At 73.3% G+C, this 115,343-nt stretch carries 99 protein-coding genes and 2 pseudogenes (1 of these 101 only partly in view); 72 read left to right on the forward strand and 29 right to left on the reverse strand.

Translation table 11 applies throughout. The annotated features are described in order from the left end of the window. Positions 1-422: pseudogene (locus ABZ920_RS06470) on the reverse strand (hypothetical protein); the annotation flags it as partial. After that, positions 419-1,402 (reverse strand): aldo/keto reductase, encoded by a 984-nt coding sequence (locus ABZ920_RS06475; RefSeq protein ID WP_361499437.1) that lies wholly within the window; start codon positions 1,400-1,402, stop codon positions 419-421. The gene ABZ920_RS06475 and the pseudogene ABZ920_RS06470, both read right to left, overlap by 4 nt. A 197-nt stretch (positions 1,403-1,599) precedes the next feature. On the opposite strand from ABZ920_RS06475, the gene ABZ920_RS06480 reads away from it, so the two are divergent. Continuing rightward, positions 1,600-2,655 (forward strand): LLM class F420-dependent oxidoreductase, encoded by a 1,056-nt coding sequence (locus ABZ920_RS06480; protein ID WP_361499439.1) that lies wholly within the window; start codon positions 1,600-1,602, stop codon positions 2,653-2,655. 255 nt (positions 2,656-2,910) lie between these two features. Then, entirely contained in the window at positions 2,911-3,699 is a 789-nt protein-coding gene (locus ABZ920_RS06485; RefSeq protein ID WP_361499441.1) for a ferritin-like domain-containing protein, read from the forward strand. A 437-nt stretch (positions 3,700-4,136) separates the two neighbouring features. Here the strand turns inward: ABZ920_RS06485 and corA are convergent, their stop codons facing one another. Then, positions 4,137-5,138: a magnesium/cobalt transporter CorA gene (gene corA, locus ABZ920_RS06490; RefSeq protein WP_361499443.1), complete on the reverse strand. Its 1,002-nt coding sequence runs from the start codon at positions 5,136-5,138 to the stop codon at positions 4,137-4,139. A gap of 61 nt (positions 5,139-5,199) precedes the next feature. On the opposite strand from corA, the gene ABZ920_RS06495 reads away from it, so the two are divergent. From ABZ920_RS06495 to mshC, 4 genes are all read left to right on the forward strand, one after another. After that, positions 5,200-5,886, forward strand: coding sequence for a histidine phosphatase family protein (locus ABZ920_RS06495; protein ID WP_361499445.1), 687 nt, complete (start codon positions 5,200-5,202; stop codon positions 5,884-5,886). Positions 5,887-6,025: 139 nt separating this feature from the next. Further along, positions 6,026-6,616: a DUF3090 domain-containing protein gene (locus ABZ920_RS06500; RefSeq protein ID WP_361499447.1), complete on the forward strand. Its 591-nt coding sequence runs from the start codon at positions 6,026-6,028 to the stop codon at positions 6,614-6,616. After that, positions 6,580-7,497 (forward strand): SCO1664 family protein, encoded by a 918-nt coding sequence (locus tag ABZ920_RS06505; RefSeq protein WP_361499448.1) that lies wholly within the window; start codon positions 6,580-6,582, stop codon positions 7,495-7,497. The genes ABZ920_RS06500 and ABZ920_RS06505 overlap by 37 nt, the downstream gene beginning before the upstream one ends. A gap of 94 nt (positions 7,498-7,591) precedes the next feature. After that, positions 7,592-8,821, forward strand: coding sequence for a cysteine--1-D-myo-inosityl 2-amino-2-deoxy-alpha-D-glucopyranoside ligase (gene mshC / locus ABZ920_RS06510; protein WP_361499450.1), 1,230 nt, complete (start codon positions 7,592-7,594; stop codon positions 8,819-8,821). Between the two features lie 431 nt (positions 8,822-9,252). On the opposite strand, the gene ABZ920_RS06515 is transcribed toward mshC, so the two are convergent. The 6 genes from ABZ920_RS06515 to ABZ920_RS06540 all read right to left on the reverse strand — a co-directional run bounded on the left by ABZ920_RS06515 (position 9,253) and on the right by ABZ920_RS06540 (position 17,090). Then, complete coding sequence (locus ABZ920_RS06515; RefSeq protein WP_361499452.1) at positions 9,253-10,227, reverse strand: PAC2 family protein; 975 nt, start codon at positions 10,225-10,227, stop codon at positions 9,253-9,255. Between the two features lie 583 nt (positions 10,228-10,810). Then, positions 10,811-11,476 (reverse strand): FCD domain-containing protein, encoded by a 666-nt coding sequence (locus tag ABZ920_RS06520; protein WP_361499454.1) that lies wholly within the window; start codon positions 11,474-11,476, stop codon positions 10,811-10,813. 188 nt (positions 11,477-11,664) lie between these two features. Continuing rightward, on the reverse strand, positions 11,665-13,281 hold the full coding sequence (locus ABZ920_RS06525) for a glycerol-3-phosphate dehydrogenase/oxidase (protein ID WP_361499456.1): 1,617 nt from the start codon (positions 13,279-13,281) through the stop codon (positions 11,665-11,667). Between the two features lie 9 nt (positions 13,282-13,290). After that, positions 13,291-14,859, reverse strand: coding sequence for a glycerol kinase GlpK (gene glpK / locus ABZ920_RS06530; RefSeq protein ID WP_361499458.1), 1,569 nt, complete (start codon positions 14,857-14,859; stop codon positions 13,291-13,293). An 87-nt stretch (positions 14,860-14,946) separates the two neighbouring features. Then, positions 14,947-15,741 carry an MIP/aquaporin family protein gene (locus tag ABZ920_RS06535; RefSeq protein ID WP_361499460.1) on the reverse strand — a complete coding sequence of 265 codons (795 nt, stop codon included), beginning with the start codon at positions 15,739-15,741 and terminating at the stop codon, positions 14,947-14,949. Positions 15,742-16,325: 584 nt separating this feature from the next. After that, positions 16,326-17,090, reverse strand: a complete 765-nt coding sequence (locus tag ABZ920_RS06540; RefSeq protein WP_361499462.1) for an IclR family transcriptional regulator — start codon at positions 17,088-17,090, stop codon at positions 16,326-16,328. Positions 17,091-17,384: 294 nt separating this feature from the next. Here ABZ920_RS06540 and metH point away from each other — a divergent pair, with 294 nt between their 5' ends. From metH to ABZ920_RS06560, 4 genes are all read left to right on the forward strand, one after another. Next, positions 17,385-20,897 carry a methionine synthase gene (metH, locus tag ABZ920_RS06545; RefSeq protein ID WP_361499464.1) on the forward strand — a complete coding sequence of 1,171 codons (3,513 nt, stop codon included), beginning with the start codon at positions 17,385-17,387 and terminating at the stop codon, positions 20,895-20,897. A gap of 159 nt (positions 20,898-21,056) precedes the next feature. Beyond that, positions 21,057-21,761 (forward strand): HAD family phosphatase, encoded by a 705-nt coding sequence (locus tag ABZ920_RS06550; RefSeq protein ID WP_361499466.1) that lies wholly within the window; start codon positions 21,057-21,059, stop codon positions 21,759-21,761. Positions 21,762-22,183: 422 nt separating this feature from the next. Next, positions 22,184-23,788, forward strand: coding sequence for an ABC transporter substrate-binding protein (locus ABZ920_RS06555; RefSeq protein ID WP_361499468.1), 1,605 nt, complete (start codon positions 22,184-22,186; stop codon positions 23,786-23,788). Between the two features lie 90 nt (positions 23,789-23,878). After that, positions 23,879-25,459 (forward strand): ABC transporter substrate-binding protein, encoded by a 1,581-nt coding sequence (locus tag ABZ920_RS06560; protein WP_361499898.1) that lies wholly within the window; start codon positions 23,879-23,881, stop codon positions 25,457-25,459. A 129-nt stretch (positions 25,460-25,588) separates the two neighbouring features. On the opposite strand, the gene ABZ920_RS06565 is transcribed toward ABZ920_RS06560, so the two are convergent. After that, entirely contained in the window at positions 25,589-26,260 is a 672-nt protein-coding gene (locus ABZ920_RS06565; RefSeq protein ID WP_208031337.1) for a response regulator transcription factor, read from the reverse strand. A gap of 247 nt (positions 26,261-26,507) precedes the next feature. Then, positions 26,508-27,524 carry a RecB family exonuclease gene (locus ABZ920_RS06570; RefSeq protein ID WP_361499471.1) on the reverse strand — a complete coding sequence of 339 codons (1,017 nt, stop codon included), beginning with the start codon at positions 27,522-27,524 and terminating at the stop codon, positions 26,508-26,510. 173 nt (positions 27,525-27,697) lie between these two features. On the opposite strand from ABZ920_RS06570, the gene ABZ920_RS06575 reads away from it, so the two are divergent. The 3 genes from ABZ920_RS06575 (at position 27,698) to ABZ920_RS06585 (ending at position 31,305) form a co-directional block, all read left to right on the forward strand. After that, positions 27,698-29,539 (forward strand): site-2 protease family protein, encoded by a 1,842-nt coding sequence (locus ABZ920_RS06575; protein WP_361499473.1) that lies wholly within the window; start codon positions 27,698-27,700, stop codon positions 29,537-29,539. Positions 29,540-29,592: 53 nt separating this feature from the next. Next, entirely contained in the window at positions 29,593-30,495 is a 903-nt protein-coding gene (locus ABZ920_RS06580; protein ID WP_361499474.1) for a tRNA (adenine-N1)-methyltransferase, read from the forward strand. A gap of 231 nt (positions 30,496-30,726) precedes the next feature. Next, positions 30,727-31,305: a hypothetical protein gene (locus ABZ920_RS06585; protein ID WP_361499476.1), complete on the forward strand. Its 579-nt coding sequence runs from the start codon at positions 30,727-30,729 to the stop codon at positions 31,303-31,305. A gap of 102 nt (positions 31,306-31,407) precedes the next feature. On the opposite strand, the gene ABZ920_RS06590 is transcribed toward ABZ920_RS06585, so the two are convergent. Next, positions 31,408-31,713 (reverse strand): ferredoxin, encoded by a 306-nt coding sequence (locus tag ABZ920_RS06590; RefSeq protein ID WP_361499478.1) that lies wholly within the window; start codon positions 31,711-31,713, stop codon positions 31,408-31,410. Between the two features lie 242 nt (positions 31,714-31,955). Between ABZ920_RS06590 and arc the strand changes: the two genes are divergently transcribed. The 5 genes from arc to prcA all read left to right on the forward strand — a co-directional run bounded on the left by arc (position 31,956) and on the right by prcA (position 37,848). Then, on the forward strand, positions 31,956-33,722 hold the full coding sequence (gene arc / locus ABZ920_RS06595) for a proteasome ATPase (protein ID WP_361499480.1): 1,767 nt from the start codon (positions 31,956-31,958) through the stop codon (positions 33,720-33,722). 233 nt (positions 33,723-33,955) lie between these two features. Further along, the gene (gene dop, locus ABZ920_RS06600; protein WP_361499482.1) at positions 33,956-35,467 is read left to right on the forward strand and encodes a depupylase/deamidase Dop; all 1,512 of its coding nucleotides are present in this window, start codon (positions 33,956-33,958) and stop codon (positions 35,465-35,467) included. 185 nt (positions 35,468-35,652) lie between these two features. Continuing rightward, positions 35,653-35,871 carry a ubiquitin-like protein Pup gene (locus ABZ920_RS06605; RefSeq protein WP_199893821.1) on the forward strand — a complete coding sequence of 73 codons (219 nt, stop codon included), beginning with the start codon at positions 35,653-35,655 and terminating at the stop codon, positions 35,869-35,871. 315 nt (positions 35,872-36,186) lie between these two features. Further along, positions 36,187-37,032 carry a proteasome subunit beta gene (prcB, locus tag ABZ920_RS06610; protein ID WP_361499484.1) on the forward strand — a complete coding sequence of 282 codons (846 nt, stop codon included), beginning with the start codon at positions 36,187-36,189 and terminating at the stop codon, positions 37,030-37,032. A 60-nt stretch (positions 37,033-37,092) separates the two neighbouring features. Then, positions 37,093-37,848 carry a proteasome subunit alpha gene (prcA, locus tag ABZ920_RS06615; protein WP_361499486.1) on the forward strand — a complete coding sequence of 252 codons (756 nt, stop codon included), beginning with the start codon at positions 37,093-37,095 and terminating at the stop codon, positions 37,846-37,848. 181 nt (positions 37,849-38,029) lie between these two features. On the opposite strand, the gene ABZ920_RS06620 is transcribed toward prcA, so the two are convergent. After that, complete coding sequence (locus ABZ920_RS06620; RefSeq protein WP_361499488.1) at positions 38,030-39,046, reverse strand: LacI family DNA-binding transcriptional regulator; 1,017 nt, start codon at positions 39,044-39,046, stop codon at positions 38,030-38,032. A gap of 122 nt (positions 39,047-39,168) precedes the next feature. Here ABZ920_RS06620 and ABZ920_RS06625 point away from each other — a divergent pair, with 122 nt between their 5' ends. The 16 genes from ABZ920_RS06625 to ABZ920_RS06700 all read left to right on the forward strand — a co-directional run bounded on the left by ABZ920_RS06625 (position 39,169) and on the right by ABZ920_RS06700 (position 55,705). After that, the gene (locus ABZ920_RS06625) at positions 39,169-40,428 is read left to right on the forward strand and encodes an MFS transporter (RefSeq protein WP_361499490.1); all 1,260 of its coding nucleotides are present in this window, start codon (positions 39,169-39,171) and stop codon (positions 40,426-40,428) included. Positions 40,429-40,437: 9 nt separating this feature from the next. Then, on the forward strand, positions 40,438-41,799 hold the full coding sequence (gene pafA / locus ABZ920_RS06630; RefSeq protein WP_361499492.1) for a Pup--protein ligase: 1,362 nt from the start codon (positions 40,438-40,440) through the stop codon (positions 41,797-41,799). A 154-nt stretch (positions 41,800-41,953) separates the two neighbouring features. Further along, positions 41,954-42,961: an FKBP-type peptidyl-prolyl cis-trans isomerase gene (locus tag ABZ920_RS06635; protein WP_361499494.1), complete on the forward strand. Its 1,008-nt coding sequence runs from the start codon at positions 41,954-41,956 to the stop codon at positions 42,959-42,961. A 97-nt stretch (positions 42,962-43,058) separates the two neighbouring features. After that, positions 43,059-43,430: an FKBP-type peptidyl-prolyl cis-trans isomerase gene (locus ABZ920_RS06640; protein WP_361499496.1), complete on the forward strand. Its 372-nt coding sequence runs from the start codon at positions 43,059-43,061 to the stop codon at positions 43,428-43,430. 184 nt (positions 43,431-43,614) lie between these two features. Further along, complete coding sequence (locus ABZ920_RS06645) at positions 43,615-44,568, forward strand: WYL domain-containing protein (protein ID WP_361499498.1); 954 nt, start codon at positions 43,615-43,617, stop codon at positions 44,566-44,568. Positions 44,569-44,586: 18 nt separating this feature from the next. Beyond that, positions 44,587-45,666, forward strand: a complete 1,080-nt coding sequence (locus ABZ920_RS06650) for a WYL domain-containing protein (RefSeq protein WP_361499500.1) — start codon at positions 44,587-44,589, stop codon at positions 45,664-45,666. Beyond that, the gene (locus ABZ920_RS06655; protein WP_361499502.1) at positions 45,663-45,956 is read left to right on the forward strand and encodes a hypothetical protein; all 294 of its coding nucleotides are present in this window, start codon (positions 45,663-45,665) and stop codon (positions 45,954-45,956) included. The genes ABZ920_RS06650 and ABZ920_RS06655 overlap by 4 nt, the downstream gene beginning before the upstream one ends. An 11-nt stretch (positions 45,957-45,967) precedes the next feature. After that, on the forward strand, positions 45,968-46,162 hold the full coding sequence (locus tag ABZ920_RS06660) for a hypothetical protein (RefSeq protein WP_361499504.1): 195 nt from the start codon (positions 45,968-45,970) through the stop codon (positions 46,160-46,162). Between the two features lie 274 nt (positions 46,163-46,436). Continuing rightward, entirely contained in the window at positions 46,437-46,721 is a 285-nt protein-coding gene (gene tatA / locus ABZ920_RS06665) for a Sec-independent protein translocase subunit TatA (RefSeq protein ID WP_361499506.1), read from the forward strand. A 47-nt stretch (positions 46,722-46,768) separates the two neighbouring features. Then, positions 46,769-47,719 (forward strand): twin-arginine translocase subunit TatC, encoded by a 951-nt coding sequence (gene tatC / locus ABZ920_RS06670; protein WP_361499508.1) that lies wholly within the window; start codon positions 46,769-46,771, stop codon positions 47,717-47,719. A 131-nt stretch (positions 47,720-47,850) separates the two neighbouring features. Continuing rightward, positions 47,851-50,703, forward strand: coding sequence for a DEAD/DEAH box helicase (locus ABZ920_RS06675; protein ID WP_361499510.1), 2,853 nt, complete (start codon positions 47,851-47,853; stop codon positions 50,701-50,703). A gap of 401 nt (positions 50,704-51,104) precedes the next feature. Then, a complete protein-coding gene (locus ABZ920_RS06680) occupies positions 51,105-52,718 on the forward strand; it encodes an ATP-binding protein (protein WP_361499512.1) in 1,614 nt (537 codons plus the stop codon). Next, the gene (locus tag ABZ920_RS06685; protein WP_361499514.1) at positions 52,715-53,122 is read left to right on the forward strand and encodes a roadblock/LC7 domain-containing protein; all 408 of its coding nucleotides are present in this window, start codon (positions 52,715-52,717) and stop codon (positions 53,120-53,122) included. The genes ABZ920_RS06680 and ABZ920_RS06685 overlap by 4 nt, the downstream gene beginning before the upstream one ends. Beyond that, entirely contained in the window at positions 53,119-53,523 is a 405-nt protein-coding gene (locus tag ABZ920_RS06690) for a DUF742 domain-containing protein (RefSeq protein WP_361499516.1), read from the forward strand. Before ABZ920_RS06685 ends, ABZ920_RS06690 begins: the two co-directional genes overlap by 4 nt. Then, entirely contained in the window at positions 53,504-54,124 is a 621-nt protein-coding gene (locus tag ABZ920_RS06695; protein WP_361499518.1) for an ATP/GTP-binding protein, read from the forward strand. Before ABZ920_RS06690 ends, ABZ920_RS06695 begins: the two co-directional genes overlap by 20 nt. 54 nt (positions 54,125-54,178) lie before the next feature. Further along, positions 54,179-55,705 (forward strand): cytochrome P450, encoded by a 1,527-nt coding sequence (locus ABZ920_RS06700; RefSeq protein WP_361499520.1) that lies wholly within the window; start codon positions 54,179-54,181, stop codon positions 55,703-55,705. Here the strand turns inward: ABZ920_RS06700 and ABZ920_RS06705 are convergent. The 3 genes from ABZ920_RS06705 to ABZ920_RS06715 all read right to left on the reverse strand — a co-directional run bounded on the left by ABZ920_RS06705 (position 55,699) and on the right by ABZ920_RS06715 (position 58,557). Beyond that, on the reverse strand, positions 55,699-56,649 hold the full coding sequence (locus ABZ920_RS06705) for an RluA family pseudouridine synthase (protein ID WP_361499522.1): 951 nt from the start codon (positions 56,647-56,649) through the stop codon (positions 55,699-55,701). The two genes, ABZ920_RS06700 and ABZ920_RS06705, sit on opposite strands and share 7 nt — an antisense overlap. A gap of 30 nt (positions 56,650-56,679) precedes the next feature. After that, positions 56,680-57,525 carry a siderophore-interacting protein gene (locus tag ABZ920_RS06710; protein ID WP_361499524.1) on the reverse strand — a complete coding sequence of 282 codons (846 nt, stop codon included), beginning with the start codon at positions 57,523-57,525 and terminating at the stop codon, positions 56,680-56,682. Positions 57,526-57,627: 102 nt separating this feature from the next. Continuing rightward, positions 57,628-58,557 (reverse strand): 5'-3' exonuclease, encoded by a 930-nt coding sequence (locus tag ABZ920_RS06715; protein ID WP_361499900.1) that lies wholly within the window; start codon positions 58,555-58,557, stop codon positions 57,628-57,630. 240 nt (positions 58,558-58,797) lie between these two features. On the opposite strand from ABZ920_RS06715, the gene ABZ920_RS06720 reads away from it, so the two are divergent. The 5 genes from ABZ920_RS06720 to ABZ920_RS06740 all read left to right on the forward strand — a co-directional run bounded on the left by ABZ920_RS06720 (position 58,798) and on the right by ABZ920_RS06740 (position 64,854). Then, positions 58,798-59,886, forward strand: a complete 1,089-nt coding sequence (locus ABZ920_RS06720) for a glycine betaine/L-proline ABC transporter ATP-binding protein (protein WP_361499526.1) — start codon at positions 58,798-58,800, stop codon at positions 59,884-59,886. Continuing rightward, on the forward strand, positions 59,879-61,693 hold the full coding sequence (locus ABZ920_RS06725; RefSeq protein WP_361499528.1) for an ABC transporter permease/substrate binding protein: 1,815 nt from the start codon (positions 59,879-59,881) through the stop codon (positions 61,691-61,693). Before ABZ920_RS06720 ends, ABZ920_RS06725 begins: the two co-directional genes overlap by 8 nt. A 561-nt stretch (positions 61,694-62,254) precedes the next feature. Further along, a complete protein-coding gene (locus tag ABZ920_RS06730; protein WP_361499530.1) occupies positions 62,255-62,827 on the forward strand; it encodes an XRE family transcriptional regulator in 573 nt (190 codons plus the stop codon). Then, a complete protein-coding gene (locus ABZ920_RS06735) occupies positions 62,827-63,546 on the forward strand; it encodes a helical backbone metal receptor (RefSeq protein ID WP_361499532.1) in 720 nt (239 codons plus the stop codon). Before ABZ920_RS06730 ends, ABZ920_RS06735 begins: the two co-directional genes overlap by 1 nt. 342 nt (positions 63,547-63,888) lie before the next feature. After that, on the forward strand, positions 63,889-64,854 hold the full coding sequence (locus ABZ920_RS06740; RefSeq protein ID WP_361499534.1) for a LysR family transcriptional regulator: 966 nt from the start codon (positions 63,889-63,891) through the stop codon (positions 64,852-64,854). Positions 64,855-65,794: 940 nt separating this feature from the next. On the opposite strand, the gene ABZ920_RS06745 is transcribed toward ABZ920_RS06740, so the two are convergent. Together ABZ920_RS06745 and ABZ920_RS06750 are read right to left on the reverse strand one after the other, a co-directional pair. After that, on the reverse strand, positions 65,795-66,514 hold the full coding sequence (locus ABZ920_RS06745; protein ID WP_361499902.1) for a gamma-glutamyl-gamma-aminobutyrate hydrolase family protein: 720 nt from the start codon (positions 66,512-66,514) through the stop codon (positions 65,795-65,797). A gap of 43 nt (positions 66,515-66,557) precedes the next feature. Then, a complete protein-coding gene (locus ABZ920_RS06750) occupies positions 66,558-67,295 on the reverse strand; it encodes an FCD domain-containing protein (RefSeq protein ID WP_361499536.1) in 738 nt (245 codons plus the stop codon). An 85-nt stretch (positions 67,296-67,380) separates the two neighbouring features. Here ABZ920_RS06750 and ABZ920_RS06755 point away from each other — a divergent pair, with 85 nt between their 5' ends. Genes ABZ920_RS06755 through ABZ920_RS06765 form a run of 3 tightly spaced genes read left to right on the forward strand, consistent with a single transcriptional unit; the run spans position 67,381 to position 70,951 of the window. After that, complete coding sequence (locus ABZ920_RS06755) at positions 67,381-68,745, forward strand: glutamine synthetase family protein (RefSeq protein WP_361499538.1); 1,365 nt, start codon at positions 67,381-67,383, stop codon at positions 68,743-68,745. Positions 68,746-68,756: 11 nt separating this feature from the next. Continuing rightward, the gene (locus tag ABZ920_RS06760) at positions 68,757-70,172 is read left to right on the forward strand and encodes an aldehyde dehydrogenase family protein (RefSeq protein ID WP_361499540.1); all 1,416 of its coding nucleotides are present in this window, start codon (positions 68,757-68,759) and stop codon (positions 70,170-70,172) included. Beyond that, positions 70,169-70,951 carry a 3-oxoacyl-ACP reductase gene (locus ABZ920_RS06765; protein WP_361499542.1) on the forward strand — a complete coding sequence of 261 codons (783 nt, stop codon included), beginning with the start codon at positions 70,169-70,171 and terminating at the stop codon, positions 70,949-70,951. Before ABZ920_RS06760 ends, ABZ920_RS06765 begins: the two co-directional genes overlap by 4 nt. 162 nt (positions 70,952-71,113) lie before the next feature. Here the strand turns inward: ABZ920_RS06765 and ABZ920_RS06770 are convergent, their stop codons facing one another. After that, a complete protein-coding gene (locus ABZ920_RS06770; protein ID WP_361499544.1) occupies positions 71,114-72,316 on the reverse strand; it encodes an amino acid deaminase/aldolase in 1,203 nt (400 codons plus the stop codon). Between the two features lie 1,936 nt (positions 72,317-74,252). Between ABZ920_RS06770 and ABZ920_RS06775 the strand changes: the two genes are divergently transcribed. Both ABZ920_RS06775 and mycP read left to right on the forward strand, forming a co-directional pair. Next, positions 74,253-75,146, forward strand: a complete 894-nt coding sequence (locus ABZ920_RS06775) for a hypothetical protein (protein WP_361499546.1) — start codon at positions 74,253-74,255, stop codon at positions 75,144-75,146. Further along, positions 75,143-76,318: a type VII secretion-associated serine protease mycosin gene (gene mycP / locus ABZ920_RS06780; protein WP_361499548.1), complete on the forward strand. Its 1,176-nt coding sequence runs from the start codon at positions 75,143-75,145 to the stop codon at positions 76,316-76,318. The genes ABZ920_RS06775 and mycP overlap by 4 nt, the downstream gene beginning before the upstream one ends. A gap of 262 nt (positions 76,319-76,580) precedes the next feature. Here the strand turns inward: mycP and ABZ920_RS06785 are convergent, their stop codons facing one another. Next, complete coding sequence (locus tag ABZ920_RS06785) at positions 76,581-77,306, reverse strand: serine hydrolase (RefSeq protein ID WP_361499904.1); 726 nt, start codon at positions 77,304-77,306, stop codon at positions 76,581-76,583. Between the two features lie 258 nt (positions 77,307-77,564). Between ABZ920_RS06785 and ABZ920_RS06790 the strand changes: the two genes are divergently transcribed. Then, complete coding sequence (locus ABZ920_RS06790) at positions 77,565-78,296, forward strand: SseB family protein (protein WP_361499550.1); 732 nt, start codon at positions 77,565-77,567, stop codon at positions 78,294-78,296. Between the two features lie 223 nt (positions 78,297-78,519). Here ABZ920_RS06790 and ABZ920_RS06795 read toward each other — a convergent pair whose 3' ends face one another. Further along, positions 78,520-78,918 (reverse strand): DUF1844 domain-containing protein, encoded by a 399-nt coding sequence (locus ABZ920_RS06795; protein WP_361499552.1) that lies wholly within the window; start codon positions 78,916-78,918, stop codon positions 78,520-78,522. Positions 78,919-79,304: 386 nt separating this feature from the next. Here ABZ920_RS06795 and infC point away from each other — a divergent pair, with 386 nt between their 5' ends. From infC to ABZ920_RS06845, 10 genes are all read left to right on the forward strand, one after another. Continuing rightward, a complete protein-coding gene (gene infC / locus ABZ920_RS06800; RefSeq protein ID WP_361499906.1) occupies positions 79,305-79,955 on the forward strand; it encodes a translation initiation factor IF-3 in 651 nt (216 codons plus the stop codon). A 201-nt stretch (positions 79,956-80,156) separates the two neighbouring features. Then, complete coding sequence (gene rpmI / locus ABZ920_RS06805) at positions 80,157-80,351, forward strand: 50S ribosomal protein L35 (RefSeq protein ID WP_007829094.1); 195 nt, start codon at positions 80,157-80,159, stop codon at positions 80,349-80,351. Positions 80,352-80,447: 96 nt separating this feature from the next. Then, positions 80,448-80,831, forward strand: coding sequence for a 50S ribosomal protein L20 (rplT, locus tag ABZ920_RS06810; protein ID WP_055492778.1), 384 nt, complete (start codon positions 80,448-80,450; stop codon positions 80,829-80,831). 213 nt (positions 80,832-81,044) lie between these two features. Continuing rightward, complete coding sequence (locus ABZ920_RS06815) at positions 81,045-81,905, forward strand: RNA methyltransferase (RefSeq protein WP_361499555.1); 861 nt, start codon at positions 81,045-81,047, stop codon at positions 81,903-81,905. 90 nt (positions 81,906-81,995) lie between these two features. Further along, a complete protein-coding gene (locus ABZ920_RS06820; RefSeq protein ID WP_361499557.1) occupies positions 81,996-83,141 on the forward strand; it encodes an ATP-binding protein in 1,146 nt (381 codons plus the stop codon). Positions 83,142-83,326: 185 nt separating this feature from the next. Then, entirely contained in the window at positions 83,327-84,448 is a 1,122-nt protein-coding gene (pheS, locus tag ABZ920_RS06825; protein ID WP_361499559.1) for a phenylalanine--tRNA ligase subunit alpha, read from the forward strand. Next, on the forward strand, positions 84,448-87,000 hold the full coding sequence (gene pheT, locus ABZ920_RS06830) for a phenylalanine--tRNA ligase subunit beta (RefSeq protein WP_361499561.1): 2,553 nt from the start codon (positions 84,448-84,450) through the stop codon (positions 86,998-87,000). Before pheS ends, pheT begins: the two co-directional genes overlap by 1 nt. Positions 87,001-87,495: 495 nt before the next feature. Beyond that, on the forward strand, positions 87,496-88,689 hold the full coding sequence (locus ABZ920_RS06835; protein ID WP_361499563.1) for a PP2C family protein-serine/threonine phosphatase: 1,194 nt from the start codon (positions 87,496-87,498) through the stop codon (positions 88,687-88,689). Positions 88,690-89,107: 418 nt separating this feature from the next. Then, positions 89,108-90,448 (forward strand): transcriptional regulator, encoded by a 1,341-nt coding sequence (locus ABZ920_RS06840; RefSeq protein ID WP_361499565.1) that lies wholly within the window; start codon positions 89,108-89,110, stop codon positions 90,446-90,448. 341 nt (positions 90,449-90,789) lie between these two features. Then, the gene (locus ABZ920_RS06845; protein WP_361499567.1) at positions 90,790-91,335 is read left to right on the forward strand and encodes an NUDIX hydrolase; all 546 of its coding nucleotides are present in this window, start codon (positions 90,790-90,792) and stop codon (positions 91,333-91,335) included. Positions 91,336-91,357: 22 nt separating this feature from the next. Here ABZ920_RS06845 and ABZ920_RS06850 read toward each other — a convergent pair whose 3' ends face one another. Then, positions 91,358-91,615 (reverse strand): hypothetical protein, encoded by a 258-nt coding sequence (locus tag ABZ920_RS06850; protein ID WP_361499908.1) that lies wholly within the window; start codon positions 91,613-91,615, stop codon positions 91,358-91,360. A 397-nt stretch (positions 91,616-92,012) separates the two neighbouring features. Here ABZ920_RS06850 and ABZ920_RS06855 point away from each other — a divergent pair, with 397 nt between their 5' ends. From ABZ920_RS06855 to ABZ920_RS06865, 3 genes are read left to right on the forward strand one after another with little or no spacing between them, the layout of a single operon-like run. After that, entirely contained in the window at positions 92,013-92,522 is a 510-nt protein-coding gene (locus tag ABZ920_RS06855; RefSeq protein WP_361499569.1) for a hypothetical protein, read from the forward strand. A gap of 22 nt (positions 92,523-92,544) precedes the next feature. Then, on the forward strand, positions 92,545-94,857 hold the full coding sequence (locus ABZ920_RS06860) for a DUF6571 family protein (RefSeq protein ID WP_361499571.1): 2,313 nt from the start codon (positions 92,545-92,547) through the stop codon (positions 94,855-94,857). Between the two features lie 51 nt (positions 94,858-94,908). Continuing rightward, the gene (locus tag ABZ920_RS06865; protein ID WP_361499573.1) at positions 94,909-95,469 is read left to right on the forward strand and encodes a hypothetical protein; all 561 of its coding nucleotides are present in this window, start codon (positions 94,909-94,911) and stop codon (positions 95,467-95,469) included. A 135-nt stretch (positions 95,470-95,604) separates the two neighbouring features. On the opposite strand, the gene ABZ920_RS06870 is transcribed toward ABZ920_RS06865, so the two are convergent. Further along, a complete protein-coding gene (locus ABZ920_RS06870) occupies positions 95,605-96,465 on the reverse strand; it encodes a 3-hydroxybutyryl-CoA dehydrogenase (protein ID WP_361499575.1) in 861 nt (286 codons plus the stop codon). Between the two features lie 171 nt (positions 96,466-96,636). Here ABZ920_RS06870 and ABZ920_RS06875 point away from each other — a divergent pair. After that, positions 96,637-97,939 (forward strand): annotated as a pseudogene (locus ABZ920_RS06875) (family 10 glycosylhydrolase). On the opposite strand, the gene ABZ920_RS06880 reads toward ABZ920_RS06875, so the two are convergent. Next, positions 97,909-98,124 carry a DUF1918 domain-containing protein gene (locus ABZ920_RS06880; protein ID WP_361499577.1) on the reverse strand — a complete coding sequence of 72 codons (216 nt, stop codon included), beginning with the start codon at positions 98,122-98,124 and terminating at the stop codon, positions 97,909-97,911. The pseudogene ABZ920_RS06875 and the gene ABZ920_RS06880 sit on opposite strands and share 31 nt — an antisense overlap. 106 nt (positions 98,125-98,230) lie before the next feature. Beyond that, a complete protein-coding gene (locus ABZ920_RS06885) occupies positions 98,231-99,346 on the reverse strand; it encodes a DMT family transporter (protein ID WP_361499579.1) in 1,116 nt (371 codons plus the stop codon). Between ABZ920_RS06885 and ABZ920_RS06890 the strand changes: the two genes are divergently transcribed. From ABZ920_RS06890 to ABZ920_RS06900, 3 genes are all read left to right on the forward strand, one after another. Next, a complete protein-coding gene (locus tag ABZ920_RS06890; RefSeq protein ID WP_361499581.1) occupies positions 99,345-100,808 on the forward strand; it encodes a PLP-dependent aminotransferase family protein in 1,464 nt (487 codons plus the stop codon). The genes ABZ920_RS06885 and ABZ920_RS06890 overlap by 2 nt on opposite strands. Before the next feature lie 48 nt (positions 100,809-100,856). Continuing rightward, positions 100,857-101,294, forward strand: a complete 438-nt coding sequence (locus ABZ920_RS06895; protein WP_361499583.1) for a GNAT family N-acetyltransferase — start codon at positions 100,857-100,859, stop codon at positions 101,292-101,294. A gap of 103 nt (positions 101,295-101,397) precedes the next feature. Beyond that, on the forward strand, positions 101,398-101,991 hold the full coding sequence (locus tag ABZ920_RS06900; RefSeq protein WP_361499585.1) for a histidine phosphatase family protein: 594 nt from the start codon (positions 101,398-101,400) through the stop codon (positions 101,989-101,991). On the opposite strand, the gene ABZ920_RS06905 is transcribed toward ABZ920_RS06900, so the two are convergent. Further along, positions 101,973-102,536 carry a DUF6314 family protein gene (locus ABZ920_RS06905; protein WP_361499587.1) on the reverse strand — a complete coding sequence of 188 codons (564 nt, stop codon included), beginning with the start codon at positions 102,534-102,536 and terminating at the stop codon, positions 101,973-101,975. The genes ABZ920_RS06900 and ABZ920_RS06905 overlap by 19 nt on opposite strands. A gap of 528 nt (positions 102,537-103,064) precedes the next feature. On the opposite strand from ABZ920_RS06905, the gene ABZ920_RS06910 reads away from it, so the two are divergent. The 3 genes from ABZ920_RS06910 to ABZ920_RS06920 all read left to right on the forward strand — a co-directional run bounded on the left by ABZ920_RS06910 (position 103,065) and on the right by ABZ920_RS06920 (position 105,568). Next, the gene (locus ABZ920_RS06910; RefSeq protein WP_361499910.1) at positions 103,065-103,415 is read left to right on the forward strand and encodes a GtrA family protein; all 351 of its coding nucleotides are present in this window, start codon (positions 103,065-103,067) and stop codon (positions 103,413-103,415) included. Between the two features lie 198 nt (positions 103,416-103,613). Then, positions 103,614-103,898, forward strand: coding sequence for a hypothetical protein (locus ABZ920_RS06915; RefSeq protein WP_361499589.1), 285 nt, complete (start codon positions 103,614-103,616; stop codon positions 103,896-103,898). A gap of 242 nt (positions 103,899-104,140) precedes the next feature. Further along, complete coding sequence (locus tag ABZ920_RS06920; RefSeq protein WP_361499591.1) at positions 104,141-105,568, forward strand: MFS transporter; 1,428 nt, start codon at positions 104,141-104,143, stop codon at positions 105,566-105,568. A 224-nt stretch (positions 105,569-105,792) separates the two neighbouring features. Here the strand turns inward: ABZ920_RS06920 and gap are convergent, their stop codons facing one another. Both gap and ABZ920_RS06930 read right to left on the reverse strand, forming a co-directional pair. Continuing rightward, entirely contained in the window at positions 105,793-106,791 is a 999-nt protein-coding gene (gap, locus tag ABZ920_RS06925; protein WP_361499593.1) for a type I glyceraldehyde-3-phosphate dehydrogenase, read from the reverse strand. A gap of 109 nt (positions 106,792-106,900) precedes the next feature. Next, positions 106,901-107,857, reverse strand: a complete 957-nt coding sequence (locus ABZ920_RS06930) for a helix-turn-helix domain-containing protein (protein ID WP_361499595.1) — start codon at positions 107,855-107,857, stop codon at positions 106,901-106,903. A 226-nt stretch (positions 107,858-108,083) separates the two neighbouring features. Here ABZ920_RS06930 and argC point away from each other — a divergent pair, with 226 nt between their 5' ends. The 7 genes from argC to ABZ920_RS06965 all read left to right on the forward strand — a co-directional run bounded on the left by argC (position 108,084) and on the right by ABZ920_RS06965 (position 114,541). Further along, the gene (gene argC, locus ABZ920_RS06935; RefSeq protein WP_361499597.1) at positions 108,084-109,112 is read left to right on the forward strand and encodes an N-acetyl-gamma-glutamyl-phosphate reductase; all 1,029 of its coding nucleotides are present in this window, start codon (positions 108,084-108,086) and stop codon (positions 109,110-109,112) included. A gap of 148 nt (positions 109,113-109,260) precedes the next feature. After that, positions 109,261-110,412 carry a bifunctional glutamate N-acetyltransferase/amino-acid acetyltransferase ArgJ gene (gene argJ / locus ABZ920_RS06940; RefSeq protein WP_361499599.1) on the forward strand — a complete coding sequence of 384 codons (1,152 nt, stop codon included), beginning with the start codon at positions 109,261-109,263 and terminating at the stop codon, positions 110,410-110,412. Continuing rightward, positions 110,409-111,353, forward strand: a complete 945-nt coding sequence (argB, locus tag ABZ920_RS06945) for an acetylglutamate kinase (protein ID WP_361499601.1) — start codon at positions 110,409-110,411, stop codon at positions 111,351-111,353. The genes argJ and argB overlap by 4 nt, the downstream gene beginning before the upstream one ends. Further along, on the forward strand, positions 111,350-112,561 hold the full coding sequence (locus ABZ920_RS06950; protein ID WP_361499603.1) for an acetylornithine transaminase: 1,212 nt from the start codon (positions 111,350-111,352) through the stop codon (positions 112,559-112,561). The genes argB and ABZ920_RS06950 overlap by 4 nt, the downstream gene beginning before the upstream one ends. 7 nt (positions 112,562-112,568) lie before the next feature. Continuing rightward, positions 112,569-113,111, forward strand: coding sequence for an arginine repressor (locus ABZ920_RS06955; protein WP_361499605.1), 543 nt, complete (start codon positions 112,569-112,571; stop codon positions 113,109-113,111). A gap of 97 nt (positions 113,112-113,208) precedes the next feature. Further along, positions 113,209-113,796 (forward strand): RNA polymerase sigma factor, encoded by a 588-nt coding sequence (locus ABZ920_RS06960; protein ID WP_361499607.1) that lies wholly within the window; start codon positions 113,209-113,211, stop codon positions 113,794-113,796. After that, the gene (locus tag ABZ920_RS06965; protein ID WP_361499609.1) at positions 113,786-114,541 is read left to right on the forward strand and encodes a hypothetical protein; all 756 of its coding nucleotides are present in this window, start codon (positions 113,786-113,788) and stop codon (positions 114,539-114,541) included. Before ABZ920_RS06960 ends, ABZ920_RS06965 begins: the two co-directional genes overlap by 11 nt. Positions 114,542-114,682: 141 nt before the next feature. Here ABZ920_RS06965 and ABZ920_RS06970 read toward each other — a convergent pair whose 3' ends face one another. Next, positions 114,683-115,343, reverse strand: partial view of a serine/threonine-protein kinase gene (locus ABZ920_RS06970; protein ID WP_361499611.1) — the 3' portion only. It continues 476 nt past the right edge of the window; only the last 661 of its 1,137 coding nucleotides appear in the window; the start codon falls outside the window, past its right edge — the gene reads right to left on this strand; it ends in the stop codon at positions 114,683-114,685.

The raw sequence follows: 115,343 nt of genomic DNA on the forward strand, positions 1-115,343 counted from the left end.
GCGACGTCACCCGTATCGGCGCCGTCCCCCGAGTCCGCGACGTCACCCGTATCGGCGCCGTCCCCCGAGTCCGCGACGTCACCCGTATCGGCGCCGTCCCCCGAGTCCGCGACGTCACCCGTATCGGCGCCGCCGCCCGAGTCCGCGACGTCCCCCGCAGCTCCGCCGTCCTCCGCCGGGCCGCGGCCCGCCGAGGCGCTGCCGCCCTCGTCCGCACCGCTCCCGGCGCCGGCGTCCTCGTCCGTGCCCGCTCCGGCGTCCGGCGCCTCGCTGTCGTCGGGACGTGCGCCGGTGTCCCGGGCGCCGCTGTCCGGCCCGGCCGGTCCGGTGTCCGCGCGCCCGGTCTCCCCGGCGCCGCCCTCGGCCCCGGCGCCCGGCGTCCCCGGCCCGGCTTCCTCCGTGGTCTCCGGCTCCGTGCTCACAGCGTGCTCCAGTCGTGATCGGGATAGCGGTGCACAGGCGCCGACACGTCGTCGAGCGCCCGGCAGATCTCGTCAGGAAGACTAAGCGCCTCCACTGACAACGCCGCCGTGAGCTGCTGCGCCGTGCGCGCGCCGACGATCGGCGCGGCCACGCCCGGCCGGTCGCGGACCCACGCGAGGGCCACCTCGAGCGGTGTCACCGCCAGTCCGTCGGCGGCCGTCGCCACCGCGTCCACGATGCGGCTCGCGGTGTCGTCGAGATACGGCGCGACGAACGCCGACAGATGCTCCGAGGCGCCCCGCGAGTCCGGCGGCGTCGAGGTGCGGTACTTGCCCGTCAGCACGCCCCGGCCCAGGGGCGAGGAGGGCAGCAGGCCGATGCCCAGGTCGAGGGCGGCCGGCAGGACCTCGCGCTCCACGCCCCGCTGCAGCAGCGAGTACTCCAGCTGCGTGCTCGCCAGCCGGGTGCGCGCGCCCGGCGCCGCGAGCTGCCAGGTCGCCGCCTTGGCGAGCTGCCAGCCGCAGTAGTTCGACACGCCCGCGTAGCGCACGCGGCCGCTGCTGACGGCCAGGTCGACGGCCTGGAGGGTCTCCTCCAGCGGGGTGACCGGGTCGAAGGCGTGGACGTGCCACAGATCGACGTAGTCGGTGCCGAGGCGGGCCAGGGAGGCGTCCAGCGCGGCCAGCAGGTGCCCGCGGGAGCCGTCGAAGCGGCGCTCCGGATCGGGCACGCTGCCGGCCTTCGTGGAGACGACGAGGTCCCGGCGGGGCACCAGGCCGTCCATGAGCCGCCCGAGCAGGTACTCCGCCTCGCCGTCGCCGTAGACGTCGGCGGTGTCGACGAGGGTGCCGCCGGCTTCCCAGAACGTCTTCAGCAGGTCCGCGGCGTCGTGCTCGTCGGTGTCCCGGCCCCAGGTCAGGGTGCCGAGGCCGATGCGGGACACGCGCAGGCCGGTACGGCCGAGATGCCTGTGCTCCATGGACGCCGAGATTACTGGCCGCCGGTGGCGCCGTGGGTTGCCTGTGGACAACCGCCGCCCGCACGGGAGACGGGGCCGCGAGCGCGGGGCCCGGTGGACGTGAGACGGATGTCGCCGCGGTGCCACCTGCCGCATCGCGCGAGCCCGCGCTAGGGTCTGGCGCACAGGAACGTTACTGATCGGTAAGGGGAAGCGGCATGAGGCTCGGGATCAACCTCGGCTACTGGGGAGCCGGCATGGACGCGGACAATCTGGCCGTCGCCCGGGAGGCGGACCGGCTCGGGTACGCCGTGTGCTGGGCGGCCGAGGCCTACGGGTCGGACGCGGCCACCGTGCTCGCCTGGGTCGCCGCGCAGACCGAGCGCATCGACGTCGGCTCGGCCATCTTCCAGATCCCGGCCCGGCAGCCCGCGATGACCGCGATGACGGCCGCGACGCTGGACTCGCTGTCCGGTGGCCGTTTCCGCCTCGGCCTGGGCGTCTCCGGGCCGCAGGTCTCCGAGGGCTGGTACGGAGTCAGGTTCGACAAGCCGCTCGCCCGCACCCGGGAGTACGTCGAGATCGTGCGGAAGGCCATGACGCGGGAGCGGCTGACCCACGACGGCGAGCACTGGACGCTGCCCCTGCCCGGCGGGCCGGGCAAGCCGATCAAGCTGACCGTCCACCCGCAGCGCGAGCACATCCCGCTCTACATCGCCGCCATCGGGCCGAAGAACCTGGAGCAGACCGGCGAGATCGCCGACGGAGCCCTGCTGATCTTCCCCTCGGCCGAGCACCTCGGGGAGACCGCGGTCAAGCACCTGAGCGCCGGGCGCGCGAAGGCCGGTAAGACGATGGAGGGCTTCGACGTCTGCCCGACCCTGCCGCTCGCCCTCGGCGACGACAAGGACGTGGCACGGCTCGCCGACACCTTCCGCCCCTACACCGCGCTGTACGTCGGCGGCATGGGCAGCCGCAAGCAGAACTTCTACAACCGGCTCGCCGGCCGCATGGGCTACGAGCGGGAGGCCGCCGAGATCCAGGACAAGTACCTCTCCGGCGACAAGCAGGGCGCCGCGGCGGCCGTGCCGCACGACCTGATCGACCGGACGACGCTGCTGGGTTCCGTCGACCGCATCGCGGACCGGATGAAGGCCTACGCGGCAGCCGGGGTCACCACCCTGACGCTGACTCCCGCGGGCTTCACGCTCGACGAGCGGATCGCCGCGCTCCGCGCCGGCACCGAGGCCCTGGAGCGCGCCGGCCTGGCCTGAGGCGGGGGCCGGCGGGGCCGGGCGCACGCAGGGCGCGAGGCGCCGTCCGGGACGTCCTGCGGCCGTGGTGGGGGCTCGGGGGTCTTCCCCGCCACGGCCGTCACGCAGCACAACGCGCCCGGGCCCGTGTGGTTACGCACGACGCGGGCGCCGGGCCGTCGGCCGTTCGGAGCAGCCGGCCCGCGCACCTGTTGCGGGGCCCCGGGGGTGCGATTTGACTCGTTGCCTGCGCGGTCCTGCAGAGAGGTGCCCACGATGTTCTCGGCCAAGAGCCTGTTCCAGGAGATCGTCGACCACGACGAGTCGTTCCGCCTGTTCTGCTCCATCGCGGCCAGCGGGGAGGCGCAGGGCGGATGGGAGAACGGCCGCATCGCCGCTCTCGTGCCCGCGGGCGAGCGCGGCCTCGCACCCAAGATCGCCCGGCATGGAGCGGACGAGGACAAGCACGGCCGCATCTTCCGCGCCCTGCTGAGGAAGCGCGGGCTGGAACCGGTCCCGGTGCCCGCCGACACCGACTACACCATGCTCCTGGAGCGGCAGGGCGTCGGCCTGGCCCACGCCAGGCTGAACGCGGACGAGCCGCTCACCGTCGAGGACATCGTGACGTACCTCGCCCACAGCCGGGTCACCGAGCAGCGGGCCGCCGAGCAGATGCTGCTGCTCCGCCGGCACTTCGGCGGCCATCCGGAGATCGGCAGGGCGGTCCGGATCATCTGCGACGACGAGGAGAACCACCTCGCCTACGCCCACGAGGAACTGCTGCGTCTCGCGTCCGCCGGGCACGGACCGCTCATCCGGCGGACGCTGCGGGCGTGCGCCCTGGCCGAGATCCGCGTCCACCGGGACGTGAGCCTCGCGGTCATGGCCCGCATGGGCCGCATCCTGGGCTGGCCGAGACGGAAGTCGGCGGTCCTCGCGGCCGGCATCCACGCGGTCCACCTCTACGAGCGGTGCGTGGGCTGGCGCCGGATGGTGCGGCTGCGCACGCCCCTGCGGCGCGACGCCCTCGGCGGACCCGCCGGCACGGCACCCGAGTACGCCTGAGCCGGACGGGCACGGGCACCCCGGGCCGTCCCCCGGCCGCCGCCCCGCGGCCGCGGCCGACGGCCCGGCGGGCCGGCGCGGAAGGGTCCGAGCGGATCGCGGCACCGGGGAGTCCGGCGCTGCGGCCGCCCGGCACCGGACGGCCCGAGGGGGCCGCGGTACACCCGGGAGCCCGGCGCCACGGCCGGCCGGCACCCGGAGTCCGGCGCTGTGGCCGAACCGCGCCGGACAGTTCGAGCGGACATCGGCCCACCGGGAGCCGGCGCAACGGAAGGCCGGCACGCGACCACCAGGAGCCGGCACAACGGAGGGCCGGCACGCGACCACCGGGAGCCCGTGCAACGGAGGGCCGGCACGCGACCACCGGGGGCCCGCGCCACGGAGGGCCGGCAAGCGACCGGCGGGCGCCGGCGCGGAACACCCCCGGGCGGCCGCGGCTACAGCCAGCCCCGCTGCTTGAACAGCCGGTACAGCACCCACTCCAGCACGGCCATCACGGCGATCACCGCCGGATACGCCCACACCCAGTGCAGCTCCGGCATGTGCTCGAAGTTCATGCCGTAGATACCGGCGATCATCGTGGGGACGGCCGCCATGGCCGCCCACGCGGAAATCTTCCGCATGTCGTCGTTCTGCTGGACGCTGATCTGCGCGAGATGCGCCGAGAGTATGTCCGAGACGAGCCGGTCCAGCCCCTCCACGGACTCGTTCACCCGGGTCAGGTGGTCGCTGACGTCGCGGAAGAAGGGGCGGGCCTCGTCCGCCACGAAGGGCACGGCCGTGCCGAGGGTGCCCAGGCCGTTGCCGGCCAGGCGGGACATGGCCGGGGCGAGCGGGCCCGTCGCCCGCCGGAACTCCGTGATCTGCCGCTTGAAGTTGTAGATCCGCGACGCGGTGTTCCGCGAACCGCCCCCCTCCGGCGTGAAGACCTCCGTCTCCAGCTCCTCCAGGTCCGTCTGGAGCTCGGTCGCCACGTCCAGGTAGTGGTCGACGGTCGTGTCCGCGATCGCGTACAGCACGGACGTGGGGCCCTTGCCCAGCATCTCGGGCTCCCGCTCCAGCCGGCTGCGCACCGCGGTCAGCCCGTCGCCCTCGCCGTGGCGCACCGTCACCACGAAGGAGTCCCCAAGGAAGATCATGATCTCGCCGGTGGACACCGTGTCGGTCTCCGGCTCGTACATCACCGGCTTCAGCACCACGAACAGCGAGTCGTCGTACACCTCCAGCTTGGGCCGCTGGTGGGCCTTGAGCGCGTCCTCCACCGCCAGCGGGTGCAGCCCGAACTCCTGGCTGACCAGGTCGAACTCCTTCTGGCTCGGCTCGTGCAGTCCCACCCACACGAAACCGCCGGCCTCCCGGGCCCCCGCCAGGGCGTCGGAGAAGTCGTCGGGACCCTCGGTGCGGTGCCCGTCGCGGTAGACGGCGCAATCGACGATCACGGAGCGTGTTCTCCTCTCGCCCGGCCTCCGCCGGATCTCCTGGTACGCCTACGCTGTCCGCATGCCCACGTTGATCCTCGTCAGGCACGGACGTTCCACCGCCAACACCGAAGGGCTGCTCGCCGGCTGGACGCCCGGCGTCGCACTGGACCAGCGCGGGGCCGCGCAGGCCGCCGCGCTGCCCGGCCGGCTCGCCGCGCTGCCGGTCGCCGAGGTCGTCACCAGCCCGCTGCAGCGCTGCCAGGAGACGCTGCGCCCGTTCCTCGACGCCCGGCCCGCACTGACCGCGCACATCGACGAGCGGATCGGGGAGTGCCACTACGGGGACTGGTCCGGACGCAAGCTCGCCGACCTCAAGGACGAGCCGCTGATGGAGGTGGTGCAGGCGTACCCGTCGGCCGCGGCCTTCCCCGGGGGCGAGTCGATGCGGGCCATGCAGACCCGCGCCGCCGAGGCGGTGCGCGAGTGGAACGCCCGCGTGGAGCGCGACCACGGAGCCGACGCCGTGTACCTCATGTGCTCGCACGGCGACATCATCAAGTCGCTCGTCGCGGACGCACTCGGTCTGCATCTCGACCTCTTCCAGCGGATCTCCGTCGAGCCGTGCTCCGTCACCGCGATCCGCTACACACGGCTGCGGCCCTTCCTGGTACGGCTCGGGGACACCGGCGACCTCGCGTCCCTGGCGCCCCGCGAGGAGCCCGCGGGCGACGACGCACCGGTCGGGGGCGGCGCGGGCGCACCGTGATCGTCGGCCGCAGTAGGGTGAAGCGGTCGCACCGTGCCGCACGCGGCCGGCGCCGGCAGCGGCACGGCACGGTGCGGCCGGCCGACTGCGCATCCCATGTCGTTGTCACGACCCCACACGATTCTCATGGAGACAGGACGTGTCCCGTCAGGTGTTCCTCTACGACCCCCCGGACCGTTTCGTGGCCGGCACGGTCGGACTGCCCGGACGCCGTACGTTCTTCCTCCAGGCCGTCGCCGGCCCCCGGGTGACCAGCGTGGCCCTGGAGAAGACCCAGGTCGCCGCGCTCGCCGAGCGCATGGACGAGCTCCTCGACGAGGTCGTACGCCGGAGCGGCGGCAACGCGGCGGTGCCCGCCGTGGCCCCCGCCGAGGTCGCCGACACCGCTCCGCTGGCCACTCCCATCGAGGAGGAGTTCCGCGTCGGCACCATGGCGCTGGCCTGGGACGGCGAGGAGCAGCGCATGATCGTCGAGGCGCAGGCCCTCGTGGAACTCGACGCCGACTCCGAGGAGGACCTCGCCGAGGCCGAGGAGCGGCTCCTGCAGGACGAGGAGAACGGCCCCCCGATGCTGCGCGTCCGGCTCACCGGCGCGCAGGCCCGCGCCTTCGCCAAGCGCGCCCTCGACGTCGTCAACGCCGGACGGCCGCCGTGCCCGCTGTGCAGCCTCCCGCTCGACCCGGAAGGACACGTATGTCCGCGCCAGAACGGATACCGCCGCGGGGCGTGACGGCGGGGCCGGTTCCCGCCGGCCCCGCCGCCGGGTCCGTGCCCGGGCCCGGCCCCTCCGCGGCGGCCGGCCCGGCCCGCTCCGCGGCCCCGTCGGCCGGCCCCGCCGAGCTGCTCGCCAAGGGCGAGCTGACCGTGCGCGGGCGCATCCGTGACGCGTCGAACGCGGCGCTGTTCTGCACGGTGACGTACGACGGCCGCGAGGCGTCCTGCGTCTACAAGCCCGTCGCCGGGGAGCGCCCGCTGTGGGACTTCCCCGACGGCACGCTCGCCGGGCGCGAGGTGGCCGCCTGGGAGGTCTCCGAAGCCACCGGCTGGGGACTCGTGCCGCCCACCGTGCTGCGCGACGGACCGTACGGCGAGGGGATGTGCCAGCTGTGGATCGACGTCGTTCCCGACGGCGAGCTGCTCGCGCTGGTGGACGGCGAGGAGGCCGGACCCGGCTGGAAGGCCATCGGCCTCGCCGAGGTCGGTGAGGACCGCACCGCGCTCCTGGTGCACGCCGACGACGAGCGGCTGCGCCGGCTGGCCGTGCTCGACGTGGTGATCAACAACGCCGACCGCAAGGGCGGCCACCTGCTGCCCGCCGCCGGGGGCAGGCTGTACGGCATCGACCACGGCGTCACCTTCAACGTCGAGGACAAGCTGCGGACCCTGCTGTGGGGCTGGGCGGGGGAGCCGCTGACCGCCGAGGCCGTCGGCGTGCTCGGCGCGCTGCGGGACGCACTGGAGCCCGGCGGGAGCCTCGCCACCCGGCTGGCCGAACTGATCACCTCCGCCGAGGTCGAGGCCACCCGCGCCCGGGTCGGGGCGCTGCTCGCGTCCGGCAGGCACCCGGAGCCCGGTGGCGAGTGGCCGGCGATTCCCTGGCCGCCGGTCTGACAGCACAGGGGCCGGTATCGCGCAAGAGCGCCGTATCGGCCGTCTCGGCCTATCCGGTTCGTAGATGGGACCGCGGTCCGGTTAGGCTCATGACATGCATGCCTGGCCCGCTTCCGAGGTCCCCGCCCTGCCTGGTCAGGGCCGCGACCTCAGGATCCACGACACCGCGACCGGCGGTCCGGTCACCCTCGACCCCGGTCCCGTCGCCCGTATCTACGTGTGCGGCATCACGCCGTACGACGCGACCCACATCGGTCACGCGGCGACCTACAACGCGTTCGACCTCGTGCAGCGCGTGTGGCTCGACACCAAGCGGCAGGTCCACTACGTCCAGAACGTGACCGATGTCGACGACCCCCTGCTGGAGCGGGCACAGCGCGACGGCGTCGACTGGGTCCGGCTGGCGGAGCAGGAGACGGCCCTGTTCCGCGAGGACATGACCGCCCTGCGCATGCTGCCCCCGCGGCACTACATAGGGGCCGTGGAGGCCATACCGGGCATCGTCCCGCTGGTCGAGCGGCTGCGGGACCTCGGCGCGGCCTACGAACTCGAGGGCGACGTCTACTTCTCCGTCGAGTCCGACCCGCGCTTCGGCTCGGTGTCCCGCCTGGACGCCGCCGCCATGCGGCTGCTGTCCGCGGAGCGCGGCGGCGATCCGGACCGGCCCGGCAAGAAGAACCCGCTCGACCCGATCCTGTGGCTGGCCGCCCGTGAGGGCGAGCCCAGCTGGGACGGCGGCTCGCTGGGTCGCGGCCGGCCCGGCTGGCACATCGAGTGCGTGGCCATCGCGCTCGACCACCTCGGGATGGGCTTCGACGTGCAGGGCGGCGGCTCCGACCTCGCCTTCCCGCACCACGAGATGGGCGCCTCGCACGCCCAGGCGCTGACCGGCGAGTTCCCGATGGCCAAGGCCTACGTGCACGCCGGCATGGTCGCCCTCGACGGCGAGAAGATGTCCAAGTCCAAGGGGAACCTGGTCTTCGTCTCGCAGCTGCGGCGCGACGGCGTGGACCCGGCCGCCATCCGGCTGGCGCTGCTCGCCCACCACTACCGGTCGGACTGGGAGTGGACCGACCAGGTGCTGCGGGACGCCGTCGCGCGGCTCGACCGCTGGCGCGCCGCCGTCTCCCGGCCGGACGGGCCCTGCGCCGACGCGCTCGTGGAGCAGATCCGCGACGCCCTCGCCGACGACCTGGACGCGCCGGCGGTCCTCGCCGCGGTCGACCGCTGGGTGGCGCTCCAGCAGGAGCGGGGCGGCGACGACACCGGCGCGCCCGGCCTCGTCTCGCGCGCCGTGGACGCCCTGCTGGGCGTGGCGCTCTGACCGACGGCACGGCGGCGCCGGGCGCGGGATGATCACCGCGCGCCCGGCGCCGCCGTGGCGCGTGCGCCGTGCCGCGTGCGGCGTGCGCCGTGCCGCGTGTGGCGGGTGCCCGGCCGGCCGTCGGGAAACGGGAGGGGGGCCGGGTGGGCGGGCCGGCGGCAGCGTGCGCCGTGGGCAGTGGGCCGGCTGTGCGCGGTGCGCGCCGGCCCGCAGGCGAGGACACGTGCTTCGGCGGACGGGACGGTGCCTGCGCCCGCTTGCCGCCTGGCTGGCCGGGGCGGCCGGTCCGGCCGAGCCGTCGCAGGCGGGACGACTTCGCCGGACCGGTGCCGAGCCGTGCCGGGGTGCGCCGGGACGCGCGGGACGCGGGGCGCGCCGGACGTGAGAGGGGGCGGTGCGATCGGCGCACCGCCCCTCTCACGTCCGGCGGGTCAGTCCTCCGACGCGTCGCCGTCGTCCGCCTCGGGCTTCGGCGGCTTGGGTGGCCGCGTACGGCCACCGGGGTTGTCCCGCAGGTACGTGCCGCCCTCACCGCCCTCCGTGGCGTGGCCGCCCGGTGCGCCGCCGCCGTCGCGGCGGCGCAGATAGCGCTCGAACTCGCGGGCGATCGCCTCGCCGGACGCCTCCGGGAGCTCGGCGGTGTCCCGGGCCTCCTCCAGCGTCTGGACGTACTCGGCGACCTCGCTGTCCTCGGCGGCCAGCTGGTCCACGCCCACCTGCCAGGCGCGGGCGTCCTCGGGCAGTTCGCCCAGCGGGATGCGCAGGTCGAGCAGGTCCTCCAGACGGTTCAGGAGGGCCAGGGTGGCCTTCGGGTTGGGCGGTTGGGAGACGTAGTGGGGGACGGCCGCCCACAGCGACACCGCCGGGACGCCGGCGTGCGTGCAGGCCTCCTGCAGGACGCCCACGATGCCCGTGGGGCCCTCGTACTTGGTCTCCTCCAGGTCCATGCGGCGGGCCAGATCCGGGTCGGACGTGGTCCCGCTGATCGGGACCGGACGCGTGTGCGGGGTGTCGCCGAGCAGGGCGCCCAGGATGACCACCAGCTCCACGCCCAGCTCGTGCGCGAAGCCGAGCAGCTCGTTGCAGAACGAGCGCCAGCGCATGGACGGCTCGATGCCGCGGACCAGCACCAGGTCGCGCGGCTTGTCGCCGCCGACCCGGACCACCGACAACCTTGTCGTCGGCCAGGTGATCTTGCGGACGCCGGCCTCCATGAACACCGTGGGGCGGTTCACCTGGAAGTCGTAGTAGTCCTCGGCGTCCAGCGCCGCGAACACCTCGCCCTTCCACTCCCGTTCCAGGTGCGCGACCGCGGTGGAGGCGGCGTCGCCGGCATCGTTCCAGCCCTCGAACGCGGCCACCATGACCGGGTCGATCAGCTCGGGAACCCCCTCGAGCTCGATCACCCAGTGCCTCCTTCCGACGTGCCCTCGCGTACGTCACAACCTTACGGCGTGCCGCACATACGCCCGCAGCCCCTTGCACAGGGGAGTGAACGGATCACTGCCCCGCCGACCGGCCCGGAACACTTCGGATTCATCCGATCTGTAGGCGCCGCTATGGGCGTCGACCGGGAGCAGGCCCCCGGTAGGGCCCCATTCGTCCGACGACCGCCGACCTGTGCTGTCCGGTGAGGACGCGCCCGTCGGCGGCCCGGGACAGTGGGGCGGGGGCGCGCCGGGGGGTGCCCGTCCTCGGACCGGCGCGAGCTCGGTTTCTCCATGAGCGCACCCGGCGTCGACGCGCCGGCCGCTGCGGGCGGGCACCCCCCGACACGCCCCCTCCCGTCCGTGGGCGGCCGCGGCACCGTCCGGCGAAGAGGGCATGAGCATCCGTCAAGGGCGGGTCCGGGACTCCTGCCGGGCACCGCATCATCCCTCCCGTCCGTGGGTGGCTGCCAGGCCGCTCGGTGTACGGGACGCAGCATCCGTCGTGGGCGGACTGCTGGACCTCCCGGGCATCGCATGTGCGGGGGAGGGGGGAGGGGTCTCAGGGGGTGCCGCGCAGCCACTGTTCCGTGCTCGCGATGTGCACCGTGGCCCACGAGCGTGCCGCCTCCGCGTCCCGGTCGCGCAGCGCACTCAGGATCGCGCGGTGTTCGAGGAGCATCCGGCCGGCCGCGTCGTCCTGGCCCCGCCGGAGCCGGGCCCGCGCGGTGGGAGCGGAGATGCCGTCGAGCAGCGAGCACAGCACGGAGTTGCCCGAGCAGCGCACGACGTCCCGGTGGAACTGCAGGTCCGCGGCGGCCAGTTCGTCCATGGACGGCTCCGCGCCGAGCGCGTCCAACCGGGCCGCCAGTGCGTCCAGTTGCTCCGCGCTGATGCGGGCCGCCGCCAAAGCCGTCGCGGCCGGTTCCAGGATGCGGCGCACGGCGAGGAACTCCAGCACGGTGTCGTCGCGGTGGAGGTCGACGACGAAGCTCAGCGCCTCCAGCAGAAGGGGCGGGGCCAGGCTGGTCACGTACGTGCCGTCGCCCTGGCGCACGTCCAGCACGCGGATCAGCGCCAGGGCCCGCACCGCCTCCCGCAGGGAGTTGCGCGACAGGCCCAGTTGGGCGGCCAGTTCGCTCTCCCGGGGCAGCCGGTCACCGGGCCGCAGCGCGCCCGAGACGATCATCGCCTTGATCCTTTCGATCGCCTCGTCGGTCACTGCCATGGCCGGGCCCCTCACCGAGACATCGGACGTGCTGACCGAAGTATGGACGCGTGACCCCCCTGAACGGGAGGGGGACGCCCGGCCGCGGGGGGCACGCCGACGGGGCGGCCCCGTGCGCCAGGAGCCGCCCCGTCCGCGCCGCCCGCCCCCCCGTGCGGGGGGAGCGGGCGCTCAGCGCTGCCCGGTGATCACTTCTTGTCGAGCAGGTCCTGGACCTTCGACCGGACCTCGTCCGTGGCCAGGCCGCGGATCGTCAGCGTCGTACGGCGGCGCAGCACGTCGTCCGCCGTCTCGGCCCACTCGTTGTCCCGGGCCCAGACGACCTGCGCCCAGATCTCCGGGGCGTCCGGGTGGACGCGCTCGGCCAGCTCCGGGCTCTCGTTGGCCAGCCGGGCGATGTCGAACGCCAGCGAGCCGTAGTGGGTCGCCAGGTGCCGGGCGGTGTCCGCGGCCATGCGCGGGCCCGGCGCCGGGCGGTCGACCAGCAGGCGGTGGGCGACCGCGCGCGGGTTGGCGATGCCCGGCAGCGGCAGCTTCTTCGGCAGCGAGGAGATCGGCTCGAAGTCGTCGCCGAGCGGGTGGCCCGGCAGCGTCTCCAGCTTCTTCATGACCGTGCGGCCGATGTGGCGGAAGGTCGTCCACTTGCCGCCCGCGACGGACAGCATGCCGCCCCGGCCCTCGGTCACGACCGTCTCGCGCTTGGCCTTGGCCGTGTCGGAGGGGCCGCCCGGCAGCACCCGCAGGCCGGCGAAGGCGTAGGTGATCAGGTCACGGCTGAGCTGCTGGTCGCGGACGGAGAAGGCGGCCTCGTCAAGTATCTGCGCGATGTCCTTCTCGTTGACCGCGACGTCCGCCGGGTCGCCCTCGTACTCCTCGTCGGTCGTGCCGAGCAGGAGCATGTCCTCCCAGGGGAGGGCGAAGGTGATGCGGTACTTGTCGATCGGGGTGGCGAGCGCGGCCTTCCACGGGGAGGTGCGCTTCAGCACCAGGTGGGCGCCCTTCGACAGGCGGATGGACGGCGCCGCGTTCGGGTCCTCCATCCGGCGCAGGTGGTCGACCCACGGGCCGGTCGCGTTCAGCACCAGACGGGCGTCGACCCCGAACTCGTCGCCCGACAGGCGGTCCTTGAGCTCGGCGCCGGTGACCCGGCCCCGGGTGAAGCGCAGGCCGGTGACCTCCGCGTGGTTGAGCACGACCGCGCCCGACTCGACGGCCGCGCGGACCGTCATCAGCGCCATGCGCGCGTCGTTCATCTGGTCGTCGCCGTAGACGGCCACGGCCTTGAGGTTCTCGGTACGCAGCTCGGGCACGTCCTGAGCGGCCTTCGCCGGGCTCAGCAGGTGGCCCACGCCGTCACCGAAGGCGGAGAGCGCGGAGTAGGCGAAGACGCCCGCCCCGAGCTTCGCCGCGCCGTGCGGCCCGCCCTTGTACACGGGGAGGTAGAAGGTGAGCGGGTTCGCCAGGTGGGGGGCCACCTGGCGGGAGACCGCACGGCGCTCGAAGTGGTTCTCCGCCACGAGCTTCACCGCGCCGGTCTGCAGGTAGCGCAGACCGCCGTGGAGCAGCTTGGAGGAGGCGGAGGAGGTGGCGCCGGCGAAGTCGCCGGCGTCGACCAGGGCCACCCTGAGGCCGGACTGCGCGGCGTGCCAGGCGGTGGAGATGCCCAGGATGCCGCCGCCGATCACGAGGAGGTCGTACGTCGCCTTCGCAAGCTGCTCCCGGGTCTCGGCACGGCTCGGGTTGGAGCCGGAGGCCGGGTGCGTCCCCAGGGCAGGCACGGACTGCAGGGTGGACTGACTGGTCATTGCGGTTTCTTACTCCTCGTCGGTTTCGTCGGCGATCCAGCCCATGGTCCGCTCGACGGCCTTGTGCCAGTTCTTGTACTCACGGTCGCGGGTGGCCGCTTCCATGCGGGGGGTCCACTCGGCGGCCCGGCGCCAGTTGGCACGCAGGTCGTCGGTGCTGTTCCAGAAGCCGACGGCGAGGCCGGCGGCGTAGGCGGCGCCGAGGCAGGTGGTCTCGGCGACCATCGGGCGCACCACGGGGGCGTCCAGGAAGTCCGAGAGCGTCTGCATCAGCAGGTTGTTGGAGGTCATGCCGCCGTCGACCTTGAGGGCGGTGAGCTCCACGCCGGAGTCCTTGGTCATGGCGTCGGCGATCTCCCGCGTCTGCCAGGCGGTGGCCTCCAGGACGGCGCGCGCGAGGTGCGCCTTGGTGACGTACCGGGTCAGGCCGGCGATCACACCGCGGGCGTCGGAGCGCCAGTACGGGGCGAACAGGCCCGAGAAGGCCGGCACGAAGTAGGCGCCGCCGTTGTCCTCGACCGAGAGCGCGAGCGTCTCGATCTCGGCGGCGGTGGAGATCAGGCCCATCTGGTCGCGCATCCACTGCACCAGGGAGCCGGTGACGGCGATCGAGCCCTCCAGGGCGTAGACCGGCTTGTCGTCACCGATCTGGTAGCCGACCGTGGTCAGCAGGCCCGAGTAGGAGTTGATGATCTTGTCACCGGTGTTCATCACCATGAAGGTGCCGGTGCCGTAGGTCGACTTGGTCTCGCCCTCGGAGAAGCAGGTCTGGCCGAACAGGGCCGCCTGCTGGTCGCCGAGCGCGGAGGCGACCGGGATGCCGCCGAGCAGGTCGCCCAGCTTGCCGCCCTTGATCTCGCCGTAGACCTCGGCGGAGGAGCGGATCTCGGGCAGGATCTGCGCCGGCACGCCGATCGACTCGCAGATTCTGTGGTCCCACTCCAGGGAGTGGAGGTTCATCAGCAGCGTGCGGGAGGCGTTGGTGACGTCGGTGACGTGCCTGCCGCCGTCGACACCGCCGGTCAGGTTCCAGATGACCCAGGTGTCCATGGTGCCGAAGAGGATGTCGCCCGCCTCGGCGCGCTCGCGCAGCCCGTCGACGTGGTCGAGCAGCCAGCGGGCCTTGGGGCCGGCGAAGTAGGAGGCCAGGGGCAGACCGGTCTCGCGGCGGAAGCGGTCCTGGCCGACGTTGCGGCCGAGCTCCCTGCACAGGGCGTCGGTGCGGGTGTCCTGCCAGACGATGGCGTTGTGGACGGGCTCACCGGTGTTCCTGTCCCACAGCACGGTCGTCTCGCGCTGGTTGGTGATGCCGATGGCCTTGATGTCGTCGCGGGTGATGCCGGCCTTCTCGATGGCTCCGGCGACGACCTCCTGGACGTTGGTCCAGATCTCGGTGGCGTCGTGCTCGACCCATCCCGGCTTGGGGAAGATCTGCTCGTGCTCCTTCTGGTCGACGGAGACGATGCGGCCGTCGCGGTCGAAGACGATGCAGCGCGAGGACGTGGTGCCCTGGTCGATGGCGGCGATGAACGGGCCGTGGCCGTGGGATGCGATGCCGGCGGTGTGGGCGTCGGTCACTGTGTGCTCCAGAGGGTTCCGGGGTCCGGGGGCTTGTCTGTACGGGGCGGTGGTGTGCGCTCAGGCGTTCCTGTGCGGCCGCGGTTCCTAGGCGAACACGACGTTGTAGAGGCCTGCGGCGATCGCGCCGCCGACGAGCGGACCGACCACCGGGATCCAGGCGTAGCCCCAGTCGGAGCCGCCCTTGTTGGGCAGGGGCAGCAGGGCGTGCACGATGCGCGGACCGAGGTCGCGGGCCGGGTTGATCGCGTAGCCCGTCGGGCCGCCGAGCGACAGACCGATGGAGACGACCACGAAGGCGGTGATCAGGCCGCCGAGGACGCCCAGGCCGTTGCCCTCGGCGTTGAGGCCCTGGGTGAGCACGGCGAGCAGCAGCACCACGGTGCCGATGATCTCCGTGACGAGGTTCTGCACGGTGTTCCGGATCTCCGGGCCGGTGGAGAAGATGCCGAGGACGGGGCCGGCGCCCTTCTCCTGCGCCTCCACGGCCTTCGTCGTGGTGGCCTGCGCGCCCGGACCGCCGACGATCTCCCGGTCGGTCAGGTGGGCCTGGAACTGGCCGTAGTAGGTGGCCCAGACCAGGGCCGAGCCGATCATCGCGCCCAGCAGCTGGCCGGCGAAGTAGACCGGGACGTCGCTCCACGCGCCGTCCTTGATGGCCAGTGCCAGCGTCACCGCGGGGTTGAGGTGGGCACCGGACAGCGGGCCCGAGATGTAGACCGCCGTCATGACGGCGAAGCCCCACCCGAAGGCGATGGCGAGCCAGCCGGCGTTGCGTGCCTTGGAGGCCTTCAGCGTCACGGCGGCGCAGACTCCGCCGCCGAGCAGGATGAGTATGGCGGTACCGATGGTCTCGCCGATGAAGATGTCGGAGCTGGACACCCGCGACTCCTTTGTCCTTCGTCCAGGGTCAGCCGAACCCCGGGTCCCTCCGGGGGTCTGGCGCCCTCGGGGGTGAGAGCGAATTCGGCCTCTGGCAGTGCCACACTCTAACGCTTATTGCCGGTAGGTGTTCGACAATGCCGACCGATGGACGGGAGTCTTGCCCCGGGGTAAGGCGGCCGTCAAGAGGTCTGTTATCGAATGCAGGATCGTTATTGATCGTCGCGACCTATCGATCTCCCTGTCCCGGTGAGGGGGCTCTACGCACGGGTGTCCGACCGCTGAGTCCTGCCCCGCCGCGCTTCCGGGCATGCCGGGAACCGGGACGCCCCTGGGCGTCCCGGTCACGTTTTCCGGTTCTGCGGCAGACGGCCCGCGCCGCGGCGGGACATGTCCGACACGCCGGGGCCTGTCCGATGCGGGCCCGCGGGCCCCGGCCCGGTGTGCCGCGCCGGACGCCGTGGCCGGCGGCGCCGGCTCGGGCTCGGCCACGCGCACGGCGCCGAAGGCCCTACTCGTGCTTACGGCACCGGCCGCCGCGCGCTCGCGCGGCGCGGCCCGCCCCCCGGACGTGCCGGGCCGGTTCAGAAGCGCCCGGCGCCCAGGTCCCGCGACACCGCGCGGGCGCAGTCCCGCACCGCCGCGATCAGGTCCGGGCGCAGCTCGCCCTCCTGGCACACCCGCTCCACGGCGCCGGTGATGCCGACCGCCCCCACCGGCATCCGCCGCCGGTCGTGGATGGGCGCCGCGATCGACGCCACACCCACCCAGGTCTCCTCCACGTCGGCCGCCCAGCCCCGGGCGCGCGTGAGGTCGAGGATGTGTTCAAAGCCCTCAAGCTCGCACACGGTCCGGTCGGTGAACGGCTTGCGGTCGGACTCGAGCGCCTCGCTGTGGGCGACCGGGTCGTACGCCGACAGGACCTTGCCGAGCGCCGTGGAGTGCAGTGGCTGCATGGCCCCTATCTCCAGGACCTGCCGGCTGTCGTCCGGGCGGAAGACGTGGTGCACGATCAGCACGCCCTGCTGGTGCAGCACGCCCAGGTAGACGCTCTCGCCGCTGGAGCGGGCCAGGTCGTCGGCCCACACCAGGGCACGCGCCCGCAGCTCGTGCACGTCGAGGTAGGTGGTGCCGAGCCGTAGCAGCTCGGCGCCCAGCTGGTAGCGCCCGGAGGTGTCGTCCTGCTCGACGAAGCCCTCCTGCTGGAGGGTGCGCAGTATCCCGTGGGCGGTGCCCTTGGCGAGGCCCAGCGACGACGCGATGTCCGACAGACCGAGCCGTCGTTCGCCGCCCGCGAGCAACCGCAGCATCGCGGCCGCCCGTTCGAGCGACTGGATGTTCCGTGCCATCGCCGTCCTGCCTCCGTCCCCTTCAACCGCCGGCGGCAACTCCGCTGCCGCCGTTCGGCAATGCCGAACACTACCGGTCGATGTCGACTCTCCGCTAATGGTCGGTCGACACCTGTTACGTCACCGGTCGCGCCGAGGTGACGTGGGCGACATCCTCGTCCGCACCGTGGACGCCCCGACCATCGCCCCCCGGTCCCGGCTACGCTGGCGGCGTGCGCCTTGGCGGGAGCTCCGGGAGGAGTGTGCCGACACGGCGCAAAGCCGACAGCCGTCGCACTCCCAGGGAGCCCCTACATGGCCTCGTTGCCGCCGACCCCTTCCGCCGACAGCCGGACCCGTGTGTCCGCCCTCCGTGAGGCACTCGCCACCCGTGTGGTGGTCGCCGACGGAGCGATGGGCACGATGCTGCAGGCCCACGACCCCACCCTCGAGGACTTCGAGAACCTCGAAGGCTGCAACGAGATCCTGAACCTCACCCGGCCCGACATCGTCCGTTCGGTCCACGACGCCTACTTCGCCGTGGACGTCGACTGCGTGGAGACCAACACCTTCGGCGCCAACCACACCGCGGCGGCGGAGTACGAGATCTCCGACCGGGTGTACGAGCTGTCCGAGGCGGGCGCCCGCATCGCCCGCGAGGTCGCCGACGAGTACGCCGCCCGGGACGGCCGCACCCGCTGGGTGCTGGGCTCGATCGGCCCCGGCACCAAGCTCCCCACCCTCGGCCACGTGGGCTACACCACCGTCCGGGACGGCTACCAGGCCAACGCCGAGGGACTGCTCGCCGGCGGCGCCGACGCGCTGGTCGTCGAGACGACGCAGGACCTGCTGCAGACGAAGGCCTCGATCCTCGGCGCCCGGCGCGCCATGGAGGCCACCGGCACCGAGGTGCCCCTGCTGTGCTCGATGGCGTTCGAGACGACCGGCACCATGCTGCTCGGCTCCGAGATCGGCGCCGCGCTGACCGCGCTGGAGCCGCTCGGCATCGACATGATCGGCCTGAACTGCTCCACCGGCCCGGCCGAGATGAGCGAGCACCTGCGCTACCTCACCCGGCACTCGCGCATCCCGCTGCTGTGCATGCCGAACGCGGGCCTGCCGGTGCTGACCAAGGACGGCGCCCACTTCCCGCTCGGCCCCGAGGGCCTGGCGGACGCGCAGGAGAACTTCGTCCGCGACTACGGCCTGTCCCTGGTGGGCGGCTGCTGCGGCACCACCCCCGAGCACCTGCGCCAGGTGGTGGAGCGGGTCCGCGGCCTCACCCCGCCCGGACGCGACCCGCGCCCCGAGCCGGGCGCCGCCTCCCTCTACCAGACCGTGCCCTTCCGCCAGGACACCTCGTACCTGGCGATCGGCGAGCGCACCAACGCCAACGGCTCGAAGAAGTTCCGCGAGGCCATGCTGGAGGGCCGCTGGGACGACTGCGTGGAGCTGGCGCGCGAGCAGATCCGCGAGGGCGCGCACATGCTCGACCTGTGCGTCGACTACGTCGGCCGCGACGGCGTCGCCGACATGGCGGAACTCGCCGGCCGCTTCGCCACCGCCTCCACCCTGCCGGTCGTGCTCGACTCCACCGAGGTCGACGTCCTGCGCGCCGGCCTGGAGAAGCTCGGCGGCCGCGCGGTGCTCAACTCGGTGAACTACGAGGACGGCGACGGCCCGGAGTCCCGCTTCGCCAAGGTCACCGCGCTCGCCAAGGAGCACGGCGCCGCCCTGATCGCCCTCACGATCGACGAGGAGGGCCAGGCCCGCACCGCCGGGAAGAAGGTGGAGATCGCCGAGCGGCTGATCGACGACCTGACCGGCAACTGGGGCATCCACGAGGAGGACATCCTCGTCGACTGCCTGACCTTCACCATCTGTACCGGCCAGGAGGAGTCCCGCAAGGACGGCGTCGCCACCATCGAGGCGATCCGCGAGCTGAAGCGCCGCCACCCGGCCGTGCAGACCACGCTCGGCCTGTCCAACATCTCCTTCGGCCTCAACCCGGCCGCCCGCATCCTGCTGAACTCCGTCTTCCTCGACGAGTGCGTCAAGGCCGGCCTGGACTCGGCCATCGTGCACGCGTCCAAGATCCTCCCGATCGCCCGCTTCGACGAGGAGCAGGTCACCACCGCCCTGGACCTCATTTACGACCGGCGCCGCGAGGGCTACGACCCGCTGCAGAAACTGATGGCACTGTTCGAGGGCGCCACCGCGAAGTCCCTCAAGGCGGGCAAGGCCGAGGAACTGGCCGCGCTGCCGCTCGAGGAGCGCCTGAAGCGGCGGATCATCGACGGCGAGCGCAACGGCCTCGAGGCCGACCTGGACGAGGCGCTGCGGACCCGCAGGGCCCTCGACATCGTCAACGAGACCCTGCTGGACGGCATGAAGGTCGTCGGCGAGCTGTTCGGCTCCGGCCAGATGCAGCTGCCGTTCGTGCTCCAGTCCGCCGAGGTCATGAAGGCCGCCGTCGCCCACCTCGAACCGCACATGGAGCGGACCGACGAGGCCGGCAAGGGCACCATCGTGCTCGCCACCGTCCGCGGCGACGTGCACGACATCGGCAAGAACCTCGTCGACATCATCCTGTCCAACAACGGCTACAACGTCGTCAACCTGGGCATCAAGCAGCCGGTCTCCGCGATCCTGGAGGCGGCCGAGGAGCACCGGGCCGACGTCATCGGCATGTCCGGGCTCCTGGTCAAGTCAACGGTGATCATGAAGGAGAACCTGGAGGAGCTGAACCAGCGGGGGCTGGCGGCCACCTACCCGGTCATCCTGGGCGGCGCAGCCCTGACCCGGGCGTACGTCGAGCAGGACCTGCACGAGCTCTACGAGGGCGAGGTCCGCTACGCCCGCGACGCCTTCGAGGGCCTGCGTCTGATGGACGCGCTCATCGGCGTCAAGCGCGGCGTGCCCGGGGCGAAGCTGCCGGAGCTGCGCCCGCGCCGCGTCCGGGCGGCCACCGTCGAGATCGAGGAGCGTCCGGAGGAGGGCCACGTCCGTTCCGACGTGGCCACCGACAACCCGGTCCCGGAGCCGCCCTTCTGGGGCACCCGCGTGATCAAGGGCATCCAGCTCAAGGAGTACGCGAGCTGGCTGGACGAGGGCGCGCTGTTCAAGGGCCAGTGGGGGCTGAAGCAGGCCCGCACCGGCGCCGGGCCGACGTACGAGGAGCTCGTCGAGACCGAGGGACGGCCGCGGCTGCGCGGGCTGCTGGACCGGCTGCAGACCGAGAACCTGCTTGAGGCGGCCGTCGTCTACGGCTACTTCCCGTGCGTGTCCAAGGACGACGACCTCATAGTCCTGGACGAGCGGGGCAACGAGCGCACCCGCTTCACCTTCCCCCGCCAGCGCCGCGGCCGCCGGCTCTGCCTGGCCGACTTCTTCCGCCCGGAGGAGTCGGGGGAGCGGGACGTCGTCGGCTTCCAGGTCGTCACCGTCGGCTCCCGGATCGGGGAGGAGACGGCGCGGCTGTTCGCCTCCGACTCCTACCGCGACTACCTCGAACTGCACGGTCTGTCCGTGCAGCTGGCCGAGGCCCTGGCCGAGTACTGGCACGCGCGCGTGCGCGCCGAGCTGGGCTTCGCCGGCGAGGACCCGAACGACATCGAGGACATGTTCGCCCTGAAGTACCGGGGCGCCCGCTTCTCCCTCGGCTACGGGGCCTGCCCCGACCTGGAGGACCGAGCCAAGATCGCGGACCTGCTGCGCCCCGAGCGGATCGGCGTCCGCCTGTCGGAGGAGTTCCAGCTCCACCCCGAGCAGTCCACGGACGCGATCGTGATCCACCACCCGGAGGCGAAGTACTTCAACGCGCGCTGAGGGCGTGGTCCCACCCGTTCGGGCGATGGCCCGGGTGTCCTCGGGGCACGGTGTTCAAACCAGGCGTTCGCGAGGCACAAGTCGTACACTGGCAGGTCCACCGCAGGCCGGTTCCCGTGACGGGAACCGGCCTGATCGTCCCTGAAGGAGGTACACCGGATGACCAGTACGGTCCCCGCCCTCTCCACCCGTGCGGCCGAAGGCTCCGCCCTGCAGGCCGTTCTCCTGGACATGGACGGCACGCTGGTGGACACCGAGGGCTTCTGGTGGGACGTGGAGGTCGAGGTCTTCGCCGCCCTCGGGCACACGCTCGACGACTCCTGGAGACACGTCGTGGTCGGCGGGCCCATGAGCCGATCCGCCGGTTTCCTGATCGAGGCCACCGGCGCCGACATCACCCTCGCCGAGCTCAGCGTCCTGCTGAACCGGGGCTTCGAGGACCGCATCGTCGGCGCGGGCCTGCCGCTGATGCCGGGTGCCGCACGGCTGCTCGCCGAACTGTCCGAGCACGGCGTCCCCACGGCGCTGGTCTCCGCCTCCCACCGGCGCATCATCGACCGGGTGCTGACCGGGCTCGGCGCCCACCACTTCGCGCTGACGGTCGCCGGCGACGAGGTCGCGCGCACCAAGCCGCACCCCGACCCGTACCTGCTCGCGGCGGCCGGGCTGGGCGCGGACCCGGCCCGGTGCGCGGTGGTCGAGGACACCGCGACCGGCGTCGCCGCGGCGGAGGCGGCGGGCTGCCACGTCGTGGCCGTGCCCTCGGTGTCACCCATCGAGCCGGCGCACCGGCGGACCGTCGTCACCTCGCTCGAACAGGTCGATCTGACATTCCTGCGCGGACTGATGACAGAAATGCGCTAGATCGTTCACCGAGCGTGCAATGTGAATAGATCTATTAATGCACTCAGTCCGATTGAATAGATCAATACGCGCGGTCGTGGCGGAATTCCGCTGCGACGTACGTGAGTTGACGAGGTGACGTTCGTCACGCCTGCGGGGGTCGACAAAGCGGGCGGCATCTGGTCCCCCGCCCCTCCCGGACACGCTCCGTGCGCCCTTGTGTCCCGTTTGGTGAGACGCTGCACCAATCCTTCCGCAACACGTTTCTCCGGTCCGTTCATACCCGGTGCCACAGCGTGATGGGCATTCGCCTCCGCTGGCTGCGACCCCTCGCGCGGGGGCCGATTAATCTCGTCGCGAGAACATCGCCCCTACCCCCGTGATCCACCGCAACACCATTGCGTGCCGGGTACACGGACATGACTGCCTGGAGAAACTCGAGCATGAACCGCAAGACTCTGGTGCTGCCGGCCGTGGCCGGCCTGCTCGCCCCGGTGCTCGCCGCCTGCGGCGGGACCGACAGCGGCGGCAACGGCGGCGACGCCATCGTCGTCGGCACCACGGACCGGTTCTCCGCCTCCAAGGAAGCCCCCGCGCCCCTCGACCCGGCGTTCGCCTACGACGTCGGCACCTGGAACATCCTGCGCCAGACCGTGCAGACCCTGATGATCCAGCCCAAGGGTGAGGGCGAGCCGGTGCCCGAGGCCGCGGAGCGGTGCGGCTTCACCGACAGCGGCAACGAGCGCTACGCCTGCACGCTGCGGGAGGGCCTGAAGTTCGCCGACGGCGACCCCGTCACCGCGGCCGACGTGAAGTACTCCATCGACCGTGCCCTGGCCATCAAGGCCGACAGCGGCGTGTTCGGCCTGCTGTCCACCGTCGACACCGTCGAGACCCAGGGCGACCGCGAGGTCATCTTCCACCTCAACACGGCAGACGCCACCTTCCCGTTCAAGCTGTCGACGCCCGTCGCGGGCATCATCAACCCCGAGGCCTACGAGAAGACCAAGCTGCGCACGGGCTTCGCCATCGACGGATCCGGCCCGTACACCATGAAGGCGAAGGTCGACAACGACGAGCTCGTCGACGCGGTCTTCACCAAGAACCCCAACTACAAGGGGACGTTGCAGCTCAACAACGACAAGGTCGAGATGCGGTCCTTCGAGGACGCCGGCGCCATGGGCGACGCCCTGGACAAGGGCGACATCGACGTGATGACCCGCACCATGTCGCCGGAGCAGATCCGCACCCTCACCAACGCCTCCGACGGCAAGATCGACATGGTCGAGATGCCCGGCCTGGAGATCCGCTACCTCGCCTTCAACACCGACGCCCCGTCCGTCAAGGACAAGGCCGTGCGCCAGGCGGTGGCCCAGGTCGTCAACCGCAGCGAGCTGGTCTCCGAGGTCTACGGCTCCCAGGCCGAGCCGCTCTACTCGCTCGTGCCGGCCACCGTCACGGGTCACTCCAACGCCTTCTTCAACAAGTACGGCGACCCCGACGTGGCGAAGGCCAAGTCGCTGCTCGCCAAGGCCGACATCACCACCCCGGTGAAGCTGACGCTGCACTACACGACCGACCACTACGGTCCGGCCACCAAGAAGGAGTTCCAAATCCTTCAGAAGCAGCTCAACGCCAGCGGCCTGTTCGACGTGACCATCGAGGGCGCCACCTGGAAGAAGTTCCGCCCGGCCGAGCTGAAGGGCTCCTACGACGTCTACGGCATGGGCTGGTTCCCCGACTTCCCGGACGCGGACAACTACCTCGCGCCGTTCCTGGACAAGGACAACACCCTCAACACGCCCTACGTCAACAGCCGGATCCGCAACACCCTGATCCCGGAGTCCCGCCGGGAGGCCGACCGGCTCAGCGCCGGCTCCAGCCTGACGGCCATTCAGGACATCGTCGCCGACGACGTGCCGATCCTCCCGCTGTGGCAGGGCAAGCAGTACGTCGCCTCGGCGGAGGACGTCACCGGCACCGCGTACGCCGTCAACTCCACTGCGACCCTTCAGCTGTGGGAGCTCGGACGCGGTGTGAAAAACTGAGCGGCCTGAGGGCCCTGTGTCGGCACAGGGCCCACCCGGCGGCTGGGACCGCGCCCCCGGGTCTTCGAGGACGTGAACGAGGCACACGCTGTGAACATGCGCAACCAGTGGCCGGTCCTGCCCATCGTGGCGGGACTGGCGTCCGGTCTGCTGACCGGATGCGGATCCGACAGCGGCGGATCCGGGAGCGACGGCTCCCAGGTGGTCGTGGGAATGTCCGACGACGTCCTGGCCACGGACCCGGCGTCCGGCTACGACCCCGGCTCCTGGCTGTTGTTCAGCAACGTCTTCCAGTCGCTCCTCAGCTTCCCCAAGGGCGGCACCGAGCCGCAGCCGGAGGCCGCCGAGCAGTGCTCCTTCACGGACGCGCAGACCAAGGTGTACCGGTGCACGCTCAAGGACGGGCTGAAGTTCAGCAACGGTGACCCGCTCACGTCCAAGGACGTCAAGTTCTCGTTCGACCGCATGCTGAAGATCAACGACGACGCGGGCCCGGCGATCATGTTCCCCATGCTCGACTCGGTCGCGACGCCCGACGACAGGACCGTCGTCTTCCGGCTGAAGGTCCCCGACGCCACCTTCCCGAGCAAGATCGCCTCTGGTGCCGGCTCCATCGTCGACCACCGCCAGTACGACGCGGACGGGCTGCGCAAGGACGGCCGGGCCGTCGGCTCGGGCCCGTACAAGCTGGACTCCTTCGACGAGGACGAGGCCGTCTTCTCGGCCAACAAGAACTACACGGGCGCCGCCGAGCGGAAGAACTCCGGCGTGACGCTGCGCTTCTTCCACGGCGACCAGGCAGCCCTCAAGCGGGCCCTGCTCGACGACAGGGTCGACGTCGCCTACCGCGGTCTGACCGCGAGCGACATATCCGACATCGAGAAGCAGGACGGCGACAAGGGCGTCGAGGTCGTCGAGGGCAGCAGCGCCGAGGTCCAGCACCTGGTCTTCAACATGGACGACCCGGTCGCCGGGAAGCTCGGCGTCCGCAAGGCCATCGCGCACCTGATCGACCGGGACGCGCTCATCAGCCAGATCTACGAGGACACGGCGACCCCGCTGTACTCGATCATCCCGGCCGGGATCGCCGGCCACAACACGGCCTTCTTCGACACCTACGGCGCCCGCCCCTCCAAGGCCGCGGCGGCCGCCGCCCTGGCCGCCGACGGCATCACCGGGAAGGTGCGGCTGACCCTCTGGTCGACCCCGTCCCGCTACGGCCCGGCCACCGACCAGGAGCTGGGCGCGATCGCCGCCCAGCTCAACGCCAGCGGCCTGTTCCAGGCGGACGTCGTGTCCGTGCCCTTCGACCAGTACGAGAAGGACATCGCCAAGGGCAAGTACGGCGTCTACGTCAAGGGCTGGGTGCCCGACTACCCGGACGCCGACAACTTCACCGCGCCCTTCTTCGGCCAGGGCAACGTGCTCGGCAACAACTACACCAACAAGACCATCACCGGCACGCTCATCCCGCGCACCGCCGCCCAGAGCGACCGCGCCGCCACCGACAAGGAGTACGGCGAACTGCAGGACATCGTGGCCCGCCAGCTGCCGGTCCTGCCGGTGTGGCAGGCCAAGCAGTACGCGGTGGTCAGGGACGGCGTCTACGGACTGGAGTACTGCCTGGACGCCTCCACCGTGTTCCGCTTCTGGGAACTCAGCAAGAGCTGAGGCCCGGCGGCCCGCACGGGCTCCCGCGCGAAGGGCGCCACTCCCCGTTCATCCGGGAGCGGCGCCCTTCGCCGTCGCGGCCCCCGGAGCGCCGCGTGTGCCGCGATGCCCTTCGGCGCCCGCGGCCCTCTACTGCGCGCCGGGCCGCACCAGACCGCTCTCGTACGCGTACACCGCGGCCTGCACCCGGTCGCGCAGGCCCAGCTTGGTCAGCACGTGCCCGACGTGCGTCTTGACGGTGGTCTCACTGACGAACAGGTCGGCGGCGATCTCCGCGTTCGACAGCCCGCGTGCGACGAGCTTCAGCACCTCCACCTCGCGGTCGGTGAGCGTGTGCAGGGTGTCCGGCACCGGCTCCTCGCCGGAGGGCAGATGCGTGGCGTACTTGTCCAGCAGCCGGCGCGTGATGCTCGGCGCCAGCATCGCCTCGCCGGCCGCGACGACCCGGATCGCCTGCACCAGCTCGTCGGCGGGAGCGTCCTTCAGCAGGAACCCGCTCGCTCCGGCGCGCAGCGCCTCCACCACGTACTCGTCGAGGTCGAAGGTGGTCAGCACCAGCACCTTCGCCGGGCCGTCCCGCCCGGGTCCGGTGATCTGCCGGGTCGCCTCCACCCCGTCCATCCGCGGCATGCGGATGTCCATCAGCACCACGTCCGGCTGCAGGGCACGCACCTGGTCCAAAGCCTGGAGGCCGTCTCCGGCCTCGCCGACGACCGCGATGTCCTGCTCGGCCTCCAGGATCATCCGGAACCCGGTACGCAGCAGCGGCTGGTCGTCGACCAGTAGGACGCGGATGGCCACGAGAGTCTCCTTCGCTAGTCCGGCCCCATTCTGCCCTGCGCCCCGATTCCCGGGACCGGCGGCCTCGCGGCACGGGTGGCCGCGCATCGGCGGCAACCCCCGTGCGGGTGGGCCGACTTCGCGCAGGCGGCCCCTACGGCGGCGGACACCGGTGGTGGAAGCACGGCCGAGGTCCCGATGGCACGGCCGGGGAGGACGGACCCCGGCCCCGCCCACGCGCCGAGGCGGCGGACCGAGGCCGTCGCCCCTACGCGGTCGCGTCCCCCGGCGTCCCGGCCGCCTCGGCGTCCGCACCCGCGTCCCTCACCCGCACCGGCAGCGGGTAGGGCGGCGGAGTCCCCCCGAACTCCGGACAGTGCGCCTGGTGATCGCACCAGCCGCACAGCTTCGTCGGCCGCGGCCGCCAGTCACCCGTCTCCGTCGCCAGCCGGATCGCGTCCCAGAGGGCCAGCAGCTTCCGCTCGACCCGCTCCAGGTCGGCCACCACGGGGTCGTACGTCAGCACGTCCCCACTGCCCAGGTACACCAGCTGGAGCCGGCGCGGCACGATCCCCTTCAGCCGCCAGACCACCAGCGCGTAGAACTTCATCTGGAACAGCGCACCCTCGGCGTACTCGGGCCGGGGCGCCTTGCCCGTCTTGTAGTCGACGATCCGCACCTCGCCGGTGGGCGCCACGTCGACCCGGTCGATGATCCCGCGCAGGGTCAGCCCCGACTCCAGCTCCGCCTCGACGAACAGCTCGCGCTCGGCCGGCTCCAGCCGCGTCGGGTCCTCCAGCGTGAACCAGCGCTCGACCAGCTGTTCGGCCTGCGTCAGCCAGCGGGCCAGCCGTTCGCCGTCCGGGTCGTCGGCGAACAGCTCCACCAGCTCCGGCCTGGCCTCGCGCAGCCGGTCCCACTGGCCGGGGATCAGCGACTTGGCGCGCGGCGGGGTCCGATCGGCGGCCGGGGCGTCGAAGAGCCGCTCCAGCACGGCGTGCACCAGGGTCCCCCGCGTCGCGGCCTCACTCGGCTTCTCCGGCAGCCGGTCGATCACCCGGAACCGGTAGAGCAGCGGGCACTGCATGAAGTCACCGGCACGGGAGGGCGACAGGGACGCGGGCACGGAGGCGGCGCGGGAGGGGGAGGACGGAGCGGGGGACGGGGACGGTATGAAAACGGCCGTCCGCGGCTCCGCGTGCGCGGCCGCCGTCCGCGGCTCCCCGGCCGCCGGCCCGGTCCCCTCGCTGTCGCTCCTGGCTTCGCCCTCGGTGCTGGTCTCCATGTCACAGACCATACGGCCCGGCACCGACAGCGAACCCGTCCCGCGGTCGTGAAGAGCGCTACAGCGGGGAAGCACAAGGGGTGCCGGGCTGATCCGTGCGTCCCGGCCGCATACCATCGACCCGAGAGCTTCCGCCCGTCAGGCGCGGGAGACGCTTCGAACGAGGGGACACCGTGGACGTGAGCGGCGGAGGCGGGAAGCCGCGGTCCGGCAAGGACGAGCCGGCCGAGCACCACACGGGCTCGGAGGTCCGTGCCACCGGCCCCGCAGGCCCCGACCCGGTCCGCCCCGGGAACCCCGTGAACCGCGAGAACCCCGACACTCCAGCGAGTCACGAGAACCCTGGGAATCCCGCGAACCGCGAGAACCCCGCGGACACGGCCCACCCGGAGCGCGCGGCCCGCCCGGAGCCTGCGGCCTCCACGGCCCCCGAGGCCGGTCCCGCCCCCGATGACCTCTCGGAGAGTGCCTCCGTCACCGACCACCCGACGGCCCCCGAGGCCGGTGCCGTGCCGGCCGGCCCGCCCGCGAAGCCGGCGGGGAACGACCGGACCGGTCCGTCCGGCCTCGAACCCCCCGCGGCCGTCGCCGGGATCGACCGGACCGGGGACGACCGGACCGGAACCGACCGCACCGGAACCGACCGCACCGGCCACACCGACGGCTCCGCCGCGGCGGACGACGCCGGCGAGCGGCACGGCACCGCCGCCCGGCCGCACCCGCCCGCCGCCGCCCGGCCCGATTCCGACCCCGGCCCGGCCGGGCGACGCCCGGACCCCGCGCACGACGGGCACGACGCGCATCCCGACCGCGCCCACGCGCGCTCCGGACTCCGGGCGCCGCAGCGGCCCGCGGAGTCCCGGGGCGGGCTGCTCATGGGACGTCCCTTCGGGGTGCCGGTGTACGTGGCGCCCAGCTGGTTCCTGGTGGCCGCCCTGATCACCTGGGTGTTCGGCGGGCAGCTCGACCGCGTGCTGCCCGGCCTCGGCGCCGCCCGCTACCTCGTCGCCCTGTTCTTCGCGGTCGCCTTCTACGCCTCCGTGCTCGTGCACGAGCTCGCCCACACGATCGCCGCGCTCCGGTTCGGGCTCCCGGTGCGCCGCATCCGGCTGCAGTTCTTCGGCGGTGTCTCCGAGATCGAGAAGGAGGCCGAGACGCCGGGCCGCGACTTCGTGCTGGCCTTCGTCGGCCCACTGCTCTCGCTGGTCCTCGCCGGCGTCTTCTACCTGGCGCTGCAGTCCGTCGAGCCCGGCACGGTCCCCGGCATCCTGCTGGGCGGCCTGATGGTCTCCAACCTCATCGTCGCCGCCTTCAACCTGCTGCCCGGGCTGCCGCTGGACGGCGGCCGCATGCTCCGGGCCGTCGTCTGGAAGATCACCGGCCGGCCGATGAGCGGCACCGTCGCCGCCGCCTGGGTGGGCCGCGCCCTCGCCGTCTGCGTCCTGATCGGCCTCCCCCTGTTCACCCAGTCCGGAGCTCTCGGCTCCGGCGCCGAGGACAGCGTCGGCATGGACACCGTCACCGACGCCCTGCTCGCCGCCATCCTCGCCGCGATCATCTGGACCGGCGCCGGGAACAGCCTGCGCACGGCCCGCCTGCGCGAGCACCTGCCGGAACTGCGCGCCCGCAACCTCACCCGCCGCGCCGTCCCCGTCGAGACCGACACCTCGCTCTCCGAGGCCCTGCGCCGCGCCAACGCCGCCGGCGCCCGCGCCCTGGTCGTCGTCGACGGCCACGGGGAGCCCCTCTCGCTCGTCCGCGAGTCCGCCATCGTCGGCGTCCCCGAACACCGCCGCCCCTGGGTCCACGCCAGCGAGCTGGCCCAGGACCTCACCGAGGGGATGCGCGTCTCCGCCGAACTCGCCGGCGAGGATCTGCTGGACGCCCTGCGCGCGGCCCCGGCCACCGAGTACCTGGTGGTGGAGGAGACCGGCGAGATCTACGGCGTGCTGTCCGCCGCCGACGTCGAGCGCGCCTTCGTCAAGGCCATGGCCCGGCCCTCGGCGTCCGCCTGAGCGCACCTTCCCACGTGGTCGGCGGCCCTCCCGGGGACCGGTAGGCTGGTCACATGTCCGAACCGACCGGTGCCGCCCGCCGTCGCGGGCCCTTCAAGGTCGGGGACCAGGTACAGCTGACCGACCCCAAGGGCCGCCACTACACGTTCACGCTCGAGGCAGGGAAGAACTTCCACACCCACAAGGGTTCCTTCCCGCACGACGAGCTGATCGGCGCACCCGAGGGCAGCGTCGTCCGCACCACCGGGAACGTCGCCTACCTCGCGCTGCGCCCCCTGCTCCCCGACTACGTCCTGTCCATGCCTCGCGGGGCGGCCGTCGTCTACCCCAAGGACGCGGGGCAGATCCTCGCCTTCGCCGACATCTTCCCCGGCGCCCGTGTCGTGGAGGCCGGCGTCGGGTCCGGTTCACTCAGCAGCTTCCTGCTGCGGGCCATCGGCGACCAGGGCATGCTGCACAGCTACGAGCGCCGCGCCGACTTCGCCGAGATCGCCCAGCAGAACGTCGAACGCTACTTCGGCGGCCCGCACCCCGCCTGGCAGCTCACCGTCGGCGACCTCCAGGACAACCTGTCCGACACCGACGTCGACCGCGTCATCCTGGACATGCTCGCCCCGTGGGAGTGCCTGGAGGCCGTCTCCAAGGCGCTCGTCCCCGGCGGCATCCTGTGCTGCTACGTCGCGACCACCACCCAGCTCGCCCGGACTGTCGAGTCCATCCGGGAGATCGGCTGCTTCAACGAGCCGACCGCCTGGGAGACGATGATCCGCAACTGGCACATCGAGGGTCTCGCCGTCCGCCCGGACCACCGGATGATCGGCCACACCGGCTTCCTGCTCACCGCCCGCCGCCTCGCGGACGGCGTCGAGCCGCCCACGCGCCGCCGCCGGCCCGCCAAGGGCGCCTACGGCGAGGACTACGAAGGCCCCAACGCCGGCGGAGGCACCGGCCGCTGAGCGGTCCTCCTCGGCTCAACGCACAGGCGCCGCCGCGCAGTTCCCCCGACCAGGGCGGGAACCGCGCCGCGGCGCCTTCGTCCTGACACGGCACCAGCACGCCCGGGCCGGCGTCCGCGCGGCCCCCGGCCGAAACCCGCGCGAGTACCCACCCTGCCGTTCCCCAGCCCTGTGACGTGTGGCACGATGCTGGCCACCCCACCGGCACAGCCCTCACAGGAGACACTCCTCGTGCAGCACTCCGCCGTTCCGGAACTGGCACACACGCACACCCGGCCCATCCACTGGGTCGCCACCGCCACGGCTGTCGCCGGTGTGGTCGCCCTCTCCTCGGTGCTCCAGCCCGGCTCGGCCACGGCGGCGCAGCCGGCCGGCACCCGGGCGCAGTCCGCCCCCGCGGCCGCCGCACCCCCCGGCACCGCCGGTGTGGGCTTCCCCCTGGTCTGCGGTCCCGTGAAGCCCGTGGTGGCCCAGCAGGCGTCCGGCGACCTCGACGGCGACGGCCGCCCCGAGACCGTCGCCGTGGTCCACTGCGACGCCGCCATGGGCACCCCGCCCGACGGCGTCTACGTCCTCACCCGGGGCGCGGACAGCGGCGAACCCCGTGTCGTCGCCACCCTGGTCGACCCCGAGGACCGGCGCACCGTCACGCACTTCGCGGTGCGCGGCGGCGTCGTGACCGCGACCCTGCTCGGCTACTCCTCACCCGACGTGCCCAGTTGCTGCCCCGACCTGAAGGACGTCACGACATGGCAGTGGCGGGACGGCACGTTCCTGCGCTCCACGCCCTCCCCGGGGCGCAGCGTCTGACCCGTCACCCCGCGCGGAGCGCGGGAAACCGGACGTGAGGGGCGTGAGGGGATCGGCGGGGGCGGGGGGAGCGGGGGATGGTCACGCCCGGCTCCCGTGCCGTCACTCGGCGTCCGGGCCGTACACCTCGACCTTGTCCGAAATTCGACGTACATGGATGCAGTCGCCCGGGCATTCCTTCGCCGAGTCCACCACGTCCGTCAGGAGCGGGACCGGTACGGGCGTTGTCGCGCCCCTGTCCTGCAGCAGCTCGTCGCCCGGTCCCTTGACGTAGGCCAGACCGTCGATGTCCAGCTCGAACACCTCGGGCGCGTACTGGGCGCAGATGCCGTCCCCGGTACAGAGGTCCTGGTCGATCCAGACCTCCAGAGCCTCGCTTGCGTCCGGGGCCTGCTGCTGCACGGTCATGTCTCCTGCCGTTTCGCTTCGAGCCGCACGGGAATCCGGCCAGCTCTGGCGGGTGTTGAACACTTCGACCCTACAGCCGCCCGCTTTCCCTTCGCGTTCCGTGGGTATTCCCCTGGCGTGAGGGAGAGCGCAAGGGTGAAGATCGGACACACCTCGACCGTCTTTTGATCTAGGGGTTTCAATCGACACCCACCCAGGTAGGGTCTGGAAGCGTCCAGCTCCCCTTGGAGGAGGTGAGGACCGTGGCAGCCCACGACGACGACATTAACCGCGGCATCCGCCCGGGACGCGGGTCCGACGACCCGGTCGGGCAGATCGCCTACCTTGAGCAGGAGATCGCCGTCCTGCGACGCAAGCTCGCCGACTCTCCGCGGCACACGAGGATTCTCGAAGAGCGGATCGTCGAGCTGCAGACCAATCTGGCCGGCGTGTCCGCACAGAACGAACGGCTGGCGAACACGCTCCGTGAGGCCCGCGACCAGATCGTGGCCCTGAAGGAGGAGGTCGACCGGCTCGCGCAGCCGCCGGCCGGCTTCGGCGTCTTCCTGCAGGCCAACGAGGACGGCACGGCCGACATCTTCACCGGCGGCCGCAAGCTCCGGGTGAACGTCAGCCCCAGCGTCGAGCTCGACGAGCTGCGCCGCGGCCAGGAAGTGATGCTCAACGAAGCGCTCAACGTGGTCGACGCCATGCAGTTCGAGCGCGTCGGCGACATCGTCACCCTCAAGGAGATCCTCGAGGACGGCGAGCGCGCCCTGGTGCTGGGCCACACCGACGAGGAACGGGTGGTGCGGCTCGCCGAGCCGCTGCTGGACGTGACCATCCGTCCCGGTGACGCCCTGCTGCTCGAGCCGAGGTCAGGCTACGTCTACGAGGTCGTGCCCAAGAGCGAGGTCGAGGAGCTCGTCCTCGAAGAGGTGCCCGACATCGGCTACGAGCAGATCGGCGGCCTCGGCAACCAGATCGAGGCCATCCGGGACGCCGTCGAGCTTCCCTACCTCTACCCGGACCTGTTCAAGGAGCACGAGCTGCGGCCGCCGAAGGGGGTCCTGCTGTACGGGCCCCCCGGATGCGGCAAGACGCTCATCGCCAAGGCCGTGGCCAACTCGCTCGCCAAGAAGGTGGCCGAGGTCACCGGTCAGGCCGCCGGCAAGAGCTTCTTCCTCAACATCAAGGGCCCCGAGCTGCTGAACAAGTACGTCGGTGAGACCGAGCGGCAGATCCGCCTCGTCTTCCAGCGCGCACGGGAGAAGGCCAGCGAGGGCACGCCCGTCATCGTCTTCTTCGACGAGATGGAGTCCCTCTTCCGCACCCGCGGCTCCGGCGTCAGCTCGGACGTGGAGAACACCATCGTCCCGCAGCTGCTCGCCGAGATCGACGGCGTGGAGGGCCTGCAGAACGTGGTCGTGATCGGCGCCTCCAACCGCGAGGACATGATCGACCCCGCCATCCTGCGGCCCGGCCGGCTCGACGTGAAGATCAAGATCGAGCGTCCGGACGCCGAGGCGGCCAAGGACATCTTCGGGAAGTACCTCACCGAGCGTCTGCCGCTGCACGCGGAAGACCTCACGGAGCACGCCGGCGACAAGTCCGCCACGGTCCAGGGCATGATCCAGACCGCGGTGGAACAGATGTACGCCGAATCCGAGGAGAACCGCTTCCTGGAGGTCACCTACGCCAACGGCGACAAGGAAGTCCTGTACTTCAAGGACTTCAATTCCGGCGCCATGATCGAGAACATCGTGGGCCGGGCCAAGAAGATGGCCATCAAGGACTTCCTCGAGAAGAACCAGAAGGGCCTGCGCGTCTCCCACCTCCTCCAGGCCTGCGTGGACGAGTTCAAGGAGAACGAGGACCTGCCCAACACCACCAACCCGGACGACTGGGCCCGGATCTCCGGAAAGAAGGGCGAGCGGATCGTCTACATCCGCACCCTCATCACCGGAAAGCAGGGCGCGGACACCGGACGCTCCATCGACACGGTGGCGAACACCGGTCAGTACCTGTAAAGGCAGGGCGGCTGCGGGTGCCCTCGGCGGGGTGCCCGCAGCCGGCTGTTTTTCCGGCCACGGCTGGAGCAGGCAATGATGCAAATGATCTCCCCACCAGCGCAAAGGCGTTCTAGGCTCTGTCGTACCGCCGGGTCGCGCAGTGCGGGGACGGGCACCGCACAGGCACCTGGGCACCAGCGGTATCTGAGCGACGCCCACGACCGAGGGCGCCGCCGGGCAAGGAGGGCCGCATGACCGTACGGCGAGTAATGGGCATCGAGACGGAGTACGGGATCTCCGTCCCCGGCCACCCCAATGCCAATGCCATGCTCACCTCGTCCCAGATCGTCAACGCCTACGCGGCGGCGATGCACCGGGCCCGCCGGGCCCGCTGGGACTTCGAGGAGGAGAACCCGCTGCGGGACGCCCGGGGCTTCGACCTCGCCCGCGAGGCCGCCGACGCCAGCCAGCTCACCGACGAGGACATCGGCCTCGCCAACGTGATCCTCACCAACGGCGCGCGGCTCTACGTCGACCACGCCCACCCCGAGTACAGCGCGCCCGAGGTGACCAACCCCCGGGACGCCGTCCTGTGGGACAAGGCCGGCGAGCGGATCATGGCCGAGGCCGCGGAGCGGGCCGCCCAGCTGCCCGGTGCCCAGCCCATCCACCTCTACAAGAACAACACCGACAACAAGGGCGCCTCGTACGGCACGCACGAGAACTACCTGATGAAGCGGGAGACCCCGTTCTCCGACATCGTGCGCCACCTCACGCCCTTCTTCGTCTCCCGGCAGGTCTTCGCCGGGGCCGGCCGGCTCGGTATCGGCCAGGACGGCCACGAGCACGGCTTCCAGCTCAGCCAGCGCGCGGACTACTTCGAGGTCGAGGTCGGTCTGGAGACGACGCTGAAGCGCCCGATCATCAACACCCGGGACGAGCCGCACGCCGACGCGGAGAAGTACCGCCGCCTGCACGTGATCATCGGCGACGCGAACCTCTCGGAGATCTCCACCTACCTCAAGCTGGGCACGACCTCCCTCGTGCTGTCGATGATCGAGGACGGCTTCATCGCCGTCGACCTGGCCGTCGACCAGCCCGTCCGCACCCTCCACCAGGTCTCGCACGACCCCTCGCTGCGGCGTCTGGTCACCCTCCGAAGCGGCCGTACGCTGACCGCGGTCCAGCTCCAGATGGAGTACTACGAGCTGGCGCGCAAGTACGTGGAGGAGCGCTTCGGGGCGGACGCCGACGACCAGACCAAGGACGTCCTCAGCCGGTGGGAGGACACCCTGAACCGCCTGGAGAACGACCCGATGAGCCTTGCCGGCGAGCTCGACTGGGTCGCCAAGCGCGAGCTCATGGAGGGCTACCGACGCCGTGACGACCTCGATTGGGACGCCGCCCGGCTGCACCTGGTCGACCTGCAGTACGCCGACGTGCGCCCCGAGAAGGGCCTGTACAACCGCCTGGTGGCCCGGGGACGCATGAAGCGGCTCCTGGACGAGTCCGAGGTCGAGCGGGCCCGTACGAAGCCGCCGGAGGACACGCGCGCGTACTTCCGCGGACGCTGCCTGGAGCAGTACGCGGACGACGTCGCGGCCGCCTCCTGGGACTCGGTGATCTTCGACCTGCCGGGGCGGGACTCTCTGCAGCGCGTTCCGACCCTCGAACCGCTACGCGGAACGCGTAATCACGTCAAGGAGCTCCTGGACCGCTGCCGTACGGCCGACGACCTGGTCAGGGTCCTGTCCGGCGGCTGAGCGGGCACCCGGGCCGGCCGGGCCGCCCGGCGTGGATGGAAACCCCGGGGTCCGGGAATCATCGAGGTGGCCCTCGTACGTTGGAGGAACTGCAGGGCCGATGTCGGACCCGCCTTGTAGGGTCTGATCATCACCGATCGGCCGAAAAGCCGACCATGTCGGGCGAACTGAGCGGGGTGAGGGTTATGGCAACGAAGGACACCGGCGGCGGGCAGCAGAAGGCCACGCGCTCCACGGAGGAGGTCGAGGAGCAGGCGCAGGAGGCGCAGGCCTCGGAGGACCTCAAGGAGCGCCACGAGAAGCTGAGCGACGACGTGGACTCCGTCCTCGACGAGATCGACGACGTGCTCGAGGAGAACGCCGAGGACTTCGTGCGGTCCTTCGTGCAGAAGGGCGGCCAGTGACGGCCCGGTGAGTCGTCCGGCCTCCGGGCCGGACACCGGGCGGGGGCAGTCGGCGGGGCGGGGCCGAGCACATGTGAAGGCTGCGTGCGGTGCGGCGAGACCCCCGCGCGCGGCCTTCACTGGCACCTGCCCACCGCCTCCGCCGGGGGGCCGCGCGCGCTGTGCCGGAAGGCTTCCGCAGCCGATGTGGATCACTGCCGCGAGGCGGGTAGGGTCCGTGACGTACTGTGCTTCAACTTGCAAGTCCGGCCTCGGCCTGTTGAGGGACGATCCCGCAGCTGCGTACCGAGCTGCCGACTATCCGGAAGGAAACGCGTGGAAGCCAACACTCGTAGCACCGGGCGTCTACCAGCTGCCTTCCTGACGCCTGGGTCGTCGTCCTTCATGGACTTCCTCGCCGGGCACCAGCCCGAGCTGCTGCCCGGCAAGCGGCAGCTGCCTCCCACCCAGGGTGTGATCGAGGCGCCGCACGGCACGACCATCGTCGCCGTGACGTTCCCGGGGGGCGTCGTGCTGGCCGGTGACCGCCGGGCCACCATGGGCAATGTCATCGCGCAGCGGGACATCGAGAAGGTCTTCCCGGCGGACGAGTACTCGGCGGTGGGCATCGCCGGTACGGCCGGCCTGGCCGTCGAGATGGTCAAGCTGTTCCAGCTGGAGCTGGAGCACTTCGAGAAGGTCGAGGGGGCCCAGCTCTCCCTGGAGGGCAAGGCGAACCGCCTCTCCACCATGATCCGTTCCAACCTCGGCATGGCCATGCAGGGCCTGGCCGTGGTCCCGCTCTTCGCCGGTTACGACGTGGACCGGGAGAAGGGCCGCATCTTCTCCTACGACGTCACGGGCGGCCGCTCCGAGGAACACGGCTACGCGGCTACGGGCTCCGGCTCGATGTTCGCGCGCGGTGCCATGAAGAAGCTCTTCCGTGACGACCTGTCCGAGGCCGAGGCCACGACGCTGGTGGTCCAGGCCCTGTACGACGCGGCAGACGACGACTCGGCGACCGGTGGTCCCGATGTCGCCCGCCGGATCTATCCGATCGTCACCGTGATCACCGAGGACGGTTACCGCCGGCTCACCGAGGACGAGGCGTCCGAGATCGCCCGCGCGGTGCTGGAGCGCCGCATGGCGCAGCCCGACGGCCCCAGGGCCCCGGTGCTCTGAGGCGGACCCGGTTTTTTCCAAGGTGATCGTGTGACTTCGACAGAAAGGGACGGATAACCGGTGTCGACGCCGTTCTATGTTTCCCCTCAGCAGGCGATGGCCGACCGGGCGGAGTACGCCCGCAAGGGTATCGCCCGCGGCCGCAGCCTGGTCGTGCTGCAGTACGCCGACGGCATCGTGTTCGTCGGGGAGAATCCGTCCCGCGCGCTGCACAAGTTCAGCGAGATCTACGACCGGATCGGTTTCGCGGCCGCCGGCAAGTACAACGAGTACGAGAACCTGCGGATCGGCGGCGTGCGCTACGCCGACCTGCGCGGTTACACCTACGACCGCGGCGACGTGACCGCCCGCGGGCTCGCCAACGTCTACGCCCAGACGCTGGGCACGATCTTCTCCAGCGCGGCCGAGAAGCCGTACGAGGTGGAGCTGGTCGTGGCGGAGGTGGGGGTGACGCCCGAGGGCGACCAGATCTACCGGCTGCCGCACGACGGTTCGATCGTGGACGAGCACGGCTCCGTCGCGGTCGGCGGCAACGCCGAGCAGATCAGCGGCTTCCTCGACCAGCGCCACCGGGACGGCATGTCGCTGGCGGAGGCGCTGAAGCTGGCCGTGCAGGCCCTGTCCCGCGACACCAACGGCAGCGAGCGGGAGATCCCCGCGGAGCGCCTGGAGGTGGCGGTGCTGGACCGCACGCGGCCGCAGAAGCGCAAGTTCAAGCGCATCGTCGGCCGTCAGCTCGCGCGGCTGCTGGAGGCCGGTGGCGCCGCCACGGAGGCGGAGAGCGCCGCCGAGGAGGAGAGCTCCGGGGACGAGTGATCCCGTCCCGTCCCCCCGCCGCATCCCGGGTGCCCCGGCCGACGTCTCGGCCGGGGCACCCGGCGCGTTGCGGGCGTTCCCGGCCGGCACCCGATCCCGTGTCCCCGGCCGGCGTGCGTGGATCAGCGGCGGTGAGGAGGGGGCACGCCGGCACGGTCCCCGCGTGCCCCCACAGGGCGCCTCAGACGGCGGCGGGAGGCGCCGTGGAGCCCCGCACCACCAGCCGCACCGGGATGTCCCCGCCCTCGGGGGAACGGCCGTCCAGGACGGCCAGGAGGGCTTCCATGCCCCGTTCCCCGAACAGCTCGGCGTCCAGCCGTACGGTCGTCAGCTCGGGATCGATCGCCGTGGCGAGGGCGAGGTCGTCCAGCCCGGTGACGGAGACGTCGTCGGGCACCCTCAGGCCGAGGCGGCGCAGGGCCTTGTAGGCGCCGGCGGCGAGTTTGTCGTCGTCGCAGACCAGGGCGGTGGGGCGGGGGCCCGCGGCGCCGAACGCGGCCTCGGCCGCGGCCCGGGCGTCCTCGAAGGAAAGGGGTGCGCGGGCGGTGCGCAGGGAGGTCCCCGGTACCGCGCCGAGCCGGGCCGCCAGCTCGCGTGCGCGCACCTCGAAGGTCCAGGAGGCCACGTCGGCCGCGAGGTGGAGGAAGCGGCGGTGGCCGAGGCCGAGCAGGTGGTCGGCGACCTGACGCACCCCGTCGGCGATGTCGAGGTTGACGGTGGCGGCGCCGAGGCTGCCCGCCGGATCGCTGTCGAGCATGACCAGGGGCAGTTGGTCGCCGCGGATGGCGGTGAGGGCGTCGGCGGCCATGGAGGAGGCGAGGACGCCGTCGAGGGCGGCCTGGGCGGAGCCGAAGGGGCTCCGGGCGGGGCCGATGCCCTCGGGGGAGGGGTAGAGCACGACGCCGAAGCCGTGCTCGGCGGCGACGCGGGCGGCGCCGGTGTAGACGCCGGCGAAGAACTCGGTGGTGAGGGCGGGGACGACGAGGAGGACCGTCCGGGTGCGGCCGAGGCGCAGGTTGCGGGCGGCCAGGTTGGGCCGGTACCCGAGGTCCAGCGCGGCCTGCCTCACCCGTTCGGCCGTGGCCTCGGCCACCCGTCCGCGCCACTTGCCGCCGAGGACGAGGGAGACGGCGGCCTGGGAGACGCCGGCGGCCTGGGCGACGTCACGGCTGGTGGGGCGCGTGCTACCTGATGGCACCGCGGGCCTGCTCCTTCGTCTGGACGTGTGAACAGCGCACATGGTACGTATGAGGGCGGAAGTTATACGTAAAACCCCCAGGGTGGCGGGACTCCTCGGGGGAGCCGACGGAAGGGCTGGCGATGGCCGCGGGCTATCTGGAGATCCTCAGGGCGAGGCACGCCGCCCGGCTGCTGGCCGGCACCCTCGTGGGGCGGCTGCCCAACGCGACCGCCGCGATCGCCATCGTGCTGTTCGTGCGCGCGGAGGGTGGCACCTACAGCCTGGCCGGGGCGCTGGCGGCCGTGTACGGGGTCGCCAACGCGGTCGGGCAGCCCGTGCTCGGCCGCCTCGTCGACCTGTACGGACAGTCCCGCGTCCAGTTGCCCGCCGCCGTCCTGGCCGCCCTGGCGACGACCGTCCTCGCCGCGACCGGGATCGAGCCGGCCGCCGTGGCCTGGACCGCCGTGGCGGCCTCCGGGCTCTTCACCCCGCCCCTGGAGGGCGGTCTGCGGGCCCTGTGGCCGTCCGTGCTGCGCCGGGAGGACCAGGTGCACACGGCGTACGCCATGGACGCCGTGGCGCAGGAGGTCATGTTCACGGTCGGCCCGCTGCTGGTGACCCTGTGCGTGTCCCTGTGGTCGGCCCGGGTGGCGCTGGTCGTGCTGAGCGTCGCCGGGGTGCTCGGGGCGCTCTCCGTCGTGCTCTCCCCGCCCTCCCGGGCCTGGCGCTCGGCGCCGCGCGAGGCCCACTGGCTCGGCGCGCTGCGCTCGCCCGGCCTGCTGGCCCTGCTCGGCGCCTTCCTCTTCGTCGGCATCGCGCTCGGCTCCATCACGGTCGCCGCCGTGCCGTACGCGGACGGCCACGGCGGGGACGCGGTGTACGGTTGGCTGATGGCCGCCCTCGGCCTGGGCGCGCTGGTGGGCGGCGCGGTCTACGGCGCGCGGCAGTGGAGGGGCGTGCCCGAGCGGCGACTGCGTGTGCTGGTGGCGCTTCTGGCGGTGTGTTACCTGCCGCTGGCGCTGATGCCGGGCACGGTCGCCATGGCGCTGCTCACCGCGCTCGCCGGAGTCTTCCTCGCACCCGCCATCGCCTGCGCGTTCGTCATCGTCGACCGGCACGCGCCGCGGGGCACGGTCACCGAGGCGTTCTCCTGGCTGGTGACCACGTTCACGGTGGGTTCCTCCGTCGGTACGGGCGTGGCGGGGCCGGTCGTCCAGTCGGGTGGCGCGCTGTGGGGTTTCGTGCTGCCGAGCGCCGCGGGGGCGGTGTCGTTGCTGGTCCTCACGGTCACCGGCGGAGTGCTCACGGCTCCCGCCGTCCGGGCGGTGGTTGCGGCTTCATCGGAAAATGATCCAAATCGTGCCGCCGAACCTCGTTTCAGCTCGGGGGATCGGGCGTAATGTTCACTCATGGACCGCCGCATTTTCGGGCTGGAGAACGAGTACGGCGTCACGTGCACGTTCAGGGGACAGCGCCGTCTGTCGCCTGACGAGGTGGCGCGGTACCTCTTCCGCCGTGTCGTGTCATGGGGCCGCAGCAGCAATGTCTTTCTGCGAAACGGCGCCCGGCTCTATCTCGACGTGGGGTCACATCCGGAATACGCGACACCCGAATGTGACGACGTGATCGAACTGGTCACCCACGACAAGGCCGGCGAGCGCATTCTCGAAGGACTCCTGGTGGACGCGGAACGACGCCTGCACGAGGAGGGAATCGCGGGCGACGTCTACCTCTTCAAGAACAACACCGACTCGGCGGGCAACTCCTACGGCTGCCACGAGAACTATCTGGTGGCACGGCACGGGGAGTTCTCGCGGCTCGCGGACATCCTCATCCCGTTCCTCGTCACCCGCCAGTTGCTGTGCGGGGCGGGCAAGGTGCTGCAGACGCCGCGCGGGGCCGTGTACTGCGTCAGCCAGCGGGCCGAGCACATCTGGGAGGGCGTCTCCTCGGCGACGACCCGCTCGCGGCCCATCATCAACACGCGCGACGAACCGCACGCCGACGCCGAGCGCTACCGGCGGCTGCACGTCATCGTCGGTGACTCGAACATGTCCGAGACGACGACGCTGCTCAAGGTCGGCGCCACCGACCTGGTGCTGCGCATGATCGAGGCCGGCACGGTGATGCGCGACCTCACCCTGGAGAACCCGATCCGGGCGATCCGCGAGGTCAGCCACGACATCACCGGCCGCCGCAAGGTGCGCCTGGCCAGCGGGCGGGAGGCCTCCGCGCTGGAGGTGCAGCGCGAGTACTACGAGAAGGCCGTGGACTTCTGCGACCGCCGGGGCATCCGCACCGGGACCGTCGCCCAGGTGCTGGAGCTGTGGGGCCGCACGCTCGAGGCGATCGAGACCGAGGACCTGGACCGGATCGGCACCGAGATCGACTGGGTCATGAAGTACAAGCTCATCGAGCGCTACCGGGCCAAGCACAACATGACGATGTCGCATCCGCGGGTCGCCCAGATAGACCTCGCCTACCACGACATCCACCGCCGTCGCGGCCTGTACTACCTGCTGGAGAAGAAGGGCCAAGCCACCCGGGTCTGCAACGACTTGAAGATCTTCGAGGGCAAGTCGGTGCCGCCGCAGACCACCAGGGCGCGGCTGCGCGGCGACTTCATCCGGCGGGCCCAGGAGCAGCGGCGGGACTTCACCGTCGACTGGGTCCACCTCAAGCTCAACGACCAGGCCCAGCGCACGGTGTTGTGCAAGGACCCCTTCCGTTCCGTGGACGACAGGGTGGAGAAACTGATCGCCGGGATGTGAGAGACGTTCCCCCCTGCCGTCGGCGCGTTCCGCCGCGCGGCGGTGACCGCGGAACGCCACACGGGCGCCGTACGTTTCGCGTACGGCGCCCTTCTCACGCCGTAGAGTTGCGCGCACGCCATCAACAAGATCGACCGATTACGAGGCCCCCACCGTGCGTCGACGCTCACTTCTCCTCACCGTGCCCGCGGGACTGGTCACGCTGGCCGCGTGCGGCGGCAACGACAAGCCCGACTCGGACAGCACCGGCGAGAGCGCGTCGCCCTCGGCCCCGTCGACCCCGTCGGCCGCGCCGTCGCCCAGGATCGTCTCCGGCCCGCTGCCGGCGATCACCGCGGGCACGAAGTTCGGGGAGAAGCCGACCGTCGCCAAGGGCAGCGGCGACCCGTCCAAGGACCTCGCCGTCAAGACGGTCATCGCCGGCGGCGGCCGCACCGTGGCGGAGAACGACTACCTCCAGGCGCACTACCTGGGGCAGATCTGGGACACCGGGAAGGTCTTCGACAACTCCTACGACCGCAGGACGCCCCTGCTCATCCAGCTCTCCCAGGGCCAGATCATCGACGGCTGGCGCTACGCCCTCACCGGCCGGAAGGCCGGCAGCCGCGTCGAGTTCTCCGTGCCGCCCGCCTGGGGATACGGCACGCAGGGCAACGCGCAGGTGGGCATCAAGGGCACCGACACGCTGGTCTTCGTGGTGGACGTGCTGGACACCTTCAACTCCAAGAGCTCCGCCAAGGGCAAGAAGGTCCCGCAGAACGACGCCGCCCTGCCCAAGGTCGGCACGAACACCGACGGCAAGGCCCCGTCCGTCGAGGTGCCGAAGAAGGCCGCCCCCACGAAGCTCGTCGCGACCTACGTCATCGAGGGCGACGGCGAGGAGGTCGCGGCGGACAACACGGTGCTCGTCCAGTACAAGGGCCTGGTGTGGGACACCGGCAAGGAGTTCGACTCCACCTACGCGCGGGGCATGCTGACGTCGTTCTCCCTGCAACAGGTCGTCAAGGGCTGGTCGCAGGGCCTGACCGGCAAGAAGGTCGGCAGCCGCGTTCTGATCGTCATCCCGCCGGCCCTCGGCTACGGCGACAACCCGCCGCCGAACAGCGGCATCCCGAAGGGCGCCACCCTCGTCTTCACCGTGGACCTTCTGGCGAAGATGTGACACCCCGCGCCGGGCGGCCGCCCGACGCGGGCACGAACCCGGCCGGGATGCGAGACTGTCGGCGTTGCCTTGTCGTAGAGAAGCAGGAGCGTAAGACGTGAGCATCGACAAGCCCGAGATCGACTTCCCGGGCGGCGAGCCCCCGGCGGACCTCGAGATCAAGGACATCTGGGAGGGCGACGGCCCGGAGGCCAAGGCCGGCGACACCGTCTCCGTCCACTACGTCGGCGTCGCCTTCTCCACCGGCGAGGAGTTCGACGCGTCCTGGAACCGCGGCACGCCGCTGCGCTTCCAGCTGGGCGTCGGCCAGGTCATCCCCGGCTGGGACCGCGGCGTGCAGGGCATGAAGGTGGGCGGCCGCCGCCAGCTGATCATCCCCGCGCACCTCGCCTACGGCGACCGCGGCGCCGGGGACCGGATCAAGCCGGGCGAGACGCTGATCTTCGTCTGCGACCTGATCGCGGTCTGATCGTCGCACGGCTGATCGAAGGATCCGGTCGCGGCCCGGCCGTCGTACGGCCCGGGCAAGGACCCGACCGGATGCGATCACCTCGGGCCCATGCCTGCCGGCATGGGCCCTCGGCTTTTGCCACCGCCCCCCGGAGCGGTACGGTCATCGGTCGGAAGCACATGAGGGAAGGCGAAGGGCGTCGATGGCCATTGCCAAGGCCGAGCGGCTGATGAACCTGGCGCTGTGTCTGCTGGGGACGCGGCGGCCGCTCAGCAAGCGCGAGCTGCGCGAGTCCCTCGAGGCGTACATCGAAGCCGGCTCCGACGACTCCTTCAACCGCATGTTCGAGCGCGACAAGGACGACCTGCGCGAGCTCGGACTCGTGATCGAGACCGTCGAGAACCTCGACGGCGAGGTGGGCTACCTGGCCCGCCGCGACAGCAACCGCCTGCCGCCGATCACCCTCGACGCCGAGGAGGCCGCCGCCCTCGGGCTCGCCGCCAAGGTCTGGCAGCAGGCCCGCCTGGCCGGCGCGGCCAGCGGCGCCCTGCAGAAGCTGCGCGCGGCCGGGCTGCCCGAGGACGTCGACCCGTACGGGGCCCACAGCGCGCTGGAGCCCCGTATCCCGGTGCACGAGGCCGCCTTCGAGCCGCTGATGCTCGCCTGCCGCGACCGCCGTCCCGTCGTCTTCGACTACCGCAAGGCCAACGCCGCCCAGCCCGGCACCCGGCACGTCGAACCGTGGGCGCTGGAGTGCTGGCGCGGCCACTGGTACCTGGCCGGCTTCGACCGCGACCGGGGCGCCGAGCGCGTCTTCCGGCTGTCGCGGATCACGGGGAAGGTCCGCAGCCGCGGCGGCGCCTTCACCGCCCCGGTGCCCGACGTCGTCACCGTCCGCGAGACCGTGGCGAGCTGGGCCGGCGAGACGGCCGACCGCTCCGCGCGGATCCGGCTGCGCCCGGGCGCGGGATACCCCCTCCGGGCGAGGGCCACCTCCGTACGGGAACTCGGTGACGGGTGGGACGAGTTGGAGATTCCGTACGGGCACGGGCTGGACGCCTGGCTGGTGGAGTTCGGTCCGGACGTGGTCGTCCTGGAGCCCGCCGAGCTGCGGACCGACGTGGTGGACCGGCTGCGTGCCGTGGCCAAGGGCTGAGGGGGAGCGAGCGACACCGTGGCAGGAAAACCGGTCAGGCCCGCGAACGCCATCGACCAGACCCGGCGGATGCTGTCCCTGGTGACCTACCTCAGGGAGCGCCCCGGCGCCCGCGTCGAGGACGTCGCGCGCGCCTTCGGTATCACCGAGGACGAGCTGGTCTCGGACCTCGACGTGCTGCCCATGTGCGGCACCAGCTTCCGCGGCGGCGACCTGCTGGACATCGACACCGACGGCGAGCGCATCTGGTGGCACAACCCCGCCGCCCTGGGGGCGGAGGCGGCCGAGCCGCTGCGGCTGGCCGCCGACGAGGCGACCGCCCTGCTGGTGGCCGCCCGCGCCGTCGCCACCCTGCCCGGGCTGCGGGAGAGCGACCGCCAGGCCCTGCTGCGGGCCACGGCCAAGGTGGAGGCCGCGGCCGGCGAGGCGGCCGGGGCGAGCTCCCGGCTGTCGGTGACCTTCGAGTCCGAGGGCGGCGTCTTCGCGGACGTCGACCGGGCCATCTCCGAGCGCCGCCGGCTGTGGATCCGCTACTACTCGCCCGCGCGGGACGAGGTCACCGAGCGCGAGATCGACCCCATCCGCCTGGTCAGCGTCGGCCACACGTACGTGGAGGCGTGGTGCCGCCGCTCCGAGGCGCGCCGCACCTTCCGCCTGGACCGGGTGGCCGAGATCCGGATCCTCGACGCGCCGTCCGCGCCGCCGGAGATCGAGCTGCGGGACCTCTCCGAGGCACTGGTGCAGCCCGCCGCGGAGGACCCGGAGGTGGTCGTCGAGGTCGGTCCCGGCGGCCGCTGGGTCGCCGAGTACTACCCGCACGACAGCGCCGATGAGCTTCCCGGCGGCGGCCTGCGTATCACTCTGCGCACCCCCGACCCGGCCTCGCTCAGACGTCTGGCGCTCCGGCTCGGGCGCGACGGCCGGATCGTCTCCCCGCCGGAGCTGGCCGACAGCGCCCGGCAGGCGGCACGCGAGGCGCTGGCGGCGTACGACGGCCCGCAGGGCGAGGAGCCCGGCCCGGGCGGCCCGGAGCGGGGTGCCGGGGGAGCGCGGGCGGACCACGACGGGTTGTACGACAGGCAGGAGCAGAGGCTTTGAGCGAGTCGGCGACGTCCGAGGCGCGCGGCATGTCGGTGGCATCCGCCTTCTCGGGGATGCGCGGCGTGGCGCCCGTGATGTTCCGGGCGGGCTGTCCCGACTGCCGGGGCCGCTTCGAGCTCGCGGCGAGCGCGCTGCGCCTGGCCATCGGCGCCTCCAGCCGCACCACGTTCTACTCGTTCACCTGCCCCGGCTGCGGGTCCTCGGTCCGCAAGCCCGCCGGCGAGCGGATCGTCGAGCTGCTCACCGGCGGCGGGGTCCGGACGCTCCGCCTGCACTCCACCGTCTAGGGTCTTGAGTCATGTTCTGGCCGATGTTCGCGGTAGCCGCGGGTTTCCTGGGTCTCGCCGTCCTCGGCGTGCTCGCCGTCCGGGTCTTCGTCGAGGCGCGGCGGCTGGGGGAGCAGGTCTCGGAGTCCGCGCGCCGCATCAACCGGGCCGCAGAGGACCTGGAGCGGGCGGCGGTGGCCACGGCCCGGGCGGCGGAGACGCTGTGAGAACCGCCCGCCCGAGCGTGTGGCCGGCAGCGCCGCGTAGGTCCGCCCGGTCCGCTCCGTGCTCCGCTTCGCCCTGTCATCCGGCCGCTGCGGGCAGGTACGCTGCTGATCGCGGCCCGCAGAACGAGGCCCGGGCCGTGGACGGGCGTACGCACGGGGATTGCCTCGCGTTCACCCCTGAGCGTTACGATCGCTGTCGAGAACGATCGATCGGGCAGGCGTCCGGCCGGTCGGACAGCACCCACCAGCCGCCTCGGTGAGAAGGTAAAGACTTATGTTCGGAAGGCTCGGAGCCCCCGAGATCATTCTCATCCTCGTCGTCATCATCCTGCTGTTCGGCGCGAAGAAGCTTCCGGACATGGCTCGCTCGCTGGGCAAGTCGGCGCGCATCCTCAAGAGCGAGGCCAAGGCGATGAAGGACGAGGGCAAGTCCTCCGCGCCGGCCGACCCGCCGCACACCGGCGAGGAGCCCCCCGCGCAGCGCACCATCCAGGCCGCCCCCGGCGACGTGACGAGCTCGCGACCGGTCGGCGAGCCGACGGACACCAGCAAGCGCTGACGCACGGCCGGACCCCTCCGGCCTGCCGCACGAGATGAGGACGTGGGTTGCTCAAGCCTGCCCGCAAGAAGGAGAAGGATCCCGAGGGGCGGATGCCTCTCGCGGAGCACCTTCGTGAGCTGCGCAACCGGCTCGGGAAGTCCGTCCTGGCCATTGTGATCGGCGCGGCCGTCGCCGCCGTCCACTACCGGGACATCATCGACTTCCTCACGGAGCCGGTCCAGCAGTCGGTGGGATGCTCCAAGTCGTTCACGGAGCTGGCGCAGCAGAGCGAGGGGGCCTGCGGCAACATCACCGTGGAGGGCCTGCTCGGCCCGTTCACGCTGATGATCAAGGTCGCGCTGACGGCCGGCGTCGTCATCGCGAGCCCGGTCTGGCTGTACCAGCTGTGGGCCTTCGTCGCGCCCGGCCTGCACAAGCACGAGAAGCGGTACTCGCTGGCGTTCGTCGGGGCCGGCTTCCCGCTGTTCGTCGCGGGTGCGTACTTCTCTTACCACGTGCTCCCCGCGGCGGCCAGCGTCCTGATCGAGTTCACGCCCCAGGGCGCGGTCAACCTGCTCCCGCTGGACGACCTGCTCGACCTCGTGACCCGCATGGTGATCGTCTTCGGGCTCTCCTTCGAGCTGCCGCTGCTGCTGGTGATGCTGAATCTCACCGGGCTGGTCGCCGGGCGGCGGATGCTCGGCTGGTGGCGCGGCATGATCATGGGCGTCACGCTCTTCGCGGCCTTCGCCACCCCCACGGTCGACCCGATCTCGATGCTGTCGCTGGCGGCGCCGATCGTCCTGCTGTACTTCCTGGCCACCGGCTTCGCGGTGGCGAACGACCGGCGCAGGCGCCGGCGGGAGGCCGAGGGCCCCGGAGACGACGAGGCGTCCGACCTGGACCTCACGCCCGAGGACATCGGCCAGGTCGAGGCGGTGGCGGTGCCGTCCCCCCTGCCGGAGCAGGCCCGCTCGGCCCGTGACCGGGTGAACGGCTACGACGACGTGACCTAGCCGCGTCGTCCGGATCACCCCGCGAGGCCGGGGTGATCCGGACGACGCGGCGCAGCAGGCGCGGCCGGGACGAAGCGCGGCGAGTGGGTACGGCGTGCCGCCCCGTCGAGGGTGCGAGCACGATCCGAACAATGATCGTCCGGTTGTCGGTGCGGGCCGGTACGCTCGAAAGCACGATGACAGAGGACCTCTCACCGGCCGAGCGGTACGCGGCAGCACGCAGGCGCGCTGCCGAGCAGGCCACCGCGCTCGCGGACTTCCGCGAGATGTACGACTTCGGCCTCGACCCCTTCCAGATCGAGGCGTGCAGGGCACTCGAGGCGGGGAAGGGCGTGCTGGTCGCGGCGCCCACCGGTTCGGGCAAGACGATCGTCGGCGAGTTCGCCGTCCACCTGGCCCTCCAGCAGGGCAAGAAGTGCTTCTACACGACACCCATCAAGGCCCTGTCGAACCAGAAGTACGCCGACCTGTGCCGCCGCTACGGCACCGGCAAGGTCGGCCTCCTCACCGGCGACAACAGCGTCAACTCCGACGCCCCCGTGGTCGTGATGACCACCGAGGTGCTGCGGAACATGCTCTACGCCGGGTCGCCGACCCTGCTGGGCCTCGGGTACGTGGTCATGGACGAGGTGCACTACCTCTCCGACCGCTTCCGCGGCGCCGTCTGGGAGGAAGTGATCATCCACCTGCCCGAGTCGGTGACGCTGGTCTCCCTCTCGGCGACCGTGTCGAACGCCGAGGAGTTCGGCGACTGGCTCGACACCGTCCGCGGCGACACGCAGGTCATCGTCTCCGAGCACCGGCCCGTGCCGCTGTTCCAGCACGTGCTGGCCGGCCGGCGCATGTACGACCTGTTCGAGGAGGGCGAAGGCCACAAGAAGGCCGTCAACCCCGACCTGACGCGCCTGGCGCGCATGGAGGCCAGCCGCCCCTCGTATCCGGACCGCCGGCGCGGCCGGGCCATGCGCGAGGCCGACCGCGAGCGGGAGCGCCGCCAGCGCGCGCGGGTGTGGACGCCCAGCCGCCCCGAGGTCATCGAGCGCCTCGACGCCGAGGGCCTGCTGCCCGCGATCACCTTCATCTTCAGCCGCGCCGCCTGCGAGGCCGCCGTCCAGCAGTGCCTGTACGCGGGCCTGCGGCTCAACGACGACGGGGCACGGGAGCAGGTGCGCGCCCTCGTAGAGGAGCGCACGGCGTCCATCCCGCGGGAGGACCTGCACGTCCTCGGCTACTACGAGTGGCTGGAGGGCCTGGAGCGCGGCATCGCCGCCCACCACGCCGGCATGCTGCCGACCTTCAAGGAGGTCGTGGAGGAGCTGTTCGTGCGCGGCTTGGTGAAGGCGGTCTTCGCGACCGAGACCCTCGCGCTCGGCATCAACATGCCCGCCCGCTCGGTGGTGCTGGAGAAGCTCGTCAAGTGGAACGGCGAGCAGCACGCCGACATCACCCCCGGCGAGTACACGCAGCTCACGGGCCGCGCGGGCCGCCGCGGCATCGATGTCGAGGGCCACGCGGTGGTGCTGTGGCAGCGCGGCATGAGCCCGGAGCACCTGGCGGGCCTCGCCGGCACGCGCACCTATCCGCTGCGCTCCAGCTTCAAGCCGTCGTACAACATGGCGGTCAACCTGGTCGAGCAGTTCGGCCGGCACCGCTCGCGGGAGCTGCTGGAGACGTCCTTCGCGCAGTTCCAGGCCGACAAGTCGGTCGTCGGGATCTCCCGGCAGGTGCAGCGCAACGAGGAGGGACTGGAGGGCTACAAGGCCTCCATGACCTGCCACCTCGGCGACTTCGAGGAGTACGCGCGGCTGCGCCGGGAGCTGAAGGACCGCGAGACCGAGCTGGCCCGGCAGGGCGCCGCCCAGCGGCGGGCCGAGGCCGCCGTGGCGCTGGAGAAGCTCAAGCCCGGCGACGTCATCCAGGTCCCCACCGGGAAGTACGCCGGCCTGGCGCTGGTGCTGGACCCGGGCCTGCCCGCCGGCCGGAGCAACGGCCACCGGGGCTTCGACCACCTCGACGGCCCGCGTCCGCTGGTGCTGACCGCCGAGCGGCAGGTCAAGCGGCTGGCGGCGGTGGACTTCCCGGTGCCGGTCGAGCCGCTGGAGCGGATGCGGATCCCCAAGTCCTTCAACCCGCGCTCCCCGCAGTCCCGCCGGGACCTCGCGTCCGCGCTGCGCACCAAGGCGGGGCACATCCCGCCCGAGCGGCACCGCAAGCGCCGGTCCGAGGCGGCCGACGACCGGGAGATCGCCCGGCTGCGGGCCGCGCTGCGCGCCCACCCCTGCCACGGCTGCAACGACCGTGAGGACCACGCCCGCTGGGCCGAGCGCTACCACCGGCTGATGCGCGACACCCGGCAGCTGGAGCACCGCATCGAGGGCCGGACGAACACCATCGCCCGCACCTTCGACCGCATCGTGGCGCTGCTGACCGAGCTGGACTACCTGCGCGGCAACGACGTCACCGAACACGGCAAGCGGCTGGCGCGGCTGTACGGCGAACTGGACCTGCTCGCCAGCGAATGCCTGCGCGAGCGGGTCTGGGAGGGGCTCGCCCCGGCCGAACTCGCCGCGTGCGTCTCGGCGCTGGTGTACGAGGCGCGGGCCGCCGACGAAGGTGTGGCACCCAAGCTGCCCTCGGGCCGGGCGAAGGCCGCGCTCGGTGAGATGGTGCGGATCTGGGGCCGTCTGGACGCCCTGGAGGAGGAGTTCCGCATCAGCCAGACCGAGGGGGTCGGCCAGCGCGAGCCCGACCTCGGCTTCGCCTGGGCCGCGTACATGTGGGCCTCCGGCAAGGGCCTGGACGAGGTGCTGCGCGAGGCGGAGATGCCGGCCGGCGACTTCGTGCGCTGGTGCAAGCAGGTCATCGACGTCCTCGGCCAGATCGCGGCGGCCGCTCCGGCGGAGAACTCGACGGTCGCGAAGAACGCGCGCAAGGCCGTCGACAGTCTGCTGCGCGGAGTGGTGGCCTACTCGTCGGTGGGCTGACCCGGCCGGTCCGGTACGGCCGCCGAAGCCCCACGCCCCGTCTCGGGCGTGGGGCTTCGTGCTGCCGTGCCCCCGGTGACACCTCGCGGATACGTACGGATGGAACCCCTCACCCGACCGGTGAGCGGCTTTCGCACGTCCGTACGCTGTCACCCTGTGTGTTCGCACGGGTTCCGTACGTGGAAATGGGGCCGAGGCTACTCCTCTCCCAGTGCCCGCTGCAGGTGCTTGCCGGATATGACACGGCGATGACCCGGTCGGACTAAGCTCGCCCGCGGCGCAGCGAGTTGAGGCGTATTCGTGCGCTTGTTCCCAAAAGTCGCCCGCATCCCAGATGGTCCCATGACCCACCCCCCTGCAACCGTCCCCCACACCCGACCGAGTCGTCTCAGAGGGCTTACATGGTGAGTGTTCAATCGGCCCCCGATGGCCGTGAACTTCCTTACGCGCGCGTACTGTTGCTGCCCGCCATAGTGATGGCCGCGGCGACCGGGGCCGCCGTCGCCCTGGTGCCCGACGCGGCCCGGCTCGCCGTCGGCTGCTGCGGCGCCGTGGCCGCGCTGCTCGTGCTCGGCACGGCGGCCGAGGCGGTGCGCCGCGGCCGTGCCCTCCGGGGCCGGCGGGCGGAGCACGCCCGTCACACCGCGTATCTGGAGCGGCGCATCGCCGCTCACGAGGAAGAGATGACCCGGCTCGGGTCGCAGATCATCCCCGCCGCGCTGCAACGGCTGCGCGCCGGCCGGACGCCCCGGGAGGTGATGATCGAGGTCATCGACGACGACCCCGAATGGCGGCACATCCCCGAGTCCCAGCGCTCGGTGGTGCGGACGATGCTGGAGATCGTCGACCAGGAGGAGTCCCTGCGCGACTCCACCCAGCGCTCCTTCGTCAGCATCGCCCGGCGCGTCCAGGCGATCGTGCACCAGCAGGCCAAGGAACTGCGGGAGATGGAGGAGGACCACGGCCGCAGCCCCGAGGTCTTCGACGACCTGCTGCGCATCGACCACGGCACCGCGCTGATCGGGCGCCTGGCCGACTCCATCTCCGTCCTCGGCGGCGGCCGGCCCGGCCGTCAGTGGCCGAACCCCGTCACCCTCTACAGCGTGCTGCGCGGCGCCATGTCCCGGATCCTGGAGTACCGCCGCATCGAGCTGCACTCCATCGCCAAGGTCAACATCAAGGGCACCCACGTCGAGCCCGTCATCCACGCCGCGGCCGAACTCCTCGACAACGCCACCCGCTACTCGCCGCCGCAGACGAAGGTGCACGTCACCGCCGTCGAGGTGCAGACCGGGGTGGCCATCGAGATCGAGGACGGCGGCGTCAGCCTCAGTGAGGAGGCCCGCGCCCGGGTCGAGAGGATGCTGGAGCGCGCCCAGGCCGGACTCGACCTGCAGGACCTCGGCGAGAGCCCCCGCCTGGGACTGGCCGTCGTCGGCCGGCTGTGCTCGACGTACCACATGCAGGTCTCCCTGCGGGCCTCGGCCTACGGCGGGGTCCGCGCCGTCCTCGTCGTCCCGAGCGACATGATGACGACGGAGCCCGCGCCCGGACTCGCGCACGGCATCGGCGCCACCGCCGTGCCCCAGCTCGACCTCGGCGGCGTGGAGGGCCCCAAGCGTGCGCCCAAGCGGCGCCGGCCCACCACTCCCCGTATCCCCGCCTCCGTGTCCATGGAGGACGAGGTCCCCGAGGTCACCGAGTGGACGCCGGGCGGCCTGCCGCAGCGACGGAGCCGGGTGAAGATCCCGCTCAGCCGGCGCATCGCCGAGCAGGCCGCCGCCGAGCGGGCCGAACGGGAGAGCGGGCACCTGTGGTCCGCGCCCGGGCCGGACCCCGCCCCGCAGGAGAAGGAATCCGAGCCCGGCCTGTGGGTCGAGGCCTTCTGGAACGGACTCAAGGACGGCAACACCGACGCGGACCCGACCGCGTTCACGCAGGACCCGGCCGCTTTCACCCACCTGATCGACGAACCGGCCCGCCACCACGCCGACGACGAGGGGGACCTCAAGTGATCCAGCAGCGAGCGAACTTCGACTGGATGCTCAAGGAGCTCCACGACGGCGTACCGGGCATCGAGATGATCGTGGTCCTGTCGGCCGACGGACTGCGCATCGCCCGCTACGGCGGCGACGCGGACGCCGCCGACCGGGTGGCCGCGGCCTGCGCCGGGCTGCAGAGCCTGGCGAGCGCCGTCGCCCACGAGATCCCGGACAGCGACGGCCGGATGAAGATGGTCGTCATCGAGATCCAGGGGGGCTACTTCTACCTGATGTCCGCCGGCGCCAACGCCTACCTCGCGGTCCTGTCCGACGTCGTCGCCGAGCCCGGCCTGATGAGCAACCGCATGCGCGACCTGGTGGTCCGCATCGGTGCCCACCTGACCAGTCCGCCCCGGCGGAACGGGCAGACCGTATGACTTCTCCGCAACGCCAGAGGCGCCCGCCCTCCCGGCAGGACCCCCCGCCGCAACCGGGCCGGCAGGGCGAGGAGAAGGCCCCCGAGCGGCTGTACGTGGTGGCCGGTGGCACCGAGGACGGCGCACGCGCCGCCCTCGACCTGGTGACGCTGGTCGTGGCGCGCGCCGACCCGCCCCCGTCCGCCTCACCGGAGCAGACGGCGGTGCTCCGGCTGTGCACCGCGCCCCTGTCGGTGGCCGAGCTGTCGGCCTACCTGAACCTGCCGTTCAGCGCGATGACCGTCCTGATCACCGAGCTGCTCACGGCGGAACTGGTGCAGGCGCGCGCCCCGATCGTCCGCCAGGCGGTTCCCGACCGTTCCCTCCTCGAAGCGGTGATGCATGGACTTCAAAGGCTCTGACACCCTCCCCGGTCCGCGCAGCGGGGACCACCTGCCGCACACGGCCCAGGCCGCGGTCAAGATCGTGATCGTCGGCGGGTTCGGGGTCGGCAAGACCACCATGGTCGGCTCGGTGAGCGAGATCAGGCCGCTGACCACCGAGGAGACCATGACGCAGGCCGGTATCGGGGTCGACGACGACTACGGCTCCGACTCCAAGACCGCCACCACCGTGGCGATGGACTTCGGCCGTATCAGCATCACCGACCAACTGGTGCTCTACCTCTTCGGCACACCCGGCCAGGAGCGCTTCTGGTTCCTGTGGAACGGCCTGTTCGAGGGGGCGCTCGGGGCGGTCGTGCTGGTCGACACCCGCCGGCTGGAGGTCAGCTTCGACGTCATGGGGCGCCTTGAGGAGCGCGGCGTGCCCTTCGTGGTCGCCGTCAACTCCTTCCCCGACGGGCCCCGTCACCCGCTCCCGGAACTCCGCGCGGCACTCGACCTGGCGGAGGAGATCCCGATCGTCGAGTGCGACGCCCGCCGCCGGGCCTCCAGCCGGGACGTCCTGATGACGCTCATGCGCTTCCTGCACTCCCTCGCCATGACCGGATCGCTCACCTGACCCCGGCCGACCGGCCCCGCCCACGCATCCACTCCCGTCCCGAAAGCGATCACTGTGACGTTGGAACCCCACTTCCCGACCGGTCCGGACGACCTGACGGCCGGTCCTCCTCCCGGTTGCCCCGCGCACGCCGTCGGGCCGGGGGGACTGCACCGGCTGCACGAGGCGGAGGACCTCGCGGCGCTGTACGAGGAGCTCCGGGAGCGGCACGGCCCGGTGGCGCCCGTACTGCTCCACGACGACGTGCCGATGTGGGTGGTCCTCGGCCACGCCGAGAACCTGCACATGGTGCGCACCCCCTCCCAGTACACCCGGGACAGCCGCATCTGGACCCCGCTCAGGGACGGCATGGTCAAGCCCGACCATCCGCTCATGCCGCACATCGCCTGGCAGCCCGTCTGCTCCCACGCCGAGGGCGACGAGCACAGACGGCTGCGCGGCGCGGTCACCGGCGCCATGGAGACCATCGACCACCGCAGCATGCGCCGGCACATCGGCCGCCACACCCAGCGCCTCGTCAACCGGTTCTGCGAGGAGGGCAGGGCCGACCTCGTCGCCCAGTTCGCCGAGCACCTGCCGATGGCGGTCATGTGCGAGATCCTCGGGATGCCCGAGGAGTACGGAGACCGCCTCGTGCAGGCCGCCCGCGACATGCTCAAGGGCACCGAGACCGCGATCGCCAGCAACGCGTACATCATGGGCTGCCTGACGCGGCTCACCGCCCGCCGGCGCACCCGGCCCGAGGAGGACTTCGCCGGCCGGCTCGTGGAGGACCCGGCCGGCCTGACCGACGAGGAGATCGGCCAGCACCTGCGGGTGGTGCTCATCGCCGCCTACGAGGCCACCGCCAACCTCCTGGCCAACGTGCTGCGGCGCGTGCTCACCGAGCCGGGTTTCCGCGCGCAGCTCAACGGCGGCCAGATGACGGTGCCGGAGGCGGTCGAGCAGTCCCTGTGGGACGAGCCGCCGTTCAGCACCGTCTTCGGCTACTTCGCCAAGCAGGAGACGGAGTTGGGCGGCCGGCGCATCCGCAGGGGCGACGGGCTGCTGTTCGGCATCGCGCCGGCCAACGTCGACCCGCGGGTCCGCCCCGACCTGTCGGCGAACATGCAGGGCAACCGCTCCCACCTCGCCTTCGGCGGCGGCCCGCACGAGTGCCCCGGCCAGGACATCGGCCGCGCCATCGCCGAGGTCGGCGTGGACGCGCTGCTGATGCGGCTGCCCGACGTGCGACTCGACTGCGCCGAGGAGGAGTTGCGCTGGACGCAGTCGATCGCCTCACGCCATCTGGTGGAGCTGCCGGTGCGGTTCACACCGAAGAGCCCGCAGGAGGTGACGGCGGATCCGGCCCGTCCCCGGGTCCCGCAGCGGCGCACCGACTGGGAGGTGGGCACCCGCCCCTCCACGCCGGCGCCCGTTCCCGAGCCGCCGGCACCGCCGTCCGCCCCCGAGCGGCCGGCACCGGCCGAGGAGCGGGCCGCCGCCACCGCCCCCGGAGCGCCGGCGCACCCGGCCCCGGCGGCTCCTGCCGCTTCCGAGGGCGTCCTGCGGCGCCTGCTGCGGTGGTGGCGTGGTCACTGACCGGCCCACCGCGCGTACGAGGACCAGGCCAGAAGCGTCCGCCGGCTGGTGAACCGGTGCTCCGCCCCCGTGACCGGATCGGTGAACTCCAGTACCCGCGCGAGCAGTTGCAGCGGCCGCCGGAAGTCGTCGGCGGGCGCGGGTGCGGTCACCACCGGATACAGCGGATCGCCGAGGATCGGCACGCCGAGCGCGTTCATGTGCACGCGCAGCTGGTGCGTCTGCCCGGTGCCGGGCACCAGCCGGTACCGGGCGAGCCCGTCCGCGCGGTGTTCGGCCCGTTCCACCCGGGTGACCGCGTTGGGTTCGCCCGCCACCTCGCGGGCGGCGAGCACGCCGCGCTCCTTCAGGATCCGGCTGCGCACCGTCCGCGGCAGGGCGAGACCGGGGTCGTGCGGTGCGACGGCCTCGTACTCCTTGCGCACCTGCCGGTCGCGGAACAGCGTCTGGTACGCGCCGCGTTCCCCGGGCCGCACCGTGAACAGCACCAGCCCGGCGGTGAGCCGGTCCAGGCGGTGCGCGGCCGTGAGCGTCGGGATCCCCAGCTCGCGCCGCAGCCGCGCCAGCGCGGTCTCGGCGACGTGCGAGCCGCGGGGCGTGGTGGCGAGGAAGTGCGGCTTGTCCACGACGACGACGTGCTCGTCGCGGTGGACGACCTCCAGCGGGAACGGCACCGGCACCTCGGCGGGCAGCTCCCGGTGGAACCACACGAACATCCCGGGCCGGTACGCCGCGTCCGGCGCCACCGCACGCCCGTCGGCACCGACGATGCGTCCCGCGTCGAACATCGCCTCGACGACTCCGGGCCCCGCTCCGGTCAGCCGCTCCACGAGGTGCTCGCGCACGGTGGCCCACGGCCCGTCGGCGGGCAGCCGCACCCGCACGGGGTCCACCCCGTGGCGCTGGGGCAGGGGGGAGGGCGGAGCGGGGGTTCTGCGTCTCATCGGCGCCCAGCGTAGGCGCTGCGGGGGTGCTCAGGCGGCCGGCGCCGCGCCCTCCTGCTCCTCCTCGATGCGCGCGTTCCACTCGCGCTTGGAGGCCTGCCAGCCGTCCTCGGTGTGGCCGAGCCGCCAGTAGCCGGAGACGGACAGGTCCTCGCGGGGGACGGCGTGCTCGACGCGCAGCAGGCGGCGCAGCTCCTTGACGAAGCCGGCCTCACCGTGGACGAACGCGTGCACCCGGCCCTCGGGGAACTCCAGCGCCCGCACGGCCTCGACCAGTGCCTCGCCGACGGGGCGCCGCCCGCGGTGCAGCCAGACCACGTCCACCTCGGAGTCGATCTTCTGCTCCTCCTCGGGGCCGGCCACCTCGACGAAGGCGTACGTCCGGGCGCCCTCGGGAAGCGTCTCCAGGGCGCGGGCGATGGCCGGCAGGGCGCTCTCGTCCCCGGCGAGCAGATGCCAGCCGGCGCTCGGGTCCGGGGCGTAGGCGCCGCCGGGGCCCATGAACCGGACGGTCTCGCCCGGCCTGGTGCGCAGGGCCCAGGGGCCGGCCAGTCCCTCGTCACCGTGGATCACGAAGTCAAGCGTCAGCTCGCGGTGCTCGGGGTCCCAGGCGCGGACGGTGTACGTCCGGGTCACGGGCCACTGCTCGCGCGGGAACTCCTCGCGGATCCGCTCCATGTCGAAGGGCTCGGGGTAGGTGACGCCCCCGGCTGGGAACAGCAGCTTCACGTAGTGGTCCGTGCACGTGTCGGCCGCGAGGCCGGCGAGGCCCTCACCGCCGAGCACGACGCGCTGCATGTGCGGGGTGAGCCGCTCGGTGCGGACGACCTGCGCGGTGTGGGCCTTCCGCGGCTTGCGCGCCGGACGTTCTGCCATGACGGCCTCCCTGCTCCCTTGCTTAGGGTTACCTAAGTTAGCACTTTCCGGAGGTGAACACCTCGCGCGGCAGGGCGGCGTGAGGGCGGACCGGCGCGGCCGTCATGCCGTGAGCGTGGTGAGCAGGCGCTCCAGGGAGCCGCCCAGTCCCCAGCGGGCCGCGAGCTCCTCCAGCGCCGCCGGATCGCGCGGGGCGCGCGGCAGCGCCGCGTCGACGTCCGGCAGCGGGACGTCGGTGGCGACGCGCACGACCTTCGGCGCCACCGCCAGGTACGGCCGGGCCTCGTGGAGGCGCCTGCGCTGCGTCGGTGTGAGCCTGGCCCTCGGATCGTCGACGGCCGCCATGATCCCGGTCAGGTCGCCGAACTCGGCGAGCAGCCTGGCCGCAGTCTTCTCGCCGATGCCGGGCACGCCGGGCAGCCCGTCGCTCGGGTCGCCGCGCAGCAGGGCCAGGTCCGCGTACCCGCCGCCGCCGACCCCGTATTTCTCCCGCAGGACCGCCTCGTCGGTGATCCGCAGGGTGCCGACGCCCTTGACCGGGTACAGCACCCGCACGCCGCGGGCGTCGTCCACCAGCTGGTACAGATCCCGGTCGCCGGTGACGATGTCGACCGGGCCCCCGGCCCGCGCGGTGAAGGTGCCGATCACGTCGTCCGCCTCGTAGTCCGCGACACCCACCCGGGCGATGCCGACGGCGTCGAGGACGGCCTCGATCACCGGGATCTGCGGGGACAGGGTGTCCGGCACCTCCTCCTCGTCCGGGGCGCCCGCGTGCGTCTCGGCCACGCGGTGCGCCTTGTAGGAGGGGATCAGCTCCACCCGCCACCGCGGCCGCCAGTCGGCGTCCATGCACGCCACCAGCCGGTCGGGCCGGTGGTCCCTGATCAGGCGGTCGACGAAGTCGAGCAGCCCGCGCACGGCGTTCACCGGCGTGCCGTCGGGGGCCTTGACCGACTCCGGGACGCCGAAGTAGGCGCGGAAGTACAGGGTCGCGGTGTCGAGGAGCATCAGTCGTCCGGTCACGCACCGCATCATGCCGCACGGCACCGACAGGGCCGTGCGTGCGACGGCTCCGTCCGGGATGGACGGCCGGGGCGTGCGCCGGGCCGCGCGGAGGGGACCGCGGCGTGCGCGCGGGCGTGAGCCAGAACACACTCCTGTTTGGCCCGGGCGCTTCGGGGCAGGTGCCGCTTCGGACCGAAGGTAGTTGATCAATTCAACTTTTGCTGTGACTTCGAGTCCCGTCCCTGCCGCCGAGCGCAAGAGGTACGCGTGACATCCAGGCTTGAGGCCGAGCACCTGTTCAAAGTGTTCGGCAGACGATCCGACGAGGCGGTGGAGAGGCTCCGCCGGGGCGCCGACCGCGAGGAACTGCGTGCCGACGGCACCACCGCCGCCGTCATCGACGCCTCCTTCACGGTCGAACCCGGTCAGATCTTCGTAGTCATGGGGCTGTCCGGATCCGGCAAGTCCACGCTGCTGCGCATGCTCAACGGACTCCTCGAGCCGACCGCGGGCAGCGTCCGCTTCGACGGGCAGGACCTGACCGCGCTGTCCGGCCGTGCCCTGCGCGAGGTCCGCTCGAAGAAGATCAGCATGGTCTTCCAGCACTTCGCGCTCTTCCCGCACCGCAGCGTCCGTGAGAACGCCGCCTACGGCCTGGAAGTGCAGGGCGTGCCCCGCGCCGAGCGCGAACGCCGCGCCGACGAGGCGCTCGCCCTGTGCGGCCTGGCCGGCTGGGAGAAGTCCTGGCCGGACGAGCTCTCCGGCGGCATGCAGCAGCGCGTCGGCCTCGCCCGCGCGCTGGCCACTGACGCGGACCTGCTGCTGATGGACGAGTCCTTCAGCGCCCTGGACCCGCTGATCCGGCGCGACATGCAGGACCAGCTCCTTCAGCTGCAGAAGACCCTGAAGAAGACGATCGTCTTCATCACCCACGACCTCAACGAGGCCATGCGCCTCGGCGACCGCATCGCCGTCATGCGCGACGGCCGGATCGTGCAGTGCGGCAGCGCGGAGGAGATCTTGCTCGAGCCCGCGGACGACTACGTCGCCTCCTTCGTCCAGGACGTCGACCGCTCCCGCGTGCTCACCGCCGAGGCCGTCATGGACCGTGACGTGCGCGGCGACGAGGCCGACTGCGCGTGCCGGACCGCGCGGACCGACACGCCGTTCACCGAGCTGTGCGCCATCAGCGCCCGCGTGCCGCACCCCGTCGCCGTGCTCGACGACCGCCGCCGCCTCGTCGGGGTCGTCCCGCGGCAGCGGCTGATCGGTTTCCTCGGCGACGAGCAGGCCGCGCCCCGGGCCTGCGAGGCGTCCCGGCGCCGGGACGGCGAGAAGGCGGTGGCCCGTGCCTAGGATCCCGCTCGGCGACTGGGTCAACACCGCGGTCGACTGGCTGCTCGGCCACATGGCCTGGCTCTTCGACTTCCTCAAGACCGTCTTCACCGGCACCTACGACGGCATCGCCGCCGTTCTGCAGGCCCCCGAGCCGCTGCTGCTCGCCGGCGTCTTCGCCGTGCTCGCCTTCTGGCTGCGCGGCACGCTCGCCGGTGTCCTCACCTTCGCGGGCTTCGCCTTCATCGACTCCCTGGAGCTCTGGGACGACGCGATGGTGACCCTGTCGCTCGTCCTCGTCGCCACGATGATCGCGCTGGTGGTCTCCGTGCCGGTCGGCATCTGGGCGGCGCGCTCCGACCGGGTCAGCGGGGTCGTCCGGCCCGTCCTGGACTTCATGCAGACGCTGCCCGCGATGATCTACCTCATCCCGGCCATCCTGTTCTTCGGCACGGGCGCCTCCGCCGGCATCGTCGCCACGCTGATCTTCGCGCTCGCCCCGGGCGTGCGCATGACGGAGCTGGGCATCCGCCAGGTCGACGCGGAGTTGGTCGAGGCCGCCGAGGCGTTCGGCACCACGCCCCGCAACACGCTGCTGCGCGTCCAGCTCCCGCTGGCCCTGCCCACCGTCATGGCGGGCGTCAACCAGGTCATCATGCTCGGCCTGTCCATGGCCGCGATCGCCGGCATGGTCGGCACCGGCGGCCTCGGCGGCGACGTCAACGAGGCCATCGGCCAGCTCAACGTGGGGCTCGGGTCCGAGGCCGGCGTCGCCATCGTGATCCTCGCGATCTACCTGGACCGCATGACCGGCGCCCTCGGCGAGCAGGTCTCGCCGCTCGGCCGCCGCGCCGCCGCCCGGGCACGCGCCGCGCAGGGCCTCAGGATCTGGTCCTACCGGCCCCACCCGCAGGTCGCCGTCGTCGGCGTCGTCGTCCTCGCGCTGGTCGCGGGCGGCATGGGCCTCTTCGGCGGGAAGGGCGACGGCTCCGCCGCCGAGGCCGGCGGCAGCGGCTCCGGCGCGCGGCCGGCCGAGGCGGAGCGCGCCCTGAACGTCGCCTGGTTCCCGTGGGACGAGGACATCGCCGTCACCCACCTGTGGAAGCGCGTCCTCGAACGGCGCGGCTACCGGCTGAACCTGAAGCAGATGGACGTGGGCCCGGTCTACACCGGCCTCGCCTCCGGCGACATCGACGTCAACTTCGACGCCTGGCTGCCGTACGCGCAGAAGAACTACTGGGACCGGAACAAGGACCGGATCAGGGACCTGGGCACCTGGTACCGGCCGACCTCGCTGGAGATCGCCGTGCCCTCCTACGTCAAGGACGTGAAGTCCCTGGAGGACCTCAAGGGCAAGTCGGCGCTCTTCGACGGGAGGATCATCGGCATCGAGCCCGGTACCGGCGAGATGAACCTGCTCAAGGACAAGGTCCTGCCCGGCTACGGACTGGACGAGGAGTACGAGGTCGTCGACGGCTCCACGCCGGCGATGCTGGCCGAGCTGAAGCGGGCCTACGCGCAGCGCAAGCCGGTCGCGGTCGTCCTGTGGTCACCGCACTGGGCGTACAGCGAGTACGACCTCACCAAGCTGGCGGACGGCAGGAAGCTCTTCGGCGAGGGCAACACCATCCGCACCGTCTCCAGCCTGAAGTTCCCCGAGCAGTACCCGCGGCTCACCGAGTGGATCAAGAACTTCCGGATGAGCGAGGACGAGCTGGGCAGCCTGGAGAGCGAGATCAACAAGCGCGGCCAGGGCCATGAGGAGGAAGCGGTCGACGCCTGGCTGAAAAGGCATCCGGACATGATCGGCCGGATGACCCCGCAGTAGCCGCCGTCCGCACACCGCCCGAGGGGCGGATCCACCCACGCAGCCCGGCCGCGTGGACGGGGTCCGCCCCTCGGGCCGTCCATCGGGTCTTTGCGCGGGGGCCTGCCGGGGGCCGGCGCTGCCGCCGCGGCCTTCGGGTCTCCGGCACTGCGCCGGCCCCCGCCCCCTCGGGCCTTTTCCCGAGCATCCTCTGCCGGATTCTCGGCCCTTCACCCGGGCGTCCTCTTCCGCCCCCGAAGCTCCCCTCGAGGGGCCGCTTCCGGGGGCGGCACGGTTCCGGCCAACCACGGTGCGTGACGGACCCGGCCGCGCGTTCCGCTGTCCGGCCCTCCTGATCTGCCGCTTCGCCCGCGCGGCGCAGCGCGTGTCCGGTCCGGCGCGAGGGCGGATCCACTGGCGCGAACCGCCACGTCGCGCCCCGCGCGAGGGGACGGGGTTGGCACGGCCGCATGAACCGGTCCGCCGAACCTGCGTAGGGTGCAGAGGAGCGTGACCGGAACAGTGCGCCCGCAGCGGGGCGCACCGGGAGCCGGCCGACGAGCGAAGGAGGGAGCCGGAGCGATGGGCGACCACAAGGAGCAGCCCCTGCGCGTGGGCGCGGCCGTGCGGCGGCGGCGCCGGGCGCTGGAGCTCACCCTCGCCGTCGTGGCCGAACGCAGCGGCCTGTCGGTGCCTTTCCTCAGCCAGATCGAGAACGACCGGGCGCGTCCCAGCACCATCTCCCTGGAGAAGGTCGCCGACGCCCTGCGGACCACCGCCGTGGAACTGCTGGCGGCCGCCGACCCGGCGTGCAGCGTCGACGTCGTGCGCGACGAGGCCGCCGATTCGGCCCTCGCGCCCGGGTCCCGGGCGCGCTCCCTGGTGCGCGGGCACCACCAGCTGCACGCCACCGAGTTCACCGGTGACCACGACGCGGGCCGCGAGTTCCAGCACCGCAACGACGAGCTGATGTACGTCGCCGACGGCGCCGTGGAGATCGAGGCGGAGGGCCGCGCGTACCGGCTCGGGCGCGGGGACACCATGTACCTGACCGGCGGGGTGCGCCACCGCTGGCGGGCCACCGTGCCGGAGACCCGCGTGATCGTGGTCGCGGTGGCCGAGCACATCGAGGCGGTGCAGGACCGGTCGCGCTGATGCGGGTCGTGTCCCTGGTGCCCTCGCTGACCGAGGCGGTGGCGGTGACGCTGCCCGGCGTCCTGGCCGGCGCGACCGACTGGTGCGTCCACCCGGCCGGCCTCGACGTGGTCCGTGTCGGCGGCACCAAGAACCCGAAGGCCGACCGGATCGCCGCGCTCGCCCCCGACCTGGTGATCGCCAACGAGGAGGAGAACCGCGCCGCCGACCTCGACGCCCTGCGTGCGGCCGGCGTGGAGGTCCTGGTGACCGAGGTGCGTACGCTGCCGCAGGCCTTCCGGGAGCTGGCGCGGGTGCTGGAGGCGTGCGGGGCGCGGGGCAGGCCGCGATGGCTGGACGAGGCGGAGGCCGCCTGGTCGTCGCTGCCGGCGCCGCAGCGCCGTACCACCGCCGTGGTGCCGGTGTGGCGGCGGCCGTGGATGGTGCTGGGGCGCGACACCTTCGCGGGGGACGTGCTCGCCCGCCTCGGCGTCCACCACCTGTACGCCGGCCACGCCGAGCGCTACCCCCGGGTGCCGCTCGCGGAGCTGCGGGCGGCCGCCCCGGACGTCGTCGTCCTGCCGGACGAGCCGTACCGCTTCACCGCCGCCGACGGCCCCGAGGCCTTCCCCGGCCTGCGGTGCGCCTTGGTCAGCGGACGGCACCTGACCTGGTACGGCCCGTCGCTGGCCGAGGCGCCGCGGGTGCTGGGGGAGGCGCTGCGCGCAGCGGGGCGGTGAGCGGGCCGCGGACGGTGGGCGGGCGGTGCCGCGCGGCCGCGCGGCAGCGGCGACGAGGAGGGCTCGCAGGCCGGCTGTGAGCCCGTGGCAGGGGGCGAGGTGGGCCGACCGGCCAGGGCGGCGGCGCCAGTGGCGCTGGTGCGCGCTGGGACGGTGCGGGAGCCGGTACGGCGGACGGTGGATGGCCGACGGCAGGGAGACGGCGGCCGGGCGCCGGGAAAAGGACCGGACGGACTGAGGCGACCATGACTCCCGGTGTTCGCCGCGGAGCCGGCGCCGGGCGGGACGCGGGCCAGGAGGCCGTCACCAGGGGTTTCCCGCCGCCGGGCATAAGCTGGATTGATGACGAAGGCGGACGGGAGCGGACAGGGGCGGCCGGGCGCGAGCACCTCGCTGGCCCACCGGGTCCCGGACCTCGGGGCACTGGAACTGCTGCTGGCCGTGGCACGGCTGGGCAGCCTCGGCGGGGCGGCGCGCGAGCTCGGCATCACCCAGCCGGCGGCCAGCAGCCGGATCCGGTCCATGGAACGGCAGCTGGGCGTGGCCCTGGTGGACCGCTCGCCGCGGGGTTCCCGGCTGACGGACGCCGGGGCGCTGGTGACCGACTGGGCGCGACGGGTGGTGGAGGCCGCGGAGGCGTTCGACGCGGGGGCGCAGGCCCTGCGGGACCGTCGGGACTCGCGGCTGCGCGTCGCGGCCAGCATGACGATCGCGGAGTACCTGATGCCGGGATGGCTGATCGCGCTCAGGGCACGGCGGCCGGACACGGCGGTCTCGCTGCTCGCCGGCAACTCCGCGGTGGTGGCTCAGCGGCTGTTCGCGGACGAGGCCGACCTCGGCTTCGTGGAGGGACTGACCGTGCCCTCCGGGCTGGACACGGCGGTGGTCGCCCGCGACCGCCTCGTCGTGGTGACGGCGCCGGGCCACCCGTGGGCACGCCGGCGGCGCCCCCTGGCGGCCGAGGAACTGGCGGCGACCCCGCTCATCCTGCGGGAGGAGGGCTCCGGGACGCGCCAGGTCCTGGACACCGCGCTGGGCGGTCTGGCCCGCCCGCTGATCGAGGTGTCCTCGACCACGGCGGTGAAGGCCTCCGCGGTCAGCGGCGCGGGGCCGGCCGTGCTGAGCGAACTGGCCGTGGGCGAGGAGCTGTCCCTGCGGCGGCTGGTGCGCATCCCCGTGCACGGCGTCACCCTGAAGCGGGACCTGCGGGCGGTCTGGCCCACGGGCCACCGCCCGGTCGGCCCCGCCCGGGAACTGCTCACCCTCACCCGCTGCCGGCCATCCGCGGGGCCCACGACGAACGCGTGAACGGCTGACGCGCCCCCGCGCCGGCTGGGCGGGCCCGTCCTGGCGGCCCGAACCAGCCTCCGGTGCCGGCGGGCCGGGCGGCACCGTCCGTCAGGGGACGCCGCGGACGGCCGTGTCCGCCGCGGCGTCCGCGGGACCGGCGGTGAGTGCGTGAGTGGGGCGGCCGAGCCCCCGCGCAGGCGGCACGGGCTTGCGCGTCGGCGGGCCGGGAAGCCGCGCCGGCGCCTCGGGCAGCGCCCCGCGCCGACGGCATCGGTCCCGTGTCGGTGGGTCGGGAAGCCGTGCCGGCGGGCCGGGTCCCGCGCCGGCGTCGCGGACAGCGCTCGCCCGCTGAGGGCACCGGCCCCGCGTCGGTGGGCCGGGTGGGTCCGTCGCCAACGGACAGCGCCGCGCCGGCGCCTCGGGCAGCGCCCCGCGCCGACGGCATCGGCTCCGTGTCGGTGGGTCGGGTGGGTCCGTCGTCAACGGACAGCGCCGCGCCGGCGTCGCGGACAGCGCTCGCCCGCTGAGGGCACCGGCCCCGCGTCGGCAGCCCGGGTGGGTCCGTCGTCACGGACAGCGCCCCGCGCCGGCGCCTCGGACAGCGCCCCGCGCCGACGGCATCGGTCCCGTGTCGGTGGGTCGGGAAACCGTGCCGGCGGGCCGGGTCCCGCGCCGGCGTCGCGGACAGCGCTCGCCCGCTGAGGGCACCCGCCCGTGCCGGCAGCCCGGGTGGGTCCGTCGTCAGGGGTCGTAGGCGAGGCGTGGTGGGCCGGGTGGGTCCGTCGCCGACGGACAGCGCCGCGCCGGCGCCTCGGGCAGCGCCCCGCGCCGACGGCATCGGCTCCGTGTCGGTGGGTCGGGAAGCCGTGCCGGCGGGCCGGGTCCCGCGCCGACGTCACGGAAAGGGCCGCCCGCTGCCGGCACCCGCCCCGTGCCGGCAGCCCGGGTGGGTCCGTCGTCAGGGGCCGTAGGCGACCGGCGTGCTCGCCGCCGTGTCCGCGGCGGCCTGGACCAGGCCCCGCATCACCCGCAGGTCCTCGGCCATCTCGGGGTGCCACTGCACGCCCATGACCCAGTCGGCGGAGGGCAGTTCGACCGCCTCCGCCGTGCCGTCCTCCGCGCGCGCGGCCACCACCAGGCCCTCCCCGAGACGGTCGACCGCCTGGTGGTGGAAGGTCGGTACCGTCGTCCGCTCCGGCACCAGGCCGGCGTAGCGGGTGCCGGGGACCGGCTCGACCGGGTGCCCGCCGAAGACGCCGACCACCTCGGCGTGCCCGTCCAGGTGCTGCACGAGGGTGCCGCCGAGGGCGACGTTCAGCAGCTGCATGCCCCGGCAGATGCCGAGCAGCGGCACGCGCGCGGCCAGCGCCGCCTCGACCAGGGCGAGCTCCCAGGCGTCCCGGGCCCGGGACGGCGGCCCGGTGCGGGGGTCGGGCTCCGCGCCGTACCGGGCCGGCTCGACGTCCGGACCGCCCGCGATCACCAGGCCGTCGAGGCGGGCGACGGTCGCCGCGGCCTGCTCCGGCGCGTCCGGCGGCAGCATCACGGCGAGTCCGCCCGCCCGCTGCACCAGCCGCGGATAGCCGGCCGGCAGCAGCGCCGACTCCAGCTCCCACGCGCCCCAGCGCGCCCCCGTCTCCAGATAGGTGCTGATGCCGATCAGCGGCCGTGCGCTCACCCGTTCCTCCCGGTCTTCCATGGTGTCCTCGCCCGTCTGCGTCTCACGTGAGAAAGCCCCGCAGCAGCGCCGCCGTTCCCGCGCAGTGCTCCCGCATCGCCGCCCGCGCCCCGTCCGCGTCCCCGTCGAGCACCGCCTCGACCAGCGCGGCGTGCTGGCGCTGCGAGTGCTCCAGATTGCGCGCCAGGAGCGGGATGCAGTCCAGCAGATCGTTCACCGTGGCCCGGACGGCCGCGTACTGCGTGGCCAGCGTCGGCGAGCCGGCGAGCTCGGCGAGCGTGAGGTGGAGCATCGTGTCCAGCCGCCGGTAGTCCGCGAGGGGGGCGTCCCGCGTGCGCCGCAGCGCCGCCCGCAGCCGTGCCGCCCGCTCGCCGGCCGGGCGCTCCGCCGCGCACAGCCCGGCCGCGCCGACCTCCAGCACCTCGCGGAAGCGCAGCACGTCCTCGATGTCCACCTCGGCGGTCCGGCGCCGCAGCGCGTCCCCGCCGCCGGTGTCCGCGCGGGGCAGGACAAACGTTCCGCCGTACCGTCCGCGCCGCGCCTCGACCAGCCCCTGCTCCCGCAGCACCTTCAGCACCTCCCGCAGGGTCACCCGGCTCACCCCGAGCCGCTCCGCCAGCACCCGCTCGGCGGGCAGCCGCCCACCCGCCGGCACCAGCCCCAGCCGCACGACCTGCAGGATCTGCTCCAGTGCCTCCTCGAACCCGTTGCCCGCCCGCACCGGCCGCAGCACCGGCGCGAGAGCGTCCTCGCGCCCGCCCGGCTCCGTGTGCCGCGCCATGTGGCCGCGCCCCCTTCCCCGGCAATGGTTCCCGGCCATACCTTATGGCTCCCGGCCGGCCGACGAAGCCGAAGGAGGCTCACCCGTGGCAGACCGCACACCCCCGCTCGGCGTCGAGGAACTGCACGCCCTCGTCGCGGGCGGCGAGATCGACACGGTCGTCCTGGCCTTCCCCGACATGCAGGGGCGACTGCAGGGCAAGCGGTTCGCCGCGCAGTTCTTCCTCGACGAGGTGCTCCACCACGGCACCGAGGGCTGCAACTACCTGCTCGCCGTCGACACCGACATGAACCCCGCCGACGGGTACGCCATGTCCTCCTGGGACCGCGGCTACGGCGACTTCGCGATGCACCCGGACCTGTCCACGCTGCGCCGCATCCCCTGGAACCCCGGCACGGCCATGGTCGTCGCCGACCTCGCCTGGCACGACGGCTCCCCGGTGGCGGCCGCGCCCCGGCAGATCCTGCGCCGCCAGCTGGACCGGCTCGCCGCGCTCGGCCTCACCGCGCAGGTCGGCACCGAGCTGGAGTTCATCGTCTTCAAGGACACCTACGAGCAGGCCTGGGACGCCCACTACCGGGGCCTGACCCCGGCCAACCAGTACAACGTCGACTACTCCGTCCTCGGGACCGGCCGGATCGAACCCCTGCTGCGGCGCATCCGCAACGAGATGGCCGGCGCCGGACTCACCGTCGAGTCCGCCAAGGGCGAGTGCAACCCCGGCCAGCACGAGATCGCCTTCCGCTACGACGAGGCCCTCGTCACCTGCGACCAGCACGCCGTCTACAAGACGGGCGCCAAGGAGATCGCCGCCCAGGAGGGCATGTCCCTGACCTTCATGGCCAAGTACAACGAGCGCGAGGGCAACTCCTGCCACATCCACCTCTCGCTCACCGGCCCCGACGGCGGCAACGCGATGGCCGGGGACGGCCCCGAGGGCATGTCCGGCCTCATGCGCCACTTCCTGGCCGGGCAGCTGGCCGCGCTGCGGGACTTCTCCCTCCTGTACGCGCCGCACATCAACTCCTACAAGCGGTTCCAGCCCGGCTCCTTCGCTCCGACCGCCGTCGCCTGGGGCTTCGACAACCGCACCTGCGCCCTCCGCGTCGTCGGGCACGGCCGCTCGCTCCGCTTCGAGAACCGGCTGCCCGGCGGCGACGTCAACCCGTACCTGGCCGTGGCCGGGCTGGTGGCGGCGGGCCTGCACGGCGTGGAGCAGCGGCTGGAGCTGCCCGAACCCTGCCCGGGCAACGCCTACACCGCCGGCTACGAGCACGTCCCCACGACCCTGCGCGAGGCCGCCGGGCTGTGGGAGGACAGCGCGATCGCCCGGGCCGCCTTCGGCGACGAGGTCGTCGCCCACTACCGCAACATGGCGCGCGTCGAACTGGAGGCCTTCGACGCCGCGGTCACCGACTGGGAGCTGCGCCGCTCCTTCGAACGTCTGTGAGGGTCCCTTACGTGTCCCACGAGAACGAGCCCCGGCACGAGCACCCCGACGACCACGCGCACGCGCTGCGGGTGCTGAATCCGGCCACCGAGGAGGTGGTCGCCACCGTCCCCGCCGCCACCGTCGCCGACGTCGACCGGGCGGTCGCCCGGGCCGGTGCGGCCCAGCAGAGGTGGGCCGCGCTCGCGCCCGGCGAACGCGCCCGCCTGCTGCGCCGGTTCGCCGCCCACGTCGACGCACACCAGGAGGAACTCGCCCGGCTGGAGGTCCGCGAGGCCGGTCACACGCTCGGCAACGCCCGCTGGGAAGCCGGCAACGTCCGCGACCTGCTCGACTACGCGGCCGGGGGAGTGGAACGGCTGACGGGCCGGCAGATCCCCGTCGCGGGCGGCCTCGACGTCACCCTCCTCGAACCCCTCGGAGTCGTCGGCGTGATCGCGCCGTGGAACTTCCCGATGCCCATCGCGGCCTGGGGCACGGCCCCGGCGCTCGCCGCGGGCAACGCCGTGCTCCTCAAACCGGCCGAGACCACCCCGCTGACGGCCCTCCGCCTCGCCGAACTCGCCCTGGAGGCCGGGCTTCCCGAGCACCTCTTCCAGGTGCTGCCCGGCCGCGGCCCCGTCACGGGCGACGCCCTGGTCCGGCACCCGGGCGTGGCGAAGATCGTCTTCACCGGCTCGACGGCCGTGGGCAAGCAGGTGTGGGCGAAGGGGGCGGACCAGCTCAAACGCGTCACCCTGGAACTCGGCGGCAAGAGCCCCAACATCGTCTTCGCCGACGCAGACCTCGAAGCCGCCGCGGCCGCCGCCCCGATGTCCTTCCTGGACAACTGCGGCCAGGACTGCTGCGCCCGCACCCGCATCCTCGTCCAGCGCTCCGTCCACGACCGCTTCCTCGGCCTCCTCGCCCCCGCGGTCGAGTCCGTCCTCGTCGGCGACCCGGCCGACGAAAGGACCCAGGTCGGCCCGCTGATCTCCGCGGCCCAGCTCCACCGCGTCCGCTCGTACGTCGACCCGGACGCCCCCGGCATCCGCGGCAAGGCACCCGAGGGCCCCGGCTTCTGGTTCCCGCCCACCGTCCTCACCGGCGTCGACCCGCGGGCGCCGGTGGCCGTCGAGGAGGTCTTCGGCCCCGTCGCCGTCGTCCTCCCCTTCGACGACGAGGCCGACGCGGTCCGGCTGGCCAACGACACGCCCTACGGCCTGTCCGGCTCCGTCTGGACCCGGGACGTCGGCCGTGCCCTGCGCGTCTCCCGCGCCGTCCGGGCCGGCAACCTGTCCGTCAACTCCCACTCCAGCGTCCGCTACTGGACCCCGTTCGGCGGCTTCAAGCAGTCCGGAGTCGGCCGTGAACTCGGCCCGGACGCGCTGGCCGCCTTCACCGAGACCAAGAACGTCTTCATCAGCACGGAGGGCCCCGCACAGTGACCGAGGACATCATCTGCCGCCGTCTGACCGGCCGCACCGCCGTCATCACCGGAGCCGGCAGCGGCATCGGACTGGCCACCGCGCGCCGGCTCGCCTCCGAGGGCGCGCACGTCGTGTGCGGCGACATCGACGAGACCCGCGGCAAGGCGGCCGCCGAGGAGGTCGGCGGGCTGTTCGTGCAGGTCGACGTCACCGACCCGGACCAGGTCGAGGCGCTGTTCAAGGCGGCGTACGACACCTACGGCAGCGTCGACATCGCGTTCAACAACGCCGGCATCTCCCCGCCCGACGACGACTCGATCCTGGAGACCGGCCTGGAGGCGTGGAAGCGCGTCCAGGAGGTCAACCTGACCTCCGTCTACCTGTGCTGCAAGGCCGCCCTCCCCTACATGCGGCGCCAGGGCAGGGGCTCCATCATCAACACCGCGTCCTTCGTGGCCCGGATGGGCGCGGCCACCTCGCAGATCTCGTACACCGCCTCCAAGGGCGGCGTGCTGGCCATGTCGCGCGAGCTCGGCGTGCAGTTCGCCCGCGAGGGCATCCGCGTCAACGCGCTGTGCCCGGGACCGGTCAACACCCCCCTCCTGCGGGAGCTGTTCGCCAAGGACCCGGAGCGGGCCGCGCGCCGGCTCGTCCACGTGCCGGTCGGCCGGTTCGCCGAGGCCGAGGAGATCGCCGCCGCGGTCGCCTTCCTCGCCAGCGACGACTCCTCCTTCGTCAACGCGACCGACTTCCTGGTGGACGGCGGGATCGCGGGGGCGTACGTCACGCCCCTGTGAGACCGGGGCGGGGGCGTCCGCCCGGTGACCGGATCCGTTCGGTCTCCTGCGGTTACGACCGGATCCGGTCGGGACCGCAGGAGCGACGGACCGGCGTACCGGAGGCCCACGTACCGCAGGGACCGGCACTCCGGCGTACCGCAGGACCGCGGAGCCGGCCGCTCACAGGAACGTCCGCCCCTCGCCCCGGTACGTCGGTACGGTCGCCGTGACCCGGTCGCCCTCCACCAGGTGCAGCACGTCGAACCGCTCGCACAGCTCACCGGCCTTGGCGTGCCGGAACCACACCTTGTCGCCGATCAGCAGGTCGTCGGCCGGCGTGCCCAGCAGCGGGGTCTGCACCTCGCCCGGTCCCTCCTGGGCGTCGTAGCGCAGGCCCTCGGGCAGGTACGGCACCGGCAGCCGGTCCGGGCCGGCCGCACCGGAGGCCGGGTAGCCGCCGCCCAGCACCGTCACGACGCCGACCCCCGGCCGCCGGACGACGGGCTGGGCGAAGAGGGCCGCCGGACGGCCGCGGAAGGAGGTGTAGTGGTCGAACAGGCGCGGCACGTACAGTCCGGAACCCGCGGCGATCTCCGTGACCGCGTCCTCGGCGGCGGTGTGCTGGACGCTGCCCGTGCCACCGCCGTTGACGAACTCCAGATCCGGGGCGACGGCCCGCACCGCCCGCACGACCGCGGCCCGCCGCTCGGCCAGTTCCCGGCGGGCCGCCGCCTGCATCAGCCGCACGGCACGCGACCGCAGGGGCCGCCCGGCCACCGCGTCGCCGACACCGGCCACATGGCCCTCGTACGCCATCAGCCCCACCAGCCGAAACCCCGGCCGCCGCGCCACCGCCCGGGCCATGTCGGCGACCTGGGCGGGGGAGTGCAGCGGCGAGCGGCGCGCGCCGACGCGCAGGCGGCCCCCGAACAGCCTCAGCGAGGTGTCCAACTCCAGGCACACCCGCACCACTTCGCGGCCGCCGTCGCGCGCGGCGTCGATGAGGTCGAGCTGCGCCGGGTCGTCGACCATCACGGTCACGGCGGCGGCCGGCTTGGGATCGCCGGCGAGTTCGGCGAAGGCGGCGCGGTCGGCCGAGGGGTAGGCGAGCAGGACGTCGTCGAATCCGGAGCGGGCCAGCCACAGGGACTCGGGCAGCGTGAACGACATGACCCCCTGGAAGCCGTCCCGGGCCAGGACGCGTTCCAGCAGGGCGCGGCAGCGTACGGACTTGCTGGCGACCCGGACCGGCTTGCCGCCGGCCCGGCGGACGAGGTCGTCGGCGTTGGCGTCGAAGGCCTCCAGGTCCACGATCGCGACGGGGGCGTCCAGATGGGCGGTGGCCCGGTCGTAGCGGGCACGGTCGGCGGCGCGCGCAGTCATGAACGCAGCCTGCCAGAGGGGATTACCGCAGGGTAGGGGGACGTTCCGGGCAGATGCCCCGGGCTCGCGGACCGGTTCCCGGATCGGCCGCGGCAACCCGTAAAGTGACGCGCACGTACGGCGGAAAGGTCCCGGTCGCGCGACTGAGCGGGGATGGCGCTTCGCCCGTACGGGTATGCGTGCCCGGTGACGGACGACTCGTGCCGGGCCGGGGCGGTGAGGACGGCCCGCGTACGAGGAAACGGCCCGGGCACGAGGAAACGGGGGGTGCATGAGCACGGAAGCGCGCCGCGCCCCCGTCCCGCCACGGCCGTCGACGCCCCCGGCCGCGGTGCCTGCCGGCGGCCGGGCCGACGGCTGGGCGGAGGAGCCCGCCCAGCCGGGCACGCGCCGGCCGGCGGACGGCCCGGGCGGCGCCCGCCGGACGCCGGCGCCCGCGGACCCGCGCCCGCCCTTCCCCGGCTTCCCGGCCCCCCGCGCCACCGACCCGGCGAGCCCGCCCCCACCCCCGGCGTCGGCCCGCTTCCCCGACACAGCGCCCCCGACCGGCCCCGGCACGCCCGGACGAGGAACCGGAGGACCGGCTCCGGCGGAGACACCCGTCCCGGGACGCGACAGGTCAGGTGTCGGTTCCGGTGACGTTCCGGGCCGTCCTGCGGGTGGTCCGCCGTCGGTCGGTGCCGCGGCGCCCGGTCGTCCTGGGCGGGCGGACAAGTCCCGTGTGGGGGGCGAGAGTTCGGCGGGTGTTCCCGGTGAGTCGCCGGGTATCCTCCGCGGCGCGGCGCCGGTGACCGGTGCCGCGGCACCCGGCGGGACGGCCGGCGGGTCCGCTTGGGTGGAGGCGTCCGGCCTGGGGCGCGACAGGTCAGGTGTCGGTTCCGGTGAAGGTTCGGGCCGTCCTGCGGGTGGTCCGCCGTCGGTCGGTGCCGCGGCGCCCGGTCGTCCTGGGCGGGCGGACAAGTCCCGTGTGGGGGGCGAGAGTTCGGCGGGTGTTCCCGGTGAGTCGCCGGGTATCCTCCGCGGCGCGGCGCCGGTGACCGGTGCCGCGGCACCCGGCGGGACGGCCGGCGGGTCCGCTTGGGTGGAGGCGTCCGGCCTGGGGCGCGACAGGTCAGGTGTCGGTTCCGGTGAAGGTTCGGGCCGTCCTGCGGGTGGTCCGCCGTCGGCCGGTGCCGCAGCGCCCGGTCGTCCTGGGCCGGCGGAGGCGTCCGGCCCGGGTCAGAGGGCATCGACGGCCGGTTCCGGCGCGGCCCCGGGGTCCTTCACCGGCGGCCGCCAGGCTCCGCATGCCGGCACCCCGGGGCGGCCGGCCGGTGAACGGGCCGCCGCGGAGCGGCCTGGCGGAGGACGCCGCACCGCGCCGGACGCGGCCGGTTCGGCCGCGGGCCGATTCCCCGGCACGCCCGCGGGCGCCGTCACCGGTACCGGCGGCGAGCCCGCCGCGTACGGTCCGCAGCCGTCGGCGGGGCGCCGGACGCCGGTGGCCGGGCGCGGCGACGCCCCCGCGGAGGGCGCGTCGGAGACGACCCGGCGCCTGCGCCCGATCCCCGCCGAGGGCCCGGCGGAGACGACCAGACGGCTGCGGCCCCTGCCCGCTCACCGGCCCCCGGCGCCGGGCGCGCCGCCGCGCCCGGCGGCCCCGACCTCCCGCCCCGACGTCCGCTCCGGCGGCGCTGCCCCGTCCGTGTGGTCCGACGCCGTCACCCGGCCGTCCCACCCGGACGCCCCGGCCCCACCCGCCGGGAGCCGACCCGGATCCGGGCGTACCGGAACTCGTGCGGGCAGTGCGGGCGGCGGGCCGGGCACGCCGTCCGGCGCACCGCCCGCCCGTCCCGGGCGCGCCGCCTGGACCCCCGCGCCCGGGGACCCCTCCCACCAGCCGGGTCCCGTCCGCCCCGCGAACGCCGCCACGCCGTCCCGCACGGCCGCCACGGCCGTGTCCCCCGATCCGTCCCGCTCGTGGAGCGCGTCCGCGGCGCCGACCGCCGACCCGTACACCCGCCGGCCCGTCGTGGGGTTCGGCGAGCCCGAGGGATACGACGAGCGGGGGCGGGGACGGGCGCTCGGAGCGCGGGCGCGCCTGCGGCCGCGGTCGGCCGCGGTGGCCGCCTGCGTCGTGCTCGGCTTCGGGCTCATCGGCGGTGCCGTGACCGGGAGCTGGCTCACCGGCGACTCCGCCGAGGCGGACACCGCGGGCACGTTCGCCGCCGCCGGCGCCCTGTGGCACAGCGTCCCCGTCGACCAGCTGTTCCCGCCCACCGTGGCGGGCCGCGGCGCCGGACCCGGCGGCGCGGACCGCACCTGGACGCGCGTCGCCGTGGCGCCCGACAGCGGCTGCGAGGACGCCTTCGACCCGCTGCTGCGCGAGGTCCTCGCGCCGGCCGGCTGCGCACGCCTGCTGCGGGCCACCTACACGGACGCCACCCAGAGCCACGTCACCACCGTCGGACTGCTGTTCACCAAGGCCGACGCCGCCGCCATGGACGCCCTCGACAGGCGCTTCGAGAAGGAACGGCTCGAACGGCGCGCGGACCTGATGCCCCGTCCGTACCCCGACGAGGGCACCGCCGCCGCGCACTTCGGCGCCCGGCAGCGCGCCTCCTGGACGGTCTCCGTGCTCACGGACGCCCCCGTGGTCGTCTACGCGGTGTCCGGCTGGGCCGACGGCCGCGCCGTCGACGACCCGCAGCCCGCGGCGGACGCGGTACGGCCCGGCGCCACCACGGCCCCCGCCCAGGCGGGCCTCGGGCACGAGGCGCAGGGCCTCGCCGACCGCATCGAGCGCGGCCTGCGCAGGACCGTCGGCCCGGCCCCGGAGAAGACGTCGTGAAACCCCTCGTGACCCGCAGGACCGGGGCGCTGAGCCTGCTCGTCGCCGCCTGCCTCGCCCTCGTGCCGCCCTCCACCGCGTACGCCGACGGCATCCGCGCCCAGCAGTGGGCCCTGGACGCCCTGCACGTCCAGCAGGCCTGGCGCACCACCAAGGGCGAGGGCGTCACCGTCGCCGTACTGGACACCGGCGTCGAGGCCGACCACCCCGACCTGGCCGGCAACGTCCTGCCCGGCAAGGACCTCATCGGCTTCGGCGCCCGGCGCGGCGACCGGGCCTGGGCCCGCCACGGCACCGCCATGGCCGGCATCATCGCCGGCCACGGGCACGGGCCGGGCCGGGCCGACGGCGTCCTGGGCGTGGCTCCGGAGGCGAAGATCCTGCCCGTGCGGGTCATACTCGAGGACGGTGACTCCGCCCGCGCCCAGGCTCGCAGCACCCGCGGCAGCGCCCTCGCCGACGGCATCCGCTGGGCCGCCGACCACGGCGCCGACGTCATCAACCTCTCCCTCGGCGACGACTCCGCCTCCGCGCACCCGGAACCGGCGGAGGACGAGGCCGTCCAGTACGCGCTGAGGAAGGGCGCCGTCGTGGTCGCCTCCGCCGGGAACGGCGGCGAGAAGGGCGACCACATCTCCTACCCGGCCGCCTACCCGGGCGTGATCGCCGCGACCGCCGTCGACCGCTACGGCACCCGGGCGTCCTTCTCCACCCGCCGGTGGTACGCCACCGTCAGCGCGCCCGGTGTCGACGTGGTGATCGCCGACCCGGACCACAAGTACTACCAGGGCTGGGGCACGAGCGCGGCCTCCGCGTTCGTCTCCGGGGCCGTCGCCCTCGTCAAGGCGGCCCACCCCGGCCTGACGCCCGCGCAGATCAAGAAGCTGCTGGAGGACACCGCCCGCGAGGCGCCGGCCGACGGCCGCGACGACTCCCGCGGCTTCGGCTTCGTCGACCCGGCCGCCGCGATCTCGGCCGCGGCCCGCCTCAAGCCGGACGGCCTGCACGTGGCGGCCTACGGCGACGAGTACTTCGGGCCCGGTCCCGACCCCGTGGAGCACGACGACGCCTCGCACTGGGCGGGCGTCCTCGCGGGCGGCGCGGGGGGAGTGCTGCTCGTCACGGCGGTGGCCCTGTGGCGCGGCCGCCGCACGTCCCCCGAGGGCAACTGACCCGGCTCCCGGGCAGGGTCCGGCGCCGGCAGGGTCCGGCCCCCGTAGGGTCCGGCGGTGCCCTGGGTCCGCCGGTCGCGGTCGCCGTCGCCGTCGCGGGCGCGGTCCGGTCAGCCGGCCGGCGAGGCCGTCGCGGACGGCGCCGCCGGGTCACGGGCGAGGGGGCGCGGCCGCCGCGCGTCCCCCGAGGGCAACTGACCCGGCCCTCGTAGGGTCCGGCGGTGCCCTGGGTCCGCCGGTCGCCGTCGCGGGCGCGGTCCGGTCAGCCGGCCGGCGAGGCCGTCGCGGACGGCGCCGCCGCCTCACCGGCGAGGACCGACACCGCCGCCCGTGCCGCCGCTTCGACCAGCGCGACGCCCCGCTCCTTCGTCGCGTTGCCGTTCGACAGCACCGCCAGCAGGTAGTCCTCGCCGCCCGCCGTCACGCGCCCGATGCTGTTGACGACCCACAGCCCCGTCGTACCGCGCGGCAGCCAGCCGTTCTTCAACGCCCAGGCCGAGTCGTCGGCCGCGGCCGACACCCCCCAGTCCTGACCTTCGGCGATGTGCTCCATCAGCCCCTGCAGGTACCGCCGCGAGGCCGCGCTCAGCTCGGAGTCCTGCCCGAACACCTGCCGCAGCAACGTCAGCTGGTCGGCCGCCGTGGTCCGGGTCAGGCCCCACAGCGCGCCGTCCCCGCCGGTGGTGTCCGTCAGCCCGAAGCGCGCGTTCGCCGCGTCGAGCCCCTCGGCCCCCCCGATGGCCCGCCACAGCGCCGACGCGGAGTCGTTGTCGCTGTCCTCGATCATCGCGGTCGCGTACGTCCTCTCCCACGCGGTCGGACGCCGGCCGGCGTCCTGGGCCCGGAGCAGCAGCGCGGCCAGGATGTCGACCTTCACGATGCTCGCCGTCTCGAAGCCGGCCTCGCCGTACACGGCACTCCCGGCGGAGCCGGGACCCAGCACCGCCACGGACACGGCGGCGCCCTGCGCCACCGGCACCGCGCGCATGGCCGCGGCCGGCAGCGCCCGGCGGCCGGCCGCCGAGCCTGTCGAAGCCTCCCTCGATGCCCCCACCGATGTCTCCCCGCTCGCGGACGGCGCCGCGGACGACGGCGTCGCCGACGACGATACGGCGGGCGAGCCCGGGTCCGCCCCGGCGCCCGGGCGATCGCCGACCGGTCCCGGGCCGACCGGTCCCGGGCCGACCGGCCCCGGGCCGACGGCCCCGGACCGGCGCGGCCGAGTCGCCCGGATAGGGTCGGGACCGTGGCGAAGAAGAACATTCCCGACTCCGGCTTCTCCGACGACGACGGCTCCGCCGACCCCCGGCTGAGCGCGGCGCTCGCCGCCTGGGCCGAGGACCGCACGGCCGTCGAGCCGGTCCTGCGGGCGCTCAAGGGCACCCGGCTGCTCGTCCCCGTCGTGGCCGTGCTCGGCGAGGTCGAGGAGGACGCCGGCGGGCTGCGCCGCGAGAAGACCAGCGACATGGCCGTACCCACGCTGAAGGCCGGCGGCCGCACCGCCCTGCCCGCCTTCACCTCCACCGACTCCCTCGCCCGCTGGGACCCGGCCGCCCGCCCCGTGGCCGTCCCCCTGCACCGGGCGCTGGAGGCCGCCGCGCACGAGAAGGCGGACACGGTGGTGCTGGACGTGGCCGGCCCGGTCCCGTTCGAACTGACCGGGCCCGCGCTGCTCGCGCTCGCCGAGGGCCGTACGTCGACCGACCCGCTCGCCGATCCCGCCGTACGGGAGGCCGTACGGGGCGCCCTGGCCGCCGAGCCGGCCGTGGTCCGGGCCCACCTCGGGCCGGGACGGGCCGACGGCACCCTCGCCGTCGTCCTCGATCCGTCCGCCGCCCCGGCCGAGGCGGCGCGTGCCGTCGCCGAGCGCCTCGCCGCCAGCGACACGCTGAGGGCCCGCCTGGTGCGGGGTCTCGACCTGGCACTTCTGCCGGCCGGGACCACGCCTCCGGGCGAGCCCGTGTACGTGCGCGGATGACCTCCGGGGCGACCGGGCGGCAGCCCGGCCGGGCCGCGGGCGGGGGAGACGGCCCCGCGCAGGACCGCCGGCCGGCTCGCCCGCCGCGTGCCCCGGGGGACCGTCACGGCGGGCCGCCGGCCGCAAGCCGTGCGGGACGGTCACGGGCCGGCCGCCGGTCCGTGCAGCCGGCCACGCCCCGTCCTCGGCCGCGTCGCCGCCCCCCGGTGAGGCCGGTGGCCGCTCAGCCGTAGACCGGCCCCGTGTACTTCTCGCCCGGCCCCCGGCCCGGCTCGTCGGGGACGACCGACGCCTCGCGGAACGCCAGCTGCAGCGACTTCAGGCCGTCGCGCAGCGGGGCCGCGTGGAAGGAGCTGATCTCGGTCGTGCTCGCGTCCAGCAGGCCGGCGAGGGCGGTGATCAGCTTGCGGGCCTCGTCCAGGTCCTTGTGGTCGTCGCCCCCGTCCTCCTGGGGGGCGAGACCGAGCTTCACGGCGGCGGCGCTCATCAGGTTGACGGCGACCGTCACGATCACCTCGACCGCCGGGACCTCCGCGATGTCGCGGGTCATGGCGTCGAAGTCGGGGGTCTCGGCGGGGCCCGAGGCGGTCTCGGTGCGGTCCGAGGGGGGAGTGTCACTCATGCCCCTCACCATAGGTGCAGCCCGGCCGCGGGAGGGCCCCGCGGCCTGATTCGCACCACCCCCGGCGAGCTGCTAACCTTGTGTGACGACCGGCCGGACGCGCATGTCCCGGACATACGGGCCCGGCCCACAAGTGGAGGCTTTCGAACTCCCACCTGACCGCTCCCAGGGGCGGCGGGTCACCGGTCAGGCGGCTCCGTCCTCGCGACGGCGGTCCGCCCGATAGTACGCCCCGCGGTCACCGCGGCGGTTGTTCCGGTAGTTCGAGGAGCCCCGCCTGTGATCGTCCGGGGCATTTTTTCTGCTTCGGCGCGGTTAGGTCTAACGAACACAGACGTTACGCGGCTGTCCGCCAGACCGTCGCGTGGTGCTACCGAGGAGGATCCATCAGCGCCGAGCCCCGCATCAACGACCGGATTCGCGTTCCCGAGGTGCGACTTGTCGGTCCCAGTGGCGAGCAGGTGGGCATCGTCCCCCTGGCCAAGGCACTGGAGCTTGCGCAGGAGTACGACCTGGACCTGGTCGAGGTCGCGGCGAACGCCCGTCCGCCCGTGTGCAAGCTCATGGACTACGGGAAGTTCAAGTACGAGTCGGCCATGAAGGCCCGTGAGGCGCGCAAGAACCAGGCGCACACGGTCATCAAGGAGATGAAACTCCGGCCGAAGATCGACCCGCACGACTACGACACCAAGAAGGGTCACGTCGTCCGGTTCCTCAAGCAGGGCGACAAGGTCAAGATCACGATCATGTTCCGCGGCCGCGAGCAGTCCCGGCCCGAGCTGGGCTACCGGCTGCTGCAGCGCCTCGCGGAGGACGTCCAGGACCTCGGTTTCGTCGAGTCGAACCCGAAGCAGGACGGCCGCAACATGATCATGGTTCTCGGTCCGCACAAGAAGAAGACCGAGGCGATGGCCGAGGCCCGTCAGGCGCAGGAGGCCCGCAAGGCGGACGCGAAGGCCAACCCCGGCCGCTCGCAGAATCCCGCCGACACCGACGCCGACGCCGACGCTGACACCGAGGCCCCGGCCGAGGCCTGATCCCGGGGCTCCACGGCCCCGGGACACCGGACGGACCGGACGTCCGGTCCCTTCGGGAACGGCACGACGTCCGGAGACGTCCGGACCACCACCGGGGACGCCCGTCCCAGGATGTAACCGACACAAGAGCGACGCTCCCACCACCGTGCCCGGTTTTGCGACCGGGCACGGGAGCGCCACCGACGAGGAGAGAACGGCGCCATGCCGAAGAACAAGTCGCACAGCGGTGCCAGCAAGCGCTTCAAGGTCACCGGCTCCGGCAAGGTGCTCCGTGAGCGCGCCGGCAAGCGCCACCTGCTCGAGCACAAGTCGTCCCGTCTGACGCGTCGCCTCACCGGCAACGCCGAGATGGCCCCGGGCGACGCCAAGAAGATCAAGAAGCTTCTCGGCAAGTGACGTCCCGGCGCCTCGAGCGCCGCGCGTCTGGACCGGGACCCAATCGTTTCCGGGCCGTGTGACGACACCCACGGCCCCGCTACAAGGAGTTAACAAGTGGCACGCGTCAAGCGGGCAGTCAACGCCCACAAGAAGCGCCGGGCGATCCTCGAGCAGGCCTCCGGCTACCGCGGTCAGCGTTCGCGCCTGTACCGCAAGGCCAAGGAGCAGGTCACCCACTCGCTGGTCTACAACTACAACGACCGCAAGAAGCGCAAGGGTGACTTCCGTCAGCTGTGGATCCAGCGCATCAACGCCGCTGCCCGCGCCAACGGCATCACCTACAACCGCTTCATCCAGGGTCTGAAGGCCGCGAACGTCGAGGTCGACCGCAAGATCCTGGCGGAGCTGGCCGTCAACGACGCCGGTGCGTTCGCCGCGCTCGTCGAGGTCGCCCAGAAGGCGCTCCCGGCGGACGTCAACGCCCCCAAGGCTGCGTGACGCTGCGCCGGCCCTCCGCCGACGCGACTGTTCGGACCCGCAGGCCGTGACGGCCTGCGGGTCCTGCTGTGTCCGCGTGCGGCCCGTCACGCGCCGCGCGCCGTTCCGTCCGGTCCGGCGCCCCCACCGCCTGGACGGCGTGGGCGACCCCCGTATCCGCCGTCGTGGCCGATCACCCGTGGCGGCGCGACCGAGTCTCCGAAGGTGAAGAGCATGCCCCCCGCCACGCCCGAGCTGATCTCCCCCCGCTCGCCCCGCGTCAGCGCCGCCCGCCGGCTCGCCAGGCGGAACTTCCGGGGCAAGGAGCGGCTTTTCCTCGCGGAGGGACCGCAGGCCGTGCGGGAGGCGGCGGCGCACCGGGACGGCGGCACCGCCACGCTCGTCGAGCTGTTCGCCACCGTGGAGGCCGCCGAGAGGTACGCCGACATCGTCGGCGAGGCACGTGCCGCCGGTGCCCGCGTGCACCTCGCCGCCGAGGAGGTCATCGCCGACATCTCCACCACCGTCACGCCCCAGGGCCTGGTCGGGGTGTGCCGCTTCCTCGACACCCCGTTCGCGCGGATCCTCGCCGCGCGTCCCCGCCTGGTCGCCGTCCTCGCCCACGTGCGCGACCCGGGGAACGCCGGCACCGTCCTGCGCTGCGCCGACGCCGCCGGCGCCGAGGCGGTCGTCCTGACCGACGCCTCCGTGGACCTGTACAACCCCAAGGCCGTCCGCGCCTCCGTCGGCTCCCTCTTCCACCTGCCCGTCGCCGTCGGCGTCCCCGTGGAGCAGGCCATCGGCGGCCTGAAGGACGCCGGCGTCCGCGTCCTCGCCGCCGACGGCGCCGGCCCGCACGACCTCGACGACGAGCTCGACAAGGGCACCATGGGCGGCCCCACCGCCTGGGTGTTCGGCAACGAGGCCTGGGGGCTGCCGGAGGAGACCCGCACCCTCGCCGACGCCGTCGTCCGCGTCCCGATCCACGGCAAGGCGGAGAGCCTGAACCTCGCGACCGCCGCCGCCGTATGTCTCTACGCGTCGGCCCGTGCACAGCGCGCCTCCGGAGGGTGCCGCTCCGTCACCGAGAGCTAGTAGGGTGGCCAGCTCGGGGGCTCCCCCAGGCTCTCGCTGTGCTCGGGCGGCAGGGTGCCCCCGGCACCGTCGGAAGGGTGGGGTACGGGGATGAGCGTGGGCACGAGCGGCGCACCGGGAACGCGGGACGCGCGCAGGCCGCCCGCGCCCCGGCACGGTGATCCCGCCGCGCTCGGCGTCGACCCCGACGACCTGCCCGACGGCCTGGTGATCGCCGACGAGGACGGCCGCGTCGTCTGCTTCAACGCGGCTGCCGCCCGCATCACCGCCGTCCCCGCCGAGGAGGCCCTCGGACAGCGGCTCGAGGCGGCCCTGCCCCTGGAGGACCTCGAGGGCCGGCGCTGGTGGCAGCTGACCGACCCCTACGGGGGGCTCGCGATCCGCGCGGGCCAGCCCGAGCGCAACGTGCTGCTGCACGGCGGGCGCGAGGTGCTCGTCTCCGCGCGCTACGTGCGCGACCACCCCACCGGCCCGGTCCGCCGCGTCGTCGTCTGCCTCCGGGACACCGAGGCCCGCCGCCGCACCGAACGCAGCCACGCCGAGCTGATCGCCACCGTGGCGCACGAGCTGCGCTCGCCGCTCACCTCCGTCAAGGGCTTCACCGCCACCCTGCTCGCCAAGTGGGACCGCTTCACCGACGACCAGAAGCGCCTGATGCTGGAGACCGTCGACGCCGACGCCGACCGCGTCACCCGGCTGATCGCCGAACTGCTCGACATATCCCGCATCGACTCCGGCCGCCTCGAGGTGCGCCGCCAGCCGGTCGACATCGGCGCGGCGGTCGGCCGGCACATCCAGGCCTACGTCGCCGCCGGACAGCCCGCCGACCGCTTCCTGCTGCGCATCGACCAGCCGCTGCCGGCGCTGTGGGCCGATCCGGACAAGATCGACCAGGTGCTCGGCAACCTCATCGAAAACGCCGTGCGGCACGGCGAGGGAACCGTCACCATTGAGGTCACGGCCTCGCCGTCCCCGCGCGACGGGGAGGGCGAGGAGAGCACGTCCACGTCGGTCACGGTGAGCGACGAGGGCACCGGCATCCCGGAGGAGTCCATGAACCGCGTCTTCACCCGCTTCTGGCGGGGCAGCAAGCGCGGTGGCACGGGCCTCGGGCTGTACATCGTCAAGGGCATCGTCGAGGCCCACGGCGGCACCATCACGGTCGGGCGGGCCCCCGGCGGGGGAGCCGAGTTCCGATTTACCCTGCCCGTGGGGACCCCGGCGCACCTGCTGTAGCCGCCGGCCCGAGGACCCACGGGCGCATTCGCTCGGCCCCGCCCCGTTAGACTCGGCCCTTGGCACCTTGCGTCCCGGAAACGGAGACGATTCGTCCACGAGTCGGGGACGAGGACCGTCAGAGGACCGTCAGCCTGGGGGCACCTCCCAGCGTCAGCTGGGGACAATCGGAAGCACGGGAAGAGATGTCGGCACCCAATAAGTCGTACGACCCTGTCGAGGTCGAGGCGTTGAAACCGGAAGAGATCGAGCGCATGCGGGACGAGGCGCTCGCCGCCTTCGCCGCCGCGGACTCCCTCGACGCGCTGCACGAGGCCAAGGTCGCCCACACCGGCCCGGCCTCCCCGCTCTCCCTCGCCAACCGCGAGATCGGCGCCCTGCCCCCGCACGCCAAGGCCGACGCCGGCAAGCGCGTGGGCCAGGCCCGCGGCGCGGTGAACAAGGCGCTGGCCGCCCGGCAGGCGGAGCTGGAGGCCGAGCGGGACGCCCGCGTGCTCGTCGAGGAGGACGTCGACGTCACGCTGCCGTACGACCGGGTCCCGGCCGGCGCCCGGCACCCGCTGACCACGCTGTCGGAGCGCATCGAGGACATCTTCGTGGCCATGGGCTACGAGGTCGCCGAGGGCCCCGAGGCCGAGGCCGAGTGGTTCAACTTCGACGCCCTGAACATCGGCCCGGACCACCCGGCCCGCGGCGAGGCCGACACCTTCTTCGTGCAGGGCCCCGAGGGCGGCACCGAGTCCGGTGTCGTGCTGCGCACCCACACCTCGCCCGTGCAGATCCGCTCCCTGCTCGCGCGCGAGCTGCCGGTGTACGTGATCTGTCCCGGCCGCGTGTACCGCACCGACGAGCTGGACGCCACGCACACGCCCGTCTTCCACCAGGTCGAGCTGCTCGCCGTGGACGAGGGCCTGACCATGGCCGACCTCAAGGGCACCCTGGACCACATGGTCCAGTCGCTGTTCGGCGCGGGCATGAAGACCCGGCTGCGGCCGAACTTCTTCCCGTTCACCGAGCCGAGCGCCGAGATGGACATGCTCTGCTACGTCTGCAAGGGCGAGTCCGTCGGCAACCCCGACCGGCCCTGCCGCACCTGCTCGTCGGAGGGCTGGATCGAGCTCGGCGGCTGCGGCATGGTCAACCCGCGGGTCCTCGCCGCCTGCGGCGTCGACCCGGAGAAGTACAGCGGCTTCGCCTTCGGGTTCGGCATCGAGCGGATGCTGATGTTCCGCCACAACGTCGAAGACATGCGAGACATGGTCGAGGGTGACGTCCGGTTCACCCGGCCGTTCGGGATGGAGATCTGATGCGGGTCCCGCTTTCTTGGCTGCGGGAGTACGTCGACCTGCCGGCGACGGAGACCGGGCGCGACGTCCAGGCCAAGCTCATTTCGGCCGGCCTCGAGGTCGAGACCGTCGAGCAGCTCGGCGCCGACCTCAAGGGGCCGCTCGTCGTCGGCCAGGTGCTGACCATCGAGGAGCTGGAGGGCTTCAAGAAGCCGATCCGCTTCTGCACCGTCGACGTCGGCCGGGCCAACGGCACCGGTGAGCCGCAGGAGATCGTCTGCGGCGCCCGCAACTTCGCCGTCGGCGACAAGGTCGTCGTGGTCCTGCCGGGCGGCGTGCTGCCCGGCGGCTTCTCGATCAGCGCCCGCAAGACCTACGGCAGGACGTCGCACGGCATGATCTGCTCCGGCGACGAGCTGGGCCTGGGCGACGACGGCAGCCACGGCATCATCGTGCTGCCGCCCGAGAGCGAGGTCGGCAGCGACGCCGTCGAGCTGCTCCAGCTGGTCGACGAGGTCCTGGACATCGCCGTCACGCCCGACCGCGGCTACTGCCTGTCGATCCGCGGCGTCGCCCGCGAGACCGCGATCGCCTACGGCCTGCCGCTGCGCGACCCCGCCCTGCTCGACGTGCCCGCCCCGAACGCCTTCGGCTACCCGGTGCGGATCGCCGAGCCGAGCGGCTGCGACCGCTTCACCGCCCGCACCGTCTCCGGCCTCGACCCCGAGGCGCGCTCCCCGATCTGGCTGCAGCGCCGGCTGCAGAAGGCCGGCATGCGCCCGATCTCCCTCGCGGTCGACATCACCAACTACGTGATGCTGGAGCTGGGCCAGCCGCTGCACGCCTACGACCGCAACCGGATCCAGGGCGCCATCGGCGTCCGCCGGGCCGAGCCGGGCGAGAAGCTCACCACCCTCGACGGCGTCAAGCGCGTCCTGGACGCCGAGGACCTGGTCATCACCGACGACCGCGGCCCCATCGGCCTCGCGGGCGTCATGGGCGGCGCGCACACCGAGATCGACGACTCCGAGGGCACCACCACCGAGGTCGTCATCGAGGCGGCGCACTTCGACGCGGTCTCCGTCGCGCGCACGGCCCGCCGTCACAAGCTGTCCTCGGAGGCCTCCCGCCGCTTCGAGCGGGGCGTCGACCCGCAGGCCGCCGCCGCGGCGGCCCAGCGCACCGTCGACCTGCTCGTGCTGCTCGCGGGCGGCACCGCCGACGCCGGCGTCACCGAGGTCGCCGCGCCCACCGCGCCGCGCACCATCACCATCCCGGCGGACCACCCGGACAAGGTCGCGGGCGTCCAGTACGGCCGCGAGACCGTCGTGCGGCGGCTGCAGGAGATCGGCTGCGCCGTCGTCGGAAGCCCCGCCACCGACGAGCTGGCCGTCACCGTCCCGTCCTGGCGGCCCGACCTGACCGACCCGAACGACCTGGCCGAAGAGGTCATCCGCCTGGAGGGCTACGAGAACCTGCCCTCCCGGCTGCCCAAGCTGCCCGCGGGCCGCGGCCTGACCCACCGGCAGCGGCTGCACCGCCGGGTGGGCCGGGCGCTGGCCGGAGCGGGCTACGTCGAGGCGCCGAACTACCCGTTCGTCAGCGAGCAGGTCTTCGACCAGCTCGGCCTGGCGGCCGACGACCCCGCCCGCCGCGTGGTCAGGCTGGTCAACCCGCTCAGCGACGAGGAGCCCGCGCTCCGCACGACGCTGCTGCCGGGCCTGCTGGCCGCGCTGCGCCGCAATGACGGCCGGGGCAGCCACGACCTGGCGCTGTTCGAGACCGGGCTGGTCTTCCTGCCCCGGACCGCCGGCTCCGCCGAGGCGGGGGAGGCCCCCGCCCGCGAGGAGCAGCGGGTCGCCGTCCGGCTGCCCGTCGACCGGCGTCCCACCGACGGCGAGATCGCCGAGCTGACGGCCGCGCTGCCCGAGCAGCCGCGCCACGTGGCCGTCGTCCTCGCCGGCGCGCGCGAGCAGGCCGGCTGGTGGGGCAAGGGCCGCCCCGCCGACTGGGCCGACGCGGCCGAGGCGGCGCGCGCCGTGGCCCGTGAGGCCGGCGCGGACCTGATCGTCCGCAAGGGCCAGTACGGCCCCTGGCACCCGGGCCGCTGCGCCGAGCTGGTGGTCGTCGTGGACGGCGCCGAGCAGGTCGTGGGCCACGCCGGCGAGCTGCACCCGCGGGTGCTGAAGGCGCTCGGCCTGCCCGCGCGCACCTGCGCGATGGAGGTGGACCTGGACGCCCTGGAGCGGGTCGGCGACGACACCCCGCAGGCGCCGAGCATCTCCACCTTCCCCGTCGCCACCCAGGACGTCGCCCTCGTCGTCGACAGGCCGGTCCCGGCGGCCGACGTGGAGGACGCGCTGCGGGAGGGCGCCGGCGAGCTGCTGGAGTCGATCCGCCTGTTCGACGTCTACGAGAACGCCGAGCAGCTCGGCGAGGGCCGCAAGTCGCTGGCGTACGCGCTGCGCTTCCGCGCCGCCGACCGGACGCTGACCGTCGACGAGGCGTCGGCCGCCCGTGACGCGGCGGTGGCGCTGGCGGCGGAGCGGCTGGGCGCGGTGCTGCGGAGCTAGGTAGGGGCTGTCCGGCGAAGTGTGCCGGGGACGCGGGGTCCGGCACACTCGTCCGGTCCCGGCTCGCCCGGGCTGAACGATGCCCTCTGTGACCGTGCCGCGGCTTCCGTCCGGATCGGCCACGCGGCGCTCCTCCCGGCCCGCGCTGGGAGGAGCGCCGGGCTCGGCTCTCGCCGTGGTGGTGGGCCGCCCCGCGTGCACCGGTGTCCCGTACGCGAGGCGGCTCGTCGCCGTGCGGCGCTCCCCTGTGCGATCTACGGCGGGTCCTTGAGTGAAGGCCGTCGGCCGAGCGCATGGTGATACGACATTGCGTCCCTTTCGGGGCGCTTTGTCGTTTCGTCGTCTCTGCATTCATGCAGGGAACGGCAACACCTCTCACTCGTTCGGGTGGCAAATCGGGCCGAGGCGGTCCTGACGAGGCAGGCCCTGGACAGAATCGGACCGGCCTTCTCGGGCCGATCTGCGCTGTCGGGGCCTGTATGGGGGACCATCGGCATGATCCGCATCAGGGCTGGGACCCCGCGCAGCGCGCGGTCCCGTAGCGTCGTCCGGGCGTCCGCCCGGGAAGGACTTCCGGCGTGGCCGCCGGGCGCCCGCCGCCCCGGCCGCCCGCCGGGCGGCGGGCCCGGGCACCCGCCGCTGCGCCGGGCTCTCGCCCTGGGGCCGCCCGCGGCCTGGGGTGCCCTGGGCGTCACCTACAAACTGGCCTGCCCGTTCGCGCAGCAGACCGCTCTCGGGGCGCGCCTCGTCTCCAGCGCCGTGTTCCTCGCCGTGGGCACCGGGCTCGTGCTCCACGTCCGGCGGACCCTGCTGCGCGAGTTGCGGCAGGCCCGCGCGGTCGCGGGCGCCGCGCAGAGCGTGCTGCTGCGGCCGCTGCCCTCCCGCGTCGGCGGACTGCACCTCGCGGCGGCGCAGCTCTCGGCCGACCGCGGTGCCGCCGTCGGCGGCGACCTGTACGAGGTGATCGCCACCGAGTACGGCGTACGGGTCGTGATGGGTGACGTCCGCGGACACGGGCTCGGCGCCCTCGCGACGGTCGCCGCCGTCCTGGGCAGCTTCCGCGAGGCCGTCCACGACGAGGTGGAACTCGCCGGCGTGCTGCGGCGGCTCGACCGGGCGATGACCAGACACCTGCGCGAGCGGGCGCTGGCCGAGCACCCGTCGAACGGCCGGCCGCCGGACAGCCCGGTCGCCGAGGAGTTCGTCACGGTCCTGCTGCTGGAGATCGACGCGGACGGGGCGGTGCGCGCCCTCAACTGCGGGCATCCCTGGCCGTACCGGCTCAGCGGGGCTCGCGCCGATCCGCTGGCCGACGCGGACCCCCTGCCGCCGCTGGGCGCCTTCCCCCTGCCGTCCGACCTGCCGGCCGTCGACTGCGGCCGCCTGCGGCCCGGCGACGGGCTCGTCCTGTACACGGACGGTGTGGAGGACGCCCGGGACGCGCACGGCCGCTTCTTCCCCCTGCCGGCCGCACTGGCCGAGACGGCCGGCGACCTGGCCGTCTCGCCCCAGGCCGTGCTGCGCGGCGTCCTCACCCGGCTGCTGCGGCACACCGGGAGACGGCCCGCCGACGACGTCGCCGTCCTCGTGCTGCGCAACGACCGCGGCCGGTCCGCGTGCGCCGGCCTCGCCGGAGTGCCGGCCGCGCGCCACGGCACCCCGCACCCGCAGTCGACCGGCCGCCTGTAGACCCGCCGGCCCGTACCCCGGGGTCCGCGACGCCCGCACCGGCACCGCGCCGCGCCCGTCGTCGGCCGGGCCTCCGTGCAGGCCGGGCTCGGCGGCGACGGAACCGCTGCCCCGGCCCGCCGGAAGGGGACCCGCACACGTCGCGATCGACAGGGCCGGCACGGAGGGTGGGCAGGCCGGCGCCGCCCGCCCCGCCACGGATGGTGGGCAGGCAGCCGGGCGGACGGCGAACGGACCGCCGCACTGTAAACGAGGGGGAGCCGGCGGCCCGGCCGGCCTCTTGCGAGGTGCTCCAGTCAACCGGCCGGAGCACGCTCCGCGACAGCGCGCACACCGGCCGGATCCGGGCACTCGGTTCACACCCCGTGTGAAGCCGAACGCACTACGCTATCGGCACCGAGCCAACCCGGGGGCCTCCATGCAGCCCAACACTCTGCTCGACGCGATGCTGGACGAGGCCGGGATCTCGCACGCGGGCCTCGCCGCGCACGTGAACCAGGCCGGACGGGCACGCGGTCTCGCACTCCGGTACGAACACACCGCCGTCGCGAGGTGGCTGAAGGGCCAGCGGCCGCGCGGCCAGGTGCCCGACCTGATCTGTGAGGTGCTCGCCGCCCGGCTGCACCGCACCGTCACGCTCGACGACATCGGCCTGGGCGTGCCCGGTGAGCCGTCCGCCCCGCACGCCACCTCGTTGTCGGGCTTCGTCGAGCGCGCCACCGCCCTGTGGCGCTCCGACGAACAGCAGCGCCCGCACCTGCTCGGCGCCCCCGCCGTCACCGGCACGCCCGCCGTCATGCCCGTGTGGGAGTGGGAGAACCCACCCGAGGACGTCGACGTCTCCCGCGGCGGCCGGCACCGGGTCACGCCCGCCGACATCGACATGCTGCGTGCCGCCCGCGGCCACTACGAGCAGATGTACCGCAAGGCCGGCGGGGTGGCGACGCGCAGCCGCATCGTGGGCTTCCTCAACGCCGAGGCCGCCCCGCTGCTGCGCGGCGGCTACACCGACGCCACCGGCCGCCAGCTGCACCGCGCGACCGGGGGACTGGTGGCGATCGCCGGGATCTGCGCCTACGACTCCGACGCGCACGGCCTCGCCCAGCGCTACTTCCACCAGGCGCTCCGGCTCGCCAAGGCCAGCGGGGACAGGGGGCTCGGGGCGTACGTGATCGCGCTGCTGGTCAACCAGTCCCTGTTCATGAAGGAGTACCGCCAGGCCGTGGCCTTCGCCGAGGCCGCGCTGCGCACCGCCGGCCGACACATCACCCCCGCCCTGGCCTCCGACCTGTTCGCCATGCAGGCCAAGGCGTACGCCCATCTCGGCGACGGCACCGGCGCCCTGGCCTGCATCCGCCGGGCCGAGGCGGCCGCCGAACGCATCCGGCGCGGGCACGAACCCGACGAGACCGGCTACGTGCAGCCGGGCCTGGTCAACGTGCAGGTGGCGGAGGCGCTGCTCAGCCTCGGCGAACTGGCCGCCGCCGAGCAGCACGCGGCGGCGGCCGTGGGCACCCCGGCGCACGACCGGGGACGGGTGCACCGGCTGGCCATGCTCAGCACGATCGAGCTGCGCCGCGGCAACGCCGACAAGGCCGTGGCCACGGCGGTGCAGATGGCCGAACAGGCCCGCGGCATGGAGTCGCAGCGGATGCGCGACAGACTCCGCGCGGTGCGCGAGCACCTGGTGCGCAGCGGCTGTGCGGGCACGGCGGAAGCGGCCGAACTCATCGACGGGGCCCTGCGCGTGCCTCTGTGACGCCCGCCGGAGGGGGCCACCCGCCGTCGGCCGGGTTCGCGCGACCCGCCGAGCCGAGCGGCCGGCCGCTGCCGGGCGGACGATCCGCGAGCCGGGCCGACGACCGCCGGGGGGCGAGGCCTGCCGGGCCGGACGGCCTTGCCGCCGGCGCGGGCCGCCGGCCCGCCGACGCGGCCGGACGTCCCCGCACACCGGCCGCGGCACGGTCACGCGGCGGCCCGCGCCGCACCCCCGCACGGCCCCCTGCGCCGACCCCTGCGCTGTGAGCGGTCACCGTGCGCCTGCTGTCGAGCCGTTCGGGCTGCGATATTGCCCCTTACTCGACGGAAGGTGGCAGAACCGTGCAGTGGACGAAACAGAACGAGCAGACTGTGTATGCGAACCGCTGGTTCAGCGTCAACCTGGCGGATGTCGAACTGCCGGACGGCCGGCACCTCGACCACTTCCTCATACGGATGCGGCCCGTCGCCGTGGCCACGGTGGTCAACGAGGCCAACGAGGTCCTCCTCCTGTGGCGCCACCGCTTCATCACCGACAGCTGGGGCTGGGAACTCGCGGCGGGCGTCGTGGAGGACGGCGAGGACGTCGCCGACGCGGCCGCCAGGGAACTGGAGGAGGAGACCGGCTGGCGGCCGGGGCCCCTGCGCCACCTCATGAGCGTGGAGCCGTCCAACGGCCTCACCGACGCCCGGCACCACATCTACTGGGCGGACGAGGGAGAGTACGTCGGGCACCCCGTGGACGACTTCGAGTCCGACCGCCGGGAATGGGTCCCCCTCAAGCTCGTTCCCGACATGGTCGCCCGCGGTGAGGTCCCGGCCGCCAACATGGCGGCCGCGTTACTGCTCCTGCACCATCTCCGGCTCGGGCAGGACATCCTGCCCTGATCCCCCCGCCGCTCCCGGCCGTTCAGTGGCCGAGGGCCTGCCAGACCGCCACGACCAGTGCCCCGACGGCCGCGAGGGCCGCGATCGTGGGCAGCGGCCAGCGGGCGTGTTCGAGGGAGATGATCCTGGCGTGCAGTTCGTCCAGTTCCTTCGCGGTCTCCTCGGTGCGATGGCTGAGCAGGGCCAGCCCGCCCTCGACGCGTGCGTAGGCCACGTCGAGGCGGCGCCGTAACTCTGCGAGTTCTCCGTTGAGGACGGGATGCTCGGGATCGGCGGTCACCAGCCGCTCCTTTCCGTAGTCGTCTTCCATCCCTTGCATGCGCAGGGAGAGTCAACTCGCCTGGTGAGCGGCTGAGGAGAGTGTGTGACGGGCATATGCGGGTCCGCCGCGCACACGGTGTGTGAATGCCACGGGCCCGGCACCGTACGGCGGTGCCGGGCCCGCGCGAGCCGTGCGGATCGACGCAGCGTAGTCGACAAGGCCGGCCCACAGGGCGAGAACGCCGTCCAACGGCTCCCGCTCCGGGGACGAGACCCACGGGCCGGGTCACGTCCTGCGGACACTGCGAAGGAGACTCGGAGTAGTAGCCCGGAACTCCCCTACGAATGACTACGCTGGCCGTGTCCGGGCCGTTCGGCCTGCTGGCGACGGTGGTAGGGGAGCAAGGAGCAGGCCAGTGGCGTGGGACGAGTGGGACCAACTGAAGACTGAAGCGTTGGAGCGCCGGCAGGGCGCGACACGCATGCAGCTCAACCAGTATCCCGGCGACTCCGGCCCGGGGCCGGTCCCGACGGCGCCCGGCAGGACGGGTGACCTCAACGTCGACCAGCAGGACCTCACCAAGATCGGCAGCCGCGCGCACACACTCCACAACCGGCTCTGGGACCAGGCCCGTCTGGACAACACGAGCGTCGACGAGGCGGCGGGCGACCTGGCCGCGCAGGGATTCGCGCTGGGCTCCGGACTCCGGCACGTGTCGAACCGATGGTCCACGCAGCTGAACACCGTCCTCGACGCCTGCGCGCACATTGCCAACCACATGCAGGTCACCAAGAAGATCCATGACGGTGACGAGGCCTACATCCTGCGGCAGATGAGCAGCATCGCCACCCTCGACGCCGGTTTCGACGAGCGGGTCGGACCGGCCGGGGAGGAGAACCCGATCTACGGTGAGAAGAAGAAGTAACCGCACCACGGGGGCCCCACTCATGGATCTCGACACTCTGCGCCACGCCAACCTCAAACTGCTCGACGATGCCGTCGAGGACTGGTCGGTCATCGTCCGCAACCTCGCAACCCTCGCCGAGGACGCCGAGAAGGGCCTGCACCAAGCGGCCGACAGGGCGAACTGGACCGGTGAGAACTCACAGGTCACCAAGGAGTTCATCGGCAAGGCGGCCGGCGAGATCAAGGACGCCCACATCCAGGCCGAGTCCGTCCACAGCATCCTCAAGGACACCGCCGCGGAGCTGAGGGGCTACCAAACCCAGCTGAAGGACGCGATCGATCGCGGCCTGGCGAAGAACCTGACTGTGATGGACACCGGTGACGGCGGTTTCACCGTCACCATGAACGTCCACCCGGACCGCGCGGCGGAAGGCCACACCCCGCCCTCCCATACCCAGAGCGACGTCAACGCCCTGCGCGATGAGATTCAAGGCATCCTCGGCAAGGCCACCGAGAGCGACAACTCCGCCAGCGAGGTCCTCAAGGCACTGGCCGACCAGACGAACTACGGTTTCGGTGACGCCAGTTACAAGGACCGCAACGCAGCGGCCGAAGCGCTCAAGACGGCCGACGACCTGGCGGCCCTCGCCAAGAAGGACCCGGAGAAGCTCTCCACCGCTGAATTCGACCGGCTCAACGCGGGGCTGAAGAAGTACTCCGCCGACCCGCTGTTCGCCGAACGCTTCGCCACCACGCTCGGACCGCAGAAGACAGTGGACTTCTGGGCCGGCGTCACCGACCCGAACACGGGGTGGGACCTGCGCCATGACCGCCGGGAGCAGTTTGGCGACCTCCAGAAGAACCTGAGCCTCACACTCGCCAACGCCACCCAGAGCGACAGCGCCGCGATGACCTCCTGGAAGGGCAAGATGGTGGCCCTGGTCGACCAGCCCGTGGGTCGCGGCGGTGGTTTCCCGCTGGGCGGACAGGTGATGAGCAACCTGATGCGCTGGGGCGACTACGACAACCAGTTCCTGCACAGCTACGGCGACAAGCTCATGGCCACGGAGAAGAAGTTCACGGGCAACGGGCAGCACGGCGCCTGGCAGCGTCTGGGTCCCGATGCGACGCTCCACCACACGGGCACGGACAGCGGCTGGGACCCGATGACGGGTTACCTCAAGGCCCTCGCGAACAACCCGGACGCCGCGACGTCCTTCTTCAACGACACCTTCCTCACCAAGGAGGAGGACCACGACTTCACCGAGAAGAAGAACGGCAAGGAGGTCAAGAGGTCGCTGACCAACTTCGAGTACCTCTTCGAGGAGCGTGACTGGCCCACCGACTTCGACTCCGAACACGAGGAGAGCATCGCGGGACGGAACAACCTGGCGATGGCTCTTGAGGCTGCCACCACAGGCCACCCGGCCGGTGAGCGGCCGACGTTGGACACACCGCACCACAACGCCGACCAGACCAAGCTCATGGAGCGCCTCGTGGCGTCCATCGGTGAGGACCCCGACAAGCGTCTGCTCAAATACGGGCACATGCTCGACAGCGTGGGGCAGATCGCCTCCGAGTACCTGCCGGACATCAATCGGTCCATCAGCGGCGCTGATCGGACCGATCACGAGTCGACGTCGTGGAAGCAGACGCAGAAGATGTACCCGATGTACGGCGAAGAGGCCGTACTCGATCCGCGGGACGTGACGAAGCTCCTGTTCGCCGTGGGCCAGAGCCCGGACGGCTACGCGGCGGTAGAGGTCGGCCAGAAGGCCTACATGAGCCAGCTGATGGAGTACCACCTCAACCCGGATCTGCCTGCCGACCAGGTCGTGGACGACGACACAGAGGGCGTTGTACGGCGAATCGCGGAGAAGTCGGGGGAGATCTCCGGCACCCTCACCCTGGGGCGCCAGGAGGAACTGGCGTCCGCCGGTAAGGAGAAGGACGAGGCGTACCAGGATTCGATGGACCTCGTCAAAAGCGGCATCTCTGGTGGTCTCGGTACGGCGATCGGCGCAGGAACGTCCCTCGTCGCCACACCCTGGGTCGGAGCCGTCGTGGGTGGTGCCGCCACCACCGTCACCGGCACCGTTCTCGAGGCCATGTTCCAGGACTTCGAGAGCACGGCGTTGGAGGACTCCGAGGACGCGAGGGGCCTGCTCTGGCAGGAGGGCCTGGAAAGCAATGGCAACCGCTCGGGCCAGGCAGCTCGGCTGGCCGCGGAAGCCCACCGCATGGTCGACCCCGCCGACGCCGAGACCTGGGCCCGGGAAGGCGGCGAACAGGGCTTCTACAACGCCCAGGCGATCGTCGACGGCCGTACCCCGGGCAGCAGGACAACTTCCTGACCAAGTCGCCGAGCCGGCCCCAGATACCAAGCACCCTCCGAGAGGTACACCATGACCCGCCGTCGACCGGTCCCCGCACCACGCTCCGGTCCTGCCGTCGCCGTCGCCGTCGCCGTCCTTGCCGTCCTGGTCCCCATGGTCACGGGATGCGGTGCCGACGAAGAGACCAGGGACTACTCCGTACCGGACACCCTTTGCGGCACACAGGTCGACACCAAGGAGCTCACTCCGTTCCTTCCGCCGGGGAAGAAGCTGTCCGTCAAGCCCAGAGTCACCGCCTCGGCGACCTGGTGCGATGTGTCCGTGGATGGAAAGCTCGCCGTCAGAACGGTCCAGAAATGGTGGCAGGGCGGCCGTGACACGGCGTACTTCGTCCGCAGCCAGACCCTCGACCGGGTGGAGAAGACCGCGGACGCGGGGCGATACGTGTATTCCGGCACCCAGGCCTTCGGCAAGACGGAGGCCTGCGTCGACGAAAAATACAAGCAAGAGCTCTACACCGGAGTGCAGGCTTACGTTTCCGACCACAAGGACGCCGACGCCATGAAGCGTCTGATCGTCTCCTTCACCAAGGCGGTCGAGAAGTCGGACGCGTGTGACAGAAAAGCGTAGCGAGGGACAACGTGCTGGCAGTCCTTGCCGGCCAATTGGTCATCGGCCGTCTGCCATCGGCCAGGGCGGTCTCACGCCGGAGAAGAGCACTGGGTCCCCGGTCCGGACTCACCGACCGGGGACCACAGGAAGCTGTCAGGAGTAGGTGTAGAAGCCCGAGCCCGTCTTGCGGCCCAGGCGGCCCGCGTCGACCATCCGCTGGAGCAGCGGGGGAGCGGCGTACAGCGGCTCCTTGTACTCCTCGTACATCGAGTAGGCCACCGAGGCGACCGTGTCCAGGCCGATCAGGTCGGACAGTTTCAGCGGGCCCATCGGGTGCGCGCAGCCCAGCTCCATGCCGTTGTCGATGTCCTCGCGGCTGGCGATGCCCGACTCGAACATCCGGATCGCGGAGAGCAGGTAGGGGATCAGCAGCGCGTTGACCACGAAGCCGGACCGGTCCTGGGCGCGGATGGAGTGCTTGCCCAGCACCTTCTCCGTGAACAGCTGCGCCCGGCTCAGGGTGCCCTCGGAGGTGGTGAGGGCCGGGATCAGCTCGACCAGCTTCTGCACCGGGGCCGGGTTGAAGAAGTGGATGCCGATGACCTGGTCGGGCCGCGCGGTGGCGACCGCCAGCCTCACCAGCGGGATCGAGGACGTGTTGGACGCCAGGATCGCGTCCGGCCGGGTGACGACCTGGTCCAGCACCTGGAAGATCTCGGTCTTGACCTGCTCGTTCTCGACGACGGCCTCGATCACCAGGTCGCGGTCGGCGAACTCGCCGAGGTCGGTGGTGAAGCTCAGCCGCGCCTGCGTCGCCGCGAGCTCCTCCTCGGTGATCTTGCCACGCTCGGCGGCCTTGGCCAGGGAGTTGAACAGCCGGGTACGGCCGATCTCCAGGGCCTCGCCGGTGGTCTCGGCGACCTTCACGTCCAGCCCCGCCCGGGCGCACACCTCGGCGATGCCCGCGCCCATCTGGCCGCAGCCCACCACTCCGACGCGTTCGATGTCCGTCACATCGTCCCTTTCGCTGATCTACGGCTGTGGCAGGCGGCCCGATGGTGTGGGTGCCTGCTCCGATCGTGCACGTTACCCCCGTCGTGACGATGATCGATCGTCCGGGTCCGGCATGCTGAGCCGGGCACGATCCGTGACGTACCGGGTCCGCTTCGTAGGGAGGTGGCCCGGATGGGCCGAGTGTCACGGCGGGCGTTCGCGGTGGCGGCGCTGTCCAGCCTGACACCGGCGCGGGGGGCCGCGGCGGCGCCGGCCCGGCGGCGGGAGCCCGGTGGCACGCCCGGCGGGGGCGGCGCCGCCGAGATGCGCGGCATGTGGCTCGCGACCGTGCTGAACCGGGACTGGCCCTCGCGCACCGGACTGACCGCGGCCCGGCAGCGTGCCGAGCTCACCGCCCTCCTCGACGAGGCGGTGCGCCGCCGTCTGAACACGGTGTTCTTCCAGGTGCGCCCGGCGGCCGACGCGCTGTGGCCCTCGCCGCACGAGCCGTGGTCGCAGTTCCTGACCGGTGTGCAGGGACGGGACCCGGGCTGGGACCCGCTGGGCACGGCCGTGGCGGAGGCGCACGCCCGCGGCCTGGCGCTGCACGCCTGGTGCAATCCGTACCGCGTCGCCGTGCACGCGGACCGCGACCGGCTCGCCGCCTCCCACCCGGCCCGCCGGAACCCGCACTGGGTGGTGCCCTACGGCGGCAGGCTGTACTACGACCCGGGGCTGCCGGAGGTCCGCGCGTTCGTACGGCAGGCGATGCTGGACGCGGTGCGCGCGTACCCCGTGGACGGGCTCCACTTCGACGACTACTTCTACCCGTATCCGGTCGCGGGCCGGTCCTTCGACGACGACGCGGCCTTCGCCCGGCACGGCGGCGGCTTCGCGAGCCGGGCCGCCTGGCGGCGCGACAACGTCGACAGGCTGATCCTCGAGACGGCCGCGGGCGTGCGGCAGGCGCGGCCCGGCGCGCAGTTCGGCGTCAGCCCCTTCGGGGTGTGGCGCAACGCCTCCACGGACAGCCGGGGTTCGGCCACGAGCGCGGGCGTCCAGACGTACGACGAACCTGTACGCGGACACGCTCAGATGGGTCCGCGAGGGCCTGCTGGACTACGTCGTCCCGCAGCTGTACTGGAACATCGGCCTGGCCGCCGCGGACTACGCGGAGCTGGTGTCGTGGTGGGCGCGGGTGGCGCGGGGCAGCCGTACGAGGCTGTACGTGGGCGAGGCGCTGTACAAGGCGGGCGACCCCGCGCAGGGCGCGGCCTGGCGGGACCCGGCCGAGCTGTCCCGGCACCTCACCCTCACCCGCCGGTGTCCCGAGGTGCGCGGGCACGTCTTCTTCGCGGCGGGGGAGGTGGCGGCGGATCCGGCCGGCGCGATGGCGCGGGTGGTGGCCGACCACTACCGCCAGCCGGCCCCGGCTCCGGCTCCGCCCGCCGCCTCCGCGCCGGACTACCCGCCGATCCGTTCTCCCCGGGCCTGACGCTCGATGTGCCGGACCACGCAGTCGGGCCCCGGGGACATCACGGCCTCGTGCCCGTCCGGGAAACGGACCCGGTACGGCGGACTGCCCTCGGTGCCCAGGACTTCGACGATCTCGGTGACCTGGTCGTGCTGACCGACCACCCTGCCGTGCTGGACGAGGTGGTCACCCACGGACGCGTGCATCTGCCGGCCTCCTCACCGGGTGCGGGAGCAGCGCTCCCGGATCCCGGACTCACTGCGGTGCGTTGACGGGGCGGTACGCGGGGCCGGATCGGAGTCTGCGGGCCGGTCAGCCGCGCGCCCGCTGCGTGACGGCGATGCAGACGAGCACGGCGCCGGCGGTCAGGGGGGCCGCCACCGCCGGGTGCTCGCCGAGAAGCAGCACCGACCACACCAGTGTGAGCAGCGGCTGGGCCAACTGCAACTGGCTGGCCTTGGGTATGCCGACGGCCGCCATCCCCCGGTACCAGACGACCAGCCCGAGGAACTGCGAGCCCAGCGCGACCCAGAGCAGCCCGGCCACGCCGTGCACCCCGAGGCGCACCGGTTCGAGGGAGAGGGCGAGTGCGGCGGCCGGCACGGTGAGGGGCAGGCAGAGCACCAGCGCCCAGCCGATGACCTGCCACCCGGGCATCACCCGGGCCAGCCGGCCGCCCTCGGTGTATCCCGCGGCGCACACCAGCAGCGCGCCGAAGAGGTAGCCGTCGGCGGCGCTCAGGCCGCCGCCGCTCTGCTGCACCGTGAAGGCGCCCACGGCGGCCGCGCCCGCCAGGGCCGCCGCCCAGAACGTCCGCGACGGACGGGTGCCCACGCGCAGCGCGGAGAAGAGCGCCGTGGTGAGCGGCAGCAGCCCGACGACGACGGCGGCGTGCGCGGTGGTGGAGGTCTCCAGGGCGAGGGTGGTCAGCAGCGGGAAGCCGAGGACCACGCCCGCGCCCACCACCGCGAGGCCGGGCCAGTGGCCGCGGGCGGGCGCCGGGACGCGCAGCGCGAGCAGGCAGCCGCCGGCGACGAGGGCCGCCAGGACGCTGCGGACGGCGACCAGCGTCCACGGCCCGAAGCTCTCCAGGCCCCAGGCCGTGGCGGGGAAGGTGAGGGAGAAGGCGACGACGCCGAGGGCGGCCTGGAGCGTGCCGCGGCGGCGGTCGGCCGGGGCGGTGCGGACGGTCTGCGGTGGGCCGGGGGACGGGGCCGGGGCGGCGGCGGTCTCCGGCGCGGCAGGCGCGGCGGCGGCCGGGCGGCCCGAGCCGGCCGTGGTGCCCGGCACCGGGGTGGCCGTGGTGCCCTGCCGCCCGGTGGCCGCGGCGTCCGCCTGCGGGACGGTGCCCGGCGACGGTGCGGTGCCGGTGCCCGGGGTGCCGACCGCTTTCCGGGTGCGCGCAGTAGCGCTACTCTCTGCTCTCATGAACGAGCGTAGCAGTGTCGCCGAGCTGGCGAGCCACTTGCGCAGGGAGCTCGACCGCTACTCGCCCGGTGAGAAGCTCCCCTCCAGCCGGGCCCTCGTCGAACGGCTGCGGGTCAGCCCGGTGACCGTCTCGCGCGCCCTCGCGCAGCTCGCCGCCGAGGGGCTGGTGGTCACCCGGCCCGGCGCCGGCGCGTTCCGGGCGCAGCCGCGCACGGCGGCCGCACCCGCCGGGGACACCTCCTGGCAGGAGGTCGCGCTCAGCGCCGAGTCGGTGGGCGACCTCGTGCCGCGGACGGTGGACGCCGGCGGGGTGACGGTCTCGCTCGCCGCCCCGCCGCCCGGCGTGATCGAGTTCAACGGCGGCTACCTGCACCCGTCGCTGCAGCCGGAGCGGGCGATGTCCGCGGCGCTGTCCCGCGCCGGCCGCCGCCCAGGCGCCTGGGGGCGGCCCCCGCTGGAGGGGCTGCCCGAGCTGCGGGAGTGGTTCGCGCGGAGCATCGCCGGGCCGGACGGCAGCGTCACCGTCGCCGACGTCCTGATCACCGCGGGCGGCCAGTCGGCGCTCACCACGGCCCTGCGCGCGCTCGCCCCGCCCGGCGCCCCGGTGCTCGTGGAGTCGCCGACGTACCCCGGCATGCTCGCCATCGCCCGCGCCTCCGGGCTGCGGCCCGTGCCCGTACCGGTGGACGCCGACGGGGTGCGGCCGGACCTGCTCGCCGACGCCTTCCGGGCGACGGGCGCCCGCGTCTTCGTCTGCCAGCCGCTGTTCCAGAACCCCACCGGTGCGGTACTGGCGCCCGCGCGCCGCCCTCAGGTGCTGCGGATCGCCCGCGAGGCCGGCGCGTTCGTCGTCGAGGACGACTTCGTACGGCGGCTGGTGCACGAGGACGCCGGGCTGCTGCCGGCGCCGCTGGCCGCCGACGACGCGGACGGCGTCGTCGTGCACGTCGGCTCCCTGACGAAGGCCACCTCGCCCAGCTTCCGGGTGAGCGCGCTGGCGGCCCGCGGCCCGGTGCTGGAGCGGCTGCGGGCCATCCAGGTCGTCGACACCTTCTTCGTGCCCCGGCCGCTGCAGGAGGCGGCCCTCGAACTCGTCGGCTCGCCCGCCTGGCCCCGCCACCTGCGCACCGTCTCGGCCGAACTCAGGGCGCGCCGCGACGCCATGACGTCCGCCCTGCTGCGCGAACTGCCCGAGCTCGCCCTGCCGCACGTGCCGTCCGGCGGCTACCACCTGTGGCTGCGCCTGCCCGACGGCGCGGACGAGACGGCGCTCACCGCCGCGGCGCTGCGCGCGGGCGTGGCGATCACGCCGGGCCGCCCCTACTTCAGCGCCGAACCCCCGGCCGGTCACCTGCGGCTGAGCTTCGCCGCGGTGGGCGGCGCGGGCGAGATCGCGGAGGGGGTGCGGCGGCTGCGGTCGGCCTGGGACGAGGCCGTCCGGCCTGTCCGGGGCGGCCGGTGACCGGCGGGCGCCTCGACACGATCCGCCCCGGTCTGCCAGCCTCCCGTCATGACCGACACCCCGCGCCTGCCCGACGGCTACGACCTCACCACCGACCCCCGCCGGATCGACCGGGACCGCGTCCACCACTGGCTCGCCACGGACGCGTACTGGGCTGTCGGACGGCTCCGCGAGAAGCAGGACCGGGCCCTCGACGGCTCGCTCAACTTCGGTGTCCACGACGCCGCCTCGGGGGAGCAGGTCGCGTACGCCCGCGTGGTGACCGACCGGGCGACCTTCGCGTGGCTGTGCGACGTCTACGTCGACCCCTCCGTGCGCGGCAAGGGGATCGGAACGGCGCTGGTGGCCGCCGTGTGCGAGCATCTGCGGCAGTACGGCCTGCGCCGGGTGGCGCTCGCCACCCACGACGCGCACGGCCTCTACGAGAAGTGCGGTTTCCGGCCACTGGAGCGGCCCGGTGAGTGGATGGCGCTCGTCCTCGAGTGACGTGTCCGGCACTTCCTGACTTGTGAGCGCGGTTTCACGCTCCGTGGGTAAAGCCCCGGCCGCACGTCTTGACCCGCCCCCTGGGGCGTTTCACCATCACCGCATGGCACTGCGGGTCATGTTCGTCGCCGCCGCGCGCAGTTCCCCGCTGCTCGCCGAGCGCTTCCAGGACGACCGGCCGCTGGACCAGGCCGGGTGGGACGCGGTGGAGCGCGTCGCGCACGAGCTGCTGCCGCTGGCGGCCGCCGAGCTGCGCTACTGCTCGCCGACCCCGCGCAGCCGCGCCACCGGGGACGCCCTCGGCTACGCCCCGCTCGCCCAGCTCGCCCTCCGCGACTGCGACATGGGCCGCTGGCGCGGGCTGACGCTCGGCGAGGCGATGGCCCGCGAGCCGGAGGCGGTGGACGCCTGGCTCGCCGACCCGCGCGCCACGCCCCACGGCGGGGAGCCGCTGCTGTCCTTCATCACCCGGGTCGGCAACTGGCTGGACACCCGGCCGGTCGACGACGGCGACCGCGTCGTCGCGGTGGCCGAGCCCTCGGTGATCCGGGCCGCCCTGGTGTACGTCCTCAAGGCGCCGCCCTCGACGTACTGGAACATCGACGTCCGCCCCCTGTCGACGACCACCGTCACCGGCCGCGCCGGCCACTGGAACCTCCGGCTGGAGGGGGCGCGGGCTCAGCCCTCCCGGGCGTAGTCCGTCGTCAGCACGAGGTCCTTGGCCGGGCCGCGCACGCGCCACACCGTCCGCCAGTGGTCCCGGTCCCGCACGGTGAACTCGCCGCGGTAGAGGTCGGCCGCGCAAGGGTGGTCGGCGACGTGCCGGCCGGACCGCAGATCGAGGTCGTGGAAGGGGCGCCCGTCCGCGAACCGCACGTCCGCCGTCCCGGGCGGGTCGGCGCGCAGGAAGAGCAGGGTGCGCTCGGCGGGCCGGGGCACGCCGCGCCAGACGAAGGTGCCGGACTCCCGGTGCAGCAGGCCGTCCGGCGGGCCGGGCGGGTCCTGGGGCCGGCCGGCCCGCGGATCGCGGGGCGTACCGGCCGGCGGGTCGTCCGGCGCGTCCTCGGGGAAGTCCGCCGGCAGGTGCCGCGGCACGCGGCCGGCCGGCAGCGGGCCGAAGACGGTCGTCCCGGTGAACCGCCCCTCGCCGCCGGTCGCCAGATCCCGCACCGTCCGCTCCACCCGCCAGGTCCCGGCCAGATGGGCCAGCACGTCGCTCACTGGCCAGAAGTCGTCGTCCATGTGGTCCGCTCTCCGTCCCCACCGGTTCCCGCACGCCCCTTCGACGTGTTCTCGGCCCCCTCCCGTCCTTCCCATCCTGCCGTTCGCGGCGCCGGCCGCGGCGGCCGGCCGTGGTACATCCCGGACGCGTGTGAGGAGAGCCGCACAACGGCCCCGCCGGACACCCGCGCCCTCCGGGGCGGGGGCCGCCGGCGAGCGCCGCGCGAAGCGCCGTCCCACCGTGCCGTGCGTGCGCCGAGGGACGGCGGCGGCCGCCCCCCGTCCGTGGCGTCGGGGCACCCGGCTGTGTCACGATCGTCCCCGCCGTCACGGCTCCGGCCGCGCCCGGACGGATCGCTCCGGGGCGGCGGGAGCGGACCGGCCGGGTCCACGACGGGGCCGGAGGGCGACCGCGCTCCCGCGGTGACGGCGGCGACAGGCGACGAACGGAAGGACGGCCGCGCACCCGCGCGGCACGACGGAGGAACTCACTCCTTGGCACCCACAGCACCCGGCCGCGCGACCGTTCGGCAGATCGTCACCTTCGCCATGGTCGGCGTCGTCAACACCCTGGCCTACTACGCCCTTTACCTGCTGTTCCTCACGCGTCTGCCCTATCTCGCCGCACACGCCCTGGCGTTCTTCCTCAGCATGATCGGCTCCTTCTTCCTGAACGCGCGGTTCACCTACCGGACCCGCCCGACCTGGCGGAAGTTCCTGCTCTTCCCGCTGACGAACGTCACCAACTTCCTCGTCACCACGGTGGGCGTCTACGTCGTCGTCGACGTGCTGCACGCGGGGAACCGCTTCGCCCCGCTGCTGGCCTCGGCGGCCGCGATCCCGGTGACCTTCGTCGTGTCCCGCATGATCATGCTGCCGGGGACGCGGAGCGCCACCTGACCCCGCCCGCCGCGCCGCACGGGCGTGCGCGGCGGCCGGCCCCGCGCAGGGGCGCTCCGGGCCTGGCCCGATGCCGCCGTTGGCGTCACCCGTGGGGGCTCTTCCGGTGATTGCCGCACGCCTGGCGCAGGGCCCGCGGGCCGTCGCGGGTACGCCGTCCCTGCAGACGGCGGCCCGCGATCCACGAGGAGATCAGCCATGTACGCAGTGGTCCGGCGGTACGAAGGGGTGACCGACCCGGCCGAGGCGGGACGCCAGGTGGAGGAGGGCTTCCTGCCGATCCTCCAGCAGGTGGAGGGCTTCGTGGCCTACTACTGGGTCGACGCCGGGAACGGGGTGATGCTCTCGACGAGTGTCTTCCAGGACCGGTCCGGCGCCGAGCGGTCGACCGAGAGCGCGGCCGACTTCGTCCGGGACCGCCTCGCCTCCCTCCTCCCCAACCCGCCCCAGATCACGGCCGGCGAGGTCGTGGCGCATTCGTAGCGACTCCCGCGACCGGCCGGGCCGCGACAGCGCACCCGGCCGGTCGCCCGTCCGCGGGCCCACGGGACGGTCGGACGCGCCGCGCGCCGTTCCCCCGCACACGGACTCCCGCGCTCCCCGGGGCTGTCCGGCCGCGCGCTCCGGACCGGCCCCGTCCCGTCCTCCCCGGCACGCCGGCCGCGCACCGCTTCCGCGGACCGGACGGACCGGACGGACCGGACGCACAGGACGGAGTGGGCGACGTGCCCTTCGCTCAGCCGGCCGCCGGCGGTGATCCCGGGTCCCCCGGGTCGTCCCCGACGGCCGCGCGCGGCTCCGCGGCGCCGCTGGTGGCCGTGTGCGCCGGGTACTTCATGGTCATCCTGGACGTCACGATCATCAACGTCGCGGTGCCCGTGGTGGGACGGGAACTGCCGGCCTCCCTCACCGGCATCCAGTGGATCACCGACGGCTACACCCTGGTCCTCGCCGGGTTCCTGATGACCGGTGGCGCGCTGGGCGACCGGCTGGGCAACCGGCGCGTCTTCTGTTCGGGCGTGGTGGTGTTCACCGTCGTCTCCGCCGCGTGCGCCCTCGCGCCCAGTGCCGCCTTCCTGGTCGCGGCCCGGCTGGTGGAGGGGCTCGGCGCGGCGCTGATCGTGCCGGGCTCGCTCGCCCTGCTCCAGGAGGCCTACCCGGTGCCGGCGGCGCGCTCGCGCGCGTTCGGGCTGTGGGGGTCGATGGCGGGCGTCGCGGCCTCGGCCGGGCCGCTGCTGGGCGGGCTGCTGGTGTCCACGGTGGGCTGGCGGTGGGTCTTCCTCATCAACCTGCCCGTCGGCGTGGCCTGCCTAATGCTGACCTCGCGGTACGTGGCGCCCTCGCCGCGGCACGCCGGCCGGGCCCTGGACTGGCCGGCGCAGTGCGCCGTGGTGGCGGCGGTGGCCCTGCTGACCGCCGCGCTGAACGAGGCCGGACGACGCGGCTGGTCCGATCCCGCCGTTCTCGCCGGCCTGGGCCTGACCGCGCCGGCCGTCGCGGCGTTCCTGACACGCGAGCGGTTCGCCCGGTCGCCCGCCCTCCCGCTGCGCCTGCTGCGCGCCCGCGCGACGAGCGGCGCCGCGGTCATCGGGCTGCTGTTCAACTTCGGCTTCTACGGCATGGTGTTCACCGCCAGCCTGGACTTCCAGCACCAGCGCGGCTTCAGCGCACTGGAGACCGGGCTGGCGCTGTTCCCGGCGGTGGCGATGACCACGTTCGCGTCCGTCCTGTCCGGGCGGCTGACCCGCCGCACGGGCGATCGCCCGCTGGTGACGTCCGGCATGCTCCTGGGCGCCCTCGGGCTGGCCGGCTGGGCCGCCGCGGGACCGGACGCCCCCTATCCGCTGCTGGTGGCGCCGATGATGGCCGCCGGGTTCGGCACGTCCTTCGCGCTCACCGGCTCGACGGCCACCGTGATGGGAGCCGCGCCCCCGGCGTACTCGGGAGCCGCCTCCGCCCTGTTCAACACCACCCGCCAGATCGGCAGTGCCACCGGCGTGGCACTCGGCGGCAGCCTGCTGGCCACCGGCACCGGCACCGGCTACGGCGCGGGACTGCGCACCAGCATGGCCGTCGGGGCCCTCGCCTACCTGACCGCCGCGGCCCTCGCCTGGTGGTGCGTGCCCGGCCGGGCGGACGCGGGCGGCCGGTGACCGGGACGGCCCTACCGCCGCCCCGTTCCCGGCCGGTTCCGGTACGGGACGGAGTGCCCTCCGCAGCGGATCTGCCCGGGGCCTCCCGGAGCGGGACAGGTGCGCGGCGGCCGGCCGCCGCGTGCCGGTCGTCGGGCGGCCGAGCGCTCCGGCCGGCCCGGCCGGAGCGCTCGGGGGGCCGCTGGGCCACGCGGTCGGCAGGGGCGGCGTAGGGCCCGTGCCGCTCAGCGGGTGGCGAGGAGTTCGAGCGTGTCGATCACGCGGTTCGAGAAGCCCCACTCGTTGTCGTACCAGGCGACCACCTTGACGTGACGGCCGTCCACGCGGGTGAGGGCCGAGTCGAAGACCGACGACGCCGGATTGCCCGTGATGTCGGACGACACGAGCGGGTCCTCCGAGTACTCGAGGATGCCGGCGAGCGGCCCCTCCGCCGCGGCGCGGTACGCCGCGAGCACCTCGTCGCGCGTCACGTCGCGGGTGACGGTCGTGTTGAGCTCGACGATCGAGCCCACCGGGACCGGCACACGGATCGAGTCGCCCGACAGCTTGCCGTCGAGGTTCGGCAGCACCAGGCCGATCGCCTTGGCGGCGCCCGTGGTGGTCGGCACGATGTTGACGGCGGCGGCCCGGGCGCGGCGGGCGTCGCGGTGCGGACCGTCCTGCAGGTTCTGCTCCTGCGTGTAGGCGTGCACCGTCGTCATGAAGCCGTGCTCGATGCCGGCGAGGTCGTCGAGCACCGCCGCCAGCGGTGCCAGGGCGTTGGTCGTGCACGAGGCGTTGGAGACGATCGTGTGCGCGCCCGGCTCGTAGGCGTCCGTGTTGACACCGTACGCGAGCGTGACATCCGCGCCCTGCGACGGTGCACTGACCAGCACCTTCTTCGCGCCCGCGTCGAGGTGGGCGCGGGCGGCCCCGGCCGAGGTGAAGCGGCCGGTCGCCTCCAGGACGATGTCCACGCCGAGTTCGCCCCACGGCAGCTGCGCCGGCTCGCGCTCGGCGAGGACCGTGATGCGGCGTCCGTCGACGACGAGGGCGTCCCCGTCCACGGTCACCGGGCGGCCGAGCCGGCCGGCCGTCGTGTCGTAGGCGAGCAGCCGCGCGAGGGTGGCGGGCTCCGTGAGGTCGTTGACCGCGACGACCTCCAGGCCGCTGTCACGTTCCAGCAGTGCCCGCAGCACATTGCGTCCGATGCGGCCGAATCCGTTGATGGCGATGCGCGTCATGAATGGTGTCCCTTCGGTTCGCCGTCAATCTCCCGCGCCGCGTCCGCCCCCGACAGTGGCGTGATCGCCAGGGTTCGCAAGGATCGCGCCAGGGGCGGTGGGCGGTGGGCTACTCGCCCCGGGTGAAGGTGCGCCGGTACTCGCTCGGTGTCGTGCCGAGGATGCGGTGGAAGTGCAGGCGCAGGTTGGCGCCGGAGCCCAGACCGACGTCGGCGGCGATCTGCTCGACGTGCCGCTCCGACCGTTCGAGCAGCTCACGGGCCAGGTCGACGCGGGCGCGCATGACCCACTCCATCGGCGTGTATCCCGTGTCCTCGACGAAGCGCCGCGAGAAGGTGCGCGGCGACACCGCGGCGTGCCGGGCGAGGAGTTCGAGAGTGAGGTGCTCGCCCAGCCGGTGCAGCGCCCACTCCCGGGTGGCGGCGAACCGCTCACCGAGCGGCTCCGGCACGCTGCGCGGCACGTACTGCGCCTGACCGCCGCTGCGGTAGGGCGCCGCGACCAGACGCCGGGCCGCGTGGTTCGACGCGGCCACTCCCAGGTCGCCGCGCAGGATGTGCAGGCACAGGTCGATGCCCGACGCCGCGCCGGCCGACGTCAGCACGCTGCCCTCGTCGACGAACAGGACGTTCTCGTCGACCCGGACGAGCGGGTGCTTCGCCGCGAGCGCCCGCGCGTAGTGCCAGTGCGTCGTGGCGCGCCTGCCGTCGAGCAGGCCCGTGGCGGCGAGCGCGAAGGCGCCCGTGGAGATGGCGGCGAGCCGCGCGCCCCGGCCGTGGGCGGCGATCAGTGCCTCGACGACGGCCCGCGGCGGGTCCTCGCGGTCCGGGAACCGGTAGCCGGGGACGAAGACCACGTCGGCCCACGCGAGCGCGTCCAGGCCGTGGGCGACGGAGTACGACAGGCCGTCGCCGCCGGTGACGAGACCGGGCGCGGCCCCGCACACCCGCACCTCGTACGGCATGCTCGCGCGGGTCGTGAAGACCTGCGCGGGAATGCCGACGTCGAGCGGCTTCGCACCTTCGAGCACGAGGACGGCGACGCGGTGCAGGCGGGAGGCGGACACGGGCAAGAGGTTACGTGGGGCGTGACGTCGATACGCCCCCTGCGCGGACCGGGCGGAGGGCACCGGCCGGAGTCCGCCCCGTCGCCGTCCATCGCCCGTCCCGCTCCCGCCCACCTCCACCGCGCCGGGCGAAGCGCGATCAGGAAGCCCGGTGCCTGCGAGCCGATCGCGTGCATTGCATAAACGTGCAGCGCGACGTATAGTCATGCCATCGAGAGGAGGGTCCATGACGGTACGCGTGGCGGTCGCCGGAGCGAGTGGATACGCGGGCGGTGAAGTCCTGCGCCTGCTCCTGGCGCACCCGGAGGCCGAGATCGGCACGCTGACGGGCAACTCCAACGCCGGACAGCGGCTCGGCGCGCTGCAGCCGCACCTGCTGCCCCTGGCGGACCGCGTGCTGGAGCGGACCACCCCCGAGGCGCTCGCCGGGCACGACGTGGTCTTCCTCGCCCTGCCGCACGGCCGGTCCGCCGCCGTCGCCGAGCAGCTCGGCCCGGACGTCCTCGTCATCGACATGGGCGCCGACTTCCGGCTGCGGGACCCGGCCGACTGGGAGCGGTTCTACGGCTCCCCGCACGCCGGCACCTGGCCCTACGGCCTGCCCGAACTGCCGGGCGGCCGCGCCGCGCTGGAGGGGGCGCGGCGCATCGCGGTGCCCGGCTGCTACCCGACGGCCGCCTCCCTCGCGCTCGTCCCCGCCTACGCCGCCGGGATCGCCGAGCCCGAGGCCGTGATCGTCGCCGCCTCCGGCACGTCCGGCGCCGGCAAGGCGCCCAAGCCGCACCTGCTCGGCAGCGAGGTGATGGGGTCGATGTCCCCCTACGGCGTCGGCGGCGTCCACCGGCACACCCCCGAGATGGTCCAGAACCTCAGCGCGGCCGCCGGGGAGCGCGTCACGGTCTCCTTCACGCCCACCCTGGCGCCCATGCCCCGCGGGATCCTCGCCACCTGCAGCGCGAAGGCGAAGCCGGGCGTCACCGCGGAGGCCGTGCGCGCCGCCTACGAGAAGGCCTACGCCGACGAGCCCTTCGTCCATCTCCTCCCCGAGGGGCAGTGGCCGGCCACCGCGTCCGTCCACGGTTCCAACGCGGTCCTCGTCCAGGTCGTCCACGACGAGGCAGCGCACCGCATCGTCGCGGTCAGCGCCATCGACAACCTCACCAAGGGCACCGCCGGCGGCGCCGTGCAGAGCATGAACATCGCCCTCGGGCTCGACGAGGGCACCGGGCTCCCCGCGACCGGGGTCGCACCGTGAGCCCGGGGCGCCCGCCGGCTCCGGCCGGGGGAGCGCGCGCGGCCACCGGGCCGCGGGCGACCGGGGAACCCGCCCAGGCCGGCACGGCACTGGGGAAGACAGCCGCACCGCCGCGCCGCGCGGGCGGAGAAGCGAACAGGGAGATGCAGTGAGCGTCACGGCAGCGAAGGGATTCACGGCGGCGGGCATCGCCGCCGGGATCAAGGAGAACGGCAACCCGGACCTGGCCCTCGTGGTCAACACCGGGCCGCGCCGCGCCGCCGCGGGCGTCTTCACCTCCAACCGCGTCAAGGCCGCGCCGGTGCTGTGGTCCGAGCAGGTGGTGAAGACCGGCCGGCTGTCGGCCGTCGTCCTCAACTCCGGCGGCGCCAACGCCTGCACCGGCCCCCAGGGCTTCCAGGACACCCACGTCACCGCCGAGAAGGCCGCCGAGGTCCTGGGCGTCGGCGCGATCGAGGTCGCCGTCTGCTCCACCGGGCTCATCGGCGTGCCGCTGCCGATGGACAAGCTGCTCCCGGGCGTCGAGCAGGCCGCGGCCCAGCTCTCCGAGCACGGCGGCGAGAAGGCCGCCATCGCCATCAAGACCACCGACACCGTCCACAAGACATCCGTGGTGACCAAGGACGGCTGGACCGTCGGCGGCATGGCCAAGGGCGCCGGCATGCTGGCGCCGGGCCTCGCCACCATGCTCGTCGTCCTCACCACGGACGCCGACGTCGACAGCGGGACGCTGGACGCCGCCCTGCGCGCGGCCACGAAGGTCACCTTCGACCGCGTCGACTCCGACGGCTGCATGTCCACCAACGACACCGTCCTGCTGCTGGCCTCCGGCGCCGCCGGCGTCACCCCCGCCCAGGCGGAGTTCGCCGAGGCCGTGCGCGCCGTCTGCGACGACCTCGGGCAGCAGCTGATCCGGGACGCCGAGGGCGCCAGCAAGGACATCAGGGTCGAGGTGATCAACGCGGCGACCGAGGAGGACGCCGTCGAGGTCGCGCGCTCCGTCGCCCGCAACAACCTCCTCAAGTGCGCCATCCACGGCGAGGACCCCAACTGGGGCCGTGTGCTGTCGGCGATCGGCACCACCCGGGCCGCCTTCGAGCCCGACCAGCTGAACGTCGCCATCAACGGCGTCTGGGTGTGCAAGAACGGCGCGGTCGGGGAGGACCGCGCACTCGTCGACATGCGCTACCGGCAGGTGCACATCGTCGCCGACCTCGCCGCGGGCACCGAGACGGCCACCGTCTGGACCAACGACCTCACCGCGGACTACGTCCACGAGAACAGCGCCTACTCCTCATGAGCGACAGCAGCACGGGCACGACCCGTAAGCACACCGCCCTTCCCAAGGCCCGCATCCTCATCGAGGCGCTGCCCTGGCTGACCCGCCACCACGGCAAGACCGTCGTCATCAAGTTCGGCGGCAACGCCATGGTGGACGAGGAGCTGAAGGCCGCCTTCGCCCAGGACGTGGTGTTCCTGCGGCACGCCGGCCTCAAGCCGGTCGTCGTGCACGGCGGAGGCCCCCAGATCAGCGCCGCACTCGACCGGCACGGCATCGTCAGCGAGTTCAAGGCGGGACTGCGCGTCACCACCGAGGACGCCATGGACGTCGTACGGATGGTGCTGGCCGGGCAGGTGCAGCGGGAGCTGGTCGGACTGCTCAACCGGCACGGACCGCTGGCCGTCGGCCTGACCGGTGAGGACGCGCACACCATCACCGCCACCAAGCACACGCCCGAGATCGACGGCGAAAGCGTCGACATCGGGCGGGTGGGCGAGATCACCGAGATCGACACGGGCGCGATCGAGGCCCTGCTCGCCGACGGCCGCATCCCGGTCGTCTCCTCGATCGCCCGGAGCAAGGACGACGGGGATGCGGGACATGTCTACAACGTCAATGCTGATACGGCGGCTGCGGCACTCGCTGCGGCACTGGGCGCCGAAACCCTCATGGTCCTCACGGACGTCGAGGGACTCTACGAGGACTGGCCGCACAGCGACGAGGTGATCAGCCGCCTCACCGCCTCCCAGCTGGAGAAACTCCTGCCGGAGCTGTCCTCGGGCATGGTGCCGAAGATGGAGGGCTGCCTGCACGCCGTGCGGGGCGGCGTCCGCACCGCCCGCGTCATCGACGGCCGGGTCCAGCACGCCATCCTGCTGGAGATCTTCACCGACGAGGGCATCGGCACCATGGTCGTGCCCGACGAGACCGCTCAGGGGAGCGAGGGGGGCGCGGCATGACGGACAACCAGGAGCTGATCCGGCGCTGGCAGGGCGCGCTCATGGACAACTACGGCACCCCGCGGCTGCCCCTGGTGCGCGGTGAGGGCACCCGGCTGTGGGACGCCGACGGCCATCAGTACCTCGACTTCGTCGGCGGCATCGCCGTCAACGCCCTCGGGCACGCCCACCCGGCCGTCGTCGAGGCCGTCAGCCGGCAGATCGCCACCCTGGGCCACGTCTCCAACCTGTTCGTCGCCGAACCGCCCGTCGCCCTCGCCGAACGGCTGCTCCAGCTCTTCGGCCGGGACGGCAGGGTCTACTTCTGCAACTCCGGCGCCGAGGCCAACGAGGGCGCCTTCAAGATCGGCCGGCTGACCGGCCGGCGGCACATGGTCGCCACCCGGGGCGGTTTCCACGGCCGCACCATGGGCGCCCTCGCGCTCACCGGGCAGCCCGGCAAGCAGGAGCCGTTCGCGCCACTGCCCGGCGACGTCACCCACGTCCCCTACGGCGACGCGCAGGCGCTGGCCGCCGCCGTCACCGACGAGACCGCCCTCGTCGTCATCGAGCCGATCCAGGGCGAGAACGGCGTCGTGGTGCCCCCGGCCGGCTATCTGAAGGCGGCCCGGGCGATCACGGCGGCCACCGGCGCGCTGCTGGTCCTCGACGAGGTGCAGACCGGGGTCGGCCGGACCGGCCACTGGTTCGCCTACCAGGCCCACGAGGGCGTCCTGCCCGACGTCGTCACCCTCGCCAAGGGCCTCGGCGGCGGACTGCCGCTCGGAGCCACCGTCGCCTTCGGCCGGGCCGCCGAGCTGCTGCGGCCCGGGCAGCACGGCACCACCTTCGGCGGCAACCCGGTCGCCTGCGCCGCCGGTCTCGCCGTCCTCGACACCCTCGCGGACGAGGGACTGCTGGAGAACGTCAAACGGCAGGGCGAGCGGCTGCGGGTGGGCATCGAGGGCACCGGCGGCAGCCCGCGCCATCCGTTGATCGACCGAGTCCGGGGCGCCGGACTGCTCCTCGGTATCGTGCTCACCGGGCCGCTCGCGCCGATGGTGCAGCAGGCGGCCCAGGACGCCGGCTTCCTCGTGAACGCGCCCGCCCCCGACGTCGTACGGCTGATGCCACCGCTGAACCTCGGCGACGACGAGGTGGACGCCTTCCTCGAGGCGCTGCCCGGCATCCTGGACGTGGCCGAAGGGGACGGACGATCCGGAGAATGAGACGACGATGAGTCAGGCGCAGGACCACGGGAACGGAGCCGGCGGACCCGCCGTGCCGCAGACCCGCACCGCACGCCACCGCCGGATCGTGGACATCCTCAACCGGCAACCGGTCCGCTCGCAGAGCCAGTTGGCGAAACTGCTCGCCGACGACGGGCTGAGCGTCACGCAGGCGACGCTGTCCCGGGACCTGGACGAGCTGAACGCGGTGAAGATCCGCAACAACGACGGCGACCTCATCTACGCGGTGCCGAGCGAGGGCGGTTTCCGCACCCCGCGGGCGCCGCTCGGGGAGTCGGCCAAGGAGGAGCGGATGCGGCGGCTGTCGCAGGAGCTCCTCATCTCCGCGGAGGCCTCCGCGAACCTCGTCGTCCTGCGCACCCCGCCGGGGGCCGCCCAGTTCCTGGCCTCGGCGATCGACCAGGCCGAGCTGCACGACATCCTGGGCACGATCGCCGGCGACGACACGGTGCTGCTGATCAGCCGGAACCCCACCGGGGGGCAGGCGCTGGCGGACCACCTGCTGCGGCTCGCGCAGAACGGGCACTGACCCGGCTGCGGGCCCGGCCGCGTCGGCGGAGACTGGGGATGTGCCCTTCCGCAGCGGCCGGGCAATCCCCCGGCGGGGCCGGACCGTACATGGGGATGTGTCCAGTCTCCGGTTCCCCGTGGGCCGTCTCCCGGACGAGGCTCTGCTGTCCGGGCTGGCCACCGGTGACCCGGAACTCGCCGTCACCTTCGTACGCAGGTTCCAGCACACGGTGTTCGGCGTCGCCATCGCCGTCACCGGGGATCCGCAGCTCGCCGAGGACATCGCCCAGCAGACGTTCGAGCGTGCGTGGCGTCATGCGCAGATCTACGACTCGCGGCGCGGTTCGGTGACGACCTGGCTGACGACCATCGCCCACAATCTCGCCATCGACGCGGTCCGCGCCCGGCGGACGGACCCGGTGGCGCCCGAGGACCTCGACGCGCTGCTCGGTGTCGTCACCGAGACCCCCGAGCAGTGGGTGCTGGAGGACGAGGCCTCGTCCCGGTTGCGGGCCGCGGTGGCGCGGCTGCCGAAGGAGCAGGCCCGTGCCCTGGTGATGGCGGGCATCTACGGGATGACGGCCCAGCAGATCGCGGACTGGGAGAAGATCCCGCTGGGCACCGCCAAGACGCGGATCAGGTCGGCCATGGGAAAGCTCAGGACCACACTCGCGGCTCCGAAGCGAGGCGACCATGCCCAGTGACCCGACCTGCGAGAAGCTGCGGGAGATCGGCGCCGAACTGGCGCTGGGCGTGCTGTCCGGCCGCCGGCGGGCCGAGGCGCTCTCCCACCTGGACCGGTGCGCGGAGTGCCGGGAGTACGTCGAGCACCTCACCCTCGTCGGCGACCGGCTGATCGGCCTGCTGCCGGCCAGCGAGCCGCCGCTGGGGTTCGAGACCCGGGTGGCGCGCAGGCTGACCCGGGCCGCGCCGGCGAACGAGGGCCGCCCGCGCGCACGTGTCTCCGGCTTCGCGCGGGGCCTTCGCGGCAGCGCCCGCCGGGCCAGGCTGCGGGCCGCGTCGGCGGTGGCCGGCCTCGCCCTCGCCGTCGGGTTCGCCGGCTGGGGGATCGGCACCGCCATCGAGGAGGCCACCACCTCGCCTCCGCCGGCCGCCGAGTCGACGCTGCTCACCGGAGAGCTGACCTCGGCCAAGGATCCCGCACGGCAGGCCGGCGAGATCTACGCCGACCCCGGGTGGCCCGGCTGGATCTGGATGTCCGTGGACCTGGCCGCCGCCGGCACCCCGTACAGCGGCAGGGTCTCCTGCGTCCTGGAGCACGCGGACGGCACGACCGTCCCGCTCGGCTCGTTCGACCTGCGCGGCGGCCGGGGCGACTGGGTCACGCGGGCCGCCGTCGACCCCGCGAAGCTCACCGGCGCCCGCCTGACCGCCTCCGACGGCACCGTCCTCGCCACCACCCGCTTCGAGACCGGCCCGCACCAGTGAACGGCCGGCACGGGGGGACGGCTGGCACGGAGGGACGGCCGGCACGAGGAGACGGCCGGCACGAGGAGACGGCCGGCACGAGGGAACGGCCGGCACGAGGGAACGGCCCGCGCCAGTGGCCGGGCGCCCGGGAGCGGCGCGTCAAGGACGGGCGGTGCGGCGCCGCGGGCCGGGCAGCGCCGCGTCGACGGCGGCGGCCAGTTCGGTCAGCGCGGGCCGGGACGACGGATCGGCGCTGAGCGAGCCGTCGATGGCGGCCGCGAGGGCACGGGGCAGGCGCCGCCGGGAGCCGATCGGCGGGGCGGGCCCCTCCAGTTGGGGGTACCGGTCCTCCCGGCCGCCCGTGGTGCCGCCGCCGTACGCCCGGTCCGCGGACCCGCCGTCGCCCGGCCCGTCCGCCCGGTCCGCGAGCCCGCCCGCGCCGGGCCCGTCCGCCCGGCTCGGGAGCCCGTCGGCAGGCCCGTCCGCGTGGTCCGCGGACCCGCCGTCGCCCGGCCCGTCCGCCCGGCTCGGGAGCGCGCCCGCGCCGGGTCCGTCCGCCCGGTCCGGGAACCCCCCGCCGCCCGGCCCGTCCCCCCGGTCCGGCGTCCGCCCGTCGTGAGGCCCGGCTGCCTCGCCGGGATCCGCCCGGTCGAAGGGCGCCTCACCGCAGGCGGCCTCGTACAGGGTGACGCCGATGCCCCACACGTCGGCGGCGGCCGACAGCGGCCCGCCGCGCGCCTGCTCCGGGGAGAGGTAGCGCACCGTGCCCACCCCGGCGGGCGCGGGCCCCGGGGGCCGCGCCACGCTCAGGTCCAGCACC

It is taken from the genome of Streptomyces sp. NPDC046831 (assembly GCF_040645305.1).
Lineage (GTDB): Bacteria > Actinomycetota > Actinomycetes > Streptomycetales > Streptomycetaceae > Streptomyces.

Excerpts from the sequence above, each read along its gene's own strand:
- ABZ920_RS06475 (WP_361499437.1), bottom strand. The coding sequence starts at position 1,402 with ATGGAGCACAGGCATCTCGGCCGTACCGGCCTGCGCGTGTCCCGCATC.
- ABZ920_RS06480 (WP_361499439.1), top strand. The coding sequence starts at position 1,600 with ATGAGGCTCGGGATCAACCTCGGCTACTGGGGAGCCGGCATGGACGCG.
- ABZ920_RS06485 (WP_361499441.1), top strand. The coding sequence starts at position 2,911 with ATGTTCTCGGCCAAGAGCCTGTTCCAGGAGATCGTCGACCACGACGAG.
- ABZ920_RS06495 (WP_361499445.1), top strand. The coding sequence starts at position 5,200 with ATGCCCACGTTGATCCTCGTCAGGCACGGACGTTCCACCGCCAACACC.
- ABZ920_RS06505 (WP_361499448.1), top strand. The coding sequence starts at position 6,580 with ATGTCCGCGCCAGAACGGATACCGCCGCGGGGCGTGACGGCGGGGCCG.
- mshC (WP_361499450.1), top strand. The coding sequence starts at position 7,592 with ATGCATGCCTGGCCCGCTTCCGAGGTCCCCGCCCTGCCTGGTCAGGGC.
- ABZ920_RS06520 (WP_361499454.1), bottom strand. The coding sequence starts at position 11,476 with ATGGCAGTGACCGACGAGGCGATCGAAAGGATCAAGGCGATGATCGTC.
- ABZ920_RS06525 (WP_361499456.1), bottom strand. The coding sequence starts at position 13,281 with ATGACCAGTCAGTCCACCCTGCAGTCCGTGCCTGCCCTGGGGACGCAC.
- ABZ920_RS06540 (WP_361499462.1), bottom strand. The coding sequence starts at position 17,090 with ATGGCACGGAACATCCAGTCGCTCGAACGGGCGGCCGCGATGCTGCGG.
- metH (WP_361499464.1), top strand. The coding sequence starts at position 17,385 with ATGGCCTCGTTGCCGCCGACCCCTTCCGCCGACAGCCGGACCCGTGTG.
- ABZ920_RS06550 (WP_361499466.1), top strand. The coding sequence starts at position 21,057 with ATGACCAGTACGGTCCCCGCCCTCTCCACCCGTGCGGCCGAAGGCTCC.
- ABZ920_RS06555 (WP_361499468.1), top strand. The coding sequence starts at position 22,184 with ATGAACCGCAAGACTCTGGTGCTGCCGGCCGTGGCCGGCCTGCTCGCC.
- ABZ920_RS06570 (WP_361499471.1), bottom strand. The coding sequence starts at position 27,524 with ATGGAGACCAGCACCGAGGGCGAAGCCAGGAGCGACAGCGAGGGGACC.
- ABZ920_RS06580 (WP_361499474.1), top strand. The coding sequence starts at position 29,593 with ATGTCCGAACCGACCGGTGCCGCCCGCCGTCGCGGGCCCTTCAAGGTC.
- ABZ920_RS06590 (WP_361499478.1), bottom strand. The coding sequence starts at position 31,713 with ATGACCGTGCAGCAGCAGGCCCCGGACGCAAGCGAGGCTCTGGAGGTC.
- dop (WP_361499482.1), top strand. The coding sequence starts at position 33,956 with ATGACCGTACGGCGAGTAATGGGCATCGAGACGGAGTACGGGATCTCC.
- ABZ920_RS06605 (WP_199893821.1), top strand. The coding sequence starts at position 35,653 with ATGGCAACGAAGGACACCGGCGGCGGGCAGCAGAAGGCCACGCGCTCC.
- ABZ920_RS06625 (WP_361499490.1), top strand. The coding sequence starts at position 39,169 with ATGGCCGCGGGCTATCTGGAGATCCTCAGGGCGAGGCACGCCGCCCGG.
- pafA (WP_361499492.1), top strand. The coding sequence starts at position 40,438 with ATGGACCGCCGCATTTTCGGGCTGGAGAACGAGTACGGCGTCACGTGC.
- ABZ920_RS06645 (WP_361499498.1), top strand. The coding sequence starts at position 43,615 with ATGGCCATTGCCAAGGCCGAGCGGCTGATGAACCTGGCGCTGTGTCTG.
- ABZ920_RS06660 (WP_361499504.1), top strand. The coding sequence starts at position 45,968 with ATGTTCTGGCCGATGTTCGCGGTAGCCGCGGGTTTCCTGGGTCTCGCC.
- tatA (WP_361499506.1), top strand. The coding sequence starts at position 46,437 with ATGTTCGGAAGGCTCGGAGCCCCCGAGATCATTCTCATCCTCGTCGTC.
- ABZ920_RS06675 (WP_361499510.1), top strand. The coding sequence starts at position 47,851 with ATGATCGTCCGGTTGTCGGTGCGGGCCGGTACGCTCGAAAGCACGATG.
- ABZ920_RS06680 (WP_361499512.1), top strand. The coding sequence starts at position 51,105 with ATGGTGAGTGTTCAATCGGCCCCCGATGGCCGTGAACTTCCTTACGCG.
- ABZ920_RS06690 (WP_361499516.1), top strand. The coding sequence starts at position 53,119 with ATGACTTCTCCGCAACGCCAGAGGCGCCCGCCCTCCCGGCAGGACCCC.
- ABZ920_RS06695 (WP_361499518.1), top strand. The coding sequence starts at position 53,504 with ATGGACTTCAAAGGCTCTGACACCCTCCCCGGTCCGCGCAGCGGGGAC.
- ABZ920_RS06705 (WP_361499522.1), bottom strand. The coding sequence starts at position 56,649 with ATGAGACGCAGAACCCCCGCTCCGCCCTCCCCCCTGCCCCAGCGCCAC.
- ABZ920_RS06710 (WP_361499524.1), bottom strand. The coding sequence starts at position 57,525 with ATGGCAGAACGTCCGGCGCGCAAGCCGCGGAAGGCCCACACCGCGCAG.
- ABZ920_RS06715 (WP_361499900.1), bottom strand. The coding sequence starts at position 58,557 with ATGCGGTGCGTGACCGGACGACTGATGCTCCTCGACACCGCGACCCTG.
- ABZ920_RS06730 (WP_361499530.1), top strand. The coding sequence starts at position 62,255 with ATGGGCGACCACAAGGAGCAGCCCCTGCGCGTGGGCGCGGCCGTGCGG.
- ABZ920_RS06735 (WP_361499532.1), top strand. The coding sequence starts at position 62,827 with ATGCGGGTCGTGTCCCTGGTGCCCTCGCTGACCGAGGCGGTGGCGGTG.
- ABZ920_RS06740 (WP_361499534.1), top strand. The coding sequence starts at position 63,889 with ATGACGAAGGCGGACGGGAGCGGACAGGGGCGGCCGGGCGCGAGCACC.
- ABZ920_RS06750 (WP_361499536.1), bottom strand. The coding sequence starts at position 67,295 with ATGGCGCGGCACACGGAGCCGGGCGGGCGCGAGGACGCTCTCGCGCCG.
- ABZ920_RS06770 (WP_361499544.1), bottom strand. The coding sequence starts at position 72,316 with ATGACTGCGCGCGCCGCCGACCGTGCCCGCTACGACCGGGCCACCGCC.
- ABZ920_RS06785 (WP_361499904.1), bottom strand. The coding sequence starts at position 77,306 with ATGCGCGCGGTGCCGGTGGCGCAGGGCGCCGCCGTGTCCGTGGCGGTG.
- ABZ920_RS06795 (WP_361499552.1), bottom strand. The coding sequence starts at position 78,918 with ATGAGTGACACTCCCCCCTCGGACCGCACCGAGACCGCCTCGGGCCCC.
- rpmI (WP_007829094.1), top strand. The coding sequence starts at position 80,157 with ATGCCGAAGAACAAGTCGCACAGCGGTGCCAGCAAGCGCTTCAAGGTC.
- ABZ920_RS06815 (WP_361499555.1), top strand. The coding sequence starts at position 81,045 with ATGCCCCCCGCCACGCCCGAGCTGATCTCCCCCCGCTCGCCCCGCGTC.
- ABZ920_RS06820 (WP_361499557.1), top strand. The coding sequence starts at position 81,996 with ATGAGCGTGGGCACGAGCGGCGCACCGGGAACGCGGGACGCGCGCAGG.
- pheS (WP_361499559.1), top strand. The coding sequence starts at position 83,327 with ATGTCGGCACCCAATAAGTCGTACGACCCTGTCGAGGTCGAGGCGTTG.
- pheT (WP_361499561.1), top strand. The coding sequence starts at position 84,448 with ATGCGGGTCCCGCTTTCTTGGCTGCGGGAGTACGTCGACCTGCCGGCG.
- ABZ920_RS06835 (WP_361499563.1), top strand. The coding sequence starts at position 87,496 with ATGATCCGCATCAGGGCTGGGACCCCGCGCAGCGCGCGGTCCCGTAGC.
- ABZ920_RS06840 (WP_361499565.1), top strand. The coding sequence starts at position 89,108 with ATGCAGCCCAACACTCTGCTCGACGCGATGCTGGACGAGGCCGGGATC.
- ABZ920_RS06860 (WP_361499571.1), top strand. The coding sequence starts at position 92,545 with ATGGATCTCGACACTCTGCGCCACGCCAACCTCAAACTGCTCGACGAT.
- ABZ920_RS06865 (WP_361499573.1), top strand. The coding sequence starts at position 94,909 with ATGACCCGCCGTCGACCGGTCCCCGCACCACGCTCCGGTCCTGCCGTC.
- ABZ920_RS06880 (WP_361499577.1), bottom strand. The coding sequence starts at position 98,124 with ATGCACGCGTCCGTGGGTGACCACCTCGTCCAGCACGGCAGGGTGGTC.
- ABZ920_RS06890 (WP_361499581.1), top strand. The coding sequence starts at position 99,345 with ATGAACGAGCGTAGCAGTGTCGCCGAGCTGGCGAGCCACTTGCGCAGG.
- ABZ920_RS06885 (WP_361499579.1), bottom strand. The coding sequence starts at position 99,346 with ATGAGAGCAGAGAGTAGCGCTACTGCGCGCACCCGGAAAGCGGTCGGC.
- ABZ920_RS06895 (WP_361499583.1), top strand. The coding sequence starts at position 100,857 with ATGACCGACACCCCGCGCCTGCCCGACGGCTACGACCTCACCACCGAC.
- ABZ920_RS06900 (WP_361499585.1), top strand. The coding sequence starts at position 101,398 with ATGGCACTGCGGGTCATGTTCGTCGCCGCCGCGCGCAGTTCCCCGCTG.
- ABZ920_RS06905 (WP_361499587.1), bottom strand. The coding sequence starts at position 102,536 with ATGGACGACGACTTCTGGCCAGTGAGCGACGTGCTGGCCCATCTGGCC.
- ABZ920_RS06910 (WP_361499910.1), top strand. The coding sequence starts at position 103,065 with ATGGTCGGCGTCGTCAACACCCTGGCCTACTACGCCCTTTACCTGCTG.
- ABZ920_RS06915 (WP_361499589.1), top strand. The coding sequence starts at position 103,614 with ATGTACGCAGTGGTCCGGCGGTACGAAGGGGTGACCGACCCGGCCGAG.
- gap (WP_361499593.1), bottom strand. The coding sequence starts at position 106,791 with ATGACGCGCATCGCCATCAACGGATTCGGCCGCATCGGACGCAATGTG.
- argC (WP_361499597.1), top strand. The coding sequence starts at position 108,084 with ATGACGGTACGCGTGGCGGTCGCCGGAGCGAGTGGATACGCGGGCGGT.
- argB (WP_361499601.1), top strand. The coding sequence starts at position 110,409 with ATGAGCGACAGCAGCACGGGCACGACCCGTAAGCACACCGCCCTTCCC.
- ABZ920_RS06950 (WP_361499603.1), top strand. The coding sequence starts at position 111,350 with ATGACGGACAACCAGGAGCTGATCCGGCGCTGGCAGGGCGCGCTCATG.
- ABZ920_RS06955 (WP_361499605.1), top strand. The coding sequence starts at position 112,569 with ATGAGTCAGGCGCAGGACCACGGGAACGGAGCCGGCGGACCCGCCGTG.
- ABZ920_RS06965 (WP_361499609.1), top strand. The coding sequence starts at position 113,786 with ATGCCCAGTGACCCGACCTGCGAGAAGCTGCGGGAGATCGGCGCCGAA.